At 35.6% G+C, this 95,621-nt stretch carries 75 protein-coding genes and 2 pseudogenes; 29 read left to right on the forward strand and 48 right to left on the reverse strand.

Annotated elements, in window-relative coordinates:
* Positions 1-208 precede the first annotated feature (208 nt).
* From V7P73_RS09325 to V7P73_RS09375, 11 genes and pseudogenes are all read right to left on the reverse strand, one after another.
* The gene (locus V7P73_RS09325; protein ID WP_333852951.1) at positions 209-622 is read right to left on the reverse strand and encodes a c-type cytochrome; all 414 of its coding nucleotides are present in this window, start codon (positions 620-622) and stop codon (positions 209-211) included.
* 19 nt (positions 623-641) lie between these two features.
* Positions 642-1,205, reverse strand: a complete 564-nt coding sequence (locus V7P73_RS09330; RefSeq protein ID WP_333852952.1) for an SCO family protein — start codon at positions 1,203-1,205, stop codon at positions 642-644.
* Between the two features lie 4 nt (positions 1,206-1,209).
* Positions 1,210-1,911: a formylglycine-generating enzyme family protein gene (locus V7P73_RS09335; RefSeq protein WP_333852954.1), complete on the reverse strand. Its 702-nt coding sequence runs from the start codon at positions 1,909-1,911 to the stop codon at positions 1,210-1,212.
* Positions 1,912-2,093: 182 nt separating this feature from the next.
* Positions 2,094-3,143: pseudogene (gene nirK / locus V7P73_RS09340) on the reverse strand (copper-containing nitrite reductase); the annotation flags it as partial.
* 104 nt (positions 3,144-3,247) lie between these two features.
* Positions 3,248-3,679: an RrF2 family transcriptional regulator gene (locus tag V7P73_RS09345; protein WP_333852955.1), complete on the reverse strand. Its 432-nt coding sequence runs from the start codon at positions 3,677-3,679 to the stop codon at positions 3,248-3,250.
* A gap of 78 nt (positions 3,680-3,757) precedes the next feature.
* A pseudogene (locus V7P73_RS09350) lies at positions 3,758-4,064 on the reverse strand (PAS domain-containing protein); the annotation flags it as partial.
* 40 nt (positions 4,065-4,104) lie between these two features.
* A protein-coding gene (locus V7P73_RS09355) for an IS3 family transposase (RefSeq protein ID WP_333852957.1) occupies positions 4,105-5,273 on the reverse strand; the annotation gives its coding sequence in 2 pieces (ribosomal slippage) (positions 4,105-5,006 and positions 5,006-5,273; 1,170 coding nt in all).
* Between the two features lie 150 nt (positions 5,274-5,423).
* Positions 5,424-6,473 (reverse strand): IPT/TIG domain-containing protein, encoded by a 1,050-nt coding sequence (locus V7P73_RS09360; RefSeq protein ID WP_333852959.1) that lies wholly within the window; start codon positions 6,471-6,473, stop codon positions 5,424-5,426.
* A gap of 13 nt (positions 6,474-6,486) precedes the next feature.
* Positions 6,487-8,094, reverse strand: coding sequence for a RagB/SusD family nutrient uptake outer membrane protein (locus V7P73_RS09365; protein WP_333852961.1), 1,608 nt, complete (start codon positions 8,092-8,094; stop codon positions 6,487-6,489).
* 11 nt (positions 8,095-8,105) lie between these two features.
* Positions 8,106-11,054 (reverse strand): SusC/RagA family TonB-linked outer membrane protein, encoded by a 2,949-nt coding sequence (locus V7P73_RS09370; protein ID WP_333852963.1) that lies wholly within the window; start codon positions 11,052-11,054, stop codon positions 8,106-8,108.
* 355 nt (positions 11,055-11,409) lie between these two features.
* On the reverse strand, positions 11,410-12,288 hold the full coding sequence (locus V7P73_RS09375) for an AraC family transcriptional regulator (RefSeq protein WP_333852965.1): 879 nt from the start codon (positions 12,286-12,288) through the stop codon (positions 11,410-11,412).
* A 228-nt stretch (positions 12,289-12,516) separates the two neighbouring features.
* Here V7P73_RS09375 and V7P73_RS09380 point away from each other — a divergent pair, with 228 nt between their 5' ends.
* The 17 genes from V7P73_RS09380 to V7P73_RS09460 all read left to right on the forward strand — a co-directional run bounded on the left by V7P73_RS09380 (position 12,517) and on the right by V7P73_RS09460 (position 35,011).
* Positions 12,517-13,746 carry a glycoside hydrolase 5 family protein gene (locus tag V7P73_RS09380; protein ID WP_333852967.1) on the forward strand — a complete coding sequence of 410 codons (1,230 nt, stop codon included), beginning with the start codon at positions 12,517-12,519 and terminating at the stop codon, positions 13,744-13,746.
* A gap of 20 nt (positions 13,747-13,766) precedes the next feature.
* Entirely contained in the window at positions 13,767-14,897 is a 1,131-nt protein-coding gene (locus V7P73_RS09385; RefSeq protein WP_333852969.1) for a glycoside hydrolase family 26 protein, read from the forward strand.
* Between the two features lie 17 nt (positions 14,898-14,914).
* Entirely contained in the window at positions 14,915-16,345 is a 1,431-nt protein-coding gene (locus V7P73_RS09390) for an MFS transporter (protein WP_333852971.1), read from the forward strand.
* 27 nt (positions 16,346-16,372) lie between these two features.
* Positions 16,373-17,551, forward strand: a complete 1,179-nt coding sequence (locus V7P73_RS09395; protein WP_333852973.1) for a glycoside hydrolase family 130 protein — start codon at positions 16,373-16,375, stop codon at positions 17,549-17,551.
* A 63-nt stretch (positions 17,552-17,614) separates the two neighbouring features.
* A complete protein-coding gene (locus V7P73_RS09400) occupies positions 17,615-18,796 on the forward strand; it encodes an AGE family epimerase/isomerase (RefSeq protein WP_333852975.1) in 1,182 nt (393 codons plus the stop codon).
* 5 nt (positions 18,797-18,801) lie between these two features.
* The gene (locus V7P73_RS09405; RefSeq protein ID WP_333852977.1) at positions 18,802-19,821 is read left to right on the forward strand and encodes a carbohydrate binding domain-containing protein; all 1,020 of its coding nucleotides are present in this window, start codon (positions 18,802-18,804) and stop codon (positions 19,819-19,821) included.
* A 16-nt stretch (positions 19,822-19,837) separates the two neighbouring features.
* Positions 19,838-20,179, forward strand: a complete 342-nt coding sequence (locus V7P73_RS09410; protein ID WP_333852979.1) for a phosphomannose isomerase type II C-terminal cupin domain — start codon at positions 19,838-19,840, stop codon at positions 20,177-20,179.
* A gap of 23 nt (positions 20,180-20,202) precedes the next feature.
* Entirely contained in the window at positions 20,203-21,441 is a 1,239-nt protein-coding gene (locus V7P73_RS09415; protein WP_333852980.1) for a glycoside hydrolase family 27 protein, read from the forward strand.
* A gap of 16 nt (positions 21,442-21,457) precedes the next feature.
* Positions 21,458-22,591, forward strand: coding sequence for a glycoside hydrolase family 26 protein (locus V7P73_RS09420; protein WP_333852982.1), 1,134 nt, complete (start codon positions 21,458-21,460; stop codon positions 22,589-22,591).
* 137 nt (positions 22,592-22,728) lie between these two features.
* A complete protein-coding gene (locus V7P73_RS09425; protein ID WP_333852985.1) occupies positions 22,729-24,699 on the forward strand; it encodes a cellulase family glycosylhydrolase in 1,971 nt (656 codons plus the stop codon).
* A 34-nt stretch (positions 24,700-24,733) separates the two neighbouring features.
* Positions 24,734-26,113 carry a sialate O-acetylesterase gene (locus V7P73_RS09430; RefSeq protein ID WP_333852986.1) on the forward strand — a complete coding sequence of 460 codons (1,380 nt, stop codon included), beginning with the start codon at positions 24,734-24,736 and terminating at the stop codon, positions 26,111-26,113.
* Between the two features lie 37 nt (positions 26,114-26,150).
* A complete protein-coding gene (gene bglX, locus V7P73_RS09435) occupies positions 26,151-28,427 on the forward strand; it encodes a beta-glucosidase BglX (RefSeq protein WP_442896964.1) in 2,277 nt (758 codons plus the stop codon).
* Positions 28,428-29,104: 677 nt separating this feature from the next.
* On the forward strand, positions 29,105-30,205 hold the full coding sequence (locus V7P73_RS09440) for a porin (RefSeq protein WP_442896967.1): 1,101 nt from the start codon (positions 29,105-29,107) through the stop codon (positions 30,203-30,205).
* A 14-nt stretch (positions 30,206-30,219) separates the two neighbouring features.
* Positions 30,220-31,650: an anion permease gene (locus V7P73_RS09445; RefSeq protein ID WP_333852991.1), complete on the forward strand. Its 1,431-nt coding sequence runs from the start codon at positions 30,220-30,222 to the stop codon at positions 31,648-31,650.
* A gap of 16 nt (positions 31,651-31,666) precedes the next feature.
* Positions 31,667-32,323, forward strand: a complete 657-nt coding sequence (locus tag V7P73_RS09450) for a succinate dehydrogenase cytochrome b subunit (protein ID WP_333852993.1) — start codon at positions 31,667-31,669, stop codon at positions 32,321-32,323.
* Positions 32,324-32,334: 11 nt separating this feature from the next.
* A complete protein-coding gene (locus V7P73_RS09455; protein WP_333852995.1) occupies positions 32,335-34,251 on the forward strand; it encodes a fumarate reductase/succinate dehydrogenase flavoprotein subunit in 1,917 nt (638 codons plus the stop codon).
* Positions 34,252-34,264: 13 nt separating this feature from the next.
* Positions 34,265-35,011, forward strand: coding sequence for a succinate dehydrogenase/fumarate reductase iron-sulfur subunit (locus V7P73_RS09460; RefSeq protein ID WP_333852996.1), 747 nt, complete (start codon positions 34,265-34,267; stop codon positions 35,009-35,011).
* A gap of 57 nt (positions 35,012-35,068) precedes the next feature.
* On the opposite strand, the gene V7P73_RS09465 is transcribed toward V7P73_RS09460, so the two are convergent.
* The 5 genes from V7P73_RS09465 to V7P73_RS09485 all read right to left on the reverse strand — a co-directional run bounded on the left by V7P73_RS09465 (position 35,069) and on the right by V7P73_RS09485 (position 40,589).
* On the reverse strand, positions 35,069-35,371 hold the full coding sequence (locus V7P73_RS09465) for a hypothetical protein (RefSeq protein ID WP_333852998.1): 303 nt from the start codon (positions 35,369-35,371) through the stop codon (positions 35,069-35,071).
* A 630-nt stretch (positions 35,372-36,001) separates the two neighbouring features.
* A complete protein-coding gene (locus tag V7P73_RS09470) occupies positions 36,002-37,354 on the reverse strand; it encodes an N-6 DNA methylase (RefSeq protein WP_333853000.1) in 1,353 nt (450 codons plus the stop codon).
* A complete protein-coding gene (locus tag V7P73_RS09475; protein ID WP_333853002.1) occupies positions 37,341-37,778 on the reverse strand; it encodes a DUF1896 domain-containing protein in 438 nt (145 codons plus the stop codon). Before V7P73_RS09475 ends, V7P73_RS09470 begins: the two co-directional genes overlap by 14 nt.
* Before the next feature lie 215 nt (positions 37,779-37,993).
* Positions 37,994-38,839, reverse strand: a complete 846-nt coding sequence (locus tag V7P73_RS09480; RefSeq protein ID WP_333853003.1) for an RteC domain-containing protein — start codon at positions 38,837-38,839, stop codon at positions 37,994-37,996.
* A gap of 46 nt (positions 38,840-38,885) precedes the next feature.
* Positions 38,886-40,589 carry an AraC family transcriptional regulator gene (locus V7P73_RS09485; RefSeq protein WP_333853004.1) on the reverse strand — a complete coding sequence of 568 codons (1,704 nt, stop codon included), beginning with the start codon at positions 40,587-40,589 and terminating at the stop codon, positions 38,886-38,888.
* A gap of 307 nt (positions 40,590-40,896) precedes the next feature.
* On the opposite strand from V7P73_RS09485, the gene V7P73_RS09490 reads away from it, so the two are divergent.
* From V7P73_RS09490 to V7P73_RS09500, 3 genes are all read left to right on the forward strand, one after another.
* Positions 40,897-41,091 carry a hypothetical protein gene (locus V7P73_RS09490; protein WP_333853006.1) on the forward strand — a complete coding sequence of 65 codons (195 nt, stop codon included), beginning with the start codon at positions 40,897-40,899 and terminating at the stop codon, positions 41,089-41,091.
* A gap of 201 nt (positions 41,092-41,292) precedes the next feature.
* Positions 41,293-42,801, forward strand: a complete 1,509-nt coding sequence (locus tag V7P73_RS09495; RefSeq protein WP_333853008.1) for a MauE/DoxX family redox-associated membrane protein — start codon at positions 41,293-41,295, stop codon at positions 42,799-42,801.
* A 27-nt stretch (positions 42,802-42,828) separates the two neighbouring features.
* Positions 42,829-43,107, forward strand: a complete 279-nt coding sequence (locus V7P73_RS09500; protein WP_333853010.1) for a DUF6520 family protein — start codon at positions 42,829-42,831, stop codon at positions 43,105-43,107.
* Between the two features lie 57 nt (positions 43,108-43,164).
* Here the strand turns inward: V7P73_RS09500 and V7P73_RS09505 are convergent, their stop codons facing one another.
* Genes V7P73_RS09505 through V7P73_RS09515 form a run of 3 tightly spaced genes read right to left on the reverse strand, consistent with a single transcriptional unit; the run spans position 43,165 to position 50,010 of the window.
* Positions 43,165-45,627 (reverse strand): alpha/beta hydrolase family protein, encoded by a 2,463-nt coding sequence (locus V7P73_RS09505; protein ID WP_333853012.1) that lies wholly within the window; start codon positions 45,625-45,627, stop codon positions 43,165-43,167.
* Positions 45,627-46,991 carry a RagB/SusD family nutrient uptake outer membrane protein gene (locus tag V7P73_RS09510; RefSeq protein WP_333853014.1) on the reverse strand — a complete coding sequence of 455 codons (1,365 nt, stop codon included), beginning with the start codon at positions 46,989-46,991 and terminating at the stop codon, positions 45,627-45,629. The genes V7P73_RS09505 and V7P73_RS09510 overlap by 1 nt, the downstream gene beginning before the upstream one ends.
* Before the next feature lie 10 nt (positions 46,992-47,001).
* Entirely contained in the window at positions 47,002-50,010 is a 3,009-nt protein-coding gene (locus tag V7P73_RS09515; protein WP_333853016.1) for a SusC/RagA family TonB-linked outer membrane protein, read from the reverse strand.
* 635 nt (positions 50,011-50,645) lie between these two features.
* Between V7P73_RS09515 and V7P73_RS09520 the strand changes: the two genes are divergently transcribed.
* A complete protein-coding gene (locus V7P73_RS09520) occupies positions 50,646-50,894 on the forward strand; it encodes a hypothetical protein (RefSeq protein WP_059153767.1) in 249 nt (82 codons plus the stop codon).
* Between the two features lie 523 nt (positions 50,895-51,417).
* Here V7P73_RS09520 and V7P73_RS09525 read toward each other — a convergent pair.
* Positions 51,418-51,543 carry a hypothetical protein gene (locus V7P73_RS09525; RefSeq protein WP_333853018.1) on the reverse strand — a complete coding sequence of 42 codons (126 nt, stop codon included), beginning with the start codon at positions 51,541-51,543 and terminating at the stop codon, positions 51,418-51,420.
* A 28-nt stretch (positions 51,544-51,571) separates the two neighbouring features.
* On the reverse strand, positions 51,572-52,378 hold the full coding sequence (locus tag V7P73_RS09530) for an SDR family NAD(P)-dependent oxidoreductase (RefSeq protein ID WP_333853019.1): 807 nt from the start codon (positions 52,376-52,378) through the stop codon (positions 51,572-51,574).
* 62 nt (positions 52,379-52,440) lie between these two features.
* Between V7P73_RS09530 and V7P73_RS09535 the strand changes: the two genes are divergently transcribed.
* On the forward strand, positions 52,441-52,812 hold the full coding sequence (locus V7P73_RS09535; protein ID WP_333853021.1) for a winged helix-turn-helix transcriptional regulator: 372 nt from the start codon (positions 52,441-52,443) through the stop codon (positions 52,810-52,812).
* Between the two features lie 845 nt (positions 52,813-53,657).
* Here the strand turns inward: V7P73_RS09535 and V7P73_RS09540 are convergent.
* The 5 genes from V7P73_RS09540 to V7P73_RS09560 all read right to left on the reverse strand — a co-directional run bounded on the left by V7P73_RS09540 (position 53,658) and on the right by V7P73_RS09560 (position 62,532).
* Positions 53,658-55,781, reverse strand: a complete 2,124-nt coding sequence (locus V7P73_RS09540; RefSeq protein WP_333853023.1) for a type IA DNA topoisomerase — start codon at positions 55,779-55,781, stop codon at positions 53,658-53,660.
* Between the two features lie 78 nt (positions 55,782-55,859).
* Complete coding sequence (locus V7P73_RS09545; protein ID WP_333853025.1) at positions 55,860-57,314, reverse strand: DUF3945 domain-containing protein; 1,455 nt, start codon at positions 57,312-57,314, stop codon at positions 55,860-55,862.
* A 98-nt stretch (positions 57,315-57,412) separates the two neighbouring features.
* Entirely contained in the window at positions 57,413-57,703 is a 291-nt protein-coding gene (locus V7P73_RS09550) for a helix-turn-helix domain-containing protein (RefSeq protein WP_313101718.1), read from the reverse strand.
* 1,484 nt (positions 57,704-59,187) lie between these two features.
* Positions 59,188-60,354 (reverse strand): zinc-dependent alcohol dehydrogenase, encoded by a 1,167-nt coding sequence (locus V7P73_RS09555; RefSeq protein ID WP_333853028.1) that lies wholly within the window; start codon positions 60,352-60,354, stop codon positions 59,188-59,190.
* A 33-nt stretch (positions 60,355-60,387) separates the two neighbouring features.
* Positions 60,388-62,532, reverse strand: coding sequence for a catalase (locus tag V7P73_RS09560; protein WP_333853029.1), 2,145 nt, complete (start codon positions 62,530-62,532; stop codon positions 60,388-60,390).
* 893 nt (positions 62,533-63,425) lie between these two features.
* On the opposite strand from V7P73_RS09560, the gene V7P73_RS09565 reads away from it, so the two are divergent.
* Complete coding sequence (locus tag V7P73_RS09565; RefSeq protein WP_333853031.1) at positions 63,426-63,647, forward strand: hypothetical protein; 222 nt, start codon at positions 63,426-63,428, stop codon at positions 63,645-63,647.
* A gap of 203 nt (positions 63,648-63,850) precedes the next feature.
* Complete coding sequence (locus V7P73_RS09570) at positions 63,851-64,360, forward strand: ferritin-like domain-containing protein (RefSeq protein ID WP_333853032.1); 510 nt, start codon at positions 63,851-63,853, stop codon at positions 64,358-64,360.
* A gap of 1,073 nt (positions 64,361-65,433) precedes the next feature.
* Here the strand turns inward: V7P73_RS09570 and V7P73_RS09575 are convergent.
* Together V7P73_RS09575 and V7P73_RS09580 are read right to left on the reverse strand one after the other, a co-directional pair.
* Positions 65,434-66,531 (reverse strand): PAS domain-containing sensor histidine kinase, encoded by a 1,098-nt coding sequence (locus V7P73_RS09575; protein ID WP_333853034.1) that lies wholly within the window; start codon positions 66,529-66,531, stop codon positions 65,434-65,436.
* 322 nt (positions 66,532-66,853) lie between these two features.
* On the reverse strand, positions 66,854-68,278 hold the full coding sequence (locus V7P73_RS09580) for an OmpA family protein (protein ID WP_333853036.1): 1,425 nt from the start codon (positions 68,276-68,278) through the stop codon (positions 66,854-66,856).
* Between the two features lie 120 nt (positions 68,279-68,398).
* Between V7P73_RS09580 and V7P73_RS09585 the strand changes: the two genes are divergently transcribed.
* Both V7P73_RS09585 and V7P73_RS13975 read left to right on the forward strand, forming a co-directional pair.
* Complete coding sequence (locus V7P73_RS09585; protein WP_333853038.1) at positions 68,399-68,743, forward strand: DUF2867 domain-containing protein; 345 nt, start codon at positions 68,399-68,401, stop codon at positions 68,741-68,743.
* A 122-nt stretch (positions 68,744-68,865) separates the two neighbouring features.
* A complete protein-coding gene (locus V7P73_RS13975; RefSeq protein ID WP_442896968.1) occupies positions 68,866-69,096 on the forward strand; it encodes a DUF2867 domain-containing protein in 231 nt (76 codons plus the stop codon).
* 323 nt (positions 69,097-69,419) lie between these two features.
* Here V7P73_RS13975 and V7P73_RS09590 read toward each other — a convergent pair whose 3' ends face one another.
* A complete protein-coding gene (locus V7P73_RS09590) occupies positions 69,420-70,028 on the reverse strand; it encodes an alpha-ketoglutarate-dependent dioxygenase AlkB family protein (protein WP_333853039.1) in 609 nt (202 codons plus the stop codon).
* Positions 70,029-70,136: 108 nt separating this feature from the next.
* The gene (locus V7P73_RS09595; RefSeq protein WP_333853040.1) at positions 70,137-70,913 is read right to left on the reverse strand and encodes an XRE family transcriptional regulator; all 777 of its coding nucleotides are present in this window, start codon (positions 70,911-70,913) and stop codon (positions 70,137-70,139) included.
* Positions 70,914-70,974: 61 nt separating this feature from the next.
* Here V7P73_RS09595 and dinB point away from each other — a divergent pair, with 61 nt between their 5' ends.
* On the forward strand, positions 70,975-72,117 hold the full coding sequence (gene dinB, locus V7P73_RS09600; RefSeq protein WP_333853041.1) for a DNA polymerase IV: 1,143 nt from the start codon (positions 70,975-70,977) through the stop codon (positions 72,115-72,117).
* 13 nt (positions 72,118-72,130) lie between these two features.
* Positions 72,131-75,208 carry a DNA polymerase III subunit alpha gene (locus V7P73_RS09605; protein WP_333853042.1) on the forward strand — a complete coding sequence of 1,026 codons (3,078 nt, stop codon included), beginning with the start codon at positions 72,131-72,133 and terminating at the stop codon, positions 75,206-75,208.
* 359 nt (positions 75,209-75,567) lie between these two features.
* Here V7P73_RS09605 and V7P73_RS09610 read toward each other — a convergent pair whose 3' ends face one another.
* The 7 genes from V7P73_RS09610 to V7P73_RS09640 form a co-directional block, all read right to left on the reverse strand.
* The gene (locus V7P73_RS09610; protein ID WP_333853044.1) at positions 75,568-76,557 is read right to left on the reverse strand and encodes an aldo/keto reductase; all 990 of its coding nucleotides are present in this window, start codon (positions 76,555-76,557) and stop codon (positions 75,568-75,570) included.
* An 18-nt stretch (positions 76,558-76,575) separates the two neighbouring features.
* Complete coding sequence (locus V7P73_RS09615) at positions 76,576-77,271, reverse strand: SDR family NAD(P)-dependent oxidoreductase (RefSeq protein ID WP_333853046.1); 696 nt, start codon at positions 77,269-77,271, stop codon at positions 76,576-76,578.
* Positions 77,232-77,570, reverse strand: a complete 339-nt coding sequence (locus V7P73_RS09620; protein WP_333853048.1) for an SDR family NAD(P)-dependent oxidoreductase — start codon at positions 77,568-77,570, stop codon at positions 77,232-77,234. The genes V7P73_RS09615 and V7P73_RS09620 overlap by 40 nt, the downstream gene beginning before the upstream one ends.
* 191 nt (positions 77,571-77,761) lie before the next feature.
* Positions 77,762-77,932 carry a lmo0937 family membrane protein gene (locus tag V7P73_RS09625; RefSeq protein ID WP_333853050.1) on the reverse strand — a complete coding sequence of 57 codons (171 nt, stop codon included), beginning with the start codon at positions 77,930-77,932 and terminating at the stop codon, positions 77,762-77,764.
* Between the two features lie 280 nt (positions 77,933-78,212).
* Entirely contained in the window at positions 78,213-79,826 is a 1,614-nt protein-coding gene (locus tag V7P73_RS09630) for a recombinase family protein (RefSeq protein ID WP_333853052.1), read from the reverse strand.
* A gap of 19 nt (positions 79,827-79,845) precedes the next feature.
* Positions 79,846-80,004, reverse strand: a complete 159-nt coding sequence (locus V7P73_RS09635) for a hypothetical protein (RefSeq protein ID WP_322924938.1) — start codon at positions 80,002-80,004, stop codon at positions 79,846-79,848.
* A 431-nt stretch (positions 80,005-80,435) separates the two neighbouring features.
* Positions 80,436-81,479 carry a PDDEXK nuclease domain-containing protein gene (locus V7P73_RS09640; RefSeq protein ID WP_333853055.1) on the reverse strand — a complete coding sequence of 348 codons (1,044 nt, stop codon included), beginning with the start codon at positions 81,477-81,479 and terminating at the stop codon, positions 80,436-80,438.
* Positions 81,480-81,828: 349 nt separating this feature from the next.
* Here V7P73_RS09640 and V7P73_RS09645 point away from each other — a divergent pair, with 349 nt between their 5' ends.
* Positions 81,829-82,092: a Crp/Fnr family transcriptional regulator gene (locus V7P73_RS09645; RefSeq protein ID WP_322924732.1), complete on the forward strand. Its 264-nt coding sequence runs from the start codon at positions 81,829-81,831 to the stop codon at positions 82,090-82,092.
* Between the two features lie 226 nt (positions 82,093-82,318).
* Here the strand turns inward: V7P73_RS09645 and V7P73_RS09650 are convergent, their stop codons facing one another.
* From V7P73_RS09650 to V7P73_RS09700, 11 genes are all read right to left on the reverse strand, one after another.
* Complete coding sequence (locus V7P73_RS09650) at positions 82,319-83,509, reverse strand: DUF3570 domain-containing protein (RefSeq protein WP_333853059.1); 1,191 nt, start codon at positions 83,507-83,509, stop codon at positions 82,319-82,321.
* A 24-nt stretch (positions 83,510-83,533) separates the two neighbouring features.
* Complete coding sequence (locus tag V7P73_RS09655; RefSeq protein ID WP_333853061.1) at positions 83,534-83,761, reverse strand: DUF4266 domain-containing protein; 228 nt, start codon at positions 83,759-83,761, stop codon at positions 83,534-83,536.
* A gap of 40 nt (positions 83,762-83,801) precedes the next feature.
* The gene (locus V7P73_RS09660; protein WP_333853063.1) at positions 83,802-84,728 is read right to left on the reverse strand and encodes an FAD:protein FMN transferase; all 927 of its coding nucleotides are present in this window, start codon (positions 84,726-84,728) and stop codon (positions 83,802-83,804) included.
* A 6-nt stretch (positions 84,729-84,734) separates the two neighbouring features.
* Positions 84,735-85,181 carry a thioredoxin family protein gene (locus V7P73_RS09665; protein WP_291884581.1) on the reverse strand — a complete coding sequence of 149 codons (447 nt, stop codon included), beginning with the start codon at positions 85,179-85,181 and terminating at the stop codon, positions 84,735-84,737.
* A gap of 61 nt (positions 85,182-85,242) precedes the next feature.
* Positions 85,243-85,641, reverse strand: coding sequence for a hypothetical protein (locus tag V7P73_RS09670; RefSeq protein WP_333853066.1), 399 nt, complete (start codon positions 85,639-85,641; stop codon positions 85,243-85,245).
* A 41-nt stretch (positions 85,642-85,682) separates the two neighbouring features.
* A complete protein-coding gene (locus V7P73_RS09675) occupies positions 85,683-88,190 on the reverse strand; it encodes a cation-translocating P-type ATPase (protein WP_333853068.1) in 2,508 nt (835 codons plus the stop codon).
* Between the two features lie 71 nt (positions 88,191-88,261).
* A complete protein-coding gene (locus V7P73_RS09680; protein ID WP_333853070.1) occupies positions 88,262-88,726 on the reverse strand; it encodes a heme-binding domain-containing protein in 465 nt (154 codons plus the stop codon).
* 28 nt (positions 88,727-88,754) lie between these two features.
* Positions 88,755-89,909 carry an efflux RND transporter periplasmic adaptor subunit gene (locus V7P73_RS09685; RefSeq protein WP_333853072.1) on the reverse strand — a complete coding sequence of 385 codons (1,155 nt, stop codon included), beginning with the start codon at positions 89,907-89,909 and terminating at the stop codon, positions 88,755-88,757.
* Positions 89,910-89,911: 2 nt separating this feature from the next.
* The gene (locus V7P73_RS09690) at positions 89,912-94,255 is read right to left on the reverse strand and encodes a CusA/CzcA family heavy metal efflux RND transporter (RefSeq protein ID WP_333853074.1); all 4,344 of its coding nucleotides are present in this window, start codon (positions 94,253-94,255) and stop codon (positions 89,912-89,914) included.
* A gap of 135 nt (positions 94,256-94,390) precedes the next feature.
* Positions 94,391-94,777: a hypothetical protein gene (locus V7P73_RS09695; RefSeq protein WP_333853076.1), complete on the reverse strand. Its 387-nt coding sequence runs from the start codon at positions 94,775-94,777 to the stop codon at positions 94,391-94,393.
* Between the two features lie 641 nt (positions 94,778-95,418).
* Positions 95,419-95,621: helix-turn-helix transcriptional regulator (locus tag V7P73_RS09700; protein ID WP_333853078.1), on the reverse strand; the 203-nt coding region annotated here is incomplete at its 5' end.

The following is a 95,621-nucleotide window of genomic DNA, read 5'->3' on the forward strand; positions in this document are numbered from 1 at the left end:
TTTTTATTTTTTCACTATTGCTTTGTTTCAATTACAGATTTTTAAAATATAAACTGTAACTCAATTATTTCAAAAGCCACTCTCTTCATGGTATTACGATAATTAAAAATTCAGCAAATAAACAACATGGATTCGTAATGCCAGAGAGAAAAATGAGATTAAAACAGGTTCAGCTGTTTTAACTTTCACATATTATCTAAATATTTATCTATTTTTTTAAAGAAAGAATATATTTTACCATCTTCTGAGCATTTTCTTTACTCATTCCTGCGTGAGGTGTCATTGGGATATCTCCCCAGTTTCCTTTTCCGCCATCAATGATTTTCTGCGCAAGCTTATCAATATCTGATTCTGTATACTTTGCTGCAACATCTTGATATGATGGACCAACCAATTTAGCGTCTACTTTATGACATGACAGACAATCCATTCCTTCTAACAACTCTTTTCCTTCGGCTTCGGGTGTTAATGTTTCAGATTTAGATGCCATTGCTGCAGAATCTATTGTCTTAGGCTCTTCAAGCATTACATTAGATTCTACCGCTGTTTCTGTTGGCTTTTTATCTGAGCATGAGATCATTGTGATTGCTGATAAAACTGTACCTAATACTAACTTTTTCATTTTTTAATTTTTTTATAATTTATAACTCTAGTTGTTTTTTAATTTCTTTTGCAGTACTTTGAATATCGTTCTCAAGGCCTTCTTTCTGGTAAGCCAGTGTACCTTTTTTTGAATACACACTAATAATATTGGAGTGCGAAAATTCCATAGGAGAAATCTCTTTATATTTCACGGCCATAATATTGGCAATTTCCCTGGTATCGTTTTCGTTGCTGCGGATAAACATCCATTCTTTTTCATCAAGCTGATTGTTTTTTAGATAAGCCTGCATAACTGTAGGAGTATCTGTTTTAGGGTCAACAGAAATCAATAAATATTCGATATTATCAGAATCTACTTTTCCAACTTCTTTTGCTATTTTTTTCATTTCCGCAGTCAGCCTCGGGCAAGCAGTTTTACATGAGGTAAAGATCATTGTCGTTACAATTACTTTCCCTTTAAGATCTATAAAGGAAATTTTACTTCCATCCTGTTTTTCCCATACTGAACCCAAGTTGTAAATCGAGTCGGGACTGATAATCTCTTCTTTTTTGCTGCATGACAAAACTGAAAATGCAAACAAAAGATATAGTAACCGTTTCATTTTTTTATTTATTTAAATTTTTTGCACATCTGAATCCTAAGTTATTAAGACAGTAATCAGCTTTAAGGCTCCCTCTGAGTGCATATCTCATGAACCCTGCATAATTTCTAAGATCACTGGAAGTGATGGCAGCACCTGCACAGAAGAGAGATTCGTTTGTCGTATTATCCTTGCGGGATTCTCCGCTCATCATTACAGAATTAAAATCAAATGTCCATTCCCAAACCATTCCATACATATTATAAACACCATAATAATTAGGAAAATCTTGTTTGATAACTTGCTTATTTTTATCCTTTTTCTGATATGATTTTAAAATATAGTCCGTAAACTCAGGTTTCTTAGAAGCATTTTTTGAATTGCAATCTGCCAATGCTGTAAATTCCCATTCATCAATTGTAGGTAATCTTTTACCAACACTTCTTGCATACTCTTTCGCTGCGTACCAGGAAACATTTGTAACCGGCGCATCCGGACTTAGATTTTCGGGTATTTCGTAGTCACTTTTCCAATTTTGAAGATATGAGCTGTCTGCATAAAGACGTTTTACTTTACTTTTTGCCCATTGAGGGTTTGCTTTAAGAAATCTGAGATAATCTGCATTGGTAACCGGGCTGTCGTCCAGATAAAACGTTTCTACTTTTACAATTCTTCCTGAATCTTTACCTATAAAAGCTTCATAGACACCTCCGTCAATTCTTACCATTTTTTTTGAACTGGAGACATATTTTAAATGGCTATGAACATCATGAGATTTTTCATGCGTATTAGAATGTCTGGAACAAGAAAATAGGGTTACGGCAATTGCAAAAAACATACTCACCACAATTCTCATTATTTCTATATTTTAGATCCTTAATGTAACCGTAAGTAATTTTAGTTTTTTTTGTAAACCGCAGGATTTTCAGCTCCGGTGATTTTAATTTTACCTAAAGCACCTTTATTAAAAGCTCTGAAAATCGCATGATCCACAATCACATACTCGCCGGGAACTGTCGCTTTAAACTCTACGATTGAAGCTCCGCCCGGAGGAATTACCGTTGTTTGTACATTCTCATTAATTTTACTTCCACCTTCGATGTATACTTTGTCGAAAATTTCACCAATAACATGGAATGATGATGTCAAATTTGGACCACCATTTCCAACATAGAATCTTACGGTTTCACCTACTTTGGCCTGAAGCTCATTTGCGCCTAACAAGGCACCTGTATTACCATTGAAAACAACATAATCAGGATGTTCGGAAATAGCTTTATCCATATCAAATTCCTGAAGACCTTTGTCTCCAAATTTACCTTTTGTGTAGAAATCACCCTGCATAATGTAGAATTCTTTGTCTACTTTTGGCAGTCCACCTTCCGGTTCAATTAAAATCAAACCATACATTCCGTTGGCAATATGCATTCCGACAGGTGCAGTTGCACAATGGTAAACGTATAAACCCGGATTGGTTGCTTTAAAAGTAAACACAGCTTCTTTTCCTGGCGCAACGAAAGTTGCTTCTGCGCCACCTCCGGGGCCGTTTACTGCATGTAAATCTATATTGTGAGGAAAGGTTGAATTTTCGTTATTTTTAAGATGAAGTTCAATGTCATCTCCCACTCTTGCTCTGATGAAACTTCCGGGAACTGTTCCGTTGAAAGTCCAAAAATTATATTGCGTTCCATCTGCAAGTTCGCCCATTTTTTCAATGGTTTCAAGTCTGACAATAACTTTTTTCGCGGCACGGTTACCAACGGGTAAGGGAACATTCGGTGCGACGGCAAACTTGAGTTCTTCGGTAGTTCCGTCCGTTTTGATCTGTTCTGCATCTTGCTTGTTTTCAGATGAAGCAGATTCATTTTGTTTGCAGGAATTAAAGCTAATGAATGCAGACAAAACAGCTGTTACTAAGAGTGATTTTCTCATTTTGTATAGATTTACAAAGATTATCATGTTTTAAAATAATTAAATTAAATAATATATTAATACCTTAAAGTCTTTTATTATTTGATAGTTTTTATATTATAAATTATTATCTTTTTAATTATTTAAGTGGTTTATTTTTTTAGAAAAGTCAACTTCAAATCTAGATTTTTAACAAACAGTTCGATTTTAGAATTTTCCAGCATATCTTTTATTTTCTGGCGAATATGCTTAAAATCATTATGAATAGGACAAGGATGATCTTCCGAACATTCTTTAAGACCGAGACCACAACCCGAAAAGAGTTTATCCCCATCTATTTCTCTCACGATATCAGCTACAGACTGTTCAAGATCTTTTCCTTCCATGTAAAAACCTCCATTGGGTCCTTTTGCTGATTGTACAAAGCCCTTTCTGCTAAGATCCTGTAATATTTTAGCAATAAAATATTCCGGAGAATCTATCCCTGCTGAAATATCTTTAATCCCCACCCTACTTCCGTCCTTAGACTTCTGTGCGATAAATATCAAAGCTCGAATGGCGTATTCACAGGTTTTAGAAAACATTTGCTATTTTTATAATACAAAGATAAAAATCTATTTTGAATAAAAGACAATTTGGTATTTTATTTTAAGTGATAATTATCATGCCAATTCCAAAAGTCTTCGCTCCCCTTCAATTTTTTTTCTCTCAGAAATATCCTGCGACATCTCAATTACGCCACGATAATTTTTTTCGAATCACGGCAAAATATCTAACATAAATCAGTTTATCCCAGTAATTAAACCAAAACGAAGCTTCATTTTGTTCACCTTTACTGAAAGCTTCTAAAACTTTCAGTACCGTATCAACACTTTTCGGAGGATAGCAAAAACGAACTCCCATTCCCATAATACCAGCACTTCTGGGAAAAACAAACTCTTCTCCACGGTTATAGAAAATTATACGATCGTTTTTGGATATGCAAATAGAAATTCCAGTATAAGTTAAGCTACATTTTGATAAATTTTGTTTTGATTGTTAAACTCTTCAATAGTTTGATATTCAAAGCACTGTGGCGTCTTTTTTTGTTGTAACAGATTTCGATGTATTCAAAGATTTCAAGCTCCATTTTTTCTTTGGTGATGAGTTTGTTACCGTAGATCAATTCTGTTTTTAGGGATTTGAAAAAGCTCTCTGCCACCGCATTATCCCAACAATTTCCTTTACGGCTCATACTTCTTGTAACGCCATAAAAATCGATGGTATTTGCAAATTTTTTGCTTGCATATTGAACACCTCGGTCACTATGAAAAATTAAACTTTCCCCTATTTTTCTGTTTTTGACAGCCATTTTCCAAGCAGCTAAACTAGTTTCCTCGGTACTCATCCCATTACTCAAACTCCAACCAATTATTTTCCGGTCATACAGATCAATAACTGTGGTCAAATATAAAAACCCTTCTTTGGTCTGAATATAAGTGATGTCCGAAGCCCAAACTTTCGACGCTTCTCTCACTGAAAAGTTCCTGTCCAAAACATTTTCCACTACCAAATAATTGTGTTTAGAGTTCGTCGTTACTTTGAATTTTCGGCTTAATTTACTTCTCAAACCAAGTTCTTTCATATATTTTGCAACGGTTACTCTGGAAATTTTATAGCCTAAAGAATTCAACTCAAACGTAATCCTGGGGCTTCCATAGCGTTGTCTTGATGAAAAATAAATTGAAGTTATTTGCTCTTTTATTTTTTCTTTCAAAAGCAATCTCTTGCTCCTCGGTCTATTTTTCCATTTATAATAGCCACTGGAACTTAATTGCAAAACATTACACATCTTTTCAATCGGAAATATGGATTCGTAGCTTTTAATAAACACATATTTCATCGAGCGCTCTTGGAGAAGATGCCGATTGCTTTTTTTAATATATCACGTTCCAGCTCTGCATCTTTGAGTTTTTTCTCCAGTTCGTGGATTTTTTCCTGCTCGGGTGTGAGTTTTAAATTCCCATTCCCAGGAAAGCTGCCTTCTCCAAATTGTTCGTACTCTTTGCGCCATTTGTAAAGCAGCGTGACTGCAATTCCCAATTCTCTTGCGAGTTCTGAGATATTATTTCGCTCATTGCTCAGTTGAACAGCTTTGGTTTTAAATGTTGGATCATAGATTTTTCTCTCTCGTTTCATAGGTTAAAATTAAGGTTTTATGCTTAACTTTAACTGGACGCTAAATTACTACATCCACCTTAAGAGTTTAAATTCTGTTTCACTATAGCTTATAAACAACAAGAACCCTTCAATACATGAAGAATTCTTGTTATTGAAAAATTCTTAAAATTACTCTGTTATATAAGTGATGTTATCGAAATAGTAAGTGTGCTTGTTACCAGTGAATTCTTTAAAAGTAATATTCTGTACAGCTGCTGGATTATTAAGTTGCGACCAAGTAAATTTCACTTCTTTCCAATCTTTTCCAGTAGTAAACTGCCTTACTTCCGCATCACTCCAATCGCCATTGAAAATTAACTCTAATTTTCCATCATCATCGGATCTAACAGCAAATTTAATTCCTGTATATTTAGTTACCGCATCTTGATCCCAACCCCAGTTTCCTTGGATATTATCCCATCCATTAATTTCCTTTTTGATAAACACATTCCCTTGGAAAGCCGCAGAATGGTCAGTAACATAAGTATGATTGTTCCAAGCTTCAAAATCCCAAGGAGCATAAAATTTGTCATCAAAAATAGCCGTTCCAACTGCAGTTCCCCAGGTATTATTTCCAGAAAGTGTAGTCACTGTAATTTTCTTGCCTTGAGAATTTGCAGGGAGTTTGATTTTCATTTCTGTCAAACTTTTGGAAATAATCTCAGCTTCATTTTCTCCAACTTTAACAGTAGGATTTACAAAATAATTACCATAAAGAGTCACCTCTTCTCCGTCTGCAGCATTAATAGGGTTAAAGCTTGTGAAAACCGGTGCTGGTGGTGCAATGATAAAGTCATATTCTATGGTACCAACTCCTGTTACAATTTTAATTTTGTTGTTTCCATTTTCATACGGTGTATCTGTATTAATTGTAACAATGATGTGTGTATCTGTAACTAAATTTGGATTAAAATAAGATTCTTTTTCATTAAAATAGATATGTCTGAGGCTAGCAAAACCTTTTCCCTGAATAACGTAGGTATTATTAGCATAACCAATTGTTGTTGGAGTAAGAGGATCAACTGGTTTCCCATCTGCATCTACAGAAGCTGACACAAACTCTACTGAAGGAGCAGTTGCCTGATAAGCAGCATCGTCATTATTACAAGAACATATAGTTATTAGTGATAATATTACTAATGAAACGTACTTATAAGATTTAAAAAATAGTGTTTTCATAGTTCAAATAATATTAGAATTGATAAGGAACTGGTTGCTCCAAAAGTTTAGGGTTTTTAGCTACATCATTTGCCGGATAAGGTAATGTAAAACTGGATTCAGTTGGAGTAAAGTATTCTGCATTGTTCATATTTCCTCTATTCTGAGCAGACATAATAGAAATCGCTTTGTTACGATCTATTCTTCCCAGATCAAACCAATAATCACCCTCGAAAGCAAGCTCTTTTCTTCTTTCTTTGAATAAATCGTCAAAAGTAAAAGAAGAAACACTGGAAAGACCTGCCCTATTTCTTACAGCATTATAAGAGGCTAAAGCTGTAGCATCCGAAGTTGAACTTCCACCAGCAAGAATACTTTCTGCATGGATCAGCAACAACTCCGCATAACGCATAATGTATGTGTTATTATCCATCATAGCCCAAGAATCGACAGGTCCTGTAAGGCTAGAGTTTACGATTCCGATGCAGTATTTTTTGATAGCTGCACCAGCTCCTTGTCCACCGATAAGATCGGCAGATGGTACAACAAGTCCAGTTTTGAATTCGAGGCCATCCTTGTATTTCATATTGGGATAAACATTGCCGGGAAACATAATTGTTTCATTTCTTCTGACATCATTAGTGCTATAAAGCGAAAGAATGTCTTGTGATGGCGCAAAAACACCGCCATATGACGCATTGGAAGTAGAAATAGTTCCGTTCGCAATTCCAAATTGTGTGTTACAGTTGTTTGCAGAGCCGTAGTTGGCATCGCCTTTCCATTGCAATGCAAAAATGGATTCCTCATTATTGTTATTAGGATACAAGAAGAGATCTCCGAATGATTTTCCTACAGACGAATAAGCAGAAGTTCCGCCTAATAGTCTGAACTCGCCACTGTTTATTACTTCCTGGGATAATTCTCTTGCTTTAGCATAATTTCTATTGTACAGGTACACCTTCGCAAGCATTGCTTTTGCAGAACCTTTAGAAACTTTGGCATTGGTTGCAGAAGCGTTTCCGCGTATTTTGGCATCCAGAAGTTCAATAGCTTTGGTGTAATCTCTTCTGATAAGTTCATACACATCAGAAGTAGGGTTGGTGTTAACCTGAGGTTTGTTGACAATATCCAATGTGTTGACGATGATTGGAACATTTCCCCATAATCTTACAAGATAGAAATAGGCAGTTGCGCGCATAAAATGAGCCTCACCTAATGCATTGTTGATGACAGACTCGCTCACGCTTGATCCTGCACTGTTTTTAAGGTTGTTGATGAGATAATTGGCCTGAGCAATATTAGCCCAAAGGGACTGCCAACCAGCATTCATTTCTGGATCAGCAGAAGTGATGTTGAATGTTCTCATTGCATTTACGTCGGACGAATTGGTGTACATATTACCGGAACCAACTTCCGAAATCGCATAGAAAAATTTGTTATTGAACTGAAACCAAGTCTTAAAATACATAGCATCAGTAGCAGTTCGTACCTGCTCATCATTCTGATAATAGTTGTCTGAAGTAATAGCAGATTCAGAAGGACGGTTTGTAAAATCATCGGCACACGATGCCAAGGACATCATTGCAATAGCTGATGTTGCAAAAAACCGTATTGTTTTATTATTATTATTTAGCTTTTTCATTTTTATCAATTTTAGAATTCTAAGTTAACACCAAAAATAAAAGTTCTCGGCGTTGGGTATCGGCCGTTATCAATACCGGATAGAAGTACATTTTGGTTAAAATCTCCAATCTCTGGGTCGTAGCCGGAATAGCTGGTGATTGTGAACAAATTCTGGGCAGTAGCATACACTCTCATTCTGGAAAGTCCTACCTGTGATGCAAAATTGCCAGGAAGTGTGTAACCTAATGTTATATTTTGAAGTCTCAGATAATCGCCCTTCTCAACATAACGATCAGAAATCATAATGTTTGGGTGAGAGATACTATTGATTAATCTTGGCTGGCTGGCATTGGGATTTTCTGTTGACCAGTAGTCCATGGCCTCTACAAGTTGGTTCTGGAACATCATCGCATTCTGCGTGCCGTTTCTTTTGGTTAGGTTTAAGATATCATTACCCACTGTTCCTGTAAAGAAAAATGACAAGTCAAGACTTTTATATTTGAATGTATTGGTAAAGCCGAAAGTAAAGTCAGGGTTTGGGTTTCCAATAATTGTTCTGTCAAGGTCATCAATTTTTCCATCACCATTAGTATCAGCATATTTCACATCTCCCAAAACAGGTGTTGCTCCGTAAACAGATGGCACATTCTGAAGATCTGCCGAGGTACGGTAAAGTCCTTCGGATTTAAGACCCCAGAAAGTTCCAACTGCCTGGCCAATTAAAGTATTGGTAGCGACCATTGGCTGATAACCGTTGATGTTTACCATTCCATTGATGTCAGATAATCCATTCGCAAGTTCTTCTACAGTGTTTCTGTTTCTTGTGAAAACTAAATTTGTGCTCCAGTTGAGCCCTTCTCCTCTTGTTTCATAATTTACAGAAATTTCAATTCCTTTGTTTTTCATTCTTCCAAGATTGGAGAATGGTGCATCAATACCTCCATACTGTGAGGATCCTCCTGTAAGATAGTCTGGCAATGGAACACTGAAGAGGAATCCGGAAGATGTCTTGTCAAACCAATCAAAAACAATATTCAGACGTTTGAATAATGTAAGGTCTGCTCCAAAGTTGGTCTGTTTCATCGTTTCCCACTTCAGATCAGGATTCGGAAGGTTTGAAGCGAGATTATATTGTGTTAGTAATGCCGCATATCTGTTGTTCGGAATCTGCTGATTTCCTGTTTCACCATATCCAGCACGGAATTTCAAATTACTAACTACATTCTGAGGAATCCACTGCATAAAGCTTTCATTGGTTACACGCCAAGATCCTGAAACACCAGGAAAATAACCTGTCTGATTTTTACCCCCATTATTGATCGGATCAAACTTCGATGAGCGGTCGCTACGGATAGAGGCATTGATACTGTACCGGTTATTAAAGTCATAAATCAAACGTGCAAAGTATGAAAGTAAAGATGCGCTGTCATTGCTTCCGATGACATTGGTGTCCTCCGCAAGGTTCATATTATAGATGTCATTAGATTTAAAACCCTGTCCCTGCGCATTTTGCCATTTCCAATGGCTGTCCAAAGCTTCTTGCCCAACTAATAATGTAAACTTGTGTTGTCCAAAGGATTTATCGTAAGTAAGGAAGTTTTTGATATTGGTAGAGTACCATTCATTATCTCTTACCCAAAGATCAGCAATGTCATTAGACTGAGATCCTCTGTTAAAAGCGGGCCAAAACTCTGTGTTTGTAGAATTTTCAGTATTGGCAGATAATTCTACACGATATTTCAACCCTTTTACGATGTCGGCTTCTGCGTAGATATTACCTAAAAAGTTTTTTCTTACCAGCTTATTAACTTTGGTCAGCGCTTCTGCAACCGGATTGAAATAATTTACATTTTGTCCAGCTGGAGGAGAGGCGTAAGTTCCGTCTGCATTATAAACAGGAAGATCAGGCGCTTGCAGTAAAGTGTTGCTGATTAATCCTGTATAACTTTGGTTAACGGTAAATCTTTCGTTGGAAACCCCTCCTGAAAGGTTGGCTCCCACTTTTAGCCAAGGCTTCAGCTTTGTGTTCAGATTAAGCCTAAGTGTGTATCTTTTGAGACCAGTATTGATAATTGTTCCCTGCTGATCTGTGTATCCTGTTGATAAATAATAGGTGGTGTCATCCTTGCCACCAGAAAATGAAACCTGATGACTTTGAGATATCGCTTTCTGATAGATAGTACGTTGCCAGTCTGTGCCATTCCCTAGAAGTTCTGGGTGTGCAAACTCGGGTCTGATCTGTGTTCCAAAAATGGGAGCCATTGCGTTTTGCAATTTCGCATATTGCTGGAGGTTTAAAACATCCAGATATTTATAATTGCTTGCAATAGAAGTAAAACCTTCATAAGATATTTTGCCCACTCCTTTTTTTCCAGACTTGGTGGTGACAATAACAACACCATTTGCACCCCTGGAACCGTAGATTGCTGTTGCAGATGCATCTTTTAAAACATCAATGGACTCAATGTCATTAGGATTTAGAAATGATATAGGAGATACGGCGACGCTTCCAGATCCACCTGTTGATGAGAGGTCATTTCCAGCAATAGGTCTTCCAGTAGTAGAGTATCCTGTGGCATCACCAGAAATTGGTACACCATCAATGATATACAATGGCTGATTGATCCCGCCTAGTGATGTGGTGCCTCTTACTTTTACAGATACTGCAGAACCAGGCTGTCCACTACTCACCGTTACTGCGACACCAGCCAGCTTCCCTTGTAGCATTTGGTCAACCGAAACCTGCTTCACATCCGCCAAGTCTTTTGCTTTGATGGATGATACAGCAGAGTTAACATCGCTTCGCTTTTGTGTGCCGTAACCAATAACAACGACTTCATCGATACTGGTTTCTTTTAGGCTGTCCTTCTTAGTCTTCTGAGCCTGTAGGGCGCCGAAAGGTAAAAGGGAAAGAGCAAAAAACCATGCTGCCTTGTTCAGGTGAATAGAACTTGCAGCGTTTTGATTTAATTTTCTCATGGTATAACTAAGGTTGATTTTTAAGTCAATTAAAATTTAATTAACATTCTGTTTACATTTATAGCAAATCTAAATTTTGCTTCGCGTTTGCATTAATGTTATTTTGTCATTATTAAATGTTATTTTTATATCACAGAACAATAAAAAATAAAAAAACATTCTCAAATGCCTATCTATAAATACATTAATAAAAACAATACACCATGAAAAAACATGATTATATTTTATTATTTTATATAAATTTACATTAAAAATCAATGAAAAAATATCAATATAGTGTCATTTTAAGACAAAAAAGAACCAATAGAATGAGCAAAAAAGTTAGCTTATTTGTTAATTTTTCTAAAAAACAAAATTATTGCACTTTTTTAATTCCATTAAATTTCGCTTTGAATTCACTTGGTGTTGATTTCTGAATAGACTTGAAAATCTTGTTAAAGTTTGCAATATTATTAAAACCCGCTTCGAAAGCAATCTCCGACACCGTCAAATCCTTTTCTATAAGCCATCTCGCAGCATAACCTACACGAACTTCATTAAGGTAATTAACAAAAGTTTTACCTGTTCTTTTCTTGATATATCGGTTAAAAGTCACAATACTCATATTCACAAGTTGGGCAACTTCTTCCAGACTGATCTTTTTTTCAAAATTATTATGCACATAATCATGAACAACTTTCATACTGTCATTATCTACAAAAGTCTCCTGTTCTATACTATATGATGACAAAATAGTTTTATCCTCCGCAATCGCCAGTTCATGAAGGATAAACATCATCTCCATAAAAGCTTCAAAGCTATTCTTCTTGGACAATCCTAAAAAATTATCCTTTAATCGCTGCGCTGTTTCTTTTGAAAAAAGAACCCCTCTTATAGATAATTTAACAAGATCATTTATAGGCTTCATAATTCTTCTTTTCATCAATGAAGAATCAAAAAAATCTTGATTGAACTGCACCGTGATCTCATGGATCTTCTTGGATTTCCCTTTGTAATTATCCCAGCAATGTGGCAAAAACGCCCCTACCATTACCAGTTCCAAATCATCAATCTCTCCTACGTGATCACCAACAATTCTTTTATTCCCTTTGCCTTTGGAAATAAAATTAATCTCAATTTCCGGATGATAATGAATGGGAAAATCGAAGTTTTTCTTAACCCTATCAAACACCAAGAACGTCTCATCAGGAGAAATAGTAGCAATCTCCCTAAGAATAGTTGAATTTTTGTCCATATTATATCGGATTTAATATTTTACAAAACAGTACTTTATAAAAAACTTGTCTTTTTCATACATAAAAATGACAAAATAACATTACACTACACAAACATACATAAATAATTTTGGCATTAACCAAATGTTAATACATTTAATAAAAACTTCGATCAAATGAATGTTTTCAAAAAAATATTATTATTATACCTAATCCATCTATTGAGTTTGAGTTTTGCGCAAAAATTTGTGAGTGTTAAACAAAATCAATTTGTGTATAAAAACAAAGCTTATTACTTTGTTGGAACCAATTTTTGGTATGCTTCCTATCTTGGTTTGGAAAAAAATCCAGAAAAAGGAATCGAAAGACTAAAAAAAGAATTGGATTTTCTGAAAGATAACAATGTTAAAAACATCCGTGTCTTAGCAGGTGTAGAAGGAGCTGGAAAAATCAACGGGGTGAATCGCGTAGAACCAAGCTATCAGCCGGAAGCAGGGAAATTCAGTGATGAAAATCTAAAGGGATTGGACATTCTAATGTCAGAAGCTGGAAAAAGAAACATAAAAGTTGTACTTTTCCTATCCAACAATTGGGAATGGAGCGGCGGTTGGCTTCAATATCTCAATTGGAACGGCAAAATCGATGATGAGACAATGAAACGAGCGCTCAATTGGGATGAACTTCGTGATTATACTTCAAAATTCTACTCTTGTAAAGAATGTAAAGCTCAATATTATCAGCAAGTTAAAAATATCATCACCAGAAAAAATACAATCACTGGAAAAAAATATATTGATGATACTACTCTAATGGCTTGGGAAATAGCGAACGAACCAAGACCAATGAGACCAACTGCTAATGAGGACTATAAAAAATTCATTTCTGAAACAGCCGCATTTATCAAATCATTAGACAAAAATCACCTGGTTACAACTGGAAGCGAGGGTGAAATGGGAACAGAAGACATGTCGCTATACAAAGAAAACCACAGTGATAAAAACATTAATTATCTTACTATTCATATCTGGCCAAAAAACTGGGGCTGGTTTGATAAAAACAAAATGGATGAGGGTTTTGAAAATGCAAAAGATAAAACATTAGAATATATCAACAAACATATACAAGTAGCCGATGAACATAATAAACCATTGGTTTTGGAAGAATTTGGATTTCCGAGAGATCATCATTCTTTTGACATCAATAGCACAACGACTTTAAGAGATCAATATTACGATGCTATTTTCAAGCTTTGGAAAACCAACAAAGACAAAAACGGAAGTTTTGCAGGAACTGCTTTTTGGGCATTTGGAGGTATTTCCAAACCGATTCCCAGACAAATATATTGGAAAAAAGGAGACGATTATATGGGCGATCCACCAATGGAAGAACAAGGTCTGAATGCCGTATTCCAGTCGGACAAGTCAACTTGGGAAGTCATCAGGAAGTACAGCCAAACATCAGAATCTGAAAATCGTTAAATCATTTAAGTAATACTAAAATGACGGTTATAAATAAAATAAAATTAATGTCCTTAATGGTGTGCTCAGGGTTTTTTCTGGCGCAGAACACATTAGGACCTGTGAACAAAAATGCGACACAAGAAACCAAAAACCTCTACAGGAATCTTTGGGTTCTTTTGGATAAGGGAATTATGTTTGGGCATCAGGATGATTTGGGCTATGGTGTCAATTGGAGGATGCAGGAAGGGAGAAGTGATGTGCTGGAAACTGCAGGCGATTATCCTGCTGTTTTTGGCTGGGATCTGATTCATTTTGAGAACGAAAAAAATGGACCAATTGATTTTTTCAGCTTTAAAGAAATGAAGAAAATGATGGAAGGCGTCTATAACATGGGAGGCATCAATACACTCAGTTGGCATACTTCTAATCCAAAAACAGGAAAAGATGCTTGGGACAATACCAAAGAAAGTATAAAAGTAATTTTACCTGGCGCAGAGAAACATCTGCTGTACAAAAGTTGGTTGGATAAAATCGCGAAATATTTAAGTAGTATCAAAGGGAAAGATGGAAAAAACGTACCTATCCTTTTCCGTCCTTATCATGAGCTTACAGGCGATTGGTTCTGGTGGGGAAAAGGAAACTGCAGCTCGGAGGATTATAAAAAGCTCTGGATCTTCACTTATGAGTATCTTACCAATAATAAGAAAGTAAATAATCTAATCTGGATCTATAATACATCCGACTTCAATACAAAAGAAGAATTCTTAGAATTTTATCCCGGTGATGCGTTTGTTGACATGATAAGTTTTGACAAATATGTCTATAACAATCCTGTTCAAGATAATTCTTTTGTAGAGCAAAGCCAAAAACAGTTCAAGATCATGGATGAGATAGCAAAAGAACATCACAAGATTCCAGCATTGGCAGAAACCGGCTACGAAGAAATACCTTACAACCAGTTTTGGACAAAAACTTTGATGAAAGCCATCGGACCATACAAGATCTCATATGTTTTGGCATGGAGAAATCACGGACTGAATCATGAGAACAAGATGCATTATTATGTACCTTACAAAGGTCATCCTAATGAACAGGATTTCAAAAACTTTCATGACGATGAAAAAACACTATTTCTGAAAGATATTCAAAAGACAAATATTTATAAATAAACTTTTTCAACGATAAAATGAATCAAAATAAAATCACTTTAAAAGAGAAAATCGGATATGGTTTCGGGGATGCAGCATCGTCTATGTTCTGGAAAATATTTGGGATGTATTCTCTCTTCTTTTACACCGATGTTTTTGGAATCACTGCCGCAGCTGCAGGAACAATGTTTCTTATCGCAAGATTATGGGATTCTGTTTTTGATGTCTTCGTAGGAATTGCTGCGGACAGAACCAAATCTAAATGGGGAAAATACAGACCTTACCTGCTTTGGTTTGCAATTCCTTTTGCTGTGATGGGAGTCATTACGTTCTATGTTCCAGACTTTGGAAGTTCCGGTAAATTGATATATGCATACATCACCTATTCTTTGATGATGATTGTTTATTCTTTAATCAATGTTCCTTACGCATCGCTCCTTGGTTCAATTTCTTCAAATCCTGAAGAGAGAAATTCACTTTCGTCATACAGAATGTCGTTTGCATTCATTGGAAGCTTTGTAACATTCATGTTATTACAGCCATTAATTGATTTTTTTGCAAAAACATTTGATTCAGAAAACTATGAAAAAACTCAACAAGCTGTAGAAACTTCAATCAGTACATCTGCAATTGCATGGTCTTTTGGAGTTGGAGTTATTGGCATACTGTGTGTCATTCTTTTCTTTTTATGCTTTAGCTGGACAAGAGAGCGCGTAACGCAAATAGAAACAGAAGATAATACGTCTATAAAAACAGACCTTAACAATCTTTTCCGTAATACACCATGGTGGATATTGGTAGGAACAGGTTTGGCTGCCCTACTCTTCAATGCGGTTAGAGATAGTGTTGCAATCTATTATTTTCGAGATTATGTAAAAGTGAGTTACAAAATGACAGGAACTGGATGGGATATTACAACTATTTATTTCTTAATCGGGCAAGCTGCCAATCTGATCGGAGTAATTGCGGCTCCGAGTATTTCCGCAAAATATGGCAAGAAAAAAACTTATATGATTTCTATTTTACTTGCTGGTATCTTCAGTGTAATCTTCTATTTCATACCAAATAATCTTCCTGTCATATTTTTGTTACAATTCATAATATCAATGTTTGCCGGCTATGTATTGCCCCTATTGTGGTCTATGTTTGCGGATATAGTGGACCATCAGGAACTACTAACAGGAAGAAGAGCTACAGGTCTGATCTTTTCATCATCATCTATGTCTCAAAAGTTAGGTTGGGCACTTGGAGCAGCATTGAGTGGATGGATTTTGGCAATTTTCAATTATATCCCGGATGCATTGGAGCAGAGTGCCGAAACTATTTTCGGTGAAAGAATCATGATCAGTATTTTACCTGCGGTGTGTTGTGTTTTAGCTTTCATTGGAATGCTTTTCTATCCATTATCAGATAAAAAAGTAAAAGAGATCACTCAGCAGCTTGAAGTCAAAAGACAAAACAATCAATAATAAAATTAATATTTAAATTACAATAAAATGAGTGAATTATTCAGTCAACGTCTGAATGTTGTGAAAGAAGAATTTGAAACATTAATAAAAAAAACTAATTCTCCTGTTGCAGAAGCCGGAAACGGAATTTTTACAAGATATCAGAATCCGGTGGTGACCGCGGCCCACGCACCATTGGAATGGAGATACGATTTTGATGCAGAAAAAAATCCTTTTTTTATGGAAAGATTCGGTATCAATGCAGCTTTCAATGCAGGAGCTATGAAATGGAACGACAAGTATTTACTGGCTGTAAGGGTCGAAGGATATGATAGGAAATCATTTTTCGCAATTGCAGAATCCCCAAATGGTATCGATAATTTCAGATTTTGGGAAAAACCTATTGTGATTCCTCAAATTGAAGGAAATCCTGACACCAATGTCTATGATATGCGTCTCATCCAGCACGAAGACGGCTATATTTACGGGATTTTCTGTACCGAAAGAAAAGACCCGAACGCTTCGAAAAGCGACACTTCTATGGCAATCGCCAATGCAGGAATCGTGAGAACAAAAGACCTTTTAAACTGGGAAAGATTGCCAGACCTGATTTCCAATACAGGTCAGCAGAGAAATGTGGTTCTTCATCCTGAATTCGTTGATGGAAAATACGTTCTTTACACCCGTCCGCAAGATGGTTTCATAGATGTAGGCTCCGGCGGAGGTGTTGGTCTTGGTTACGTTACAGACATGACAAATCCTGTTGTAGAAGATGAACATATCATTTACGGAAAAACTTACCATACGGTTTACGAACTTAAAAATGGTCTTGGACCTGCACCTATCAAAACAGAAAAAGGTTGGTTACATATGGCTCATGGTGTGCGTAACACAGCTGCAGGACTACGTTATGTATTGTATATGTTTATGACAGACTTGAATGACTTAGGAAAAGTAACTTACAAGCCGGCAGGTTATTTTATGGCTCCGGAAGGCATAGAAAGAATTGGGGATGTTTCCAATGTACTGTTTTCCAATGGCTGGATTGCTGATGAGGATGGCAAAGTCTTTATATATTACGCATCTTCCGATACAAGAATGCATGTTGCAGTTTCGTCTGTAGATCAGCTTTTAGATTACTGTATCAATACAGCAGAAGATAAATTTACATCCTACGATTCCGTTCAAACGATTATTGGAATTGTAGATAAAAATAAACAATTATAATTTTTTCTCTATTATTTTCAAAAACCTTCGAGGATTTGTCCTCGAAGGTTTAATCTAAAAACAATGCAAAAGGAATCTATCACAAAAGAATTAGAGATCGAACTTCAAAACATTCTTAAATATTGGAGTCAAAATACTCTCGATGAGAGCAATGGCGGTTTTATCGGGGAAATAGATTGTCTTGAAAACAAAAATCCACAAGCCGAAAAAGGCTCTGTAATGTACGCAAGGATATTATGGACATTTTCTGCTGCTTATATACAAAAACCGAATCCCGAATATCTTTCTATAGCACAAAGAGCTTTCGATGAGATCAAAACAAAATTCTACAACCCAGAACAAAAAGGAATCTATTGGAGCATCAATGCGGATGGAACTCCAAAAGACACCAAAAACCAGATCTACGCTTTAGCTTTCGTCATCTATGGATTAAGTGAATTCTATAAAATCACTGAAAACAAAGAAGCTCTGGAACTTGCAATTACTTTATATAAAAGCATTCAGCAACATTCTTTTGATAAAAAAAACAAAGGATATTTTGAAGCTTACACAAGCGATTGGAAAGACATAGAAGATATGCGTCTCAGCGAAAAAGATGTCAATGAGAAGAAAACGATGAACACTCACCTTCATATTGTTGAAGCTTTTGCAAATCTTTATCTTGTTTGGAAAGATGAAGAATTACGTGAGAATATTATAGGGATTTTAGAAACTATTGATGAGCATTTTATCGATAAAAACTCTTGGCATCTCAAATTATTTTTCGATGAAAACTGGAACGAGAAAAAAGACGTCATTTCCTACGGACACGATATAGAAGCGGCCTGGCTATTACAATGGTGCGCAGAAGTTTCAGAGGATGAAAATCTTATCAAAAACTATAAATATTATGCTGTAAAAATGGCAGATGTAACATTGGAAGGTTTGGATAAAGATGGTGGTCTCTGGTACGAATACGACCCTGAAGAAAATCACCTAATTGCCGAAAAACATTGGTGGCCACAGGCGGAACTATGGATTGGTTTTGTGAATGCCTATCAATTGACTAATGATCAAAAATATCTTGACATTTTCGAAAAGAATTGGGAATTCACTCAAAAATATATCATTGACCATCAGAATGGAGAATGGTTTTGGGGAATCGATAAAAACTACCAAAAAATAGAAAAAGACAAAGCTGGCTTTTGGAAATGCCCTTATCATAACGGAAGAGCTTGTATAGAAGTGATTAATCGTTTAAAATAACATCAATGAAAAAAGTTGTATTAAGTATTTTTTCGATTTCAAGCTTAATGACTTTTGGTCAAAAAAACCTGCTAAGTAATGGAAGTTTTGAGTACGACGCTCAATCCTGGAACAACGAAATTGTTCTGACAATCGACCCTTACAATAAAAGAATAGGTAGCAAGGGTGGCAATATTACAGAATACACCTCGCCACAATGGAAAGGCATTGATCAAAGTTTTTCGATTCCAAAAAATACTGCAGCAATAGAAATATCTGCCTGGGTAAAAACAGAAGGTGTAGAAAAAGGAAAAAACGACTGGAACAAAGCTGTAATAATTGTAGAAATCAATGGAAAAGGAGAAAACATCATATCTTTAGATGGAAATTCACCTTGGCAGCAAATCAAAAAAATCATTCCTATCAACAAGGATCGCTCTGGAAAATTGATGCTCGCTTTATCCGAATGTACAGGGAGTTTTTTCTTTGACGACATCAGAATCTCTCCTATTTCTCAAGAAGATTACAACAAAATTGTAGAAGCTGAAACCAAAAAAAACGAAGTTAAAGTTTTTACTGATGATTCACCTGTGGTAAAAGCATTATTTTCCAATGGTGACTTCGAAAATGGATTACAAGGTTGGAGAGGTAACGGAGAAAATACGACAGAGGAAAAATTCTCTGGTCAAAAAAGTATTAAAATCACTTCACAAATTCAAACTTGGACAGGCGTAGATCAGATATTTGACATTCCGGACAATTCTAAAACTTTGGATATTTCCGCAATGGTAAAGACTAAAGATATAAAGCAAGGAAAAAACGACTGGAACAAAGCCGTAATGATCGTAGAATTCACTACGAACGGAACTCAGAAAACATCGCAAGACGAACCTCTCTTCTTTGTAACAGAAGCAAAAGATTGGCAAAAATTTTCTAAAAGTCTACCTATTCCGGAACATTCTAAAAAAATGAGAATCATGCTGGCTCTCAGCGATGCGACCGGAACCATGTATGTAGATGATATAAAACTAAATTTTAATAATTAAATAAAAAATAAAAATTATGGAACACGACGTAAGACCTTGGGGAGAATATTGGGTTTTGGAAGATGCAGACTTTCATAAAGTGAAAAGAATTCAGGTAAACCCAGGAGCAAGACTTTCTCTTCAATATCATCACAAAAGAGCCGAAGTCTGGACGATTGTTTCGGGAATAGGAACAATTACAATTAATGATGATATTCGTGATTACTCTGTAGGGCAAGTTGCTCAAATCCCACTCGGAGCGCACCACAGGATAGAAAATAAAACTTCTGAGCCCGTGGTTTTTATAGAGGTCCAATACGGGACATATTTCGGAGAAGATGATATTGTGAGAATAGAAGACGACTACAATAGAGCTTAAAATATAACTTCCAAATTCTAAAAATGAAAAAAACGGTTCTTTCTCTTTTCGCATTCATTAGTATTTCTCTATCTGCACAGGGTAACAATTATGTGCAGGATTATACAAAATATCCTGATCTTGCGCTTACACCTCCAATGGGCTGGAACTCTTGGAACAAGTTTGCCTGCAATGTTGATGAAAATATGATAAAAGAAATGGCCGATGCTATGGTTTCTTCGGGAATGAAAGATGCCGGATATACTTACATCAATATAGATGATTGCTGGCACGGAGACAGAGATGAGAACGGTTTCATCCATCCAGACAAAACAAGATTCCCATCCGGGATGAAGGCTTTGTCGGATTACGTACATTCCAAAGGATTAAAGTTGGGAATCTACTCTGATGCAGGTTCACAAACGTGCGGAGGAAGACCAGGAAGCAGAGGTTACGAATTCCAGGACGCGCTTACTTATGCAAAATGGGGCGTCGATTATGTAAAGTATGATTGGTGTAATACTGAAGGTTTGAAAGCTGAAGGTGCTTATAAAACATTTACTGCTGCACTCAAAAAAGCTGGAAGGCCAATAGTTTTAAGTATTTGCGAATGGGGAGATAACAAACCTTGGGAATGGGGAGAAAATGTGGGGCATCTTTGGAGAACAACAGGTGACATCTACAACTGTTTTGATTGTGTGAAAGACCACGGAACATGGAAAGCATTTGGAACGATGCAAATCCTAGATATGCAAGAAGGCCTTAGAAAATATGCAGGTCCCGGACATTGGAACGACCCGGATATGCTGGAAGTCGGAAACGGCGCTCTTACCAAAGGAGAAGACAGAGCACATTTCTCTATGTGGTCAATGTTGGCAGCTCCTCTCATCGCAGGTAATGACATCAGAAACATGACCCCAGATACCAAAGAGGTTTTGACAAACAAAGACGTCATTGCAATCAATCAAGACAAATTGGGAGTCCAGGCTCTCAAATATAAAGACGAAGGCGAATTCGAAATTTGGTTCAAACCTTTGGAAAATGGGGATTGGGCAGTTGCTTTTCTTAATAGAGATAAAGCTGAAAAAGACATTTCTTTCGATTGGAAAAGTAATAAATTTACAGATGATGAAGTCTCTAAAAAAACCTTTGATACAAGCATTCAGAATTACAAAGTGGTAGACCTTTGGACAAAAAAAGAACTGGGGAATACAAAGAAAACCCTTAAAGCAACTATTCCATCAAAAGACATTCTAATGCTAAGACTTGTAAAAATCAAATAATCTGGAAAAGACAAAAATGAATTCAGTTTATAAAAATATTATATATCCTCTTGTAATCTCTGCCTCTACTCTACTTTCTGCACAATACAAAATATCAGACTCAAAAGCAACGGTAGAAACTCAAAAGCTTTTTGAAAACCTTGGTAAAGCTCAGGATAAAGGTTATTTTGTAGGTCATCAGGATGATTTGGCTTATGGTGTTTATTGGAAATACCAAAACGACAGAAGCGATGTAAAAGAAACCATTGGAGATTATCCTGCAGTTTTTGGATGGGAATTGGGAGATATAGAACTTGGAAAAGACAAAAATTTGGATGGTGTTCCGTTTGATAAAATGAAACAATACATCCGCGACAGTTACGAAAAAGGCGGAATCATTACCATCAGTTGGCACGCTAATAATCCAATAACAGGAAAGAATGCCTGGGATTTTTCTAATAAATCCATCAAAAGTATTTTTCCGGGCAGAGAAAATCATCAGAAATTTGTGACTTACCTAGATAAAGTAGCAGATTTTTTGGCAGACCTAAAAGGTAAAAATGGAGAAGCAATTCCGATTATTTGGCGTCCTTGGCATGAGCATACAGGAACTTGGTTTTGGTGGGGAGCGAACTCTGCATCAGATGAAGAATATAAAGAACTATTTCGGTTTACAACAGATTATTTCAGAAAGACCAAAGGACTACATAATTTAATTTTGGGCTATAATACAAGTATAGAATTCAAAAATACCGAAGACTTTCTGAAACGTTATCCTGGGGACGAATATGTCGATATGGTTTCTTTTGATGCTTATCAAAGAGGGAGCATAGATAAAGGTAATGAATTTGCTAAAAATCTGGATTTCTGGATGCAAACCCTGGATGAAGTTGCCAAAAAACAAAACAAAATCCCGGCAATTGGAGAGATTGGTTATAATCAAATTCCAGATTCCAAATGGTTTACAGAAGTTTTAAAACCATCTATTGAGAAATACAAATTTTCTTACGTTCTCTTTTGGAGAAATGCTGGATTCAAACCGGAAAATAACGAAGTAGAATATTATCTTCCTTTCAAAGGACACTCTGCTGAAAAGGATTTCATGAAGTTTTATAAAGACGAGAAAACGCTCTTTCTGAAGGATGCTTCAAACCTAAAACTTTACAGATAAACAATAACCCTGAAAACTCAAATTAGACAAAAAATGAAAATTTCTAATCTTTAGCTTTATGAAATCGCCTTGATTTTGTTAACAAAAATGATGATATCAAGATTCCATATAACTATTAAAAAAATAAAGATTGGCATATGAAAAAAATACTTGCTTTTATATTCTTATCAATATGTATCATTTCTTTCGGGAAAAATCCTGTTAAGGAAATCGGCAATCTGCAACTTATCGGCACACAACTATCTGATTCGAAAGGAAAGCCTGTACGTCTTGTAGGAACAAGCTTCGGATGGAACAACTGGCATCCGAGATTTTACAATCAAAAAAACATTCATTGGTTGAAAGAAGACTGGAACGTAAATATTGTACGTGCCTCTTTGGGAATAGAACCTGAGGGTGCCTACCTTCAAAAACCGACAGAAAATCTCAAAACTTTGGAATCTGCCATTGATGGAGCCATCAAGGAAGGCGTTTATGTCATTATCGACTGGCACGCTCATAAGATTCATCCTAAAGAAGCTAAAGATTTCTTCGATAAAATGTCTAAGAAATACGGAAAATATCCTAATGTCGTCTATGAAGTTTTCAACGAACCTGAAAAGCAATCTTGGGAAGAAGTAAAATCATACGCCGAAGATGTTATCAAAACAATCCGTAAAAACGACCCGGACAATATTATTCTTGTTGGTTGCCCGGAATGGGATCAAAGAATTGACTTAGTTCAAAAAAATCCTATCAAAGGGGTTAAAAACCTAATGTACACCGTACATTTTTATGCAGGAACGCACGGAAAATGGTTGCGCGACAGAACCGACGAAGCACTTAATGCAGGAATACCTGTTTTCATTTCGGAATCAGCGGGAATGGAAGCCACAGGAGACGGAAAATTTGATTATCCGGAATGGCAGAAATATTATGACTGGATGATAAAAAGAAATCTCAGCTGGATTACGTGGTCAGTCTCAGACAAAAAAGAAACCTGCTCGATGCTTCTTCCAACCGCTTCATCAGAAGGAAATTGGAAGCTTCTTGATTTGACCGAATCTGGAATCAAAACCAGAGACTATCTTCACCAATTCGATTCCAGGGGGCAGTATATAAACAAATTCAATTTTGGTGGAAGAGTTGAGAAAAATTTTTACAACAAAGCACTTTTAATAGGGCCTGGCTCTTATGTAGAATTTGAAACTGAAGGTAAAACCATCGAAGTGAATCTGAAAAGTGTAGATACTTACAGTCATCACAATTGGATTTCTATTGAGATTGACGGAAAATATATCGGAAGAATAAAAATAGATGCAGGAGATGCAAAAAACTATAAATTAGAAACCAGCTCACCAGTAAAACATCATATCAAACTTACTAAAGCAACCGAAGCCAGCAATGGATATATAGAGTTTGACGGAAGCAATATCAATGCGATTCCCTTTACTCCAAAATCAACCAAAAAAATCGAATTTATTGGAGATTCCATTACTTGCGGAATGGGAAATGATGAGTCCGTTCTTCCTTGTGGACAAGGCGAATGGTACGACCAGCACAACGCTTATCTTGCTTACGGCCCCGTTTCCGCCAGAGCTTTGGGAGCAGATTATTTGCTCAGTTCAGTCTCAGGATACGGAATGTACAGAAACTGGAACACCGAAAAGTCAGAAGAAACAATTCTTCCTGATGTGTACAATAATCTATTTTTGAACGGTAACGGAAAAGCCGATTTCGACAATTTTTATCAGCCGGATTTGGTTTCAATTTGTCTGGGAACAAACGATTTTTCTGACGGTGATGGTAAAAAGGCGAGGCTTCCTTTTGATAAAGATAAATACATCGGAAATTACATCGAGTTTATTAAAATGATTCAAAAACGTTATCCTAAGACTCAAATCATTCTTCTTAACAGCCCAATGGTAAACGGAGAGAAAAATAAGCAGTTCATCAGTTACCTTAATCAAGTAAAAGACTTTTTCAAAAACGATACAAAACATCCACCTATAGAGATTTTTGAATTCAAAGAAATGACACCAAAAGGCTGTGGCTATCATCCTAATATTAATGACGATAAAATAATGGCAGACCAGCTTATTCCTTTTTATCAGAAATTTTTGAAATAAAACCAAACCTTGAAGGTTTAAAATCGAAAAAAAAATGAAAACAAAACTTACCATACTATTATCCCTCATCGCCAATATGTGCTTTGCCAATATCCATCTTCCTGCAATCTTCACAAACAATATGGTTTTGCAACGCAATGCAGAAGTTGTTATCTGGGGAAATGCCAATCCTAAAGAAGAAATCACACTAACTGCAGACTTCCTTGACAAAGAATACAAAGTAACAGCAGGAAATGATGCAACTTTTAAATTCAAAATCCCCACAGGAAAAGAAGGCGGACCTTACACTATTTCTCTCAAAGGCTACAACGAAGTTATTTTGAAAAATGTAATGCTGGGCGAGGTTTGGCTCGTTTCGGGACAATCCAATATGGAAATGAGCGCAGCTTGGGGAATAAAAGATGGAGACACAGAAGCAGCAAAAGCAAATTATCCCAACATTCGGTTTTTCTCGGTTCCTAAACTTTCATCAGAATTTCCTCAGAACAATCTATTTGGAAATTGGCAGGTTTGCACACCGGAAACGATGAAATATTTTAGTGCGATTGGTTATTTCTTTGCTGAAAGACTTCAAAATGAGTTAAAAAATGTTCCTGTCGGTATTATCTGTTCTGCGTGGGGAGGTTCTGCTGCAGAATTATGGACTCCAAATGAAGTTTTCTCCAAAAATCCGATACTTTTGGAAAATTATAAAAAACTCGGAAATTCTGAATATTACCCAACACCCACAGGTGGTGCTTACAATGCGATGATTTATCCAATCAATCAATTCAAAACGAAAGGAATCCTTTGGTATCAGGGTGAAACCAACGCTGGAAATCCTGAAGGCTACTCTACTTTACTTTCTTCTATGATAGAATCCTGGAGAAAAGCAAAAGCAGATGACATTCCTTTTTATATTGTTCAGATTGCAGGTTACACAGGCTGGAGCGATACTACTGTCAGAATCCAAAATGCACAGAGAGTTGTTTCTGAGACTGTCCCTGATTCCGGATTGGTTGTGACATCTGATTTAGATAAAACGGACGACATCCATCCAAAAAACAAGAAACCAGTGGGCATCAGAATGGCGAATTTAATTCTGAAAAATATTTATAAGAAAGACTTAGGTCTAGTAGAAAGTCCGAAAGTGAAATCTGTAGAATATAAGGGCAAAAAAGCTTTTATAACCTATGATTTTGCAGAAGGACTTCATTTTAAGAATAAAGAATCAAAACTATTTGAAGTAGCTGATAAAGATGGAAAATTTTTCACTGCTGTTGTTGAGATAAAAGGAAATCAAATTATCATTTCTGCAAAAGAAGTGTCAAATCCTGTTGCTGTAAGATATGCTTGGAGTAACGTTGCTCAATCTGACCTTTACAACAAAGCTGACTTACCTGCGTCAGCTTACACATCAGAGAACCTTAAATAAACTTAAAGTAAAAATAACTCAGGAAAAAAATCCAATAATGAGAATAACCAAAATATTAATCACCACATTAATGAGCATAATAACAGTGAGTAATGCCAATGCGCAACAAAAACTCAACTCCGAAATAGAGAAAAAAATCGATGTATTGATGGCAAAAATGACCATCGAGGAAAAAGTGGGACAGATGAACCAATACAATGGTTTTTGGGATGTTACAGGTCCAGCTCCGGTTGGTGGGACAGCAGAACAGAAATATGAAAACATTAAGAAAGGTTTGGTTGGTTCTATGTTGACGGTACGTGGTGTAAAAGAAGTAAAAGCAGTTCAGAAAATCGCCGTTGAGCAAACAAGATTAGGCATTCCTTTGATTATAGGTTTTGATGTCATCCACGGTTATAAAACTTTGTCTCCAATTCCTCTGGCAGAAGCTGCGAGCTGGGATTTGGCTGCTATAGAAAAATCGGCAGAGGTTGCAGCCTCTGAAGCAGCAGCTTCCGGTATCAACTGGACTTTTGGTCCAATGATGGACATCTCCAGAGATGCAAGGTGGGGACGTGTGATGGAAGGCGCCGGCGAAGACCCTTATCTTGGTAGTAAAATAGCAGTTGCCAGAGTAAAAGGCTTCCAAGGTGATAACAGCTTCAAATCTCCCCTTAGAATTGCTGCCAGCGCAAAACATTTTGCAGGATATGGTTTTGTTGTAGCAGGATTAGAATATAACGCTTCGGAAATTGGGAGCAATACATTATACAATCAGGTTTTACCTCCATTCAAAGCTGCTGTTGATACAGGCCTGAGAACGGTAATGACATCTTTCAATACCATCAATGGCATTCCTGCTTCCGCAGACAAATATCTTTTAAAAGAAACACTGAAAAACAAATGGGGATTTTCTGGTTTTGTCATCTCGGATTGGGCTTCAATACGAGAAATGATTCCTTGGGGTTATTCTAAAGATGAAAAATCGGCTGCTATTTCTGCTGTAGAAGCTGGAACTGATATGGATATGGAAGGCGGAATCTATGTTCCCCACCTCATCGAGTTGATGAAGCAAGGAAAAGTTGACCAGAAATATGTAGATGATGCCGTAAGAAGAATTTTACGTGTGAAATATGAATTGGGGTTGTTTGATAATCCATATCGTTTTCTAGATGAGAAAAGAGAAAAAGAAGTGATAGGAAGCAAAGCCAATCACGAAGCTGTCCTCGATATGGCAAAAAAATCCATCGTCCTTCTGAAAAACGAAAAACAACTGCTTCCACTTAAAAAGTCAGGACAGAAAATTTTGTTATTAGGCACCTTGGCATCAAGTAAAAACTCACCGCTGGGAAGTTGGAGAATTGCGTCTGATAACAACACTGCAGTATCTGTTTTGGAAGGTTTGAAAAATTACACTGGAAATACCCTTAATTTTGTTGAAGGTCCAAAACTTACTACAGAAGAACCAACGTTCTTAACAGAAGTTAAGTACAACACCACAGACAAATCTGGTCTTGAAGAAGCAAAACAAGCAGCAAAATCTGCAGATGTCATTATAATGGTTTTGGGTGAACATAGCTTCAGCACAGGAGAAGCAAGAAGCCGAACTGATATCAATCTTCCAGGTTTACAGGAAGAATTTTTAAAAGAAATTTATAAAATCAATCCTAACATCGTTTTGGTTCTTAATAATGGGAGACCTTTGAGCATCAATTGGGCATCGGAGAATATTCCTGCAATTGTAGAAGCGTGGCATCTGGGAACAGAATCCGGAAATGCAGTAGCTCAGGTTCTTTACGGCGATTATAACCCGAGTGGAAAATTACCAATGACTTTCCCTAGAAATGTTGGTCAAATCCCAATATATTACAACAATTATAGTACAGGACGCTATACAGACAAAGACAACAATGTTTTCTGGAGCCATTATTCCGATGCAGAAAAAACACCACTCTATCCTTTTGGTTTTGGGTTAAGTTATACCACTTTTGACTATTCTGATTTTAAAATCAATAAAAAGTCGTTTGCGAAAGGCGAAAACATTCAGGTTTCTGTAACCCTTAAAAACACCGGAAAATATGAAGGTAAAGAAGTGGTCCAGCTTTATATTCAGGATGAATTTGCATCGGTGGCAAGGCCTGTAAAAGAATTGAAAGCATTTGAATTGGTCAACTTAAAACCGGATGAATCAAAAACAGTTTCTTTCCCAATTACAGAAAAAGAACTTGGTTTCTATAATAATCAAGGTGATTTTGTAGTAGAACCTGGAAGTTTCAAAATTATGGTTGGTGGCAATTCTCAGGATTTAAAAATAATTGAAGCAGAATTGCTTTAGAATGATTCAACTAAAGCTTAACTATATTGTATATCTGTAACTTATAACACTCCTAACACCTACTAATAATTGGTTTCGATAGAGAGTTCTGTTATGTTGACAAAAAACTACTCCAAATTAAACAAAATTGGAGTCATTTTTTTGTTTTTGATCCTAGAATAAACCAGATTATTATTTTTACTTTTTTAGTAAATTAATGACTTCAAATATTATATTAAAAAAAGAGACTTAAAATTTTGAAGTCACTGAAAAACCCTCCACATTAGATTAGCTCCATTTATTTGGGATGAAAATAAGAGCCTGTTATAAGATTTAAAAAATCCGTAATAAGCTCTTTATTTTTTTGGCGGGGGAATTCTTGGGATCTGTTTAGGGTAATTTTAAGTTTACTGGGAAAGATTTGTATTTTCAATAAAATTTAATAAATTTATAAACCTAAATACTCCTTAAGGAATTATTGAAAAATGTCTAAGTTAGTTTGAAGACGTACAACCATAGTTGTTATTTTTAACAAATTCATTAATAATTAATATTTTAAAACAAAATAGTAATTAAGATTTCACTATTTTTAACCATATCGTTAATACATATAACTACCAATTCCTAAAAAATTATTAATGGAAATTCTGTCTTATTACAAAAAGTTTCTATTATTCTTGATGGTTTTATTTGTAAGTATGTCAAATGCACAGATTATAGATACTTTAAGACATGGCGAGAAACTTATTGAGAATCCTAAGTATCCTCAGTTACAATTCAAAGGGCTTTTCCAAGCTCGATATCTGATTGGAACGACCAAGGATGTTGATGTCAATGGACTACATCATATAGATCATAGCGGAACAGATAATAGTTTTATGATTAAATATATGAGGGTTCAAATGCGCGCTCAAATCAGTAAGCGTACTGAAGTCGCCGTACTTGCAAATCTTGCTGACTTTAAAAATGACCCCAAATCAAGAGTTCTTGAAAATGCCTACCTAAAATATACTTTCAGTCCTAAATTAGCCTTTACTGTTGGGCAGTTCCGACCATTGTTCGGACTTGAGGAAACTTATCCTGTTGATATCATTAAGTCTTTTGATTGGTCAAATCAATATACAGAGTTTGGAAAATTAGGCTGGACTAGTTTCCAGATCGGTTTGGCAGCAACAGGACAATTACAATTGGGTAAAATACCTTTTCACTATGCAGTTTCTGTTGTCAATGGTAATGGTAAAAATCAGATCACTGATAATGATAATGGTAAGCATTACTCCACTCGCCTTGTCTTTGATCTTGTAAAAAAGTATAAGTTGAATCTTGGTTTCAATGCTGGTGTCGGAGAGGTTTTGAGCAAGAAGATTTACGCCGTAGGAGTAGATGTTATTTCGCTTATTCACTTTAATCCGAAATGGAGTTTGGATATGCAGCTTGAAGCTAAGCAGGCTACCAATCATGTTTTATATTTCGCAACAATTTCTGAATTGAGACCTGACAATCCAGATGAATATCAGATTCGAGGCGTTTACTTTCTTCCTAATATTCGGTACGAAATCAAACACAGAAATTTAAGTGCACTTGAACTATCGTGCCGTTATGAATATTTGGATACCAATTTTAGGCTTAATTCAAATCCCAGACAGACCATCACCCCTATGTTTGGATTGGAATTTTTAAAAGACTATGGTGCAAGAATTCAACTCGGTATGCAGTTCGACCGTTATAAACATTCCATTGAAAACACCAGTCGATACAACAACAATCTTTTTATTGTTCAGGTTCAAAGTAGATTTTAATAAAACCAATCATTATGAAAGAAATTAACATTAAAGCTGTTGCAATTACTTTTGCAGTCGCACTTATAATATGGTTTATCCCCGCACCGCAAGGAGTAGCGGAAAATGCATGGCATCTGTTTGCAATTTTTGCAGCCACAATTCTTGGAATCATCTTGAAGGCAGCACCAATGGGGACGATGTGCATGATGGCAATTGGTTTTACAGCTCTTACGCAAGTTGTTGCTCCGGGTGATGCAGGAAAATCAATTACCAAGGCATTAAGTGGTTTTGGAGATAAAGTAATTTGGTTGATAGGAATTTCATTCTTCATTGCAAGAGGCTTTATCAAAACAGGACTGGGAAACAGAATTGCTTTCCTGTTCATCAGAGTTTTCGGTAAAAGTTCATTAGGCTTGGCTTATGGTTTAGGATTAGCCGATGTCTGTTTGGCTCCGGCAATTCCGAGTAATACCGCACGAGGTGGCGGAATTATCTACCCTATTATGAAATCCATGGCGATCAGCTTTGACTCTGTCCCCGATAAGCCGGAAACACACAGAAAATTGGGGTCTTATTTGACGTTGAACAGTTATTACATGAATCTTATTGCATCTTCCATGTTTTTGACCGGAACAGCAAGTAACCCTATGTGTCAGAAATTCGCTGCCAACTTGGGAATCAACATCACTTGGATGTCTTGGGCTGCTGCAGGATTTGTACCGGGATTGGTAGCGTTCTTTGTAGTGCCGTTGGTCTTGTATAAACTATACCCACCTGAATTAAAGAAAACCGCCGATGCTCCTAGAATGGCTGCAGAGAAATTAAAAGAAATGGGACCTATTTCTAAAAATGAATGGCTCATGTTATTAGCATTTTTTATTCTGTTGGCCCTTTGGATTTTTGGTGGTGCATTGTCAATTGATGCCACTACTACAGCTTTTATCGGTTTAACGCTATTACTGCTCACATCAGTCTTAACGTGGGAAGACGTCAAAGCAGAAAAAGGAGCCTGGGATACCATAGTATGGTTTGCTGTGCTTGTTATGATGGCCAGTTCTCTTAATGAGCTAGGATTTATTGGATGGTTTAGCAATCTGATTAAAATGGAAATTGGTGGAATGACCTGGACCATTGCATTTCCAGTTATTATTCTGGTCTACTTTTTTAGTCATTATATTTTCGCAAGTGCTACCGCGCATGTAGCAGCGATGTATGCAGCCTTATTGAGCGTTGGAATTGCCGTAGGAATTCCTCCAATGTTATTAGCAATGATGCTTGGATTTTTGGGTTCAATTTATGGAGTTCTAACCCATTATGGTCATGGTCCTGCTCCTGTATTTTTTGGAAGTGGATATGTTGATTTAAAAGAATGGTGGCTTAGAGGTTTGGAAATAGGAATTGTTTTACTGATTATTTATATGGGCGTTGGTGGTCTGTGGATGAAGATTCTAGGGTACTATTAATCATAAACCATACAATATGCTGTCTACGTTATCACGAAAAATACTGATGTGCGTTACGGGGTTGTTCCTTAGTTTCTTTCTGCTGATTCATTTCCTTGGAAATCTTCAGCTTTTTTTACCGCAGGAGCAGGCTCATCTTCAATTTAATGCCTATTCGCATTTTTTGTCAGGAAATATAATTATAAAAATCATTTCGTATGTTTTATATACGAGCATCATCGTGCATGCCGTGGATGGATTAATCATCACTATAAGAAATCAGAAATCAGGAGGAAATTACAGAACCGACAACAGAAAAAGAGCCAGTACATGGGCATCAAGAAATATGGGAATTTTGGGAACATTGATTTTGATTTTCCTTGTCATTCATTTTCAGAATTTCTGGTATGTCTATAAATTTGGTAATCTTCCTTTGGATGATAGCGGAAATAAAGATTTGTACATTTTAGTCATAACCGTTTTTAAAGAATGGTGGTACGTGCTCATTTATGTGGTATCAATGATTGCATTGTGCTATCACATGATTCACGGAATTCAAAGTGCAGTTAGTACTGTAGGTGTATTTCATCCGAAATTTGTAAAATGGTTTAAAAATGCTGGAATCGCGTATTCATTAATCATAAGTTTAGGCTTTGCATTGATGCCGATTTATATATTTTTCACTAACCGCTAAATTTAGATAGTATGATCTTAGATTCAAAGATACCGGAAGGACCATTAGAAAAGAAATGGGAAAACTATAAGAAAACAGCGAAGCTTGTCAATCCTGCCAACAGAAAAAAATTGGATATCATTGTTGTCGGTACAGGATTGGCAGGAAGCTCGGTTGCAGCTTCATTAGGTGAGATGGGCTATAATGTAAAATCATTCTGTTTTCAGGACAGTGCGAGAAGGGCACATTCTGTAGCGGCTCAAGGAGGAGTGAATGCCGCTAAAAATTACAAAAATGATGGTGACAGTGTGTACCGAATGTTTGTTGATACTTTAAAAGGCGGAGATTTCAGAGCACGTGAAGCCAATGTTTACCGAATGGCAGAATGTTCATTAAACCTTATCGACCAAGCTGTTGCACAAGGTGTTCCTTTTGGCCGAGAATATGGAGGATATTTGAATAACCGTTCATTTGGTGGCGTTCAGGTAAGCCGAACTTTTTATGCGAGAGGACAAACAGGACAACAATTGCTTCTGGGCGCTTATCAGGCATTAATGCGTCAGGTCGGAAAAAAAAGTGTTCAGTTATTTACGAGACACGAGATGCTGGATTTGGTCATCATTGAAGGAAAAGCGAGGGGTATTATTGTAAGAAATTTAGATACTGGAGAAATCGAAAGGCATGCAGCCCACGCAGTTGTTTTGGCGACAGGAGGTTATGGAAAAATCTATTATTTATCTACTTTGGCGATGGGTTGTAATGGTTCTGCAATTTGGAGGGCACATAAAAAGGGTGCCTTGATGGCTTCACCCAGCTGGATTCAGGTGCACCCTACTTCACTGCCACAGTCAGGAGATTATCAGTCAAAATTAACTTTGATGTCTGAGTCTTTGAGAAATGACGGTAGAATCTGGGTTCCTTTAAAAGAAAATGAAACCAGGCCTCCTAATGAAATCCCTGAAAATGAAAGAGATTATTATCTGGAAAGACGATATCCTGCTTTCGGAAATCTGGCACCAAGAGATATTTCTTCGCGAGCTGCAAAAGAAAGAATAGATGCAGGTTTTGGAATCGGACCGTTAAAAAATGCAGTATATCTTGATTTTTCTAAAGCAATTAAAGAACAGGGAAAAGAAAAAATTGAGGAGAAATATGGGAATTTATTCGATATGTATCTGAAAATTACAGGATATGATGCTTATCAGGAGCCAATGATGATTTCGCCATCCGCTCACTTTTCTATGGGTGGACTTTGGGTTGATTATGAATTAATGACCACCATTCCCGGATTGTTTGCTTTAGGAGAAGCTAATTTTGCAGATCACGGCGCGAATCGATTGGGAGCCAATTCCCTACTTCAGGCTTCCGTTGACGGCTATTTTATTGCACCATATACCATTGCCAATTACTTGTCTCAGGAAATCCATACCGGAAAAATCTCAACCGATGGTGTAGAATTTGAGAAATCTGAAAATCACATTAAACAGCAAATTGAAAGTTTCATCAACATTAATGGAACAAAAACTGTTGATTATTTCCACAAAACTTTAGGCAAATTACTTTATGATTATTGTGGTTTAGCCCGGAATGAAGAAGGTTTACAATTCGCCATCAAAGAGATAAAAAAGCTAAAACAAGAATTTTATAGGGATGTAAAAGTTTCAGGAAAAGCCGAAGCAATGAACGCTGAACTTGAAAAAGCTGGTCGCGTTGCTGATTATTTTGAAATAGGTGAATTAATGTGCTATGATGCTCTAACCCGAAATGAATCTTGTGGTGCACATTTTCGTGAAGAGTTTCAAACTCCAGATGGAGAAGCTTTGAGGAATGATGATGAATTTCAATTTATTTCAGCTTGGGCTTGGAAAGGTGAAAACAATGAACCTGAGCTTATTAAAGAGCCTCTGATTTTTGAAGAAATACAGCCAACTGTAAGAAGTTACAAATAAAACACAAAAACCTATGGATTTACATCTTAAAATATGGAGACAGAAAGATAATCAGAGTGAAGGGAAACTGGTGAATTATGATTTAAAAGACTTAAATCCTCACATGTCTTTTTTAGAAATGCTTGATACTTTGAACGAGAAATTGATCCTACAAGGTGACGAACCCGTAGAGTTTGACCATGATTGTCGGGAAGGCATTTGCGGACAATGTGGGGTAATGATTAATGGTTTGGCTCATGGACCATTGGAACATACTACCACCTGTCAGCTTCACTTAAGGTCTTTCAAAGATGGAGATACCATTGTTATTGAGCCTTTCCGTGCATTAGCTTTTCCTATAAAAAAAGATTTGAAAATTGACCGTTCGGCATTTGATAGAATTATTTCTTCCGGTGGTTTTGTATCGGTAAATACTGGTCAAGCACCGGATGCCACAGCCATTGCAATTACCCATCAAACTGCTGAGAAAGCCTTTGATTCTGCAGCATGTATTGGTTGCGGAGCTTGTGTAGCAACGTGCAAAAATGCAAGTGCTGCCTTATTTACCTCCGCAAAGATTAGTCACATGGTTTTGCTTCCACAAGGAAAAGAAGAACGAAGTGAAAGAGTGATTAATATGGTAAAACAAATGGATGCTGAGCATTTTGGTCATTGTTCCAACACTGAAGCGTGCGAAATAGAATGTCCACAAGGAATTTCTGTTTTAAATATTGCAAGAATGAATTTTGAATACGGAAGAGCTTTGTTTTTCAGAAAGTAAAACACTGAAATTTGTAATTGTTTTTTTTCACTTAAAAAAGATTCTTTTTCACCAAACTTAATTGTAAGAATCCAGCATTCTATCAGCAAGTGCTTTCCACTGTATTTTAGTTAATTTTAAGAAGCCGCCGAAAGTCACTAGAAAATTTCTAATTGTATTTAAAATTCCAACATTTTTTTTATTCAGCATTTCATTTCGTCCGTAGATACCAACCTTTATATAATCAATTCCTTTTTCAATGATGAATGTTGATGTCGCACTATCAGAATAAAAGTGCTCTATAGTTTTTGGATCTCCTTTTGGAGATGCAGAAGGTCTGCATGTAATTAGATGTCTTTCTTTTTCATTATTAGTTGTCAAAGTGATTTCATCGATTCTTACCCAGTCAAAACCTTTTGAACCGATATTACCTGGACCGGGAATATCGATTCTGATAAAATCCCCAACACGAGGATGCCTGTCTATATATAACCCTAAAGAATTAAACAGTTTAAAGTCAGCAAAACCATTTCCCGAATAATCATTCCAGTGATTAATAGAGTAAAAACGATTTTTTAGAATGCTAAATTTATTATCTAATATTTCCGGTATAATAATGTTTTTTTGACTAAGGTTTCCTCTACCTCTGAATTAGACCGACTAGAATTAGTTAACAACCAATTATCAATTTTCACCCGTTCAAAGAATAACATTTTTCCATTAGGTTTTGAATAGGGAATCAGTCGTCGATGCGCAAGTTTATAAATGTAAGAGCATTTAAAACCTGTATATTTAGATAGTTCTTTGACGTTAAAAATAGTTTTTAGACCCAATAAATATTGTTAAATATTTTCAAGCTTTTCTAATAACACTTCATTTTCCATTTCTTATATTTTATAAGGCAAGTTCCTAGAAATAGTTAAAAAACTTTATTGAAAGGGTCTAAAGGTATAATTTGGCTTTAGAATAGAGAAGAAAAAAAAATGATCTAAGTACCACTACTTGTGTTACCTATGTGTTACCCATTAAAAAAAATAAGCACCTACATTTCTGTAAGTGCTTGATTTTAAACGTGGTCCCACCTGGGCTCGAACCAGGGACCACCTGATTATGAGTCTCATCAAGATTTGGTGCTGTTTTTTGAAGAACAACTACATCCTCTTTGATGAAAGCTGTTACTCCTTTTGTTGATAATATTTTATCATTCTGTTTACTGTTGGACAAGCTTACATTCAGATGTCTACCAAAATCTTCCGAAAGCATTCTTTTTAAATCTCCCGCAATACCATCTACTCCATCCTTATGTAAATAAACCAAAGCACGCTGTCCGTAAGGATCTGTATCTATTTTAGCACTAGTATGGATAATTCTTGTATTACCAGTAAATAAAGCATTACTTGAGATGTTATCGTGAGTTTGTATACTCTGGCAAAAGAGTTGTTCTGTTTCACTCAAACTTTTCTTTTCAGTGTTCTTCTGAAGTATGATTAAATCGCTGCCAACCACTGTACCAGCATCATCCATAAATAAATTATTAGGCAGCCTTACTGCAGAAATTAAATCACTACTCTCCATTAAAGCTCGACGAACAGGTTCATTTTTCGCGCTGTTCAGAATCCCTTGTGAAGTAATAAAAGCCAAAACACCTCCATCTCTAATCATATCCATACCTTTTAAAAAGAAGTAATTATGAACGCTTCGAGCGGCCTGTTCTTTTACAGCATTTTTGCTCCGTGAGTAAGAAAGATCAAAGACGGATGTATTACCAAAAGGAATGTTACTGGCAACAAGATCATAGCTATTTTGTTCACTTTCCGAAATTTCCTCAAAACCGCTTACTCGAATATTGCTTTCCGGATATAGTTGTTTAAGAATTTTTCCCGTCAGCAAATCCTTTTCATATGCAGTAACAATGCTGTTGTTGTTGTTTTGTGAGAAAGACTGAACAAACGAACCAACACCAGCAGATGGTTCCAGAAATTTGTTAATCAAAAAACCACTTTCATTTAAAGCTGAGGACAAAGCATCTATAACTTTAGGTGGTGTATAGAAAGCCGTGAGAACTGATGCTTTCATACTGTCTACATACCTTCGATACTGTTTTTCGTCTACAGAATTATCTCTGAGCAGTTGATGAAGCTCTTGAGTGATTCTAAATAAATCGTGTTCCGTTTTTCTCCATCTGTTAATGTCAATATCATTTTCTACTGGATTTAAAACAAACTTAAGTCCTCCAAATCCACTGTACTGCTGTAAAAGCATTCTCTCACCGGCAGTAGCTCTACGATTCTCTTTTTCAAGCTTGAAAACAATCCGGAGCGAATCAATATTCTGTTGCAGGTGGAAACGCTTATTGAAGCCCATTTTCCTCAATCCATATTGTGATGGTTCCCGTCAGTTCAGTGTATAATATATCGAACTCTAAGCTATAAGCGAAATCATCAGTTAGTACATACCCTTTGAACAAAGGCTCGCACACAGATAGCATTTTTAAGGAAAAGGGCTGTAGTTCCTCATTAGTCATAGTAGTATCGAACTCATTGCACACGACTTGGAAAACGGTAGCAAACTTTGAAAAATGCAAGTCCTCGAAAAGTATATAATGGGCTATTTCTTCACACTGTTCAACGGAGTTACCGGAAATGAATGCTCCATCATAGGCAATGGCTGCCCAAGAAGATCTTTGATTTATAAATTTCTGATCATGTAACTTTTCAGGAAAACTGCTTTTAAGGAGTTCGAGTAATCGTAATCTGAAATACGACAAGTCTCTTTTCTGTACATCCATACTTTTTTTTAGAATTTCTTTTAAATCCTAAAATTATAAGCAGATGTAAAGTATGTCGAAGTTATTGTAGGCTTAGGCACTTAAAAAATGTATTTGGCGCTCCGGAAAGTGATGCAAAGTCTGCAAAGTAACACTCGTAGAAATACACAGAAAGAGATTTATGTAAATGAGAAAACCTCAAATGTCAGTAATCAACAAATGAGGTTCGATCGGTACTACTCGCCTTCTGTATTTAGAAAATGCTGATTGAGATTTTCACTTACTAGGTTCAGGAATTTTGTAGGACCTTGTTTTCGGTTTCGAATTTCGAATATGGTTTTATGAAAGTTACCCAAGTCAGTATCCAATGATTTCTCTACAAATTTGATGACCTCACTCAGTTCAACATTTCCACCATTGAAGCAGCGCATGTGGTACAAGGCATATACTAATTCAATTAAACCAACTTTTGAAGCTGACCACAATAAAGGAGATACCATCTTTCCGCTGACGTTATCACTGAGACTCTCAATTTGCTTTTTTAAAAACTGGTCAAAATGCTGGCTAGCCATAAACCGGGCTATCAAATGATCGTGGGAAGTAGTAAAACTTGTATCAAAATTGTAAAAGCCAAAAGACAGCTTCATTTTTAAGTCATAAGAATTTCTGACGAATATTTTATGATCGAGATAGGTTGCCTCCCTGCGATAATAACTGTAAAATTCAGATTGCTCAACGTAAAACTTTTTTAGCTTTTCCTGCTCTGCTTCATAATACTTTTTCATGGCTTTACTTCCTGCATTGGGTTTATGGGACTCAACATCAAGGATTGTAGAATAGTAAATAAATTTTGATATGAACTGGGGTTTTAGTTTTTTAAAGAAATGAATTTCTTCGCCTTTGTTTTCAAACTTGTGTGGCGATATCATTTCTTTAACTTTCCGAATAGCTTCATCAATTAAGACCAAGGATTTTTCAGCGAGCTTGACCATATCTTTATCATCATCGTAAACCTCATTAATCTTCAGCTCTAACTCATCATGCAATTGTGCAATTTTTCTAAAAATAGTTTTTGTTACCATGTCCTTTTTTTAGAAATTTACAAAAAAACCTTTACTGAAGCCTTATTCAGCTTAATCCAAGATCCTCTTTTCGTTTTTTAATATAATCCGTCGGTCGTATTCCATTAACTTCCAAGAAGACTTTAGAAAAATTCTGCCGTGCCACAATTCCACATTCATCGGCTAAAGCTTCCAGCGTAAAATTCAAATATTTATTATTGGTATTCAATAGATTAGTAATATAATTAATGCGTAATTCTGCGATGTATTTATTGAAATTCATTCCCTTATTCTCATTAATATATACTGAAAGATAATGTGAATTTGTATTTAGCTTACTTGCTAAAATATTTTGTGTTAAACGCTTCCTTATAAATTGATTTTCCCTCTCAAACTTTTCAAGTTTAGTCTTTATTTCATCAGTAATCTCAGGACTTAGAATAGTTTTTCTTAGCGAATTATCTGGTATTTGATATGCATCTATATCAATTACTTTATTGTTACCTTCCGCAATTCTTTTTTGAAGCAGATCATATTGCTTTTTTATTTTCTGGTCTTTAATATATCTAAATGTAAGTACAGTGAAAGCAACTGACCCTGTAATAATTAGAATACTAGCAAACCACATCTTTTGTCTACCTGCATTCTCAATATCTTCCTTTTGCTTTATCAAAGAATTTCGATCGTAATCTCTGTGCAGTGTTTTTGACAGATATGGATAATCTTTGGAAATTAAACTGTCGGCTTTAAGAAGTTGATTAGTATAGTAAAGCTCTTTTTTGACATCTTTATCCTTGTAATGTTCAATCAACGAATTATAATTTTTAAAAATCTCAGGAAGTATAAAACCATTTTTATTAAAAATTGAATCAACTTCACTGTAATATTTAATGGCTTCTTCTTGATTATTTTTTACCTCAGAAATCTTTCCAAAATAATAATAAATAACGGTTGACCAGGCAAAGTCGTTTCTTTTCAGCAAAATGGGTAACGCTCTCTCCAAATCTACTTGGGCTCTTGATAGATCCTTTTTGTAAAATTTTGATATACCCTTGCACTTTAGAAAGTAACTATTCTCAATGATAAAGTCTTTATCATCTTTCGTCAGCTGGTATCCCAGTTCACTTAAACTGTCACTCGTCGAAATATTCTTTAGATACCGATTGATTACTGTCATCTGATGCAGTGAATTGTAATAGGCTTTCTTATAATTAAACTGCAGATTTTCGTGCATTGTCTGCTTTGATTTTGAACTGTAGAATTCTGCACAGTCTTCGAAGTGTTCCAAGGCTTCGTCATAATAGCCCAAATGTTCTTTTACTATTCCTAAATGATAAATAACTTTATAATGATGGTACTCATCTTTTGATCCCTTTGAATATTCGTAGGCTTTTAAATATTGATTTAAGGCCAGCTTATATTTCTTTTGATAGAAGTAATATATAATTCCCTTACTTAGATAATCCTTACTGATATCATCTTTATTATTGTATTTTATGCTTACCGCTAAAGCACTGTCTGCATATTTCATTTTGTTATGAAGGTCAAACTGTCTGCCGTCTCTATAACCCTGAATCAGTTTCGGTAAATTATTTTCTCTCTTGGCTTTTTGAATATAAACCTTCACTGATGGCATTGCTCTAATGTCATCAATGGTCATTTTATCATAATATTCTCTAATCTCCCAGAAGGTCCTTTGTTTTTTTTGCTGCGAAAGTATAAGTTGGGAAAATGCAGAAAAGAGGACAAGAAAGTAATTTAACTTTTTCATATACTTATTTTTAGAACCTCACCATCTCAAAAATACGCATTTTGCTTTTAAATACTGCCTTTTTAAGCCAATCAATACCCTTTAAAACCTAAACCCCACACGATACTGATTAACAGGTGTTTAACAAGGATATTTGAATGGTACTATTTTAAAATAGTAACGTCACCATTTTAAAATAGTGCCGTAATACAGTTTTTTTCTAGGTATCAGCCGGATAACTTTGGCTTCAGAATTCTAAATCAACCGACGTCGGGATAACCACCAAAAAATTATTAAAATGAAAAAGTTTATCCCATTTTTAAGCATAATGATCGGATCAGTATTTTTACAAAACTGTGTCCAACGAGATGAAGATACCATCGCCAATAATAATGTACAAGATGAAGTCAAAAACAATCTTCAAATGAGATCTGATTCTACGAAATCCTCAGAAGAGATTGTAGACCCTGATCCTCCGGTAAGAGATGGCGACAACTGGCGGTATCAACCAAAAAATAAATAATCAATTCTATGACCTATGATTCCTCATACCTCCATATCAGTTGTCACGGGCTTACCATGTCCGGAAAGCGGCATCTGGGAAAGTATGGGGAATTTCATCACAACAATAACCCTTTTTAAAGGGGAACCAATGCCTGACTATTGCGGTAAGAAAATCAAATGGAGACTGATTCAGGTCTGTTAAACAATTAACAATATAGCCATGAAAACTTTCCAGAATATTTTTGTCAAAACAGTTTCCTACTTTTTTATACTGTTGTTTATTTATGCGAGTGTGAGTAAACTGCTTGATTTTGAAAATTTCCAGGTTCAGATTGCGCAGTCACCTCTGCTGAGCGCTTATGCAGGCTTTATTTCTTATGCTGTAATTATCGTTGAAATAATTATTGTGCTGATCTTAATTTATCCAAAAACCCAAATATTAGGTTTATACTTATCAACTGCATTGATGACTGAATTTACGGTTTACATCTACTTAATATTAAATTATAGTGATTTTGTACCATGCTCTTGTGGAGGTATTTTGGAGAAACTAGGATGGACTGAACATCTGATTTTTAATATTATCTGTGTGATACTAGGTATCATTACAATTCTTTGGTTGAAATCTAAGGACAAAATTAAATTAAGACAAACGATATTAGTACTCTGTGCAAGCAATACATTAAGTATTTTAGTAGTGGTTATCCTTTTTTTATCATCAGAACATATTATAAAGAAGGAAAATAATTTTACTCGAAGATTTACCCATCATCCCATTATTGAAGAACAATCGATTGATCTTAAGGTTAACTCTTATTACTTTGCAGGAAGTGATTATAACCATATATATCTTGCAAATTTGACTAGTCCGTTTAGAATTTTCAAGATTGAAAAGTCATTAAAAAAAGTCGACACTATTTCAATTACACCTTCAACTAAAAATAGTTTCCGTAAACTAAAATACTCTATTCAAAACAATAGCTTGTTCGCATATGACGGTAGTGTTCCTGTAATCTATAGATCATCATTAGATTCATTAAACTATCCAATTAAGCAAATTAGTTATAGAGATATTTATTTTAATCATTTAAAGCCTGCTTCACGAACTTCATTTTTTTTTAGCACAGATAATTCAAAACGAGAAACATTAATTGGCACACTGTCAACAAAAAATGTACATCAAAGTAAAATGAGTAATTTTTCGCTAAACACTAAGAAAGATGGAGGTTTCGACTCAGACGGAAAACTATTATATGATGGTAGTACAGGTAAAGCATATTATATGTTTTACTATAGAAATCAAATATTAGATATAGATTCTAATCTACAGGTCAATTCACATATGAAAACGATTGATACAATTACTAAAGCTAAGATAAATATTAAAACCCTAAGAGATGGTACAAAAAAAATGATTTCACCTCCGATTATAGTGAATCAAAATATGGAAATATATAGAGGTTTAATCTTTAATATTTCTAATTTAAAAGGTAAACATGAGTCTAACGACTTATGGAACAAAAACTCAATAGTTGATATTTACACTACTAAACCCGCCGGTTATTGGGGCAGCATCTATGTCGAAAATAGAGGAAAAAACAGACTGTCTCAAATATTAATTACTGATAATTTCTTTTACATATTGTCAGGCACAGAATTGCGAAGTTATCGGTTTGCGCAGGCTATAACAAAGCAATTCAATAAAGGGGAAAGCCGAAAACCCTTATAACAGTAGGCACATCAAAAAATCATTCTTATGAAAAATTTTAGAAATCTCCTTTTGCCAGCATTTATATTGCTTGCGGGAGCAGGTAGCGCATACGCTACTCATTTACAGAAAAATGACAAGTTAGCCATTATTAGAGGTTACGTGTTTAGAGAAGGTGAAACACCAGAATGTGTTGACAGTTTAAAAGACTGCGATACATCAGGATCATTTGTCTGTACAGCAGATATTGGTATGGGAGCTGAACCTCTTTATCAATTAAACGGTTCTGTATGTCCTAATCAGTTGACGCATACTCAACCAAATTAAACAATAGCTGTCTCTAAATGCATCGCTTACAAAGTAATAATTTTAGAGACAGCTTTATTATTTATTCATTTCATTAATCCATCGTACATCTTTGTCTTTTAAATGAAAATCTAACCAATCAGAAATTCGACTATATAAATCAATGCGATTATTTATTTTAAATAAATTGTGTCCATCGTCTGGATAAAAAAGTGCGATAACTCTCTTATGATTTCTTCTAAGCCCCAAATAAAATTCCATTGTTTGCTCCCAAAAAATATTGAAATCTTTTTTACCTGTCCAAAGTAAGATTGGTTTTTGTACCGTCTGAGAATGATAAATTGGGCTGTTATCAATATATAACATCTTATTATCAGTAAAAGATTCGGGCATCTCGTACTGCCCATCTTCAAACTGCCAGAAAAAAGGACGACTGAAATTGTAGTTGAATGAATGATAAGATCTCACCAAATCACTATTTCCAGCACCTGAAATATATGTTGCAAAAAGGTTAGATTGTGTAGCAATAAAATTTGTTTCATAACCACCATGTGAATGTCCTATTAGTGCTACTTTTTTAAAATCTATAAAATTATATGCATTAAGAGCTTTCATAGCATTTGTGATACAGTCTAATGCCGATCTTCCTGTTCCCCTTGAATCAAAAACAACATCGGGCATATAAACGAAATAACCCTTTCGTAGTAAACTACGAACATTTATACCTTCTGTTGGAAAATTCATTCCAATACCATCAACGTTATATTTATTCGCCATATATCTCAACTTTTGGTATATCGCAACAACCATTGGATACTTTTTTTCTTTCTTAAAATTAAGAGGAAATATTAAAACACCCTTTAATGGTTCTCCCCTGCTATTTTTATATGTAATCATTTTGGACAAAATGTGCTTAGCCTCCATATCCTTTGAATTGCTTTCATAAAGGATTTCTTCTTGCCTATCTCCGCCTAGAATAAGTTGAGGAGGCTTATTGATATTACTTTTTACATAGATAAGTTTTTTTAAATCCTCACTCCATTCAACGGACGACACGTCATCATCTGTAATTTCTATAAGATCCTTTACAGAATTATTTCCAAGGGAAACCCAAGCATTTTTGATATTGTCTCTATCATAAAGATCTATGATGACAGGACTATGTGAATCATAACTACTTCGAAAAATATTATAAGATGAAATAATGCTTTGCATATTCCCATTTTTAACTTTATTTCTGTATCCTAGCTTAAGAGGAAGATTTTGTAATTTCTTCTTCGCAATCTGATATTCATAAACTTGTCCCAATCCTTCAAAAAGAATTGTTTTGCCATCTTTAGAAAAATAAGCATTTTCATACTTGTCAAGTGGAATTTCAGTACCTTTTAAAGTTGCTACTTCATAAAGTTTCCATTTACCATCCATATTATGAGTTAAAACCCACTGTCCTTTCGGATCAGTAAAAACCATTGAACCGGAATCAACAATGAAATCGAATTTATTTAGAACTGTATCGTACCGATGTAAGTTAAATGTTGGAAAACGTTTTGTGTAATCATGTTTATAATATGGATCAAAGGAAAGTAAATATCTACTACTGCCTATATAAGCATGATGTGTCAACTTTTGATCTAAAATTTCACTTGAATTTCCAGTTTTGGTAGACAAAATGAAATATTTTCCAATGTAATCTTCAAAGAACTTAGTTTGGATTTTATTATCATTCCCATACCAGACCTCCATAGTTTCTTTTGGCTTTGATTGAATCTCAGGATAATAATGAATGTAATACTTATCATTTTCTAATTTAGCAATATCAATATTTTTAATAGATTCCCTAAAATTAGTACAATGAAATAATTGATTACTCTCAGCACTTACGTATGATAACTGACCCTGCTGATTACTCTCATTCTTCTCCCAAATGAAAAAACCAGCCTGATCTTGATATTTAATTTCCATTTTTGAATTAGTAGAGGAATATAATTTTTTAGTATTTTTTAAATTCCATTCGTGAAGACTGTAAGTTTCGTTATTATCCTGCGTTGTGAAGTATAAAGTGTTTTTTACTTTTTTTATACTGATTACCTCATTTATAGAATCATTTTCCTTTCCCTCGCCGTCAATTATCTTAAGCACTTTTCCTTGTAGCAGAAAAATTAAATTAAGTTCTCGAATCCAAGCATAGTCTTGACTATCTTTCCAAACTTTTAATTTTAAAGAGGGTAGCAATAACATTTGCAAGTTCTTACCCTGACGCATCAATAAATTACCATTAATCGTAAAATTTACATTATTAGCTAAAATATTACCGCCTTCAAATATTACCAGGTTTTTACTATTTCTATCAATGACTACCAAGGTATCTGAACTAGTATCATATGCTTTATTAAAAGTTACATATTTTTCGTTAGGTGATATTTTAGGGAAACTAATATTGTAATAGTGCCTCTTTAAGGAATCAGGAATAATTTGGTCTTTAGACTGCGCTTTATACAGACAACAGAATAAAAACCCTAAGTATGTCAAAAAGACTTTCATTAGTAACCAGAATTTTGAGGATTTAAATTAGGATTAAGCGAAATATCACTCAAAGGAACAGGCCATAGCTTGTGGAAAGTCTTCCAATTAGGTTTCACAGGGCTTAAATTATCAAGTTTACCAAAACGCTTTAGAGTAAGAAAGCGGTTACCTTTTTCTGCAAAGAACTCTCTCCTATTTTCTTTTAGTAATTCTTCAAGTATTTGCTCATTTGATAATAATCCTAAATTAGAAATACCTGCTCTTTGTCTCACTGCATTAATAAATGGTAGTGCTTCTTCTCTTCTATCTTGTCTTACCAAGGATTCAGCTAACAAAAGATTAACTTCTTCCAATCTGAATAAAATCGAGTATTCATCAGTATTATTTATGACATTTACATATTTATTACATCGGTAGAAAACATTTTGGTTTATTGTCATCTTGGTAATCCACTTCTGTAATCTCATGTCTGTCAATTCAAAAGAATTTATCAAACTATTTGACAAAGCATAACCTGTTGGAGCTGCAGTCGTAAAATAATACATTGCTGCTTCATTTGTAGGTTGGTTTGCCTGCAATGGTTTAAACTGCCAGAGAATATGCTTACCTGTTTTTTTAAAAGTTTTTGAAACATCTGCCTCCCAACTGTATAAAGTACTATTTTTAATATCTTTCAGCAGAAGCTCTGCATCCGACCACTTATTCTCATGCATATAGATTATAGCCCTAAGTAGTTGTACAACTTTTTTATTAGGATAAATTCTATCCGAGTGGCGGTAGTTATCCTCCAACAGATCAATTGATAAAGCAAGATCATTATGAATGAATCCATTCAAATCTTGGTAACTAGTCTTCCCAATTTTCTGATTCACTGTATAATCGGTTGTCGTTACATAAGGTACATCACCAAATATTTGAGAGAGATAAAAGTAGATAAGAGACCGTAAAAATAAAGCCTCACCTTTGATTCTATTCTTGTCTTTAATGCCTATACCTGAAGATGAGTTAACTCCAATTATGATTGAATTGGCAAGATAAATCTCTTTGTAAGAATTAGCCCATAGATTTTTAATAACTGAGTTGGATGGTATTTGTTGGTTATTATAAATATCTGGAGCCCCACCCAAAGAAGCTGCCATATAGCAGGTAAGATCATCTGTATAGCTACCAAGCAAGGCTCCTGTTCCTGCAGTTCCTCCATTTAATACCGAAAAATTGTACATTTCTGCATAAAGATTGCTTAATGCACCATCTGCTGTACTAACATTTTCAAATACCTGTGTCACATCAATTTGAGTATTTGGAAAATCAACATCAATACTCTTTTCACAAGACCACATCGTTAATATGATCATCCCGATTAGTAATGTATATGTTTTCATAAAATTATTTTTAAAAAGTTAATTGGAATCCCATTGAAATTGTTTTTAAGGGAGGTAAATAACCATTTACTGTATATTCAGGATCTAATCCTATAAATTTGGTCCACGTCAGTAAATTCTGACCTTGAATATATATCCTCGCTTCACTGACAACTTTATTTACATAGGGAAGTTTATAATTGATCTGTACATTCTTTAATCTTATAAACGAGCCATCACTAATAGCTGCTGTACTGTTTTTAAAATTTGATGTAAGCGTGTTAGTAGTTGTAATTGTACCTGGTGAGTAAGGCATTATGATACCATTTTGATTTGTAGACGTCCACACATTTGTAAACTCTTCAGGTTGGTTATTCATATTACCTGGTGTTGTCATCGTTCGATAATAATTCCAGGAATTCTGCTTTACAAACTGTAGTAAAAATGATAGACTGAAATTCTTGTAAGCTATTTGGTTTTGAAAACCGCCAAAATATTTGGTACCAACATTTCTTATTGCCAACTGATCTTCCGGAGAAGATATTTTACCATCCTGATTAAAGTCTTTAAAGATATATTGTCCCGTTACAGGATCAATTCCTTCGTACTGATAAACTTTTACGATGGAGGTAGGTTGACCTATTACATAGGTATTTGCATACGTTGAGCCTTCCAAGCCTGGAAAAGATAATAGCTTACTCATAGGATATGAAATGTTAAAACTGACATTCCATTTCCAATTTGTAGATTTAAGCAGATTGGTAGAAGCCTCAATTTCCCATCCTGAATTCTGAACAGTAGCATTAAGATTAGCCTGCACATTTGAGAATCCTGTTGTCGAGGCGAGAGGAATTCCTACCAATTGATTAGAAGAACGATTTCTATAATAAGCTGTTGTGATATTAAATAAATTACGAAATAGTGATAATTCCAAAGCTGCTTCCAATTTATCAGTCTTTTCCCACGTAAAGTCAGGATTAAACAATCTTGAGGGATACAACGCCGGAACATCGTTATATGAATTGGTAGCAACAGAATATGAATTGGTAAACTGAAAATCTCCAATGAGATCGCTCCCAGTACGTCCAAAACTTCCTCTTAACTTTCCCAAGCTAAGCCATTTGGAATTTTTAAGTAAAGATTCTTCTGAAAACAACCAAGCTGCTCCTATTGCTCCAAAATTGGAAAACCGATTATTTGGTCCGAAGCGGCTTGAGCCATCCCGTCTCGCTGTCAGGTTAATTATATATCGATTCATAAGTCGATAATTAACCCTACCAAATACAGCTGTATACTTATAATCAAAGTCATTAAAATCCCTAGGTGTAATGAGTGATGCCGCAGCAAGATTATAAAGCAGTGCATTACTAGCGAATCCTGACGCTGTAATTGCAGAAGATTTAGAATTATTAATCTGGAAAGTATATCCTAAAAGAAAATCCAATTTACTTGCTCCTAAATCCTTAAACCAACTTATTTGAGGTTCTATTATATATGACATTAGATTGCTGGTCCCTCTTGAAGATGAAGAACGTGCTGGAGAAGCGCCTGATGCAAAAGCAGGATTATACATGGTGTTTGGAGCTAGGCTGTATTCTTCTAAAGACTGAATGTTTATCCCCCCATTTAAAAGAAATTTTAAATCTTTCCAAACCTCATACGAAGCTTTAATGTTTTGGTTAATCTGTAGAACTTTGTTTTCATAACGCCCGTTCAGTAAAGCTAAAGGATTAGTAAATGTATTATTTTGCCAGTTTAAATTTCCTGACTGATCAAATAATGCAGGTGCATTAGGAGCCAAATTCAAAGATCTATTGGTTAGATCGTTACTAATAACATTATTAGATAAGCTCGACAGAATATTACTAAATGCTAGTGAAAACCTTCTATTTTGAGTTATATAGTTATAATTGGAATTAAGAATATTGGTCTTGTATTTATAATCTCCCGGAAATACAGTTGATTGACTGGAATGTGAAGCACTAATAGAGAACTGATTTCTTTCACTACCGCCACTTACTGACAATTGAACACTGGAAGATTCTGCATTATTTCCTATAAGCGTTTTCTGCCAATCAGTATAGCGATTTGAATCCCAGACACCATTAATATCATAGGCATTTGCGGGAATAGTGACGTTGTAGTTAGTATAAGCATCTCTTCGCATTTTAAGGTATTGTTCTGTGTTCATCAGCTTCATTTGATTCGCTACTTTACTGATCCCGTAATTTGTATCGACTGTAAGCCGAACAGCACCTGTACTCCCCTTTTTTGTGGTGATTAATATGACACCATTTCCTCCTCTCGATCCGTAAATAGCTGTAGCATCTGCATCCTTTAAAACTTCGATGCTTTCGATATCATCCGGGCTTATTGAATTAAGTGGATTGATAGAGCTCATCGGAAGAATTCCAACAGAATAACTGGACGTCAAGTTTGCACTCCAAGGAATTCCATCCACCACATAAAGAGGTTGATTTCCATTTACAGGACTGTTAAGAATTGTTCGAAGACTATTTCTTCCTCTAATCTGAACATCAAAGCCTCCTCCAGCTGTTCCGCCTGCTTGAATAATGTTGACTCCTGCCATTCTACCCTGTGCTGCTGACAGTACATTGGTCACAGGCTGGTTTTCTATATCTTTTGCTGAAACTTTGGCAATACTACCGGTTCTTTCTTTGTCTTTTACCTTATAATAGCCAGCGTTGAGAATAACTTCTTCGATTCCCTTTACTTTTTGTTCTAAGCTAATATTGACGACGGTCTGATTAGTGAGTGTGAATTTTTCTTCTGAATAATCAGGGTGTCTGAACCATAAGATGGGATTTTCTGCTGTGACCTGCAAGGTATAGGTTCCGTTGGCGCTGGTGGTTGTGACCTGCTGACTGCCCTCTTGGGAGATAATCACTCCTGCTAGGGGCTTGCCAGATGTAGTAACCGTACCGGAAATGTTGCGGGTTTGGGCTTTTAGGTTGGTGCTGACGGTGGTCAGCATAAGGCCAAAGAAAATACCTCCTATAGTGTAATAGGAATTTTTCATAGATTTGTAAAGGTTTTTAATTTTCTAAAGATTAATTACTGAACTACGCTCTTTCCTGATGTTTTAGGCGACTGACAGGAAGGGGCTTTTTACATTCATCTGTTTTTAAGTTGAGTAGTTTTTTTGATTCATTTTTTAGTAAAACTTTCCTGATGCCCTTTGGTATGAAAAAGGACTGGTGAGGTTCTGTAAGCAGTGACCGCCAGGCACCGGAAAGAATTTAATATGAATGAATCTGTGTCCCGTGTGAGCTATTGAAAGCCGCAATAGGTTGTACCCTCCTATTGTATCGTGTAGTCTGATACTATTTTTAGGAAGCGGGCTTAGATTGTAATGTAGAGATAGGGCGAACAGCATTGAAAAAACAGCGTGAGACTCTACATTATCAGCTTAGGGGCACTGGTATGCCTTGGAACAGATAAGAGAGCCCACGCCTAGGTCGTGAGCTTAATACTTATCCTCTCGTTCCGTAAATTACCAGTTTTCTAAGCGAGATTCTAAGCAATAGCTTCTATTATTCTTTGAAGTATCGCAAAATTACATTTATTGTAACCTATTTTACAAATATAAAGATTTTTTTCTATTGCGCACAGAAAACCGCACAATTTTTTTTGTCTTTCTTTTAATTTGTCGTAATGGACGAAGAAAAAGATGTAATTATTGCTATTTGCAAGTATGTTTATACAGGCTGGATTTCAAAAGCAAAATCACAGAGAGAGTTTGCGTCCAAGTGCGAAATAGAAGAAAGTACGGTAAGGAGAATCAAAAATATAGCATTAGGCACATCAAAGACTGATTATAATATGTCTATAAAGACTATAGCTAAAATTTGTAGAAAGAAAGAAATCACTTTAGAACAATTGTTCCAAGATATAAAAAAGTAAATCCTAACTATGATAAGTTAGGATTTACTTTTACTTATTAATTTCTTTATAGTAGCGATCTGAACATCGATCAAGAACTTCTTCCTTTTCAGCAGATTTTTGTTCTGACAAGTAGTCAAAGATTAAGAATTTTCGAAACATTTTGCTGAAGATTTGCATATAATATCCCAAATAGATCCGTCTTGTATCTTCTCTTAATAAGCAACAAAATTGATAATCAGAACCACTTCGAAATGATGCAGATAGTCTCTAAATGGATCGAGGGAATATTTAACATTGTTCCCATTGCGCACCAAAAGGCGTGAATACATGAAAGGCTCATTGCGCATCAGATTCGTCCAAAAAGTGATGGTTCCGGAAAACTAAATATTTCGTGCGGATATTCCAACAATAATGCATTGGAATAAAGTAGGTGCTAACGGAAACAATGAAGAGGGTATTTATTACAGGCTTTGAATCGAGTTATTCAAAAATTATAAACTTGTACGCTCACAGAGAGACCAAGACCAATGAGGGACTGGGATTAATACTGAGCGGATTCTTCAACAGGGCTTGCGTGATATTCATCTATGTTGTCCTGCGATATCATCCCAATCAAATCAATATCCAGATTCTTTGGAAGCTTTTTAATATTATGGCCTTCGCTCACGAAAGCGTTAATTTATAATGTACAGCTATTAAAGCAGTCCTCCAGCTACAGTAATTCTTTCACCTGTAACCCAATTGGAATCATCGGACGCAAGAAATACAGCGACCTTGGCAATATCTTCAGTCTGGCCAACACGTCCTAGAGGTGTCATTGATACCATTTGCTTTTCCATATCACTTTCAGTAATTCCTAAAGCTATATTACCTTCGGTACGGGTAACACCCGGTGCGATTGTGTTGACACGTATTTGTTGTGCGCCAAGTTCCTTCGCTAAAGTTTTAGTCATATTATCGATAGCTGCTTTAGCAGCAGAGTAAATAAGTAAGCCTGGAAACGGATTCTGACTAACTGTCGAACTTATATTGACAATACTCCCACCTTCACCTTTAAATAATTCTACCGCCTGCTGCGTACAAAGTAAGTTTCCTAAAACGTGGGTGTCAAATTGATTGTGAAAACTATCTTCAGTTATTTCTGCAAGAGGTTCAAATTTTCCAAAACCTGCGTTATTGATTAAAATATCCAGTCTTCCAAATGTATCTTGCGTTTGCTGAAACATTCTTTTCACATCATCTGCACTTTTCACATCGCATTGCACTGCAATAGCTGTCCCGCCCTTATTCTCTATTTCTAAAACTACTTTTTCTGCATCTTCCTTACCAGATACATAGTTCACTACTACCTTTGCTCCATTTTTTGCCAGTTCTTTTGCAATACCTGCACCGATACCTTTTGATGAGCCTGTAACTACGGCAACTTTGTCTTTTAATTTTAAATCCATTTTCTTTTTCTTTAAATATTCTGCAAAGTTATATTTATAGTATATTTGTGTCAAGTATGTACTTTTATGTATCTTATATACTAAAAAGTATCTATTGTTGATAATCAATGCTTTAAATGATAAATAAAGATAAAACAGATGTAAATGTGCAGTTTTTACCTTGCCCGGTTGACTATGCATTCAAACGTATTGGAGGAAAATACAAAGGGATGATTTTGTGGCATTTGAGCATTCAGAATATCTTGCGTTACGGCGAACTGAAGAAAACTATTCCGAATATTACTACAAAAATGCTTACCCAGACTTTAAGAGAATTGGAAGAAGATAAACTCGTCAACAGGAAGGTTTTCCATCAAGTTCCTCCTAAAGTCGAATATTCTTTGACTGAAACAGGAAATGAACTGATTCCCTTCATCGAATATCTGCATCATTGGGGGAAAAAGCAGATTGAAAATGAACTGTTTGAGATGAAACGTTATAAAAACTGACTTTTACAGTATTTATCTGTTCAGTTTACTGCAACTTTCTAATCCATTAAAAGAGAAAAAGAAAATATCTGACGAAATTGATACTTTAAATAAAAAACTATCTTTTGCTCGAAACAAGTTTCTTAGTGAGATAATTGATGATGATGAATATCTGGGATTACTATTAATCGTTTTATAAATTCCTGTTTTATTTACAAGAAACCAAAATGTTTTGGTGTAGCTATATGAAATGTGAGAGAACATATCTTGGATGTTTTCCCACTTTAAATTTTTGAAGTACTGCGCAATCTCTTTTTTAAAATCTTTTATAACTGCATTATAAGTGACAATGTCTGTAGAACTCCAATCTTTATGTAAAAATCCATTTTATAGATAATCAATAATATGTTGTCGTTCTAAGATATCATCTATTTCTACTGCCTCAGACAGGTGCCTATTATCATTTAAGTAGTTGTTGATCTGCTCGACAGAATATATCCAAGCTAGATCGTTCTTTGAGTAATATATAATTTTTTTCATTAATTTAATGCTTCACAAATTTACTAAAGTAGAGAGACAAAAGATGCCAAACAAATCACTTGATAATAAATTGACATTTAGATGATAGAATCTGGAATACTTATCAGGAGCAGCGCCTTTACACTCAGAGTTATTTGAACTTTTAGTGAATTATAGAATATAACTTCAGATAATAGCGAAAAAGATAAAAATAATGAAAGCTTTAAAACTGTTGAAAAGTAAATATTGGTCATTGCTTTAAATCTGCTATGTTCTAAAACAATAAAGTAAAACCCACTTTTCGTTCTGAAAGTAGGTTTGATTATTTAATTTGGAATTTATTGATCTTAAGAAAATTCAAAAGCTGTAGTATAGTCATCTTTCAAAATGATGAACGCTTCAAACTTTTTACCGTTTTTACTTTTCAAGTTTTTGATGAGCGGTGTTTTTTCGGTTGTTATGAGGGAAGTGATCTGATCGATGCTAAGCTGTATGCCGCATATCATTCTGAATAAAATCCATTGGCATTGTTCATCCGGGCATTTGACGATCTTTTCTTTGATGGTGAGGTTATGCTGTTGGCATTTGGGGCATTTAAGTTCAGGTATGTTTTTTTGGGGAATGTTGAGTGAAAGAATTTCTTGGGTGATTTCCGTCGTGTAGTTTTTGATGTCGCTGATGAACTGGATTGCATTGAGTTCTCTGTTTTCAATCTGATGGAGTGCCATCTCCCACTCTGCGGTCATCCGGACATTGGCTATTTTTTGGTCTTTGATAAGATCATAAACCTTTCCGCCTTTGTCGGTTGGGATCAGTGTTTTGCTTTTTCTGGTAACGTAATTTCTTGTGATCAAGGTTTCAATGATGGAGGCTCGTGTAGCGGGAGTACCGATACCAATGTTTGATAAAACTATTTGCTGTTCTTTGTCTTCGATTTGTCTGCCTGCATTTTCCATAGCAGATAAAAGGTCAGCTTCGGTGTAGAGTTTTGGAGGGCTGGTCAGTTTTTCATTTAGTTCTGTGGATGAGATTTTAAGCTCATCGCCTTTTTTAAATTCCGGAAGTTCAATGAGTTGGGGTTCTGGTGTTTCGTTATTATTGCTATTATTATTGCTGTTATTATCTTGGTCTGGGCTCGCTTCATCAGTCAATAGGCCTCTGATGGCTCGCCAGCCTTTGTGCAGTAGCTTGGAGCCTCGTATTCTGAATTCGTAGTGATGGACTTTGATAATGATGTGGCTGACTTCTTTGGAGCAGTGCTCTGATAATGATTCAAGCAGGCGGTTCACGATTATCTGGTAAATGGCTTTTTCACTAGCTGCCAAAGCGGATGGAATTTTCGTAGTTGGTAAAAGTCCGTGGTGGTCTGTGACCTTGAGATCATTGACAATACGTTTATTGAAGTTGCCGAACTTGAGTGTTGATATCGCTGGCTTAAATGGGTCAGTTTGATTGAGTATTCTTATGAGCTCAGGGACTTCCGGCCAGAGGTCTTCGGGAATATATTTGCTTCCGGTTCGGGGATAGGTAATAAACTTCTTTTCATACAGGCTTTGGGCAGTCTGTAAAACTTCATCGGCTGATAATCCCAGCTTTCGGTTGGCTTCTTTTTGTAGTTCTGTTAAATCAAACAGTAATGGCGATTGTTCTTTAATGATATTGATGGACACATCTTCTACGGTACCTCTACCCTTCCGTTCTATGGTTTTTAAGATCTGCTCTGCGTGTTTTCTGTCTTCCCATTGTTGGTTTGAAAGACTTGTAAAGTTTAAATAATCCTTACGATGCTGTAACTGGATCTGCCAGTATATCTTTTGTTTAAAATTTTTGTTCTCCTGGAATCTTTTGCAGATCAATGCTAATGTTGGGGTCTGAACCCTGCCTAAGGAGTAGACATCGTTGTTCGCTGCAATACTTAATGCCTGGGTAGCATTGATGCCCACCAGCCAGTCGGCTTCACTTCTGGCTTTTGCTGCTTTATAAAGTCCATCGAAATCTGAACCTGGCTTAAGGTTTTTAAAGCCCTGCTGTATGGCTTTTTCGGTCAGTGAACTGATCCAGAGTCTCTCAAATGGTTTTTTGCATTGGAGGTAGTCGTAGAGATAGCGAAAGATCAGCTCGCCTTCCCTTCCTGCATCGGTTGCAGCAATAATGCTCGTGGATTGACTGAACACATTTTTAATGATCTTGAGCTGCTTTAAGGCAGAGGGGTCTGCCTGGTAATTTTTTGATTGGCTCTGTTTTGTCTTTCTTGGAGTGAGGATAAAAGGATTGGGAAAGATAGGCAGAGAGGCTTTGTCAAAGCCTCTGATGCCATAATCTTCCGGCATTCCCAATGATACCAGATGACCTAATGCCCAGGTCACACAGTAGCCGTTTCCTTCAAAGTAGCCGTCTTTTTTGTCGTTGGCATTAAGAATTTGGGCAATTTCTCTGGCAACACTCGGTTTTTCTGCAATGATGGCTTTCATAGGTTTGGATTTGATGGTTGTTGTTATGGTTGATTCATACTCGAAAGATTGAAGATTCTGAGTGGAATGGGGTATCCATTACATTTTTCTTCCTCTTGATCTGGCTGGTTTTTTCTGCTGTTCCTGTTGTTGCTTGTTAACAGGTTCCTGCTGTTTGGATTGAAGCGGTTCTTTGATATTTTTGGTCGCTTCGTTGGTTTTACCATCGGTGTTTACAGCCGTCTGTGTTTTATGGGCTTCTGATGGCTGGGCTTTTTCCCTGAGCTTGTTGGGATTGGTAAATGAGAAGTCGGTCTTCGCAGTCTCTTTGTTAAAAGTTATGTAGCCCTGATATTCTTTGCCTTTGCTGTCAACAAGACCGCTGATATAGACCGTCTCCCCTGCCTTGAATTTTTCATACTGTTTGTCATCCAGTTCTTTATCCCTGAAAACTCTAGGAGGTTCGCTGTTTTTATTTTGATTTTGGTTTTGCGGATTGCTTTCTTTTTGAGACTGGCTATGCTGCTGCTTTTGATTGTTGTCGAATATGAATTCAACATAACGCTTATCGGCATTGAATTGCACAGTAGCATCGAAGGTAGTGCCTTTGGTAGAAGTCATGCCTTCGAGATAGAGTGGCTTGCCTTCTAAAAGGGTCTGTTTCTGGTGCTCGTCCAATTTGATTCCTTTGATCTCGTCTGGAATCTTCATATACTCTGCCCTGTAAGCCACCAGTTCATTGGTCAGGCGGTCACGGCTGATAACGGAAGGGATAATTTCATCTGTCTTGGGATTGATCAATTCGACGACTCTTCCCATATTGCCGTTTTCCATCAGGTTCTTCTTGTCCTCTTCACTGAATTCATGACCCAGGAATTTTAGGTTAAGGTTGGGTTCCCTTCGGATGCCGTGAAGCTTAATGCCGATGTCGCCCGTATCCCCTTCCTGTAGGGATATTCGGACATCCATTTTGCTGACGGCAGCGCCAAGGTTAATGGTGATGGGAATTAAAGTATTGGTTTTGTAGCCTCTGAGCAGAGGATCTAGGGCATTCATCTTTTCAAGCTTTTCCTGGGTAAGCCCGAATTTTTCCATTGTTTTCCAGTCGATCTGCTCCGGCTGGAAACGGTATTCCTGGTTGTCTGTGTTGTTTTCCATTGTTTTTTGATTTTTTAATGGGTTGGTATTTTTAGGTAAAATCTCATATTCCTTGAGTTGTTCTTTTTCTTCAGGAGATGCCTGGTCGACATACTGCTGAAGGTCTTTAGCAGTATCGACCGCATCATATTCCGAAACTTTGAAGAAGTTGAAATGCGTCGGGTTTTTAAGCTGTCGGTAAAAGTTGGAAAAGAAGTTGGAGAAGAGATCCCCGTGCTTATCCACCCTGATAAGTTGTTCATTTTCTTTCTTGTTTTCCGGAGGTACTGTTTGTAGCTTGCCTTCATTATCAATTCCCTTCACCATCTCTATCGTATTGTTATGGATGTTCAGGACCAAAAGCGTATCCGTTGCCGGCTTGATTTCATTGGTGTTGCTGGGCTGGTTATCTTCCATCACTCAATATTTTATCATTTTTATGGACGGAAGATAGTGGAAGCCCGCCCGGAAATTTCAATTGGGAATCTTTCCGAATGATTTGGCTGTGTTTGACTTTATGTGATCTTTGAATTCAGGCTGTTCCTGATGAGCTGGTGCACATCGGAAAGTTTGTAGTAGAGCTTTCCGCTTATGCTATAGTACGGCAGCCTTTTATTGGTGCGGTAACGCTGCAAAGATCTTGAGCTGATTTTAAGCAGTTGTAAAACATCTTGGTTATCCAACAACTGCTCACCATCAACTTCTATAAATTGGGAGCGTTGGTTTGACACCTGTTCTTTGAGAATGTCAAATCGCTCTATGATTCGTTCCATCCAGACTATAAATTCTGTTCTTTCGATATTCATTGTAGTAATTGTTTGATGTTAATATTTTGAACAGTTGATCAACTTTTAATGAGGTAAAATTGAGCATTGAACAGCAAATAAAATCACTACTTCTTCGGAGTACCGATAAGATTTTTTAAATTCAAAAAAATATTGTTGTTAAAGATCGAGCACTGATCAGTATTAAAATAAGTTTTTAGAAGGACAAAAATTTAATGATTTCTACTTCTTAAAAACTTTCATGGAGATAGAAAAGTTTTTTATGAATAATTAAAGTCAAGTATAATTTTTTTAAGAATACTTGAGTAAAATTAATATTTTTAATCGAAATAAAATATTAATGATTTAAGCCAAATTGGTAAGGTTAATTATATAAAGTAATAAAAATTAATTTATTTCTCTTTAAAAAGTAATAAATGAATCAACAACCGAACAACTTATGGAATAATTTATTAGCATTTCCCAAAAGTCTTTTATACCTTTTATTCAAAGTTTTGTGATCTTTTATAAGGAATCTGCAGTCATTCCGTTCAAAAGACTACGGTGACAGAGGAAATAATCAAAATGCTTTTCGTAAGATCTACTCAGAAATTCATTTATCAAAATTCAAAAAACTGATTTTCAATGATGGCAAATCGAAATGTGGGGCTACATGTTCGAGAGTATTATGAGACAATAATATAGACTGCTGTTTCAAAATGGAAAAATTTTCGTATTTCTTTATGATATCGAAAATGTAGCAAAATCACATATCACTTCTGGAAATCTCTTTATATAACTCTTCATGAATTATTATCCATTCGTTTTTTTTAATTGGGAACAAAACCGAGACAGACCGAATTCATACAAAATCATTTTCCTATAGGTTTAGGATCATCATCAAAAATATGCCCAAGAGGAGATTCACATCGGCCACATACAAACTTTACTTCTCTCGATATTGTGAGACATGTCTTTTTTATATGTAACACCGTTTTAACGTAGAGGCTGATGAAAAGATGTTCATCCACGGGTGGTTTTGAACTGCATAAAAATATAGATTTTTCGCATACTGCTCAGTAGTAATACCTTTTTCTTCAAATGGGGGAAATTTGCCAGGGGACACTGTCTCGGTACCGGCCTCTTTTACTACTTGATAAAGCTTAGTCTCCTATATTTTTTTGCACTCTGCATTGCTTACTATTAAAGATTGCGTTCCTGTTATAGAATAGTATGGATTTTTAGACATTAAATTAGATTGTGATAAATGTCGTCGTCCGAAAATTAATAACGGGCCAATTACAAGATTTTAAATTTTTCATATCTGTGATTTTATGTGAAACGTATTATCATTTACGATATAAAAGATTTTTTGAATTGTTTTTATACAACCATATTTGAATGTTCTAAATCACAAATATTAAGATTAAATATTGTCTTATTTAATTTTGAATAATAAGAAAATTTATAGAAATGAAAAAACTGGAGATTATTAAATCGCCAGTTTTTTGTAATTTAATTATTTGTTATTTCCAAGGGTCTAAAACAACTTTGACACAATTATCTTCTTTCTTTTGAAATATTTCATAACCTTTTGCCACTTCGTCCAGAGACAATCTGTGTGTAATGATATCATCTAATCTTACTTGACCAGTTTCTACATATTTTAGCAATTTGTCAACAATGGCGTGGACTGGAGACTGCCCTGCTTTCAACGTAATTCCTTTGTCAAAAATTTGACCGACTTTAAAATTATCATAATTAACTGGATAAACGCCCAGAACTGAAACTATTCCTCCACGGCGAACACTACTCATACAGGCTTCTAAAACTTTAATAGAGCCTTTCTCAAAATTCAGAACAGCTTTAGCTTTATCCAATAAATTTCTTTCAGGTTCAAATCCAACAGCATCGATACAAAGATCGGCACCTCTGCCTTCTGTCATATCTCTAATCTGCTCCACAGTCTGTTCTGCATCCTGCCAAAGAATGGTTTCGCAGCCTGTCAGTTTTTTAATTTGATCCAATCTATATTGCAATGTATCGATGACAATTACTTTTCCTGCATTATGAAGAATAGCACTCTTTACCGCCATAGAACCTACTGGACCTGCACCGAAAATTGCAACAGACTCACCACCTTTCAATTCGCCCCACATTACACCCGTGTAGCCCGTTGGGAAAATATCAGTCAGGAAAAGAACTTGTTCATCTGTCAGAATATCTGGTACTTTTCTAGGACCGAAATTAGCATAAGGCACGCGGACATACTGCGCCTGTCCTCCGTTATAACCGCCATACAAATCGGTGTAGCCAAACATTCCTCCTCCTTTTTCGGTTAAGATTCCGCCTTCGGGACCATAGTGATCCGGATTGCTGTTTTCGCAAGCTCCTGGTAAATCGTGCTCGCAGAAGAAACATCCCCCACAGGCAATCGGGAAAGGCACAACTACTCTATCCCCTATCTGGAGATGGGAAATATTAGCTCCAACCTCTTCCACGATTCCCATAAACTCGTGTCCCATTACCATTGGTTTTAGCTGAGGCATCCCTCCGGAATACATATGGAGGTCACTTCCGCAAATGGCGGTTGAAGTCACTTTCAGAATAATATCATTTTGATCTTCTATGATTGGATCTTCTACTGTGTCACAGGTAATTTTACCCGGTGCGTGAAAAACTGCTGCTTTCATAACTTTAATATTTTTTGATGATTTGATTTCATTTTAGGCTGGATTATTCCTTTCAAGTTCCAATTCCCAAACACGGTGATTTGCAACAGCTTTGATGAATAATTCATCTGCATTTTTAATTTCTGAATTGACAATCCCAGGATCGCTGTGGGTTTTTGTTGCCACGTGACTCGCTTTGTAAATGGCTTCTGTTTCTTTACCAAAATAGATGGATTTGCAATGCTTATATGCCTCATTCACAAAATGAATTGTTCCTGGTTTATTTTCGACATTCATAAGAATATCGACAGAATCTTTTCCGCTGCACAGATACAAAGCATCAAAACATACACTTGCTGTACTGGTTAAAGAATGTTTTGGAATGAAAACGGTTCCGTCATCAGCAGTAACTTGTGCAAGGCTTCCAGCGATGATCTGTACCTCTGCGCCTTTCTTTTCCAATTTTGATTTTAACATCTGAACATCGGTTGCATTCACGCCATCTTCCATTATAAAACCAATCACTCTGCTTTCTATGGAATCTTTTGCTGTATTTTTCATACTCAAAGCTTCCGATTCAGCTATGCTTGGTTCAGTTTCTTCACTTTGTAAGCTTTTGGGGTCAGCATCTGCAGGAATACTGCCGTTGGGCTGTTTCAGTTTCACCACATCTACTCCAACTTTATTTGCAACAACTGAAGCCAAATCTTTGTTGATGAATGATAACTGTCCCACCAATCTTTCTCTGATCTCAGGAATGGTCACTTTTGACAATTCGAAAATCAATGCTTTTTGCAAGTGTGTTTTTTCTGGCTCAGATTGACTGTTGTAGAATAATTTGGCTTGAGAATAATGATCAACGAAACTTTGGCTTCTTGCACGAACTTTGGTTCCGTCCACTCGTTCTGAATGAGATGTGAATCCGCCATCTTTCATCATAGCTTGGAAAGGACATCCGCCACCAATAGAATTGGGTTCATAACTGACTTTTCCTTTGACGATTTGTTGACGCATATGTCCATCTCGTTGATTGTTGTGAACAGTATTGATTGATTTATTGATTGGAATTTCGTGGAAATTGGGAGATCCTAACCTCGATAGTTGAGTATCGGTATAAGAAAATAATCTACCTTGTAATAGTGGATCATTACTGAAATCGATACCCGGAACCAAATGTCCTGGATGGAAAGCAATCTGCTCGGTTTCCGCAAAGAAATTATCCGGATTTCTATTTAAAGTTAACGTTCCGATGATCTGAACCGGAACCAACTCTTCAGGAACCAATTTCGTTGGATCCAGAAGATCAAAATCAAAGTCATTTTCGTTTTCTTCAGGAATCAACTGAACACCAAATTCCCATTCTGGGAAAGCTCCATTTTCGATGGCTTCCCATAAATCTCTTCTATGAAAATCCGGGTCTTTTCCTGAGATCTTTGTTGCCTCGTCCCAGGCTACGGAATGAACGCCCAACTTCGGTTTGAAATGGAATTTAACGAAATGAACATCACCTTCATTATTAATGAATTTGAAAGAATGAACCCCAAAACCTTCCATCATTCTATAACTTCTTGGAATGGCTCTGTCACTCATCAACCACATAATCATATGCATACTTTCAGGCATTAATGAAATAAAGTCCCAAAATGTATCATGCGCAGAAGCTGCTTGTGGAATCTCATTATCCGGTTCAGGTTTTACAGCGTGTACGAGATCAGGAAACTTCATCGCGTCCTGAATGAAAAATACGGGCATATTATTCCCTACCAAATCATAATTACCTTCATCGGTATAGAACTTAACTGCAAATCCTCTAACATCTCTAGCCAAATCGGTGCTTCCACGGCTTCCTGCAACTGTAGAAAATCTTACGAAAACGGGAACATCTTTTCCTACTTCTGTCAGAAATTTTGCTTTAGTATATTTTTCCAGACTTTGCGTCAATGTGAAAACGCCGTGTGCACCGGAACCTCTTGCATGAACAATTCGTTCAGGAATCCTTTCGTGGTCGAAATGGGTGATCTTTTCTCTAAGGATAAAATCTTCAAGTAAACTTGATCCTCTTTCTCCAGATTTCAGAGAATCTTGATTATTATTAATTTTTACCCCTTGATTGGTTGATAGTGTCTGATCAAAATTGTCAGTTGTATGATCCTGAATTTGTTGGACCTTAGAATTTTTAGTTAAATGTTTTTTTTTCATTAGTAAGAATATTTGTATCTTAAATTACAAAATCCATTCCACTAAAATAACTATCAATTATTTACGAATATACCAAAAAATTCCTCATTATCAACATAATAAAGTTTTGACGAAATATGAAGAATTACGATTTAAGGCTTGCAAACCAAATCTGCTTTTAAGAACATTCATTAATTTGGAATATTTGTGGAAATAGGATCTTTCTTTTTAAAGAAAAACCTATTGAATGTGTAGAATTTGCACCTTTTGTCGAGAGAGCTTCTATAGTATAAGATGACTTGCCCCTATTAAAACTGAAAAACACTCCAATTGTAACTTCTAAAATTAAATTTCATATAATAATTTATTTTTGTTAATCCAAAGTTAAACAGGACATTGACATATTTTAAAGTCACTCCTTGCAAATCCCTGAATTGGAGGGATTCGCATTAATCATTGTAAGACTAATTTAGGTTTTTGTATTATTTAAATTAATAAGTTTGAGCAGAAGTTTACTGATGGTAGAAGATATTTAGTCTATAGCCAAAGAAAAAAATTGCCCGACTAGTTCAAAGTGATTCTTTAGTAGTCCGAACTAAAATTATCTTATCGACTTACTAATAACGGAAGAAGTCGTATTAATGTTGATTATTGATTTTTAAGGGCTTTGCGATAGAGAAGAAATCATTGGCGCGATACAATGAATTCTGGTGGCCAAAAAGCAAGAGTTTAAGCTGGTGTGCTTTGTAATGATTTAACCCAATAATTTCTTCGATTTTAAACTCTTTAAGTCCTAATAGATATCGTATAAATAATCAACCTATTTGTTTAATGAGCTCACCAATTTTTTTAATTTAGGATATATATTAGCACATAATTTGATAAAATTTACTTACACTAAAAATAAACATATTATGCAATTTATAGATTTTACAAAGGATTCTTTTACAAGACCTGATAATTCCAATAAGTTTTTACTAGAAATACCACGAGATGATATAGGATTTGTGGAAATCGATATCCACGAAAAAAAAGATAGTGACACCTATGAAGAAATTGATTATGAAATCATCGATGATATTGACAAAATAACAATATTGATGAGGCATCCAAAAAATATTAGAGTCAACTTTTAAAGAAATTTCTAGAGGGTTTTACTTCAGATATTTTTTTTCATGTGAATTAAAAATTACAATACCCAACGAATACCAATAATATAAAATGATTTAAATATTCCATTTCATTTTATAAATCTGAAGTTTGCATTTATGAGGTTCTAAATATATTGCGAATCAGGTTATAAATATTTTTTGAGTCAGATTTTCAAATTAATGAATTTTTGAAACTCATAAGGCATCATTCTTGTAAAATTACAGCATCACCAAATAATTTTTTAATTATGAATAATGACAAAACAATTTCCGTCCTAAACGATTTACTTAATATTACGAATGATAGGATAGCTGGCTTTGCCAAAGTAGCTGATAAGGTATGGCAGAATTATGCAGATCTTAGACCCGCATACGACGATATGGTAGCTGAAGCCTGGGATATGAAGGATGAACTGATTGATCTTATTAAGCGCAAGGGCGGTCATCCAGATAATGAGACTAGTATTTCCGGAGCATTTCACCGGGCTTGGATTGATGTAAAAAACACTTTTGCTTCTGATAAGGTGGAATCCACACTTGAAAACGTAGTTTTTGGAGAAAAAGCAGCTATAAATGCGTTTCAGAATGCACTTAACAGTGGTGAGCTGTGCCGAGAAAGTGAAGCTTTGGTGAGTAAACAACTGCAACAACTTAGTATTTCCTACAATAAATTTAAAGTACTTGAAAAGCTTAGTTGATGAACTAATATAATTTATGCCAAAACAAAGGGAGATAAAATTTACTATGATTTTATCTCTCTTTTTACTTTTAATTAAATGGAGTTATGGATGAAGTCTTTCCCGTCTGGTAAATATATTTAAGCCTCAGTGTAATTTATTTTTCTTGTCTATAATACATTGCGCAAAAGTTGGTATAGTCAAATTGATGACGTCACTGTAAAATCGTCAAACCTCCAAATCCCTACCCTTCAGCGCAAAAAAAATATTTAGTAATTCTTGTATATACCGGATCGGTTTTTGCACCCGCTAATAATTGATTACACCAACGCACAATATAAGATTTGTTTCTTTATGCTAAAACAGAAAAATTGTAAATATCGTCATAATAATGACCTAGTGCTCTTGGAAAAAACTGATCTCAACCCTTTATAATATTTTGCATAATGTCAATATTGACCTCTGTTATATTTCCATCCCTGTCGGAGTTAAAATATATTCTGCAAAGTATTCCTGTGCATCCGCTGCTTTCGTCAATGGATGTAAATCAATCTTGTCACTATGACATTCTTATAAAGAATACTATAATAGGCGAAAATTTGATTATCAAATTCTTCTTTTGAAGAAAAACATCCTGTTATTGCAATGGACCAATCTGATCTAAATTGTTTGGCAACCTCTATGGATAGAAATTCTGCACCGGTTCTGCTTTCAAGTATCTGCCTGAATTCATCTGCAAATTCAGCCAATTTATTTGAGGATGGTTAAAAATTGTTAAGCACCCGTTATAAATATTCTGAGCAACCGGCATTTGAGAAAATGCTAGTTGTAAGGTACCGGATGTTTCATGCTCAGAAATAGATATGGTTTCTCCTTTGCGAAGTAAATGATGGCTGATGCGCTCTAGCAAGATAGTTCAAAAATTCATAGATATATAATTGCAGTTTGATTGGTCTAGACTAACCAAACCTTCTGCCAGAAGGTTTTAACCATCCTTTTTGTGATAAAAAAAACGCAAACACTTTTTCTTATATAAAGCCGTTCAACTTGTGACTTATAAAGCAATAAATAGCGATTTTATAATTTTTTCTCCTCTACAGCTGCCCTGATATTAAAGGCAGTTCAATCCAGAATATACTACCCCTATCAATTTCACTTTCTACCCAAATACGACCGTTATGCTGATCTATAATTTGTTTACATAAGTATAAACCTAAACCCAAACCGCCAGCTTTAGACTGATTAACCTGATAAAATCTTGAGAATATGTCATCGAAGTGATCGACTTTTATGCCCATACCGTAATCCTGCACACTGATCGTTAGATGCTCTATCCCAACTTTCAAAGTAACATTAACCTGGTTGTTTACTCCTGAATATCTAATGGCATTCGTTAAAAGATTAGTGATGACTTGTTCTAGTTTATAATGGTCACCTTCAATGAACGTAGAATGGAAGTCATAATCAAATGTGATATTGAAATATTCATGGGCTTGACCTACCGTTTCTATGGTATCCTGAATCAATTTACAGATGTCGAATCTTTCATTTCGAAGAATTAGTTTTCCAGCCTCGATTTTTGAAACGTCTAATAAATCTGATATCAAATGATTAATTTTCTTTGACTGCGTTAATGCTTTCTGCAAAAATACCAGAACTTTTTCATCTTTTATATGCCTCAGCAATATCTGGAGATAGGCATCCATACTGGTCAGAGGAGTTCTAAGTTCGTGGCTCGCTAAGGCTATGAATTCATCTTTGCGTAGATTCAGCTCTTTTAACCTTTCTAATAGTTCAGCTTTTTCCTGCTGTGCAATGTGACGGTCATTGATATCGCGTGCAATTTTTGATGCACCGATTATCCTGCCTTCTTTATCAACGACTGGTGATACAGTTACTGAAATTGGAAGCAGCTGGCCATCCTTTTTTTTACGGATGGTTTCAAAGTGATCCACTTTTTTACCTGACTTGATTTGCCCTATAATGTAATCTTCCTCATTTAATCTATCTTCTGGAATAATAAGAGATATATGCTTACCCACAGCTTCAGTTTGCAAATAACCAAACATTTTTTCTGCTGCTGGATTCCAACTGGTTATGATGCCATCCAGCGTTTTGCTAACAATGGCGTCATCACTAGACAGGATAATCGAATGCAATAAGGCTAGATTATTTTCGAGATGGTTACACATATCTATTTTGGTAATTGTATTTTTTTATTGTTGAAAAATTATTTACTGAAAATTTACTCCAATAACACATCAATCTCATTTTCAAAAGGACGAAGGGAGACTGATGACTGTTCTTATAATTCCTTGAAATTTAAGATTACAAAAATGACTATTTTTTTCCATATCATTTTATGATTTATGTACAATTTTTTTAAAAAAATAAATAACCTCTTAATTTCTGCAAATCACAAAAATATTCCATTCATTGAGTTGAAATATTATCTCAATGATAAAAAAAAAGACTGCCATAATATATGACAGTCCCAATTTAGAAGTATTATTTTTATTTTGCTTTAAAATACACTCTTCTATTAGCTTTATTTTTCCACTCCGGGCATTTTGAAGCGGGATCGCACTCTGGATATTTTAGATCCAATTTACCATTTCCTTTAGCTTGCAATTTAGCAGAGTTAGCGCCATTGGAAATTAAAAATTGTTTAACATTATTAGCTCTTCTCTCAGATAGATTTTGGTTGTAACTTTCAGAGCCTCTCGTATCAGTTGCACCAATTACCTCATATGAACCATTATTAGAATTGATATAGCTAATTGCGCTGTTCAAGATCGGCGTATTATTAGGTTTAATTCTGTCAGAGTTAAGATCAAATTCAATACCGTTCATAACTGTTTCATCTGCTGACACTACACCGTTTCCAGTATTGTTAATTGGACAACCATTATTCTCCACAGATCCAGGTACTGTTACACATTTGTCATATAGGTCTATAATACCATCCATATCGACGTCCAGAGCAACACCAGCACCGTCTACTCTAGCGCCTGCAGGCGTGTCTAATTGTCTATCCCAATCATCGCAAACACCGTCGTTATCTGCATCTCCAGCCTTACATAACTGAATATTGTCTACTTTAGTCTCAAGCTCTTCGATTTTATTGTAAATATCTTTCAAAGGATCTACCCACATTACACTGCTGGTATTCTTTCCAAGATGAACAGTCAGACCCAATGTTCCGTTGAAAAAGTTATCGGAAGTTTTAGCACTAATTCTGTTAACAGCACTGTACTGATCGCTGCCACCGCCATCAAACGCATCGTCCCCGGTTACCACATACATCAGTCTTCCTTCGATATCTACTCTATTGCTGATTTTATATTTTAAGCCAGCTCCAGCCTGCCCAAACAATGAGTTAAATTTGAATGGTTTATTTTCCGTCATCAGTCTTTGACCAAATTCATCCTTTTGATAAGCGCGGTAAGCTAGAACTCCCACACCCGCATAACCATGAATCGCCCATCTAAAGTCTGATTTTCTGTCAACTCTTCTTAATAAGTTAGATAAATTGATATCACCTAATAGGGAAATTGCATCGTACTGTGTTCTTCCTGCCACTTGCAAATTTGTAGCTGCATTAGCCGGCGCTGCATCCTTGGTGTTAAAATAACCTTGTCTTGTTTCACCACGGTCATACTGCAATTTAAGTCCAAATGCATGAGACAAAGCTTTGTCAATACTGAAATAAGCAGAATAGCCTACAAGTGTATTACCATTTTGAATTGATTTTAAATCTGCATTTTGCATTAATGGAACACCTCCTCCAAAAGATAGAGACCAGCTATTATAAGTTGGAGATGGATTTGTTGTTATTGTTGTTGATTCCACAGCACTTGTTGTCTGCATCGTTTCCTGTGAAAACATCATAGCCGGACATACCAAGGCCATGGACAAAATTGTTAATTTTGATTTCATATTTTTTAAATTTACGTTGATTTCTGATTAGATAAGTAAAGCCTGATAGTCTAGAATTAATAGGCTGTTTACATTCTGTGCGGTCTGCAATCCAATTACCATACCAAAAAAGCAGATGATTTGAATATTAAGCTTTTATCTTATGAAGAAAGTTTAAAGCTTAGTTTTGACAAAATTGAGCAGAATGATGTATTGTCAACTTGGTATGATTCATTTGGCAACTATCGTTATTCTAAAGATGTGTGGAAGTTTTTAGAAGTCCCTAAAATGGGTGTATTTAAGGATAGACAATCAATAAAAATTAATGATGAACAAAAAACCCTAAACAGAATATTTGGAATTGGAGATAAAAATGGATGGTATCATGCTAATTTATTATGGAGTCTAAGAGGCAGTATTGACAAACTCTTTGGAGGTGTGGGTTCTAAGAGAGGACGGAAAAATAAAGATAAGCTAAGTGCTTGAGATGCTCTGGATTTTTGGCGTGTGCTATATGCCAGTAGAGAGGAAAAAAATTACTTTTATTTGCTGAAATGAAACTGCCTGGCGAAGCTTGGTTAGAATTTAAAATTGTCGATAATATTTAAATACAGGAAGCTACGTTCCGACCGCTAGGTCTTTGGGGAAGACTTTATTGGTATGCTGTACTTTCATTTCACGGCTACATATTTGAAGGAAGATTAAAAAAATTGGCTGATGAAAATAAATTATTTGTTTTGATGTTGATGATGCTTTTTCCCATTTCATTAATTGGGACAGTACTTTTTGTAGAATCCGAATCTTTTAAAGGATATCTTTTGTCAGCAGTTCTTTCTTAGCTACTGTGGTTTGTTCTACATTCATTACTATTAGCTGGATGTATACTCATTTTTAAACGAAATGATTAATAATTAAAATTATTTCTTTTTTAAGCAACGTATAAAGGTAGAGCTTTAGTAACTTATTAAATAAAAAAGGAGAGAAGCAAATTTGAGCTACTACTCTCCTCTTCCTATTAAAAGGATTTTAAAGTTAGAAAAACATTTCTGTTTGTCTTTTAAAAATCTACTGAACTATGAATTAGATTTCTACTGTAATTACAACAACTTTTTTGCCAAATTAAGCTGCAAAAAAATAAAACATCATTTTTATCAGTGAAGACCTATTGATTAATCAACCTGAATGTGAGATTAATTCGTTCTTTCATTGGAACCGTAGATTTAGCAATTCTATGCTCCCAATGTTCCTGAAGATCACCTTTCATAATCAGCAATGCGCCATGGGGAAGTGGCAAACTGTATCTGCTTTGGTGATGGTCTCTCTTTCTAAAATCAAAATTTCTTGTCTGCCCAAGACTTATTGGAGCAATAACATGTCGTTTTCCATATCTGCTCTCCTTATCTCTGTGCCAGGCAACAGAATCATTATTGTCCCGATATAAATTGAGCAAGACTCCATTAAACTGATATCCAAATTCTTTTTCTACTCTTTCTTTTAGAGCATATAATTCAGGAGTCCATCCATTTCTTTCGGTTGTATTATTTTCTTCTAACTCATAAGATTGGGCATCTCCGTACCATGCGGTCAGGCGCGGAGTTAAGACCGTCTTGTCATACATTTTCTGAGTACGCTGTTCCCAAGGCGTATTCTGAAGCAGATAATCCTTCAACAGATCAGCTTCTTCTCTACTCAAAAAATTTTCTTTGTACTCCAATAAATCTTTTGGAAATTCATAAAATTCTTCTGCATCAAATAAACTTAGCTGACTCATTGTAATTTTCTTTTGAAATATTTACTTTTGTTTTATCCCGTTTCACGGGATTTTTTCATCATTTGTGTTTTTAGCTTCCCTTCGGGGAAGTTTTTTAATAACTCAAATTCAATTTTTATCTCGAATTGTCTCTTTGATCTGTTTGATATCCGTTTTAATCTGGGTGATAAAGTTTTGAATATGATGCTCCGCAAATTCATCAGGTTCATATTCTTTGGTATTAATGCTGCAAGCAAATTCCCAGATTTCTTTAATTTCAGGTAATGGGATTTTATAAGGATCATAAAACTGATTGTCAGCCTTTACCCATATACCATCTGCTTCATGAAACTGAAACCTTTTGTAACTGATGCCATCATTAGCGGTAATGAAAACATAAGTTCTGTCTGTTTTCAGGTCAGAAAGGTTTTCAACATACTTTCCCACAATATAAGTTCCGTTCTTATAAGGTGGCATTGAATCGCCATCCGCTGGAAACGCCCTGAACTTGCCTCCTTTCAAGAAGGGTAAGGATATGATTTCCAGACTTTCTATGTATTCCGGATCTCCATAGCCGTTCAGGTATCCCATTGAAGCCTTTTGTGGAATAATCTCAATTTCATTGTTTCCATCTTGATCTACCCTTATAGGCAAAACAATTCTATTGTCAGGAAGTTCAATCATCTCATCAATAGAAAATTTGCTGACATTGATTGTCAAAAGTAAGTCGATACTGATATTATAATATTTAGAGATTTTGATTAAAATCTCAAGAGGAGGCTCTGCGGCATCATCTTCATACTTACCATATCTGCCTCGGGTAATTAAAAGATCATCAGCAACCTTTTGTTGTGAAAGATTTAGCTTACCTCTTAAATACCGCATGTTTTCTGAAAAAATTGACATTGCTATAATTTATAGCAACAAATATACAAAACTTTGCTACAAAACGTAATAATTTTGTCAAATGGAACGAGCGATTGCACATATGGATTTGGATACATTCTTTGTTTCCTGTGAGAGGTTAAGAGACTCTGTATTGCAGAATCAGCCAATCATCATAGGTGGCGGAGATCGTGGTGTCGTGGCATCCTGCTCGTATGAAGCCAGAAAATTTGGTGTGCGTTCCGCTATGCCAATTCGGATGGCTTTACGTTTGTGCCCAGAAGCCCAGGTCATCAAAGGTGATATGGAATATTACTCCAATATGTCACATATGGTAACAGAAATTATTCAGGAAAAAGTACCTGTCTTAGAGAAAGCTAGTGTAGATGAATTTTATCTAGACCTTTCGGGAATGGATAAATTCTTCGGATGTTATCAGTGGACCACAGAAATTGCTGAAGATGTAACGAAACAATCAGGACTCCCCATCAGTTTTGCTTTGTCAACGAATAAGACAGTCTCTAAAATTGGAACCGGTGAATCAAAACCTACCGGAAGATTTGAAGTGAAGCCTGACTACATTCAACCCTTTTTGAATCCGTTATCAGTTAAGAAGATTCCGATGGTAGGGAACGTCACTTTCGAACTGCTTTCCAGGTTAGGCGTAAGAAAAATTGAAACACTTTCCAAAATGCCTGTTGATGTATTGCAGCAATTGATCGGTAAAAATGGAATTGAACTTTGGAAGAAAGCCAACGGGATTGATAACAATCCCGTCATTCAATATTCAGAACGAAAATCAATTTCGACTGAAACCACTTTTGCTGAAGACACCATCGATGTTCAAAATATCAGGAGCATTCTTTCAGGAATGGTGGAACAACTTTGTTACCAGCTTAGAAATGAAAAATGGCTGACCTCAACGGTATCAGTAAGAATTCGATACGCCAATTTTGATACGGAAACAAAACAATGTAAGATTCCTTATACCTCAGCCGATCATACCTTGCTAAAATATGTTTTAGAGCTGTTTAAAAAAGTTTATACCCGAAGGATGAGAATTCGCCTGATTGGGGTCAAATTTACAGGTCTTGTTCACGGTAATCATCAGATGGATCTTTTTGAAGATACAGAAGAATTGATATCACTCTATAATGCGCTTGATAAAATCAAAAACCGGTTCGGAACAAAAAGTGTGGGAAGAGCTTCAGGTTTTTTAAATTAATAAATTGTTTTTTATGTTTCTTAACTGCCATACTTATCATAGCTTACGTTATGGAACTATTTCTGTTGAAGATTTGGTTCAGCTGGCTGTGGACTATAAGCTAAAAGTTCTGGCGTTGACCGATATTAATACGGTGACAGGAATTTATCAGTTTTATAAATTGTGTCAGGAAAATGATATCAAACCAATTGTTGGCGTTGATGTCCGTGTTGAAAATATACAGTATTATATCTGCTTAGCGAAGAACCCTAAAGGTATCGCAGAGGTTAATAAACTGCTGACTGATTATAATTGTGAGGGTATAAAAATGCCCAAAGTGAATCCTCCAATAGACAATTGTTTTGTGATCTATACTTTACAGAATAGACCGGAAATCTTATTGGAACACGAATTTATTGGGATCCGACAGGAAGAACTCAATCTATTGATTAATCCTGAACTCAAATCCTTAATATCTAAAATGATCATTCTTCATCCGGTAACCTTTAAAAGCGAGGAAGAATATGAGCTTCATAAAGTATTACGAGCGATTGACAGTAATACTATTTTTACCAAACTGAATGAACAAGATTATTGCAGAAAAAATGAGTCATTTGTCGGTAAGAAAAAACTGTTGAATCAATTCGAACATTACCCTGAAATCATTGAGAATACCAAGTATATAGTAAATGAGTGCAGTTTTGATTTTGAATTTAAAACTCCAAAGAATAAAAAACATTATACCGACAGCAAGGAAAATGATTTTAGATTGTTATCACGGCTTGCCTATGAAGGTTTAGTTCGCAGATATCCTGATAATAACAAACAAGCTGTTGAAAGAGTTGAAAAAGAACTGACGGTGATCGATCAACTGAACTTTTGCGGTTATTTTTTAATCACTTGGGATATTATTCAATATAGTAAAAGTGTGGGCTTTATGCACGTGGGCAGAGGAAGCGGAGCGAACAGCATTATTGCTTATTGTATGGGGATTACTAATATATGCCCATTAGAATTGGACTTGTATTTTGAGCGTTTTCTCAATCTTAACCGTAAGTCTCCTCCCGATTTTGACATTGACTGGAGCTGGAAAAATAGAGATACTATTTTAAAATATATTTTCAAAAAATATGGTAAGGATCACGTAGCCTTTTGTGGAACGAATGTGGAGTTCAAAAAGAGATCAAGATTCAGAGAATTGGGAAAAGTATTTGGATTACCGAAAGATGAATTAGATCTGCTCTCCAAAAAACCGAAAGATCAGCACGACCAGAATTCTGTAGTGCAGCAGATTTATAAATATGAACAGCTATTGGTAGGTTTTCCAAATCAAAGAAGTATGCACTCTTGTGGTATTCTGATTTCTGAAGAACCAATTACTAATTATTCAGCCTTAGAGTTTCCTCCAAAAGAATTCCCCATTGTACAGTTTGATATGCATACGGCAGAAGATATCGGTTTGGAAAAATTTGATATTTTATCACAAAGAGGATTGGGCACCATTAAAGATACAGTTAACCTGATTGAAGAGAAAAGAGGAATTGTCATAGATATTGAGGATACCAGCATTTCTAAAGATGAAACCCTGTGCAATGAGATGCTGAGTATTGGAAAGACTATAGGCTGTTTTTATATTGAATCGCCAGCTATGCGTGGACTTTTGAGAAGACTTAAATGTGACAATTACAAAGTTTTGGTTGCTGCATCATCTATTATTCGTCCTGGGGTGGCTCAAAGCGGTATGATGCGGGAGTATATATTCCGTCATAACCATCCCGGTCAGTTTGAATATTTTCACCATGTATTTGAAAAAGAACTGGGTGAAACCTATGGGATTATGGTTTATCAGGAAGATGTGATTAAAATTGCCATGCACTTTGGCGGTGTTTCTGCTGCTAATGGTGATGTACTACGGAGAGCAATGAGTGGTAAAGGACGCTCTCTTTCTGCTTTACAACAATTACAAGATGATTTCTTTGAGTCTTGCAAAAGAAAAGGACATCCGGAGCAATTATCACAAGAAGTCTATCGACAGATTGAATCTTTTGCCGGCTATTCATTTTGTAAAGCACATTCCGCATCTTATGCAGTAGAAAGTTATCAGAGTCTGTATCTCAAAGCCTACTACCCCATTGAATTTATGGTATCCGCTATTAATAATGGCGGAGGGTTTTATCGTACTGAAGTGTATGTCCACGAAGCTAAAATGGCCGGAGCTGTGATTTATAATCCTTGTGTCAACCTGAGTGAATATCATACAACAGTTTATGGAACTGATGTCTATTTGGGATTGATGCATATTGAAAGATTAGAAGCTTCTCTTAAACTTTTTATTCACGAAGAAAGAAAAGAAAACGGCGATTATAAATCATTGGAAGATTTTGTCAAAAGAGTTCAAATTGGTATTGAAACCCTGCAAATCTTGATTTTTGTTGGTGCTTTCAGATTCACAGGAAAGCAGAAACATGAACTCTTGATTGAAGCAAGATTTCTTTTATCAAAGAATCAATATAAAACTAAGAGTATATCCCTATTTGAAGAACCCCAAAAAGATTATGAACTGCCTGTTATTGATAGAAATCCTTTTGAAGATGCCTTTGATGAAATTGAAATATTGGGATTCCCTGTCTCCTATTCTATTTTTGATTTATTAAAGACTAAATACAGAGGCGATGTGTTGGTTAAGGATCTTCTGAAATACCATAAGAAGCAGGTAAAAATGCTGGCCTATTTAATTTCCAGAAAACACGTGCCTATCAAAATGAAAAATCATCCCGGTAAAAAGGATGATATGTATTTTGGAACTTGGATTGATGCAGAAGGTGAATATTTTGACACCGCTCATTTTCCGGACAGTCTAAAACAATTTCCTTTCAAGGAAGGGGGCATCTACCTTTTATTGGGAACCGTAGAAGTGGATTATCACTTCCCCACCATTACCATTACCAAGATGGCTAAGATGCCTCTCATTGCGGATCCAAGATACTCTATGGACGAGGAAAAATCGAAAGAAATGGAACGAAGTCTCCGTGAGGATGTTAGCATAACTTTCAGACAACCTTATCCCCAGGAGTATGAGATTGGACTTCCAAGACAACAAATGAAGATATAAGAACAATGATTCCTAAGTAATTTAAAATACACTGATTATTAAACGATTTTTAAAAAATATTTATCTTTTATAACCAAATAATTAAATTAAAAACTATATTAAAATAAAACATTTACTTATTATTTTATAAATATAGTCACAATCCAATTATATTTATTGCTGCCATTTTAATTGGATTTTACGTTGCCTTTCTATTTTGTTTGATTACATATTTGTTTGTTAACATTCATTACTGCTCTTTAAAAGAATTTTCGTTCCAATTACAAATTAAAATAGTTAAACCACCTCCATTAAATGCTATTTTTATTATTACTGATGATTTACAAAGCAATAATTATCTGACCTTACATACTTATGTATTAATAGGGAGTTTCAGCATTTTTATAGATTAAACCTTCACTTTTAAGCTCATACCAAAAGTCTTTAGGGATTTGAGTACTGAATGACTCTATATTACTTAGCACTTGTTTGGAATTACCTACCCCAGGAATTATTGATACAAACTCATTTGCTGAAAGGATAAAATGAAGCGCAGCATCAATAATCGAAATACCATAGTCCTGTGCTATTTCATTAATTCTGTCTCGTTTTTCTATCATCCCTTTCGGTATAACATCTTTATAATTATAACGGTCTCGACCTGTTACAAATCCTGAGTTATACCCCGCCCCCGATACAAGTTTTACGCCTGCTTTTTTTACTGCCGGAAGTAATCTGTCTACCGCATCTTCATGTTCAAGAATTGAATATTGGGTTGCAGAAAGACATATATCTGGGTCAGCGGAATCTATACAATCGAGAATAGGTTCAATTTTATTGACACCCATACCCCAAGCTTTGATAACGCCTTGATCTCTAAGTTCCGAAAGTACCTTAAAAGCACCTTGTCGTGCTTGTTTAAGAAAATAAGGATATCTATCTCCTACCTGATCTTCTGACAAATCATGAATGTAAATAATATCAATTAATTCAAGTCCTGTTCTTCGTAAGCTCTCTTCGATTGATCGTTTAACCCCATCTCCTGTATAATCATGCTTAAAATCAAAATTCAATGGTTTCTTCCACATTGTTGGTGGCACTTCTGAAGGTAAAACTTCATTAAATAGACGTCCAACTTTGGTTGAAAATACAAAATCAGATCTTTTTTTATCTGCAAGGAAATCTCCAAATCTTCTTTCACTTTTTGTCAAACCATACCAAGGAGAAGTATCAAAGTATCGTATTCCAGAATTCCAAGCTGTTTTTAGAATTTCAAAAGATTGCTCATCAGATATATCATTAAAAGCAGTTCCAATAGCGACACCGCCTATCCCCAATTGATGTTTTTCTTGTAAAATATTTTGACTCATTATTATAACTTATTATATTTATATATCCTTTCTCATATTGGTTCTCAAAACCATAAATAAAAGAGAAACTCCCAATCCTGCTAAAAAAGCTGTTTTTGTTTTTTTAGATGGCACTGGTAAAATTGTATCACCATAAATTCGATGAGGATAACCCGATGGTCTTAAAACATTACCTTCATCTCCTGAAGACTCATTGCTTTTCATCATCAGCCGCATTCCTGCAGAAGCTGTATTGATAATAATTTTGGGAAATGTTTTATAAAGTGTAACCAATGCTTTGGATTTAAAATCTGGAAATAAATCTTTTTGAGGATGTTTGGCTAACTGCAGTATCTTTGATGCAGTATCTCTTGGATCTGAAGCAAATGGCGGAATTTTAAAATCAAGACCGGAGTATTTCGCGGAATGCATGTTGCCTGTTGAACGCTGTATCTGAGGATATAGATTTGCAATATGAATATGTGGGAAATCCGAAATTTCACCATGAAGACATTCCATCATACCACGAATACCAAATTTAGTTGAAGAATAAACAGCACTGTATGGAGCTGGCATAAATCCCCCTATTGATACATTGTTAATTAATACGCCCTCTTCTTGTTTTTTAAATATTGGCAAAACACTATAAGCGCCATGCATATATCCAAATAGATTTGTCTTGATAACCTGTTCATTTACATCCATTGGGATTTCTTCAAATCGTCCGCTTGCCATAACACCAGCATTATTGACCCAAAAATCAATTCGTCCAAAATTATCGATAGCCTCTCTTGTGTCAAATGCTGAACGTCTTCGTATAAAGAAACATCTGTTGAAACAGCAATAGCTTTTGCTTCAAGATCTTCACACAAACGAAGTGTTTCTTCTAAAGCCTCTTGACCACGTGCTGCTAAGACTATTTGACAGCCCTCCAAGGCAAATGCTTCTGCAATAGCTCTTCCTACTCCGCTACTTGCTCCTGTTATAACAACTGTCTTTCCTTTAAGACTTCTTTCGTCTATTCTTTTTTCCATAATATGATATTGATGATTCGTAATTATATAAGAGTTAACCACTATCACACCAAATTACCATTAAAACAAAAATAACAGTATTTATTTGGTATGATATAATAAAAAAGAGATACGAAATTGCATCCCTTTTTTATTGTATAACCAGTAGACAAATCTTATTAAGTTGGTAAGATTTTTCCTCTCATAGAAGTTTAATCTAATGGCTTTCGTCCAGATATGATATTATATAGCACTACAATTACTGCAATCACCAAAAGGGTGTGTATCAGACCTCCTGTATCCATTCCAGGAATAATACCTGCCATTCCTAATATCCATGCTATTATACAAATAACAGCTACTAACCAAAGTAAATTTTTCATAAGTTTAATTTTTGATGTTGTCAATGCTATTACATAAAGTATTCCTTTAATAATTATAGCTTGAATTATATGTTATGTTTTTATCGAAGTTTGGTACAATTAAAAAAAAAATTAACAGTACCCTAAACTACAAAACTATTGGAGAGTTTAATAATCAAAAAAAATTTGCGATAAGTACGAGTTATAAAAATATTTGCTAAAAATGAGTTTTTTAATTCTTGTTTAATTTCGCTCAAACGAATTAAAAAATCATCGACAAAAGAGTTTGAATAGACGCTCGTCAAGGTAACATCGCATGATTATGTAATTCTACAATTCTTTCCAACTTTAAAACTAAATGTTTCGATATACCTGCCGTTATGGGTACAAGACCGGAAAGAGGTGATAATTCACTTTCTTTCCGGTTTTTTTTAGTCCCTAACTCATTGTTTATCTGGTATATATAAGAGAGTAAAACATTAGGTCGGGTGGTTCGATAATGATTTTTTGAAAATTGCAATTTTTGGGGGAATATCGAACCAATTATTTTGCGTTTCACTTCAATATCACCGTCAGTATAGACTTTCGCAAGATCTGCCAAGTTCGATAATGCTTGGTCTAGTAGTTTTAAAAAATCTATTTTTTTGTTATCTTTTCCTTTAGTTAATTTAGCTTCGAGCTTCTCAATTTGTCCTTTACATTCGGTTTTAATTTCAAAATAATCTTCATCATCAATTACCTCCTCCATCAGTTTATTTCTTGCCTGTTTCAATCTGATGTTTAAACGATCTATTTCTAATAGAATTGCTTTTCTTTCTTTTTGGGGATTATTGATTAATTTTTCAAAATTTTGTTTCAGTATCTTTTTCAAATAATTTTTTATAGATGCACGCATTTCCAATGACTCCAATATCTCTAAAAATTTAGAATTTAGAATTTCAGATTTGTAACGGTATGAACACGGAGACTTGCAATGGTAGTAATAATATTTATTTCCCGAACGTCCCGTAGATGCACTACCGGTAACCAAATGACCACATTCTGGACAAACTAGAAAACCTCGTAACGGTAAATGATCGTCAGACAATATTTTTACGTTGGGTCTGGCTGGATTGACATTTCCATCCATTATACATTGAACTTTTTCGAATAGTTCTTCACTGATCAGAGGTTCATGAATACTTTTAACAAAATGGGCCTCCTCTTCATTGAATTGCTCCACATAAATTTTCCCACAATATGCCGTATTGCGTAAAGTTGCTAGAAAAGCACTTATCTTAACTGATTTTCCTTCCTTTCTGTTCATCATATCCATTATCTGACTCGCTGAATATACGCCTTTTGACATTTCGTTAAATGCCCATCTCATGTTAGAAGCTTCTGGTTCCTTCAGAGTTATATACTTCTTTCCGTTCTCCGTTATTTTGTTAGCATAGCCGTAAGGCGCCCTTCCCATTAATCTGCCTTCTTTTTTAGCACGGCGCATTCCATAATAAGTATTCAAAGCGCGCCTGTCGTTTTCGACTTCTGGCGCAGCAAGATATATAGCCAACATCATTTTATTTTCTGGAATTGAAAGATCTAAAGGTTGCTCAATGGCCTGCGGCTCTACGTTAATTTTCCTAAGTATATTAATCATTTGATAGGCATCACCAGCGTTCCTGCTGAAGCGATCCCATTTTGTAAAAAGCAGCAGATTTGTTTTCGAGCTTTTTTTCTTTAGTGTATCCAATAATTTAATCCACTCCGGCCTGTTAAAAGTCTTGGCTGAGTAATCTTCATAAATGATTTGACCTACATGAATGTTATTGTTTTCACAGTACCGTTTTAATCGCTCTTCCTGATCTCTTTGTGAGTATCCCTTATCTGCTTGCTCATCAGTTGACACACGGATATATAAATCGGCTTTTTTCATATTTAAATCTTAGAAAATATTATTGTTCTAAAAAACGCTTTATAGTAATTGTTGATAGCATTTTTAAAAATTCTACAATCAGTTCCGCTTCCGCTATAGTTAGCTCAATTTTTTCCTCTTCTTTAAAAATTTTGATAATCTCATCAATGCTAATATTAATTTCAAGTTTCCTTTCCATGACCGATATCTTTTAAATAAAAATATCCGGCATAATTAATCGCAATTAATTGAGGTACTTACCTGCAACACTTGGCTTAGAAGTGCAAATTAATCTTAACATAAAAACTATACTTTATCAGACTTTTAACGTTGACTCAAAAGATACTGCTTCCGAAAGCAGTATTCTACACAAATGCATTAGCACAGACTACCTCCCGTAAATCTGCATTAGCAACAGAATTTATAATTTTGTTTATTATTTTTAAAGCGGCAACAAGATTTGTTGTGAAGAAATTCATCATTCTTAGATCCAACTAAAATACAAATAATCAGTTGAATGTTAAAATTATACAGTATAAATCTAATTATACTTTGTAAAATTTTGTAGGGACGGAGCATGAAATTGACACTTTTTTGCCTTAATTTGAATTCAAGGGTTTATGAACTCAATTATCCAATTTGCTTTTTAAGTTCGTCCTTACTTGGAAGGATCTCCTTATACTCTTTTGCAAAAATAGTATTGTTGTTTTCTGGAAGTGTAAACTCGATCACTGTTTTGTTCTCTTCTTTGCAAAGAATAATTCCAATGGTAGGGTTCTCTTCTTCCAACTTCACTTTTCTGTCATAATAATTGACATACATCTGCATTTGCCCAATATCCTGATGGGTCAGCTTTCCAATTTTTAGATCAAAAAGCACGAAGCACTTCAATAAACGATTGTAAAACACTAAGTCCACAAAGAAACTATCGCCTTCGAATGTAAATCTTCGTTGCCGCCCTTCAAAGAGAAAGCCCTTTCCTAATTCTAGCATAAAATGCTCTAATTTATTGATGATCCCAGTTTCCAAATCACTTTCGGAATAGCGATTATCTTCTTTTAGATCTAAGAATTCCAAAACATAGTGACTTTTTAAAACATCGGTCGGCTTTTCTATGATCTGTCCTTTCTGGGCTAACTTCTTCAAATCTTTCTCGTTCCTGCTTAATGCCAACCTTTCATATATAGCTGAATTAAATTGTCTTGTAAGCTCTCTAACACTCCAGTTATTCTGGCTCGCCTCTATTTCATAGAAATTTCTCTCATCTGAGTTTTCGATCTTCATTAATTGAATGTAGTGAGACCACGATAATGAGAAAAAAGAATTACGAGACACTGATTCATAAATTACAGCCTCAGCAGAATTACGAGACGCTGTTTCGTATTTTTCAGAAATTCTATTTTGATACATTAAATAAAACTTTCTCATCCACTGCAAATTATCCACTGAATAGCCTCTGCCGAATTCTTTTGTCAATTGTTTACTTAGATTTTTCAAGGTTTCTTTTGCATACTCTGCTCTGTCCTTTCCATCCTGCTCATTCTCAATGATTACCTTACCTATTTCAAAATAAGTCAATAACATAGCCGTATTGATATTTCGAACAATACTGCTTTTAGCATTTTCGATTAACTGCTTTATTGAAATGAAAAGATGTGATGACAATTGACTCATACTTACAAATTTAAAATTATTTCTTTACTAAATATCGATATTATATGGTGGTAAATATGCCATTTTAAGGATATCAAAATAAAATTGCTGCATTTGGCAGTATGTGGCAGTACTTGGCTTTGTAAGATAAAAAAACACAAAGTAAAAAAACTACCTACAACTTCATTAATAATTAAGATTTTCACTATCTGAAACTAAATTTATATTTATTAAATCTGTAAACTATTTTCCATAATAAACCGGTAAAAAGGCAGCTAAGGATTTCTTACACATCCTTGATCAGTCATCAGTTTTTTCAAGACTATTACTAAAGTCCCTTAGTCACGAGTTTAGTGTCATGGCCAACCTCATGGCTGTATTATCACATCGAACCGTTAGAGAACGGGCCGCTCTCAGCTTATTGATCCTTCATGATAAATATACATCTAACGAGTCCAAGGAAAATGTTTTTATCACACTATCCCGAATTGATCTAGCCAATATGGTGGGAACTGCAAGAGAAACATTAGCCCGTATTCTCAATGATTTCAAGCAGGAAAAACTAATCAAAATTGAAGGACGTAAAATTCGTTTAATCAATATTGAACAATTAGTCCGTATTGCCAATTTTTAAAATACTATCTGCTTTTAGTATTATTTAAGCCATCAACGAAAAGAGATTTACCCTGTTTTTGAAATAAAATTTGGTAACTATATAGATTTTACTTTACATTTTTTTACCCAATCGCCTAGTCAAGGTAACAAATAGCCAAAAGGTGCCACTTGTTTCAAGTAACGCCTTTTTCAATACACATTTTAATAGGAGTTTAATCTTGATTATTATAACCAGAAAAAAGATTTTATTTGAATCTCAGGTTTAATGAAATAATATCTGATTTCATTCCCACAGATTTTGTATAATGTCCATATCTGATTTCCAGCATATTCAGTCTTTCCACTCCAAATAAGCCATTCTTCGGACTGATTCTGATTCCTGCTCCATAAAAGTGACTGTCAAATTTCGAAAGGTCGTAATTACTCGTATAAAAGTCATCAAAAGCAGTATGCTGCTGATAAGGCGCAAAATATTTAGCTGCTGTCTGAGAATAATATCTGTAAAACGGACTTACCGAAACAAAAGGCGAAATTTTCACCGGTGTTTCCAGGCTGAATGTATTGGACTTCAACCACCAATCGTCGGTATAATAACGATAATACGCTCTCAGAATAACTTTATCCCCCAGGAAATAATTCGCTCTTACCCCCAAAGGAATTTTAAATCGTTTATCAGGCAAAGCTTCCTGATGAACTGAATTGTCCGCAAAATAGACACGATGGAAAGGCAAACTTAAATATCCTGTCTGCTGAACTCCATCCGCCAAAAATTCAACCTGAAAATTCTGGTTAATGATTTGTGAATAAGACAGAGACAGTGCAAAAGTATTTCTTCCGCTGGTTCCGTAGTTTTCGTGTTCCCCTCCTGTGCTTCCATTTGTTCTAAGCTCAATCGGGGCAATCAGCTTTACCTGATCGAGATAAGCCTGAAATTTCGCTGTAAACTCCCCCATTCTATTTTTTGTTTTTTGCGAAAAGCCGATATTAGCGCCATAAGACTGATAATCAAATTCAGTCGAAAACGAAACTCCAGCCATTAAAGTGGTTCCCTTCGTATCATTTTCCCGACTCCAGCTAAGAGCAGGATAAATTCTATTGTCTGCATGGGAAGCGGATGAATTGGCCTTTAAATCTATCATATCGGAAGAGGCGGAAGTATAATGATCTATCCCCACGCTGAAATTAAATTTATTTTTTCTGGCTTTTTTATCATATTTTACCATTGTTACATCAATGGTATTAGAAATGTCAGTTAATTTTTCTGTTCCTATTCCGCCCGTAACCGCCGAGTTATTTCCATCCTGCTTATAATAACTGGACACCAAATTAGCTTCATCAAAACTAAGCTTTTTAGGCTGTTCATTATTTGAGTTTTCCTGTGCTTTTGCGTTGAAAATTCCGAAAAGAGCGAAAATGCTTATTATAATTTTTTTCATTTTAAATCACACTTAAATTTTACTTTAATTACAACCGCATCCGCCTCCTACTTTACCTGCATTGGCTCCCGAAGAACCTTCTCTGTAAGATTGAAAGCTGAGTTCTGTTTTTTCAATGGTTCTGTTTCCCAAAATCATTTCAGCATCATTAAGTTTATTTTTTTCATATTCTTTTACGGTTGTGCAAGAATGCATCGAACCAACCAGGAAAATAAAAAAGCCTGTTATTATTATTTTTATAAAATTTTTCATTTGAATTGAATTTGTTTTAGTTATAAAATGAAATCTAACTTCATTTTAAATTAATATTTTGAGAGGAATATATATTGTCCTGATCATCAATAATGATACATTCCAGATGATTGATCTGGTTTACCATATTAAGTGACGCATCAATTCCCATAATGCTTACAGGAGTTGCCATTGCATCAGCAATTTCTGCATTAGGACAAAAGATGGTAACACTTTTCACCCCCGAAACAGGCATCCCTGTTTTTGGATTAATGGTATGAGAATATTTTTTACCGTTGATGATCACAAATTTTTCGTAATTCCCAGATGTTGCTACCGCCATATCAGTAATATTCAGGTAAGAAAATGGTTTTCCGGCGTTATCAGGATCAGCAATTCCAACCGTCCATGGCTTTCCGTCTGCCTGATTTCCCCAGGCTGTTAAATCACCTGATGCATTTACAATTCCTGATTCTACATCTCTATTCTGAAGAAGTCTTTTTGCCATCTCCGCTGCATAACCTTTCCCAATTCCCCCAAAACCTATTCTCATTCCTCTTTCTTTCAGGAAAACTGTCTGATTGTGATGATCAAGAATGATGTTATGATAATTAACCAGTTTCAGATGTTTTTTGATCAGTTCAGGATCAGGAAGCTGTTGCATCTGCCGGTCAAAATTCCAGAAGCTTTTGTCGATTCCACCGTAAGAAATATCAAAATATCCGTCTGTAATTTTACTGATTCTCAAACTTCTTTCAAATAAACCAAAGATTTCCCCATCTACGTTCACAGGCTTTATGCCTGCATTTTTATTGATAAGATGGGTTTGGCTTTCGTCGTTGAAAGTAGTTAAAAGTCTTTCAATCCTCCGAATTTCGTCAATAGCTGCATCAATATGCTGATTAGCCAAATTTTCATTGTCACTTACAACGGTAATTTCAAAAGCGTTCCCCATTAATTTCTGAGGTCTTTTGAACTCTCTCAACATATGATCTTATTTATTTTGATTTTCTTTAATGTTCCGTACTTCTTTGGTGAAAGCTAAAGCATTTTCAGATGGAAGTCCCTCCCAGCTTTTCAAAACCTTTCCCTCCGAATTCAATAAAAGGGTGTAAGGAAAAAGTCCTTTCGGATTATATTGATCAGCAAGCGATGCATTTTCTTTTTTCAATTCCGGAGAAAGCTGATTCTTTTTGTTTCTTGGAAAATCTGCATTGATGTAAACAGCGATATTTTCTGTTTCCAGCTTTTTAAATTCATCGGTTTCAATGATATTTTTATGAAGCTTGATGCATGGAATACACCAATCTGAACCTGAAAAGTTCAGTAAAATAAGTTCTTTATTTTGAGACGCCAGTTTTTTGGCACTTTCCCAACGACTCTGCGCTTGAATGCCAACAGCGAATACAACCATTAATATGGCTGAAAATAGTGTTTTCATTATTTAATTTTTATAATGATTTTAGAGAATAATGATGTTGTTTGATTGTAGATCAATCAAATTAAATAGATGATATGGACAAAGATTTCGGTGGTTCCCAGACCGATCCTGTAAATCCTTTGTAACAAAAATCTTCATCTTTTGAAGGAATTTTATGAGATTGTAATGGTCTGAAACTTTCAGCCTTTGCTTCAAAATGAAAGCCTGGGTGAATCGTGAATATCAAAGTTAATGGTGCAGAATGAATTACAAACGGCAGTTTCTGATCTTTACCATAATCTCCATCTTTAACGGGATTTTCATAATGGGTTTTCAGAAACGCTGTAAGAGACATTTCCGAATTCAACTTTTTGTGTTCCCAATAATGTTCTATCAAAGTCGGAATTTTCAACAGCTGATATACTTCAGTTGTTGAAATTAAATACAGTGACAATAACAGTATGGAAATCAATTTTTTCACAAATCAAAATTATAAAATATTTTACTAGGAATCATTATTTTTTATTTCCTTTCCAAAAGCCTTTTTAGAAGCTTATAAATCTCAAACCAAAGCACAGAAACTGCAGCAGTAAGGAATGTTAATCCTAATTCTTTTACTGTAAGAGGCGCTACACTAAAGAATCCTGATACCGGCTTCACATATAGAATAACAAACAATAATACAAGAACCAACGCGGAAACCCCTACTAATAAATAATTGCGATTTTTAAAACTTTCAAAAATACTGTAATGGAAAGATCGATTTACCAAACTCAGTAAAATATTCGCAAATATCAAAGTACTGAACACCCAAGCTCTTGTTGTAGGCTCATCATTCCCCAGGTGAACAGAATATTGATATATCCATAGTATTCCTGCTGTGATAACCAGTCCCTGAATAATACTTACCATAAGCTCTCCCCAGTTCAGAAATGTATCTGTAAGCACTCTTGGAGGCCTTTGCATTGCATCTTTTTCAATAGGCTCATTTTCATATACAATAGAACAGGTAGGTCCCATTACCAGTTCAAGAAAAATAACATGAACGGGGGTAAATATGTGAGGAAATACCCATCCCAGGAATAAAGGCAAAGAAACTGTAAGGATAATGGGAATATGAATAGAAATAATATACTGAACAGCTTTTTTGATATTGGCATAAATTCTCCTACCCGCAGCAATTCCCACTACCAGCTTTTCAAGATCATCATTCGTAATGACGAGTGCTGCTGCTGATTTGGCAATTTCGGTTCCTTTATTTCCCATTGCGACTCCTATATGGGCAGCTTTTAATGCAGGTCCGTCGTTCACTCCATCTCCCAACATGGCCACTACGTTACCCTGTGCTTTCAGCGCATTCACCACTTCAAGCTTTGCTTCAGGAAACATTCTTGTAAACAGAGTCGTTTTTTCAGAAAGCTTCATTAAATCATCTTCTGAACTTGCGGTGATGTCACTCCCATTAACTGCAGGAGCATTATTGATAATCCCGGCCTGCAATGCAATGGCCTTTGTGGTATCCGCATTATCCCCTGTAATTACCTTTACCTTAATGCCTGCATTATAAATATGCTGAAGAACTTCTTTTATTTCTTTTTTTGGAGGATCATAAAATGCGGTCAGTCCTAAAAATTCAAAACTAAAATCCTGCTGGTTTTCAGGGAAATTATTTCCTTCGAAATGAGATTTGGCAACTCCAAGAACCCGATATCCCTTTTCACCAAATTCTTTTACAATATTTCTGATTTTATTCTTTTCCTCTTCTGAAAGTTCAGAAACAGTAAGAATTGCTTCAGGAGCACCTTTTGCCGCAATAATTCTCTCTTTTTGTTCATTTTCAAAAAGATGGGTCATCATAGGAGGTTTTCCTTCCAAAGGATATTCATGAAATAACTGATAATTTTTTCTGTCGTCAGAATCCTGAGTCTGCTCATACACCTTATGTAAGGTTATTTCCATCGGATCAAACGGAACTGGCTCACTGCTCCACATCGCATAATCAATAAGTTCATCCAGCTCTTTTGTCTTGAAATTCTCCTGTTCATAAATCGTATCAGACTTATAATCATAAAGATGCTTTAGCTGCATTGAGTTTTCGGTAATTGTTCCCGTTTTATCTGTACATATCACTGTAACACTTCCCAACGTTTCGACAATACTGCTTCGTTTGATAATAATTCCTTCCCGCATCAGCTTCCAGGCTCCCAAAGCCATAAAGGTGGTAAAAGCCACAGGAATTTCCTCAGGAAGTACAGACATCGCCAAAGTCAAACCACTTAATAAGCTGGTCACAAAGTCTTCTGTTTTAATATAGCTGAAAATACATACCGCCAAAAAAATTATCAACCCAATAATAGCCATGCCTTTTACAAAATTCCGGATCTGAAGCTGTAAAGGAGATATTTCTTCTTTTATCCCCAGTATAGACTGCCCTATTTTTCCTACTTTGGTTTCTTTTCCTATTTGTTCTACCTCAAAAACTGCAAGTCCGGAAACAGTAATTGTTCCGCTATATACTTTATTATCTTCTGATTTGCTGTCTTTAAAAACAGAAAAGCTCTCCCCAGTAAGTGAAGACTGATTAACGGAAAAATCATTGCTATGTACAATGGTACCATCTGCATTGATCAGATTTCCTTCTTCGGTAATACAAACATCTCCCACAGCAATTTCAAAAGTGGGTATTTTAATAATCTTTGAATTTCTTATGACCGTACTTAAAGGCTCGTTCAATTTTTCAAGTTCTTCCAGGGCCTTTTTACTTCGGTTATCCTGATAGAAAGAGATAGCCGTAACTCCTATTATCGCAACCAACATAAATAAAGCCTCACCATAGTCACCTATGATTACATAGATAAGTGAAACACATATCAATAAAATAAGCATGGGTTCTTTCAGAATATCAATAAGCATATCTGCCCATGTTTCTTTTTTAACCGCTTCCAGCCGGTTATATCCGTATTTTTTTCGGGAAGCTTCCACTTCCGCTTCTGTAAGACCTTTGAGATTTTCAGGGATATTATAATTCATGTGAAATGGATGTAGTATTAAAATTACTGAATGTTTTTGTCATAACAGAATAATATTGATGATTTTAATCCTTAATTGATCTCCTTTTTAACCTGAACCACCCATTTTTCTATTTCCGATTTATCCGTAGAAGATAATTTTGCATTATGATGGATTATTGTATACGAGCTAAGCGGCATTTCTTCCTCTTTAACGGTTTCGACAATTTCATCTAATTTCTTCAATTTTTTTTCTTTAGTATAGGTATTAAATTCATCAAAATTCAAATGCCTCTTCCCTGAATTGACGTGATCTGCCAACCACCATTTTACCGGCTGTATATTACTATACCAGGGATATGCCGTATTATTAGAATGACAATCGTAACAGCTTGTTTTTAATAAGCCCTGTACGTGGAATGACACCTGATAATGTTTTTCAATTGCATTTTCAGAAGGAGTGGCTGATATATTTTTATCAGTATCAAAAAGCTGGATAACGATGAGAAACAGAACTATAAAGCCTGCTCCTATTTTTATTAAAGATGATGTTTTCATAATTTGTATTTATCTATAAGTTCTTTTATTATTCATCTGCAGTGTTCTTAAGTTTCATGAGAAGGGTATAAGCATTCTTGGTGACAATTTTCTTATTTTTAAAATCGTCGGTATTAAGTATCTGTATGAACCCGTTCTCTGTTTCACCGAATGTTACAGGAGTCAGGCGGTAGGTACGTGTTTTCTCTTCCACAAAAACAAAGTCTTTCCCTTCGAAATTGACAATGCTTTCTTCAGGAACTGCATTGGAAAAAGAGGTACTTGTTTCTATTTCTGCATTCATATACATTCCAGGAACAAGGCTCTGGTCATATTTTTCAAAATGACAGTGTACTTCAGCCATACCTCCCGGGTTAACATCCTTACTGATCAGAATAATCTCTCCGTAATATTTTTTATCAGGAGCTGCATTCGTGTAGGACGTAAACCGTTGTCCCATTTTGAGGTTTCCAAGATCTTTTTCATATACTTTAAGGTTAAGATGTATATCATCCGGATTGATGAGTTCAAAAAGGACATCCGAAGGATTTACATATTTTCCGATGTTCACATTTACCTTACTCACAAATCCATTGATGCTGCTGTAAACCGGAACGCTTTTTTTAATATTCCCGGAATTCAGTGATGCTGGGTTAATATTGATAAGGCGGAGCTGCTGTGCCAGGGAGTTCATCAGGATTTTCTGGCTGTTCATTTCAGACTGGGCCTGCTGCATGACTTTATCACTGGTAGCCTGACTTTGATTAAGGGTTTTCTGACGGTTGTAGTCCAGTTCGGCAAAATGCATTTTGGACCTTGCCATTAAATAATCCTGCTGAAGCTGTATAAACTGCGGGTTTTCAATAACAGCAATCACCTGCCCTTTTGAAACCGGCTTTCCCGGCAGCAGGCTGCTGGATTTGAGATATCCGCCCAGTGGAATACTTACTGAAACCAGGTTTTGCGGAGGAACATCAATCATTCCATTAAGCTTTAAAAGCGAAGATATCTTCTGTAAAGAAAGGGTTGTAGTTGCTATAGGAGCATTTTTTAATTGGGCTTCAGTAAGCGTTACTACGTTTTCATCTTTGGAAGAGACTGCTGCTGGTACCGGCTCCGTTTTTCCATGGTCTTTACACTCATAAAACATGAGCAGTCCTATTATTGGCAGAGAATATGATATGATTTTAAATTTACGTTTCATTATTATGGGTTTAAAGTAAGATATTCCAATTCTATAGCACTCTGATTCAGTTTCCAGACTGCATCGGTATAGCTGTTTTTTAAGGTGACTGCCTGATTGACCAATATTACAAATTCGAGGTAATTGATCTCTCCGGCAAGAAACTGTTTTTTAGCTGTTTCAGTGATAACATCGGCGTTTTTAAGTTCTGCGCTTTCATAGCGGGAAACAATGTCAAGATTAGCCTGATAAATCCCGGATGCTTTTTTACGCTGATTCTGCAGGTTGAATTCCATATTGGCAATGTCATTTTCAGCGACAGATTCTGCAATTTTAGCAGCCTGAATTCTGGCTTTCTGTCCGCCTGAAAAAACAGGAGCCGAAACACCCAGCTGTACGGAATGAAATTGTGGTGCAGAGCCGTACACTTTGTCATCCGCCCCCGTTCCTTTAAAACTGTTAAGATTGTAAGCGAACTGCAACCCCGGAAGCAGCTTTGCTTTTTCAAGAGCTGTCTGCTGTTCGGAAACTTTTTTCTGCTGCTGCAATACCTGGATTACAGGATGTGAATTTAACTCTTCTTTAAGTCCTCCGCTAAATAACTTTTTATCTTCAGGAACAAAATCTGTTTCAGTATTCAAAAGCCATTGCAGCTGATATTTCAAAACTGAAAGCTCCTGATTCAATTGCTTCAGCTGGATTTCAATAGCAGATTTCTGATTGGAAGCAGTTGTTTTTTCCAAAATATTACTTTCTCCTGCTTTCAGACGAATGCTTGCTTTATCCAGAAAGTCGGTATACAGCTTTAATGTTTCCTGCAGAAGCTTTTCTTTTTCTTTCCAGTAGAGAATATTATAAAAAGTAAGGCTTACGGCTTTCTTTAGCTCATATTCTTTAAGGGAAACATTAAGCAGAGACTTTTTCCATTCTTCCGTATAAAGATTCTTTTGTTTTTTATATACAGTAGGAAATGCTATATTCTGAGAAATACCGAATTTCATATCTGTCAGGGCACTGTTGATTTGGCCATAATCCATCGTAACTCCTGTCTGAGGAATATCTGATGCTGATCTGATAAGTGCCTTTGAATACTCAGATTTTAATTTTTCATTTTTAATAATCCGGTTATTTTTCAAAGCTAAATCAATGGCTTCCTCCAAAGTAACAGGGGTTTGGGATTTTACTTCAAGTCCAATAAAACAGAATAAAAATACCAATACGGAAGCTATATTTCTGTTTTTCATTTTTTTCATTTTGATTCCTTTTTCAATATTTACATAAAGCAATGGTAAAACAAACAGAGTAAGGAAAGTTGCCACTATTAATCCTCCGATAACAACTGTAGCCAGTGGCCGCTGTACTTCGGCTCCGGCCCCGTTACTCAATGCCATCGGGATAAAGCCCAGCGACGCAACAAAGGCGGTCATAAGGACCGGGCGGAGACGTGATTCTCCTCCGTCAATAACAATTCTTACAATATTTCTCATTCCGCTTTTGTAAAGACGGTTAAACTCAGATATTAAAACAATTCCGTTCAGTACAGCTACTCCGAAAAGCGCAATAAATCCTACTCCGGCACTGATACTGAAAGGCATTCCTCTCAGAGCCAGAAAAAATACTCCTCCAATGATGGAAAGAGGAATTGCAGTATAAATAAGCAAGCTTTCTTTTACAGATTTAAATGCAAAAAACAGCATTACAAAAATAAGGGCAAGTGCAATAGGAACCGCAATCATGAGGCGCTGTTTGGCATTGTTGAGGTTCTCAAAAGATCCTCCATAGGTCATATAATAACCCGTAGGGAGCTTCATTTTCTGATCTACTTTTCCCTGCAGCTCTTCAACAATGCTTTGTACATCCCTATCTTTTATATTAAAACCTACGACAATTCTTCTTTGGGCATTTTCTCTCTGAATCTGGTTGGGACCATTCTTCACTTCCACTTTGGCAAGCTGAGACAGCGGAATCTGATTTCCAAAAGGTGTGGGAACCAAAAGATTCTTAATATCGGTAACATTTTTCCGGTCTTTGGTATCCAGGCGTACTACCATATCGAAGCGTTTTTCACCTTCAAAAACCAGCCCTGTACTTTGTCCGGCAAATGCCGTATTGACAATTCTGTTAATATCTGCAACAGATAGGTGGTACTGGGCAATTAAAGGGCGGTTGTATTCTATAATTACCTGAGGCATCCCGGAAATAGGTTCGATGTAAAGATTCTGTGTTCCTTCAACAGTTTCTATAATTTTACCAAGTTTCTGAGCATTCTGGGAAAGAACATCCAGATCATCACCAAAAATTTTCACTACTACATCCTGTCTTGCTCCGGTCATCAATTCATTAAAACGCATCTGCACAGGATATTGAAAACTGGCTGTAATTCCGGGTACTTCCTGAAGCTGTTTCCCCATTTTATCCGCTAATTCGGGAAAAGTAGAGGCAGAGGTCCATTCTTTTTTATCTTTCAGGATAACCATCATATCCGAAGCATCCATCGGCATTGGGTCTGTAGGTACTTCCCCGCTTCCGATCTTTGTAACGACCTTCTGCACCTCAGGAAATCGGGATTTGAGAACGTGTGCCGCTTTTTGGGTACTCTCAATTGTTGTGGTCAGATTACTTCCTGGAAGCACTCTTGTGTCTACGGCAAAATCTCCTTCTTCAAGGGAAGGAATAAATTCACCTCCCATTTTGGATAAAATGAAAACGGCTGTTATAAATAAGACTGCCACTACCCCAAAAACTATTTTGGGTACTCTGAGAAGTTTGAGCAAAACTGCAAGATAGATCTTCTCTACCTTTTTCATCATTCTGTCTGATAAAGTAGGTTGATTACTTCTTTTTCTCAGCAATACCGCACTCATCATCGGAATATAGGTCAGTGAAAGTAAAAATGCTCCAAGCAGTGCAAAAGCTACGGTCTGTGCCATGGGTTTGAACATTTTCCCTTCAATTCCCTGCAGGGTAAGAATTGGTAGATAAACAATCAGAATAATAATCTGTCCAAAAACAGCACTGTTCATCATCTTTCCGGCAGAATCAGTAACCAAAGCATCCATTTCTGTTTTGCCTGCAGAAAACACTCTTTTGAATTTTGAATTATGGGTAGACTGATGCAGAACAGATTCCACAATAATAACTGCCCCATCAATAATAAGCCCGAAATCCAAAGCCCCAAGGCTCATAAGGTTCCCGCTGACTCCAAAAAGGTTCATCATGCAGATCGCAAACAGCATAGCCAGTGGAATTACCGAAGCCACCAGAAGCCCAGCGCGGACATTTCCTAAAAACAGGATCAGTACAAAGACTACGATCAAAGCTCCTTCAGTAAGGTTCTTTTCAACCGTTCCAATAGCATTATTTACCATTTTGGTACGATCCAGAAAGGGTTCTATGACAACTCCTTTAGGAAGTGTTTTCTGAATCTGGGCAATTTTTTCTTTTACATTTTTTATAACCTGATTACTGTTTTCACCTTTAAGCATCATTACCACGGCTCCTGAAACTTCTCCCTGGTCATTAAAGATCATGGCTCCATAACGGGTGGCAAAACCAGGTTTCACCTCAGCAATATCTCTTATGAACAGAGGAACAGCATTTGTTTTTGTTGCAATAGAAATATTGTTGATTTCTTCAATACTTCCTACCAACCCTTCACTTCTGATGTATAAAACGGTAGGCCCTTTTTCAATATAGGCACCTCCGGTATTCTGATTATTTGTCTGTAACGCATCAAATATATCATTGATCGTTATTCCATAAGCATTAAGCTTGTCTGGATTTACGGCAATCTCATACTGTTTCAGCTTACCGCCAAAACTGCTGACTTCCGCTACTCCTTTTACTCCCAAAAGCTGTCTTCTTACAATCCAGTCCTGAATAGTACGGAGTTCTGTGATATTGTACTTTTTTTCATATCCCTTTTCAGGTCTTACGACATATTGGAAAATTTCGCCAAGTCCTGTAGAAATAGGACCAAGCTGGGGATTTCCTATTCCCTGCGGGATAACGGCCTGTACCTGCTGGAGCCTTTCAGCAACCTGCTGCCTGGCCCAGTAGATGTCAACATCATCTTCAAAGACAATGGTAACCAGCGATAGTCCAAACCTGGAAAAGCTCCTGATTTCCTTTAATCCTGAAATATTATTGTTGGCCTGTTCTATAGGAAAGGTAACAAGCCGTTCTATATCTGTTGCACCAAAAGAAGGGGCCATCGTAATGACCTGTACCTGATTATTGGTAATATCCGGAACAGCATCTATCGGCAGCCTGGTGACCTGATAAGAACCAACTCCGATAAGCCCCAGTATCAACAATGCAATAATGAGTTTATTCTTTACAGAAAACTCAATGATTTTTGTAAGCATAAAATGATTGATTATCTTAATTATTGTAATGAAATTCTGGTATCCTGAAACGTAGCCCCAAGTATCTACATTTCATGTAAACACCTATAAGGAAACAGAATACCTTCCCAATCAAAAAATGACTGAGAAAACAGATTAAGATTGACAGAATCTTGGCGGCTGCCAGATAGAATTGAGGATTTCTTTATTGTAAAGAGCGCTCTTATAAAAGACCTTTTTGATCTCGATAGGGCTAAATACTTTCCCTATACAATGAAAATATAAGGAAGGATTAATAGTGAAAACCACAGATAACAGGTTTGCATGTGAAACAAAAGGTAATTTCTGGTCCTGATCGTGGTCACTGTCTTTCACAGGATGATCATAATGAGTTTTCAGAAATGCAGTAAGTGACATTTCAGGATTCAGGTTTTTATGCTGAATATAATGCTCAATAAGAAGCGGCATTTTCAAAAACTGATACAGTTCAGTTGTAGAAACCAAATAGAATGATAATAACAATATGGAAATCAGCTTTTTCACAATATCAAAATTATGAAATATTTCATTAAGAATGATTTTAAATAAAAGAATGAGAAGTTGTTTCGGCTTATATTAACTTATAAAAATCTTCTTTGTTTATAATTGATCTAATTATTTTTTTAAATAGTAGAATTGACATTTATAAAAATATGATCTGTTACACCATTGCCTAAATTTTGGGAACTTTATATAGTTGAATGTACCAAATTATATTTTCAATATATTATTCACTAATATTCTATTAGTCATTGATTAAATCTTTATTCAACAGTTAAAGAAAGTTGGAAGCCAACCATTAATAATACATATTGGATTATTACATTTACTAAAAAAGTAATTTGCAAAAAACTTTACAACTACAAGTGATTAAATATTAAAATCGGAATTGCTAATTCCTTTTTAATTTGGCTCAAACGGCTCAAACGAAGCAAATCATCGATAAAAGTGTTTGAAGATACGCTCGTTGAACTCACAAGACAGGTTTATTTAATTCTATAATTCTTTCTAAATCTTCCATCAAATGTTTCGATATGTCTTCGGTTATGGGTACTAAAGCAAAGGTAGTATTTTAACAGTATTGAGTAAATACTCCAAAATGGAAAATCATTAAACTCAAAAAGAAAACCATCTTTTAGAAAACATTATTCTTTCATAATTTTTTTGACTAAGTTTTTCTCTACTTCTGAATTAGATGGACTAGAATTAGTCAACAACCAATTATCAATTTTCACCCGTTCAAAGAATAACATTTTTCCACTAGGTTTTGAATAGGGAATCAGTCGTCGATGTGCAAGTTTATAAATGTAAGAGCATTTAAAACCTGTATATTTAGATAGTTCTTTGA

This window comes from Epilithonimonas sp. (genome assembly GCF_036780765.1).
Classification (GTDB): domain Bacteria; phylum Bacteroidota; class Bacteroidia; order Flavobacteriales; family Weeksellaceae; genus Epilithonimonas.

Coding starts and splice junctions, on each gene's coding strand:
- V7P73_RS09410 (WP_333852979.1), top strand. CDS start 19,838: ATGGAACACGACGTAAGACCTTGGGGAGAATATTGGGTTTTGGAAGAT.
- V7P73_RS09370 (WP_333852963.1), bottom strand. CDS start 11,054: ATGAGAAAATTAAATCAAAACGCTGCAAGTTCTATTCACCTGAACAAG.
- V7P73_RS09630 (WP_333853052.1), bottom strand. CDS start 79,826: ATGAAAAAAGCCGATTTATATATCCGTGTGTCAACTGATGAGCAAGCA.
- V7P73_RS09510 (WP_333853014.1), bottom strand. CDS start 46,991: ATGAAAACATATACATTACTAATCGGGATGATCATATTAACGATGTGG.
- dinB (WP_333853041.1), top strand. CDS start 70,975: ATGGAACGAGCGATTGCACATATGGATTTGGATACATTCTTTGTTTCC.
- V7P73_RS09610 (WP_333853044.1), bottom strand. CDS start 76,557: ATGAGTCAAAATATTTTACAAGAAAAACATCAATTGGGGATAGGCGGT.
- V7P73_RS09345 (WP_333852955.1), bottom strand. CDS start 3,679: ATGTTTTCTAAAACCTGTGAATACGCCATTCGAGCTTTGATATTTATC.
- V7P73_RS09550 (WP_313101718.1), bottom strand. CDS start 57,703: ATGAATATCGAAAGAACAGAATTTATAGTCTGGATGGAACGAATCATA.
- V7P73_RS09325 (WP_333852951.1), bottom strand. CDS start 622: ATGAAAAAGTTAGTATTAGGTACAGTTTTATCAGCAATCACAATGATC.
- V7P73_RS09535 (WP_333853021.1), top strand. CDS start 52,441: ATGATAAATAAAGATAAAACAGATGTAAATGTGCAGTTTTTACCTTGC.
- V7P73_RS09640 (WP_333853055.1), bottom strand. CDS start 81,479: ATGAGTCAATTGTCATCACATCTTTTCATTTCAATAAAGCAGTTAATC.
- V7P73_RS09505 (WP_333853012.1), bottom strand. CDS start 45,627: ATGAAAGTCTTTTTGACATACTTAGGGTTTTTATTCTGTTGTCTGTAT.
- V7P73_RS09485 (WP_333853004.1), bottom strand. CDS start 40,589: ATGAAAAAGTTAAATTACTTTCTTGTCCTCTTTTCTGCATTTTCCCAA.
- V7P73_RS09445 (WP_333852991.1), top strand. CDS start 30,220: ATGAAAGAAATTAACATTAAAGCTGTTGCAATTACTTTTGCAGTCGCA.
- V7P73_RS09660 (WP_333853063.1), bottom strand. CDS start 84,728: ATGTTGAGAGAGTTCAAAAGACCTCAGAAATTAATGGGGAACGCTTTT.
- V7P73_RS09545 (WP_333853025.1), bottom strand. CDS start 57,314: ATGGAAGATAACCAGCCCAGCAACACCAATGAAATCAAGCCGGCAACG.
- V7P73_RS09440 (WP_442896967.1), top strand. CDS start 29,105: ATGTCAAATGCACAGATTATAGATACTTTAAGACATGGCGAGAAACTT.
- V7P73_RS09495 (WP_333853008.1), top strand. CDS start 41,293: ATGAAAACTTTCCAGAATATTTTTGTCAAAACAGTTTCCTACTTTTTT.
- V7P73_RS09560 (WP_333853029.1), bottom strand. CDS start 62,532: ATGAAAAAAAAACATTTAACTAAAAATTCTAAGGTCCAACAAATTCAG.
- V7P73_RS09360 (WP_333852959.1), bottom strand. CDS start 6,473: ATGAAAACACTATTTTTTAAATCTTATAAGTACGTTTCATTAGTAATA.
- V7P73_RS09500 (WP_333853010.1), top strand. CDS start 42,829: ATGAAAAATTTTAGAAATCTCCTTTTGCCAGCATTTATATTGCTTGCG.
- V7P73_RS09650 (WP_333853059.1), bottom strand. CDS start 83,509: ATGAAAAAAATTATAATAAGCATTTTCGCTCTTTTCGGAATTTTCAAC.
- V7P73_RS09675 (WP_333853068.1), bottom strand. CDS start 88,190: ATGAATTATAATATCCCTGAAAATCTCAAAGGTCTTACAGAAGCGGAA.
- V7P73_RS09575 (WP_333853034.1), bottom strand. CDS start 66,531: ATGTGTAACCATCTCGAAAATAATCTAGCCTTATTGCATTCGATTATC.
- V7P73_RS09685 (WP_333853072.1), bottom strand. CDS start 89,909: ATGAAACGTAAATTTAAAATCATATCATATTCTCTGCCAATAATAGGA.
- V7P73_RS09615 (WP_333853046.1), bottom strand. CDS start 77,271: ATGGCAAGCGGACGATTTGAAGAAATCCCAATGGATGTAAATGAACAG.
- V7P73_RS09565 (WP_333853031.1), top strand. CDS start 63,426: ATGCAATTTATAGATTTTACAAAGGATTCTTTTACAAGACCTGATAAT.
- V7P73_RS09635 (WP_322924938.1), bottom strand. CDS start 80,004: ATGGAAAGGAAACTTGAAATTAATATTAGCATTGATGAGATTATCAAA.
- V7P73_RS09490 (WP_333853006.1), top strand. CDS start 40,897: ATGATCGGATCAGTATTTTTACAAAACTGTGTCCAACGAGATGAAGAT.
- V7P73_RS09405 (WP_333852977.1), top strand. CDS start 18,802: ATGAAAAAAGTTGTATTAAGTATTTTTTCGATTTCAAGCTTAATGACT.
- V7P73_RS09520 (WP_059153767.1), top strand. CDS start 50,646: ATGGACGAAGAAAAAGATGTAATTATTGCTATTTGCAAGTATGTTTAT.
- V7P73_RS09375 (WP_333852965.1), bottom strand. CDS start 12,288: ATGGACAAAAATTCAACTATTCTTAGGGAGATTGCTACTATTTCTCCT.
- V7P73_RS09455 (WP_333852995.1), top strand. CDS start 32,335: ATGATCTTAGATTCAAAGATACCGGAAGGACCATTAGAAAAGAAATGG.
- V7P73_RS09430 (WP_333852986.1), top strand. CDS start 24,734: ATGAAAACAAAACTTACCATACTATTATCCCTCATCGCCAATATGTGC.
- V7P73_RS09390 (WP_333852971.1), top strand. CDS start 14,915: ATGAATCAAAATAAAATCACTTTAAAAGAGAAAATCGGATATGGTTTC.
- V7P73_RS09420 (WP_333852982.1), top strand. CDS start 21,458: ATGAATTCAGTTTATAAAAATATTATATATCCTCTTGTAATCTCTGCC.
- V7P73_RS09540 (WP_333853023.1), bottom strand. CDS start 55,781: ATGAAAGCCATCATTGCAGAAAAACCGAGTGTTGCCAGAGAAATTGCC.
- V7P73_RS09425 (WP_333852985.1), top strand. CDS start 22,729: ATGAAAAAAATACTTGCTTTTATATTCTTATCAATATGTATCATTTCT.
- V7P73_RS09330 (WP_333852952.1), bottom strand. CDS start 1,205: ATGAAACGGTTACTATATCTTTTGTTTGCATTTTCAGTTTTGTCATGC.
- V7P73_RS09475 (WP_333853002.1), bottom strand. CDS start 37,778: ATGGATGTACAGAAAAGAGACTTGTCGTATTTCAGATTACGATTACTC.
- V7P73_RS09625 (WP_333853050.1), bottom strand. CDS start 77,932: ATGAAAAATTTACTTTGGTTAGTAGCTGTTATTTGTATAATAGCATGG.
- V7P73_RS09385 (WP_333852969.1), top strand. CDS start 13,767: ATGACGGTTATAAATAAAATAAAATTAATGTCCTTAATGGTGTGCTCA.
- V7P73_RS09400 (WP_333852975.1), top strand. CDS start 17,615: ATGCAAAAGGAATCTATCACAAAAGAATTAGAGATCGAACTTCAAAAC.
- V7P73_RS09365 (WP_333852961.1), bottom strand. CDS start 8,094: ATGAAAAAGCTAAATAATAATAATAAAACAATACGGTTTTTTGCAACA.
- V7P73_RS09460 (WP_333852996.1), top strand. CDS start 34,265: ATGGATTTACATCTTAAAATATGGAGACAGAAAGATAATCAGAGTGAA.
- V7P73_RS09595 (WP_333853040.1), bottom strand. CDS start 70,913: ATGTCAATTTTTTCAGAAAACATGCGGTATTTAAGAGGTAAGCTAAAT.
- V7P73_RS09605 (WP_333853042.1), top strand. CDS start 72,131: ATGTTTCTTAACTGCCATACTTATCATAGCTTACGTTATGGAACTATT.
- V7P73_RS09470 (WP_333853000.1), bottom strand. CDS start 37,354: ATGGGCTTCAATAAGCGTTTCCACCTGCAACAGAATATTGATTCGCTC.
- V7P73_RS09680 (WP_333853070.1), bottom strand. CDS start 88,726: ATGAAAACATCATCTTTAATAAAAATAGGAGCAGGCTTTATAGTTCTG.
- V7P73_RS09645 (WP_322924732.1), top strand. CDS start 81,829: ATGGCTGTATTATCACATCGAACCGTTAGAGAACGGGCCGCTCTCAGC.
- V7P73_RS09620 (WP_333853048.1), bottom strand. CDS start 77,570: ATGGAAAAAAGAATAGACGAAAGAAGTCTTAAAGGAAAGACAGTTGTT.
- V7P73_RS09415 (WP_333852980.1), top strand. CDS start 20,203: ATGAAAAAAACGGTTCTTTCTCTTTTCGCATTCATTAGTATTTCTCTA.
- V7P73_RS09580 (WP_333853036.1), bottom strand. CDS start 68,278: ATGAAATCAAAATTAACAATTTTGTCCATGGCCTTGGTATGTCCGGCT.
- V7P73_RS09655 (WP_333853061.1), bottom strand. CDS start 83,761: ATGAAAAATTTTATAAAAATAATAATAACAGGCTTTTTTATTTTCCTG.
- V7P73_RS09590 (WP_333853039.1), bottom strand. CDS start 70,028: ATGAGTCAGCTAAGTTTATTTGATGCAGAAGAATTTTATGAATTTCCA.
- V7P73_RS09555 (WP_333853028.1), bottom strand. CDS start 60,354: ATGAAAGCAGCAGTTTTTCACGCACCGGGTAAAATTACCTGTGACACA.
- V7P73_RS09480 (WP_333853003.1), bottom strand. CDS start 38,839: ATGGTAACAAAAACTATTTTTAGAAAAATTGCACAATTGCATGATGAG.
- V7P73_RS09450 (WP_333852993.1), top strand. CDS start 31,667: ATGCTGTCTACGTTATCACGAAAAATACTGATGTGCGTTACGGGGTTG.
- bglX (WP_442896964.1), top strand. CDS start 26,151: ATGAGAATAACCAAAATATTAATCACCACATTAATGAGCATAATAACA.
- V7P73_RS09690 (WP_333853074.1), bottom strand. CDS start 94,255: ATGCTTACAAAAATCATTGAGTTTTCTGTAAAGAATAAACTCATTATT.
- V7P73_RS09395 (WP_333852973.1), top strand. CDS start 16,373: ATGAGTGAATTATTCAGTCAACGTCTGAATGTTGTGAAAGAAGAATTT.
- V7P73_RS09335 (WP_333852954.1), bottom strand. CDS start 1,911: ATGGTAAGAATTGACGGAGGTGTCTATGAAGCTTTTATAGGTAAAGAT.
- V7P73_RS09665 (WP_291884581.1), bottom strand. CDS start 85,181: ATGAAAACACTATTTTCAGCCATATTAATGGTTGTATTCGCTGTTGGC.
- V7P73_RS09515 (WP_333853016.1), bottom strand. CDS start 50,010: ATGAAAAATTCCTATTACACTATAGGAGGTATTTTCTTTGGCCTTATG.